Source organism: Anoxybacteroides rupiense (assembly GCF_014196195.1).
In the GTDB taxonomy this organism is placed as follows: Bacteria; Bacillota; Bacilli; order Bacillales; family Anoxybacillaceae; genus Anoxybacteroides; species Anoxybacteroides rupiense.
Genome location: NZ_JACIDF010000001.1, coordinates 576,715 through 692,057 on the forward strand (window position 1 = coordinate 576,715; position 115,343 = coordinate 692,057).

The window sequence follows — 115,343 nt, forward strand, 5'->3', positions numbered from 1 at the left end:
AAAGTTATACTCTGGAGGCGGAGAAGCAACAGCCCATTCAAGGGTACGTCCATCTCCCCATGGATCTGCAGACACTTTTTCACCTTTCACAGATGTAATGACCACATTGATCAAAAGAATGATCGTTGCTGCGGCCATGAAAAAGGCTCCAACAGTACTAATAAAGTTCCCTGTTTCTAAGCCCTGCCCCGGTAAATATGTAAAGATACGTCGAGGCATCCCCATCAGTCCTAAGAAGTGCTGGATAAAGAATGTTAAATGGAAACCGATAAAGAATAACCAGAATGTAATTTTTCCAAGCGTTTCATTTAACATTTTTCCAAACATTTTTGGCCACCAATAATGAGCACCAGCCAACAAGGCAAAGACAACCCCGCCGACAATGACATAATGGAAGTGGGCAACAACGAAATAGCTATCATGGTATTGATAGTCTGCCGCAGCTGCCGCGTTCATAACCCCTGTTACTCCTCCCATGACGAAAGACGGGATGAAGGCTACAGCGTACATCATCGGTGTCGTAAACTTGATGCTTCCGCCCCACATTGTAAATAGCCAGTTGAAAATTTTAATACCTGTTGGAACGGCAATGGCCATCGTTGCCACAGCAAAAATAGCATTAGCAATTGGTCCTAAACCGGTTGTAAACATATGGTGTGCCCATACCATGAAGCCTAAAAACCCGATGAGCACCGTTGCAAATACCATTGAAGAATATCCGAATAAGCGTTTGCGTGAAAATGTCGCAAAAATTTCCGAGAAAATACCGAATGCTGGAAGCACGAGAATATATACTTCTGGGTGACCGAAAATCCAGAATAAATGCTCCCAAATAATCGTATTTCCTCCAGCCGCCGCATTGAAGAAATTACCCCCAAACAAGCGATCCATCATCATTAAAACAAGACCAACTGTTAGTGGAGGAAACGCAAATAAGATGAGTGCAGATGTTACAAATGTCGCCCACGTAAACATCGGCATACGCATATATGTCATTCCAGGCGCTCTCATATTGATAATGGTAACAAGGAAGTTAATACCGCCTATCAAAGTTCCAATACCGGAAATCTGTAATCCAAGCACATAAAAATCAATACCGTGCCCTGGTGATTCAAGTGATAAGGATGCATATGAAGTCCATCCAGCATCAGGCGCTCCGCCTAAAAACCACGAACAGTTGAGGAACACGCCTCCAAAAAAGAACAACCAAAAGCCTAATGCATTTAAAAATGGGAATGCCACGTCACGAGCGCCAATTTGAATCGGCACAACCGCATTCATCATAGCGAACACAAGCGGCATGGCTGCCAAGAAAATCATCGTTGTACCATGCATCGTTAACACTTCGTTATACAAACCGCCAACTAAAAAATCATTGTTCGGCTTAGCAAGCTGAATCCGAATAAATAATGCTTCAAGACCACCTACAAGAAAGAAAAGACCACCGGCAATTAAATAAAGGATGGCGATTTTCTTATGGTCGACCGTTGTAAGGTAGTCCCATATTAGGCTCTTTTTGCGAGCTACTGTACTCACGATTTAACCTCCCTTATCGATATAGATCCCCTTTATGTTACTCCACTTTTAAGCTCATTAAATATTTGGTTAGAGCATCAATCTGTGCGTCTGTTAATTTTCCATATGTACCCGTCATTTTGTTGCCAGGCTTCACACTGTCCGGGTCTTTTAACCATTTCTTTAAGTTCTCTTCATCATGCTTTAAGATACCAGCAATGCGTTCGCGATCGCCGAAATTGGCCAAGTTTGGCGCTGTACGTGCCTGTTCTGGACGCTTGTCAGCAGGAGTAACAGCATGACAGCCAATACAGCTCTTATTAAAGATTTCTTCGCCTTCTTTTGCGACTGCGTCTGTTGCAGCTGGTTTGGCATTTTTCATTTTTTCTACCCATTGGTCAAACTCTTTTCGAGGAAGTGGTTTCACCTTAAAATCCATTAAAGCATGTGATGGACCGCAAAGCTCGGCACACTTTCCATAGAAAACCCCTTTAGCCTTGTCTGCAGCTTTCTGATCAAACTCCAACCAAAATTGGTTGTTGTTCTCCACGTTTGTATCCAATTTTCCGCCCACGGCAGGAATCCAGAACGAGTGCTTCACATCAGAAGACTTGAGATTAAAGTATACACGTTCATCAGTCGGAACGACTAAATCTTGGCTTGTGATAATCCCATAATCAGGATATTCGAATTCCCACCAATAAAGATTGGCGCGCACATTGACGACGACAGTATTCTTATCGCGTTTTTCTTTGTTCATCGGCTTTACATCAGAAAGCTTAAATGTCGCCGAAACTGTCGGTACCGCCAAAATAATTAACAAGAGAATCGGAATAACAGTCCAAATAATTTCAAGCTTATGACTTCCTTCTACTTGCTTAGGAATCTTATTCTCTTCACCTTTACGTCGTCTGAAGCGAATCACAACGTAGATGAAGATAATCGTTACAACAACAATAACAAGCACCATAATGGCTGTGCTAAGCAGCATGAGCGAATACTGCATGTCTGCTACTTCGCCGGCTGGCTGAAGCGCTGATAAAAACGGCTTGCCGCAGCCGGCTAACAGAAGCGCCATTACACTAAAAAGAGAAAATAAGCGCCAATTGAGTAGCCATTTCTTCATAGCCTAATCAAACCCCTCTTTCAATATTAGATAAAGTATATGAATTCTTTCTCTAAATAAAAGTAGAAAGAATTATAAACTTGTGTTAGTCGATTGCGCAAATAACCATCGCTACAAATAAGATAGTTAAATAGTTCAAAGAATAAACAAACATCCATTTTGCCCATTTCAAATCATCTTTCATTTTAAATCCATAAAGTCCTAACGCTAGCCATCCTACATTTAGCAATGTAGCAATGATAAGAAATGGAATTCCTAATGAAAACAAATAAAATGGAAGCGGCAGCAAGCAAGCAACCCAAATCACAATTTGGCGCTTGGTCATCGCAAAGCCATGAACAACAGGTAGCATGGGAATGCCTGCTGCGCGATATTCCTCGCAGCGCTTCATCGCTAAAGCTAAAAAATGTGGCGGTTGCCATAAAAACATCAATAAGAACAGCACAAATGGAACAACATGAAAGTGTGGATCGACAGCTGTCCAGCCAATTAAAGGCGGCACAGCGCCAGAAAAGCTTCCAATCACTGTATTTAAGGTGTTGTTCCTTTTTGACCACATTGTATATAGAAATACATAAGTAGCTACACCAATTAAACCAATTACGGCCGCTGCCAATGTCGTCATTAGCAAACTAAGCGTTCCCACAGATGTCAACAAAACGCCTAGCCATAAAACCCGTTTGGGCTCCATTGTGCCTTTGACAGTCGGTCTTGTCTTTGTCCGCTCCATCAAATGATCGATATCGCGATCAATAAAGTTATTTAAACTGCAAGCTCCTGCAATGACAAGAGCTGAACCAAATAAAGTAAAAAAGACCGTTTGAAGATTTTCTAAAAAACCTTCTCCTGTAAAATAAAACGCTAACCACAGTCCAGTAAATGCTGTAATTAAATTGGAATTCACGATGCCAATTTTGATAACCGAAAGGAAATCCTTCCAAACAGTAGTGACCTTTATCTCCTCTACCTCTTCACGAACTTGAGTGGCCGCTTCATTTGCCATTATTAATTCCTCCTTACGTTCCCCGTTCCAACTTTAGAAGCGCAGGCAACATGAATACGTTTTCAAGCATTATGCAATATCTTAAATATCTTAACGTATTTTAACACATTTTTCACTGTTAATCATTTCTTTATATATTAAATCACATTTTTTTAGCGAATTGTGAATTTTTTTTGAATAATTTGTGTCAAATTTTTGAATGTCATGTCACTTTTTACATCCATCCATTATTATTTCTAACAGACTCACGATAAACATTCAATATTTTTTGCATTCGCTGTTCAATAAGCATTCATTTGTGTTTCGATGCGGCTATGGTGTACAATAGTGTTGCCTGTCGAGATTGCTCTTACTTATCTGCTTTGTGTAGATAAGCATATGCTTTACTAGATTATTGACAAAATCAATATTTTCTAATACAAGTGGGTGAAGAATTTTGCAACGCACTTTAAAATGGTTTGCTACAACAACAACGATTGCCATGCTATTTGTATTAATCGGGGGGGCATTAGTTACAAAAACAGAATCCGGAATGGGCTGCGGGCGTTCCTGGCCCCTTTGCAACGGCCAACTCATTCCATCGACGATTACCCCAGAACTGGTAATTGAGCTCAGTCACCGACTAGTATCTGGCCTTGCCGGGGTGATGGTGCTCGTTCTCTCGGTTTGGACTTGGCGAACAATCGGCCACATTCGTGAAACAAAATTTTTGGCGAGCGTTTCTTTTATCTTTCTTGTTCTTCAAGGACTCATCGGCGCAGCGGCGGTCGTATGGGGACAATCCGCTGCTGTCCTTGCCCTTCATTTCGGTATCTCGCTTATTTCGTTCGCCTCTGTTTTTCTACTTACGCTGCTTATTTTTGAGGTCGATAAGAAGTTTGACGCCGATTCCTTGATCATTGATCGCAAAATGAAGGTTCATATTTATGGCATTATCGCTTACTGCTATATTGTGGTTTATACAGGAGCGCTTGTACGTCATAAACAAGCAAGTTTAGCTTGTCCCAGCTGGCCGCTTTGCGCCAAAACGCGTCCGTTTCCTGTCCAGCTTCACGAATGGATTCAAATGGGACACCGTCTTGCCGCTGGCTTGATTATTATTTGGATTTTGTTCGCTACGATTCGTGCGATTAGATACCACAAACATCAACGTGTGATTTACTGGGGATGGATCGCATCTCTCGTTCTTGTCCTGTTGCAAATGATCACCGGTGCACTGATTATTTTTACACAATTAAATTTATACATTGCGCTCGCTCACGGATTTTTCATTTCCTGCTTATTCGGTGTCCTTAGCTATTTATTGCTTCTGGCAACAAGAAGCAAACGAAACGAACAACAGCTATCCTTGCATAAGCAATCTGTCATTGGCATAAAAAAAACAGGCGCTAGAACCTCCTAGCGCCTGTTTTTTTATTTAGTTAATTCAATTAATAAATCTCCTGCCTGAATCGCATCTCCATTTTTTACATAAATATCTTTCACTGTTCCTGAGAATGGTGCTTGTACAGTTGTTTCCATTTTCATTGCCTCTGTTATCATTAAATGATCGCCTTTATTCACCTTTTCTCCTTGCTCCACAAGCACTTTTACAACCGTACCAGGCATTGTCGCTGCAATATGGTTTGGATTGCTTTTATCTGCTTTAATCCGTTCCGCAACGGCAGCTTTAATACTCTCATCGCGTATGACAACCTCGCGCGGCTGACCGTTTAATTCGAAATAAACGATGCGTGTTCCATCCGCCTGCGGCTGTCCGATCGATACAAGCTTCACAATGAGCGTTTTCCCTTTCTCAATTTCTACTTCAATTTCTTCGCCAAGTCTCATCCCGTAAAGGAAGGTTGGCGTATCAAGAACGGAAATATCGCCAAATTTATCAACCGTCTGTGTATACTCTACGAACACTTTTGGATAAAGTGCATAAGCAATCGCATCAAAATCAGTCACTTGTCTTCCCAACATATGGAATAGCTCTTGCTTCATTTTTTCAAAATCCACTGGTTCAAGCAATTCGCCCGGTCTGACAGTAATCGGTTCGCGCCCTTTTAAAATAATGCGTTGTAGCTCCTTTGGAAAGCCGCCTGGCATTTGTCCCAAATATCCTTCAAATAGTTCAACGACAGAATCAGGAAAATCGAGCACTTCTCCGCGCTCGTAAATATCTTTTTCCGTCAAATGGTTTTGCACCATATAAAGCGCCATATCTCCTACCACTTTAGAAGAAGGGGTCACTTTCACGATATCGCCAAACAGATCGTTTACACGACGGTACATCTCTTTTACTTCATCCCAACGATCACCAAGTCCCACCGCTTTCGCTTGCTGCTGCAGATTGCTATATTGACCGCCAGGCATTTCATGTCTGTATACTTCTGTATGTGGAGCGTTCATGCCGCTTTCAAACTCTTGATAAAAGCTGCGCACATCCTCCCAGTAGCGGGATAAGTGCTCCAAGCCTTCAATGTTAACCTCTGGAGCGCGCTCTGTTCCTTCTAGCGCATAATATAGCGTATTCGCGCTCGGCTGCGATGTTAATCCTGCCATTGAGCTAACGGCTACATCGACGATATCAACTCCTGCCTCGATGGCTCTCGCATACATATAAATGCCATTGCCGCTCGTATCATGTGTATGAAGATGGATCGGAATATGAACCGTTTCTTTTAAAGCGGAAATGAGGGCATAAGCAGCTTGCGGTTTTAAAAGCCCCGCCATATCTTTAATCGCCAAAATATGAGCTCCTGCCTGTTCAAGTTCTTTTGCTAGCTCTTTATAATACCCAAGACTATATTTTGGTCGATTCGGATCAAAAATATCTCCGGTATAACAAATGGCAGCCTCAGCGATTTTCCCTGTTTGTCTAACGGCATCAATCGCCACAGTCATTCCTTTGACCCAGTTTAAGCTGTCGAAAATGCGAAAAACATCAATTCCTGCTTGTGCTGATTTTTCAACAAACTCGCGAATGACATTATCCGGATAGTTTTTATAGCCAACTGCATTCGCTGAGCGCAACAGCATTTGAAACAATATGTTCGGAATTCGCTCGCGCAGCTTTAATAGGCGATCCCAAGGATCCTCTTTTAAGAAGCGGTAGGCAACATCAAACGTTGCTCCTCCCCACATTTCAAGCGAAAATAAATTAGGCAATAGATGCGCAGTCGGTTCAGCAATATGGAGTAAATCCGTAGTCCGCACGCGCGTAGCAAGCAACGATTGATGAGCGTCACGGAATGTCGTATCTGTGAGCAGCACTTGATTTTGCTCTTTAATCCAACTGACAAGTCCCTCTGCGCCTCTCTCATCTAAAATTTGCTTTGTGCCATGAGCAAGCGGCTGTAACGGATCAATTTTTGGAATTCGTGGCTTTTCAAAAACCGGTTTCTTTTTCTTTCCAATTCCAGGAAAACCATTCACCGTTACATTTCCGATATAGGTGAGCATTTTGGTTCCCCTGTCTTTTCTTTTTGGGAAGACAAAAAGCTCTGGCGTCGTATCAATAAACGATGTATCGTACTCTCCAGATAAAAACTTTGGATGTTGTACAACGTTTTCCAAGAAAGGGATATTGGTTTTTATTCCGCGAATGCGGAATTCGCGCAAGTTGCGCAACATCTTTCTGGCTGCTTGCTCGAAAGTCAGCGCCCATGTTGATAATTTCACAAGCAAAGAGTCATAATACGGCGTAATGACTGCGCCTTGGAACCCGTTTCCGGCATCCAACCGCACGCCAAAGCCACCGCCTGAACGGTAGGCCATAATTTTTCCCGTATCAGGCATGAAGTTGTTTAGTGGATCCTCCGTCGTCACCCGTGATTGAATCGCATAGCCGTTAATTTGAATATCCTCTTGCTGAGGGATACCGATTTGTTCACTGTGCAATGAATGGCCTTCCGCAATTAAAATTTGCGACTGGACAATATCGACTCCCGTAATCATCTCCGTAATCGTGTGCTCTACCTGAACACGCGGATTTACTTCGATAAAATAAAATTGGTCTCCTGCAACAAGAAATTCGACTGTTCCCGCATTGACATACGCAACATTTTTCATTAGTTTGACCGCCGCTTCACAAATACGTTGGCGAAGCTCGGCCGATAACGAGACGCTCGGAGCGATTTCAACAACCTTTTGATGACGGCGCTGTACCGAACAATCCCTGTCATACAGATGCACAATATTTCCATCGTAGTCCCCTAAAATTTGGACTTCGATATGCTTCGGATTTTCAATTAGCTTCTCAACATATACCTCATCGCTACCAAATGCTGCTTTTGCTTCTGATTTTGCACGTTCATAAGCTTCTTTCACCTCTGCTTTTGAACGCACAATCCGCATGCCGCGGCCGCCTCCGCCCAAAGCAGCTTTAATAATGATTGGGTAGCCATGCTGCTCGCCAAAGCGAACCACTTCTTCCAAGCTATGTACGGGACCATCGCTTCCAGGAATGACCGGAATACCGGCTAATTCTGCTTGACGGCGGGCTTTTACTTTATCACCGAACATATCTAAATGTTCTTCATTCGGTCCAATAAAAACGATTCCTTCCTCTTTGCATCGTTTGGCAAACTGAATGTTTTCCGAAAGGAATCCGTATCCCGGATGAATCGCATCGACATTATGTGCCTTCGCAATTTCAATAATTCCTTCGATATCCAAATAGGCTTCGATCGGCTTTTTGCCTTCTCCAACTAAATAGGCCTCATCTGCTTTATAGCGGTGATAAGAGCCGGCATCCTCTTTTGAGTAAATCGCAACGGTTCGAATGCCTAGCTCATTGCAGGCGCGAAAAACACGAATCGCGATTTCGCCGCGGTTTGCTACTAATACTTTCTGAATTCGACGTGTACTCATTTTTTTGTTCCTCTCCTCCTTTCTAATAAAACTATAACGGTTTTGCAAATTTGTAAATATGCTTTCTAAAAAGTCAGACCTCTTTTTAACGGTTTTTTTGCATGATCAACGTGTTGTTCTTTATGTTTATACTTCGCTTCATATTTAACAAACATCGAAATATTGACCATAATCCCAAGCGATGTCATAAAAAGAATGAGCGCAGACCCTCCGTAGCTTACTAAAGGCAAAGGGACACCTGTGATCGGAATCAAACCTGTTACACCTCCAACATTGATGAACGTTTGAATTCCAATCATCGAAGAAATACCAATAGCAAGCAAGCTGCCAAACGCATCATTGCATTTTCTGGCAATCATGAATCCCTTTAGAACAATAAAAGCTAGCAGCAGCAAAACAAAAGCCACCCCAAATAAACCTAATTCCTCCGCGATCACTGCGATAATAAAATCGGTATGCGACTCAGGCAAATACCCATACTTCTGAATACTTTGCCCTAATCCCAGCCCTTTTAATCCGCCAAGGCCAATCGCCAAATATGAATTCACCAATTGAAATCCCTCATCGTCTGCATACTTAAATGGATTAACAAAGCTATAAAACCGCGACAACCGTTCTGGAGAAAAAATTTCATCCCAAATAAACGGAAGCGAAACAGGAGCGACCACCGCTGCCACCATCATAAAAAACAGCAGCTGCTTCCACAGCAAACGAAAGCTTAAACCCGACGATAAAATCACACAAGAAGCAATCAGCAACACAATCATGGCTGTTCCAAAATCGGGCTGAATGGCAATAAGAAAGCAGATCCATAGTGTATAATAAATTGGAAATAACTGTCCTTTAACCGGTTCCGCCAGCTTTTTTTGCTTATTGGCAAATACTGCTGCCAAATAAATAAGCAAGCTTAACTTGACAAGCTCAGCAGGCTGAATGCTAAAGAATCCGAGTTTAAACCAGCTTGTGGCATTATTGGCAGTATGGCCGAGAAATGCCACAGCAATTAAAAGGATCGGAGAAGCAAAAAAGATCCCTTGAATGACTTTTTTCCCCATCCATACCTTATAAGGAACAAGCATCGTGATTAAAAAACAAATTCCTGAGGCAGCCAACCACATTTTTTGTTTTTGAAAAAAGTAATCGCTTGCCACTCCATAACGTGTAACCGCTGCGACCATACTTGAGCTGTATACCATAACCAATCCAAATATCGCCAGCATCCAAACGGCAATGATCAGCGGATAATCATATGATTTAACAATATTCTTAAAGAGTTGTTTATTCATCTTTCCTCTTCCCTACCAAATGTTATACTATAGTTACTAAGAAACATTCGTAATAAGATTGTGTTTTCCTTCCAAAAACGCAAAAACTCAAACGATTGCCGCAAATTCAACCGTTTGAGTTCATGTTTATCATTATCGTACGCGTTTTTTTGTAGAAGCTTCATGAAGCATTGAAAGCTCCCGTTCCAATGTATCAAGAATCGCTTTTCCATCCTTTGCATCGACCAGCCCCAACCGAATCGCAAAATCAATTTCACGCGATAAACCAAACATTTGCGTGTCAAGTACTTCTTCGTAAAGAGGGCACTGGGGCATTGTCAAGTTATCCATTTGCACTTGAATGAGCTTAACAATCTTATCCGCGTCTGTTTTAAGAAGCGCGTACGCTTTTTCACGATAATTAATCGTATCGTCCGTCACATCGATCCCTCCGTTCTCCCCTAATCCTTCTATAAATCTTAACGTGAATCGAAAAATTTTGCAAGATGAAAGACTTGTCACAAATGATCGGACATGACAAAATATTCATTTATCATTATACTAAAAACAGTACAAGATGAAAGAGGAGAGAGCAGCTATGGATCGTATTATTCCAATTAAAGGTAAGGTTAAGTTTTCCATAACTTTGGATCCCGGTGTATGGATTTTTGATGACCGCAAAGTTGACTTGCATACTTACTTTTCAGGACAGACAGAAAAAGCCGAAAAAGAGGATGAAATTCAAAAAATATCGGCATACTGGGACCGAGAAATTCAAGAAGGCGCATATTTTCCGCCAACCCTAAAAACAGAAAAGAAATTTGTCAAAGAAAAGATCATTACTGGAACATTCGGAATGCCGCTCGCTCCATTTTTAAACAATGCCGAAGTGCTAGATGATGCAACAGAGCTAATGATTGTCACCGACAACGGTGAATTCACAATTCCGCTTCAACAAGCCTACCAACTTGTTCTCGGCTTTTCGAAAGATGGAAAGCCTTTAAAAGAAAATGGGCCTGTCCACGTATATTTCGGAGACGGCTCAAACCAGAACACCCCCATCACTCATGTACGTGAGTTGATCATTCAGTGATACCGGCCATCGCAGCTGTCCGTCAGCAACGGACAGCTGCGATGGTAGACAAAGTCCATTTTGAATTTGTCTACCATCCTTTATCCAGCATAAGGACATAAGTGAATGGATTTTAGATTTGTGTTGATGCCCCAGTAAAAACGAAGGGATATCACTCGCTGCTTCCTAGCTTTTCTGCCGAAGCCGGCAAGCCCTTTATGAACAACGAACGCTTTGCGGGCCATTCCGTTGCCTGCTGGGGTTCCTGTTCGGGAGAAGAGGCAGAAAAAGCTGGGGATTGAACTAGGACAATCAGCAGTTTTTAGTAAAACAATGAATAAGCAGCACTTGTGATTTTATGAAGTATTTATATCATAGTAAATCAGCGGCAAGCTGCGCTAATCCAGAACGTTCCCCTTTGATTAAGCGAACATGACCAGCAATCTTTTGCTCTTTAAATTTTTCCACGACATATGTTAACCCATTGTTGTATTCATCTAAATATGGATGGTCAATTTGCTCTGGATCGCCCATTAAAATAATTTTGCTTTTCTCACCAACGCGCGTAAGGATTGTTTTCACCTCATGCTTTGTTAGATTTTGCGCTTCATCAATAATAATAAACTGCTCAGGCAAGCTGCGGCCGCGTATATACGTGAGTGCTTCCACTTCAATGGAGCTCATGCCGGCTAAAATCGCATCAAGCTCTCCAGGCTTTTTTGTGTTAAATAAATATTCAAGGTTATCAAAAATCGGCTGCATCCACGGCCTCAATTTTTCTTGCTTTTCTCCCGGCAAAAATCCGATATCCTTGCCAACCGGAACAATTGGTCTTGCTACAAGCAGTTTCTTATATGTTCCCAAATCTTCTGTCTGCATCAATCCGGCTGCTAATGCAAGGAGCGTTTTTCCTGTTCCAGCCTTGCCAATAAGAGTGACAAGCGAAACATCCTTGCGCATGAGCAGTTCAAATGCCATCGTTTGCTGAACATTGCGCGGACGAATCCCCCACACATGATCATAATGGAAAAGCAGCTTCTTCACTTTTTTTCCGGAGTGATCAACAATGCCAATAGCCGATGCTGAGCTGCCAAGCGCATCTTTGATAATAATAAACTGGTTTGGATAAAATGGATGGTTGGCGATTTCCGAAAGAACAATTTCGCCCTTTTCATAAAATCGTTTTAAATGGTCCATGCTGATATACAGTTCAAGAAAGCCTGTATAAATGTGATCGATATCAACCACACGATCGCTTAAAAAATCCTCTGCCTGCAATCCAATGGCATCCGCTTTCACGCGAACAAGCGCATCTTTACTTACTAAAATCACTAAACGCCCATTTTCTTTTGTTTGCTCTTCAAGAGATAAATTTTTCGCAACCGCTAAAATACGATTATCATTCGTTTTTTCAACGAAGATTTCTTGCAATTGATGAAAGGAGCGATGATTCAATTCAATACGCAGCACTCCTCCATTATCAAGTAAAATTTTTTCATGCAGCTTTCCATTTTCTCGCAAGCGGTCAATCAGTTTCGATACTTGCCGCGCATTTCTCCCAACCTCATCCATATATCGCTTTTTTGAATCCACTTCTTCTAACACAACAGCAGGAATGACCACTTCATTGTCTTCAAATGAAAAAATGGAGTAAGGATCTTGCAAAAGTACGTTAGTATCAAGTACATATATTTTATTCCCCAAATTTCCACGCCCCCATTTCATTATATTGGTTAAATTTTTTTGGACGGGATTGATGTTATATACTATGAGCCAATGTATAAAGATAGAAGGTGATTCACAAAATAAAGTTAAAAACATTAGAGGTGCTTAAATGATGAATGCTCGCTCTTTTTTCAGCGTTATCCTTCCTTTTTTTGTTCTGATGGGATGCAGCATGAGTAATGACAAACAAGAAATACCCAATCGCTCCTTTGTTCATGTGAAAAATACAACGAATGAAAAGATTGAAAATAAATCCGGTCAGCAAATTGCCCATCATTTAGCCGATTTAGCAGACCGCGTTCCGAATGTGAATGATGCAACAGCTCTCATCGTCGGAAAATATGCGATTGTAGGGATCGATATTAATGATAATATGGATACTTCACGCGTCGGTACAATTAAGTATTCGGTGGCTGAAGCTTTGCAAAAAGATCCTTACGGGGCCAATTCGATTATTATTGCTGATCCCGATTTATATGCACGATTAAAAAATATCGTCCGCCAAGTCGACAATGGACGGCCTGTACAAGCTTTTATGAACGAAATTGCTGCTATTGTAGGTCGGGTAATGCCAGAAATTCCAAGCGATTTATTGCAAACGAAAAATCCTTCACCGACTAATACAAATGACTCCGAGTTAAACAAGCAGGAGGAAAAACAGCTCAATCAGCGTCAGGATAAGCAATCGAACCATTACTTAAACAAATAGAGCCTAGCCGAAATTGGCTAAGCTCTTTTTTATGCATTCCGTAGCGCTGTCATCACTTGATTATCCAACTTGGCAGCAGCCTGCGCATCATAGGTTTTTTCATACTTCGGCTCCACCGAGATTTTTGAGCCATAAAACATAACATCGCGCACTTCCACAATATCCAACTCCACTAACGCAAGCTTCAGAGGCACTCCTTCCATTTTCTCGGCTTTAATGCTCGCTCGGCCGCTGATGGCATAAGTCGATTCATTCGCGATAACATTTACAACAACAAGAGGATTTTTCTGGATATTTTTCACAATCCGTGAACGATTATCAACAGCAAAATAAAGACGCTCTTCGTCCGGCGCGAAAATCCAAGAAATTGAACTCACATTCGGGCCTCCTGTTTCGTGATCGATTGTCGCAAGCGTGACAAATCGTTCCTTTTGCAGTGCTTGAAACAGCGGTTCAATTAGCTTTTTCTCTACTGCATTTGCCATGAAAAATTCCTCCCAAATGTTCATTATGTTTTAATCATACCCATTTTCTCCAAAAAGGAAAAGAGAAATGATATAATGAAAATAAAAGCGCGAAGATAAGCATCGGAATATGGCTTGGATTAAAGCCTCTCTGTTGCGCAACTGCGTTCCCTACCGATGATATGCAAATAAAAGACTGACTTGAACTAACGAGGTGGATGATGAGAGTTAAATGTGTTCTCTGTGAGCAAATGGATACCATTGATGATGAATCCCTGCTTGCCAAACGGCTGCGCAACCGTCCAATTCATACATATATGTGCGAAAAATGCCACGAACGGATTGCGGAAAAAACAAAAGCGCGGCTTGCGACAGGAAAATTCCGCATCTATCGTTCATCAGAATCACATGATGAATGGTAAAAAGCACCGGATGCCGGTGCTTTTTTGTTATTTCGCTAAAACAAAAGTTCATTATCGTCTCTTCCTCGACCGTCAAGAAATGCGGATTCTACTTTATAACTGGGCTATAAATCCAATGCATGCGTTGAAGCAGACTAAAAACACAAGAAGCATGGCTTACGGCGGAAACCGATCTGTATTTCTATAGCAAACAAATGACGGACGATCCGTTTTCTCTGCTCGGATCATATAAAGCGTCAGTTCTCATATATCCTTAGGATAGTTCGTATATTTTTCGGGCTCGCTTTGAATTTGCTCAAGCATCCCTTCAATGAATTCGACCGGAAACCGTGTGGCTTGCTCTTTTCCGCCTTTTTGGTAACTCACAATGTACATTTCTTCTTCTTTTACAAAAGCTACCTTTTCGATTTGAAAGTCAATCTTTAATATATTTTTAAAAAGTTGTGCCGTGTCTTGTGCAGCATGGTCTTCAGGCCGGGCATCCGCCACCACTTGAATCGTCAACCAATTGTACAGGGCATCTTGTAATGATTTCATGATTTTACCGCTCCTACTCACCGGCATTCATTTTTTGCTGCTGCGACTGACGCAAGCGAATCTTATAAATAATCAATACAATGGCCGCTATCACCAGTCCTTCAGCAATCGGCAAAAAGACAGCGAAAAATGTTAAAATTGTACAGCCGAGCGCAAGCAGAACATAAATAATGACGTTTTTTAACAAAGGAAGCTGTTTAGCAAAACCAAGACGATAAACAATAGCCGATAAAATAAAAACCGTGATATAAAGAAGCCACATTCCCCGTTCGGGATTGTCATGCACCTGATATAACGAAGCAAAAAAGGAAAGCCGCTCCATCACATTCATCCTTCTCCCCCCCCCTTTTTTTATCTTGCTTGCTCGGCTGCTTTCTTTTTCTTGGCCAGCTTCTCCCGTTCGTTTTTATCTAAAATTTTCTTCCGTAAACGAATGGATTTTGGCGTTATTTCACAATATTCATCATCATTTAAGTACTCGAGTGCTTCTTCAAGCGTCATCAGCCGCGGTTTTTTCATGGTCACCGTCTGCTCTTTCGTAGATGAACGAATGTTGGTTGCGTGCTTTACTTTGCAGATATTGACGACTAAATCATTCTCGCGCGTATGCTCGCCAACAATCATGCCTTCATACACTTCTGTTCCCGGCTCGACAAAGATCGTTCCCCGATCCTCGACCTGCATAATGCCGTACGATGTCGCTTTACCTGTCTCCATTGAAATCAGGACACCTTGTCTCCGTCCGCCGACCAATCCTTTTTGTACAGGAGCATAATGATCAAATGAGTGATTTAAAATTCCGTATCCTCGAGTTAAGGACATAAATTCGGTTCGATAGCCGATTAAACCGCGAGCCGGAACCATAAAAATCAAACGGACCTGCCCATTTTCGTTATGAATCATATCCGCCATCTCCCCTTTACGCATGCCAAGCGATTCTATAATCGCTCCTGTATATTCCTCAGGGATATCAATTTGTACCCGCTCTATTGGCTCAGACAGCGTTCCATCCATTTCCTTCATAATAACCTCTGGCTTCGATACTTGCAATTCAAAGCCTTCCCGCCTCATATTTTCAATTAAAATGGATAGGTGGAGCTCTCCTCTTCCTGAGACAATCCAAGCGTCAGGAGAATCTGTATTTTCTACTCTCAGACTAACGTCGGTTTCCAATTGCATTCGAAGGCGCTCTTCAATTTTTCGGGCCGTGACGTGCTTTCCTTCTCTTCCGGCAAATGGGCTATTATTGACTAAAAAAGTCATTTGTAATGTCGGCTCATCAATATGCAGTGCCGGCAACGCCTCCTGATGCTCGACAGGGCAGACCGTCTCTCCCACATTAATATCCTCCATCCCTGATACAGCAATAATATCTCCTGCTTCTGCTTCGGTGATTTCTATTCGTTTTAATCCAATAAAACCGAATAGCTTCGTCACCCGAAACGTCTTCACCGTACCATCGAGCTTCATTAAGGCCACTTGCTGCCCCATTTTAATTGAACCGCGAAACACTCGGCCAATTCCGATTCTTCCTACATAATCATTGTAATCAAGCAACGCTACTTGAAACTGCAAAGGCTCGTTCCGATTATCGATAGGAGCTGGTATGTGTTCAATAATGGTTTCAAACAATACCGACATATCCGCTTCCTGCTTGTCCGGATCAAGGCTGGCAGTTCCATTTAAAGCAGAGGCGTACACAACCGGAAAGTCCAGCTGTTCCTCCGATGCGCCAAGTTCAATGAATAAATCAATGACTTCATCAACCACTTCTTCCGGCCGAGCAAATTCACGGTCGATTTTATTGACAACAACAATCGGTGTCAGCTGCTGTTCGAGCGCCTTTTTCAACACAAAGCGAGTCTGTGGCATGCAGCCTTCATATGCATCGACAACAAGCAGAACACCGTCAACCATGCGCATAATCCGTTCGACTTCTCCGCCAAAATCCGCATGTCCCGGGGTGTCCAAAATATTAATACGTGTATCTTTATAATGAATCGCTGTATTTTTAGCCAAAATAGTAATCCCGCGTTCTCTTTCTAAATCATTACGATCCAATGCCCGTTCCTGCACCTGTTCATTTGCGCGGAAGGTTCCTGACTGGCGCAATAGCTGATCCACCAACGTCGTTTTGCCGTGGTCAACATGGGCAATAATAGCAATATTTCGCAAATCTTCTCGCCGTTTCACCTTTTTCACTCCTATGTGTAAATTGCTCGTTTATTATATCATAAAGATCATAGAAAAGCGGAATATTTTCGTGTAGACTGAATAAAGAAGAGAAAAGATAATGAAGAAGGGAGATTTTCATGAAATCGTTTCAGCCGATCTTTTTGCTGTTTGCAATCTTAGCAGCTTCCTCCATTATGGCTATTGGCATTTTTATCGCTGAACAAAGCGTGATCGGTATCATTATTTCATTCCTTATCTTTATCATCATCATGGGGACTGGATTTGCTGTGAAAAAACGAAAGCGGCAAAAGGGAACATTATAAACCGGGACAAACAACAGCTTGTCCCGGTTTCATTTCCGGATGTATTGCTGCAAAATCTCACGATGGAGCCCTGGCTTCGATACAAATACAGAACTCGGACCGAGAAGATCCAGCGGTTCACCATCTATATTCGTCACAAGCCCGCCCACCTCTTTAATAATGATAAGACCGCCGGCAAAATCCCATGGCGATAGCCTCATTGTCAAATAGGCATCAAGACGCCCCGCAGCAATATATGCCATTTCTAACGCAGCGGAACCATATGAGCGCGTTCCTCTGACTTCTTGTACAAGCCGGGCCAATTGTTTCGGATCGACTTGTTTATTTTCAATAATCCAAGATGCATTTAAGCAAATAATCGCTTCTGGAATGGATACAGGTTGCAACACTGGCAGCGGCCGATCGTTTAAAAAAGCGCCCTTGCCTTTTTGAGCATAATATAGCTCATCATGCACAACATCATACACATATCCAAGCATCCCTATACCATCTGCAAAAATGCCAATGGAAATCGCAAAATTGCGGCGTTGATGAATAAAGTTCATCGTTCCATCGATCGGGTCAATAATCCAAACTATGCCATCAAGCGCGGATATACAATCGCCAAATCCCTCTTCTCCCAAGACGCGATGGGAAGGAAAGGTTTGTCTGATTCGTTCAATAAAAAATTGCTCAACTTCTTTGTCCACATTCGTAACTAAGTCGCTGCGGCTTGATTTCGTTTCAATCGTTAGCGTTTTCCGAAAGGCTTGATGAATGCGTTCACCTGCTTCTTTTATCCATTCCTTGGCGCACTTGTCGATATGCTCCCAATTTGTGCTCATTTTACTCCTCCTAAACAAAAAAATAATCATAAGCTTGTATGTACAAATATAAATTAGAATAGTGCAATTTGGTATATTCAGCAAGAAAAAACGAACCGCATCGTGCGTGGTTCGCCATATGATTGTCTTTTTATAATTGAAGACGCATAAACTCTTGGCGTAGCCTCTCTAATTTTCTTTTGCATTCCTGTTTTTTTTCTTCATCATTTTCCACCATCGCCTCATAAAGAGTCGCTAATTCATAATCAAGTTCAAGGCGCAATACCGCCATTCGTCTTTCGCCATCCGACCGTTTTAATGAATTGACTGTTTTTTTCATTCACACCAGTCCCCCTTTCTTTTGTCCATTCTCGACCCAAATAACGAAATTTTCTGATAGTTGTTGTTTATATATATTTATGTCAAGAAAGGGGGCTATGCAACAAATTTGTGTATTCGTCTAATTATTTTTCATTTCCTTGAATCCAGTCGCCATTTTTGGCTTCCTTTGCTTTTTTAACCACTTGATAAGACGAATACCCGCTCGCCTTTTCAAACTCATCACAAAGCTTTTTTTCCTCGCTTTTGCTCGGGACAATTTCTTTAAACCGACGGTACAGGCTCATGAATTGTTCCCGCTCTATTCCCCGTTCGTATGCGGTTTCAATCGCTTCAAAAAATTTAATCACATCAATAACCTCTTGCGTTGTCCAATCATAAGAAAATGGGTATGAGTAATCCACGATCTTTTTCACCTCCGCTGTTAGTTTGTCCATTTGTTGCGAATTTGTTCCGCTTCCCGAATCATCCGCTCCAACAGCTCTGCCACAGTCGGAACATCATGAATCAGCCCCATTACTTGTCCTGCCCACGCAAACCCCTCACTCGTTTTTCCGTCATAAATAAATCGGCGATTGGCTTCTCCGCTTATGTATATTTTCAATTGCTCATATGTTCCGCCTTGCTGCTCAATCTGTAAAATTTTTTCCGTCCACTCATTGGCAATGGCCCGTCCAGGAGCGCCTAAGCTGCGTTTAATAACAACTGTATCACTTTCTGATCCCTTAACAAGCATTTCTTTATACAACGGATGGGCGTGGATACATTCTCGTGTCGCAATGAAGCGCGTGCCCATCTCAATCCCTTCTGCACCAAGAGCTAACGCAGCCATGAGCCCTCGGCCATCTCCAATTCCTCCCGAAGCAATCACTGGAATCGATACAGAATCGACGACTTTTGGAATCAATACAAAGGTTCCTATATCATATTTTCCTAAATGGCCGCCACCTTCTTGCCCAACCACCATCACTGCATCAGCGCCCAATTCTTCCGCTTTGACCGCCTGCCGCACAGCCGCAACAAGCACTAGCTTTTTCACATTCACTCCCTTTAGCTGTTCGAAAAATGGAGCAGGGTTTCCGCCTGTAACCGATATAACCGGCACCTGCTCCTCAATGGCCGCCTCCAGCATGTGCGAAAATGGCCGTCCATGCTGTCCAATCGCAAAATTCACTCCAAACGGCCGATCGGTTTTTTCTTTGACTTTTTTGATCTCAGCGCGCAAAGCATCCGGAGACGGCAGAGACATCGCCGTAATCTGCCCTAAGCCTCCAGCATTAGAAACGGCAGCCGCTAGGTCAGCATAAGCCAAATACGCCAATCCTCCTTGTATAATTGGATACTGAATCCCTAGCAGTTCTGTCACTCTTGTTTTCCAACCCATCTTGTTCCCTCCTCATTTGATAAGGCTGTTCATTCATTGCAGCCAGTTCTTCTCCTTTTTCATCATAGTCCTAGCGACAAAAAGGCATTTGCGGCCCTCCTTTTAGCATGAACGCAAGCCATCACCAGCCTGTCCTGATCGCTAAAGCCTATAAATGCAAAAAGCATTTTTCATATTAAGTATACTATCTTTCTTGATAAGCTGGCGATTTTCCTGTTTATCTGTTTGTTATTTATCAATCACATGCTGAATTGATCATGCCAAGGCGTGACTGACCGTTGACTCTCTAGAGATTTTTAGACTGCATGCATATCACCCTTTACTTATATACATGAGAAAAAACGCCATGATGCAAGCGACAAAAATCCTATAGAAAAAAGGTGGCTGATTTGTCAAAAATGATTCTTTGCAAACAAATAAATAAGTGCTATAATGCATTTGTTTTATTTTTATGCAAAAAGAGGTGTGAGGAAGAATTGTCACAGTATGAAACGCCGTTATTTACCGGACTGCTAGAACATATGAAAAAAAATCCGATCCAATTTCACATTCCCGGCCATAAAAAAGGAGCAGGAATGGATCCTCAATTTCGCCATTTTATCGGCGAAAACGCATTAGCAATTGACTTAATTAATATTGGACCGTTAGATGATTTGCACCAGCCAAAAGGCATCATTAAACACGCCCAAGAATTAGCAGCTGAGGCCTTTGGTGCTGATTATACGTTTTTTTCTGTACAAGGAACAAGCGGGGCAATTATGACAATGGTGATGTCCGTAGCAGGTCCTGGTGATAAAATCATTGTTCCTCGCAATGTGCATAAATCGGTGATGTCCGCGATCGTTTTTTCTGGAGCAACTCCGATTTTCATTCATCCTGAGGTTGATAAAGAGCTTGGCATTTCGCATGGAGTTACACCAGAATCGGTAGAAAGTGCCTTAAGGCAGCATCCTGATGCAAAAGGAGTACTCGTGATAAACCCTACTTATTTTGGCATTGCTGGCGATCTGAAAAAAATTGTGGACATCGCCCACGCTTATCATGTTCCCGTTCTTGTTGACGAGGCGCATGGCGTGCATATTCATTTTCATGAAAGATTGCCGATGTCGGCCATGCAAGCGGGAGCGGATATGGCAGCAACAAGTGTCCACAAGCTCGGCGGCTCGATGACGCAAAGCTCTATTTTAAATGTCCGCGAAGGGCTTGTATCCGCTAAACGTGTTCAAGCGATTTTAAGTATGCTCACGACGACCTCTACGTCCTATTTGCTGCTCGCTTCTTTAGATGTCGCACGCAAACGCTTAGCCACAGAGGGACGAGAGCTTGCTGAAAAAGCCATTCAGCTGGCTGAAATGATCCGGGAGCAAATTAATCAAATTCCTCATTTGTACTGTGTAGGAAAAGAAATTTTAGGCACAACCGCAACATACGATTATGATCCAACCAAATTAATTATTTCTGTTAAAGAGCTTGGGCTAACCGGTTATGACGTCGAAAACTGGCTGCGCCAAATGTATAATATCGAAGTAGAGTTATCTGATTTATACAATATTCTATGTATTATCACACCTGGAGACACGGAGAAGGAAGCAGACATTTTGATAACGGCTCTTCGTCATTTATCAGAGGAGTTTCGCCATCAAGCAGATAAAGGAATCAAACCGAAAGTATTGCTGCCGGATATTCCTTCTCTCGCTTTCACGCCGCGCGACGCGTTTTATTCAGACACAGAAGTCGTACCGTTCGAAAAATCAGCTGGAAGAATTATCGCTGAATTTGTGATGGTTTATCCTCCAGGCATTCCCATTTTTATTCCTGGAGAAATTATTACAGAAGAAAATTTAGCCTACATTAAAAAGAATTTAGAAGTAGGATTACCGGTGCAAGGGCCTGAAGATGATACACTGCAGACATTGCGCGTGATTAAAGAGGTTCAATCCCTATAAAAAGTACCATGTGGTAGACAAAGTAGAGATTTACTTTGTCTACTATTTTTTTAGATCCAGCCGTTTCAATATTTTTCGATATCAAACGGTCTGACACAACTGACAGGCAATCGATGCAGAATGAAAGCACTTGCCAACAACCTGAGAACACAAGTCGATGGATCAGCCTGTGTTTTTTATAACAAAAAAAACGCATGCTTCTCCCGTTCGCATGCGTTTTCTTTATTTTGAAACCCTTCCCCCATCTTTTGACCGTGACTTATTGGTTGTCATCTATTTTGTCATGTGTGCATTCTGCACATTTTCCATAAAGTGTTGTTACTTTTTCATCTTCAAAATGTCCAATTGTCGAATTGCACGTTTGACAAACGATTGTACCCATCCATACAACTCCTTTATGATGACTTAATGACTGACTGATTTAATAATAATATATCACATTAAAGGTGTCAATGGTTATTTTGTATGTCACATTTTTAAAAAAAGATACAAAAAAAGCAGGCATCAATGCCTGCTTTTTTTCTCTCCTGTTTTAGTAATCATACTCGGGATGCAGCGGTGCTGGTGGAATAAGATCAGAAAAGAAATCAGCCAAATCGGCAGTCTGACTTGCTGTATCAATACGAAAAATATTCTGTAAGTATTCATGATTTTCTACATCTCTTGGATCGAGGAGAGCGGAGCGTCCAGTTTGCATACAAATGACAAGCGGTTTACCAAAAAACAAGTTTGTATACACGATTCCGAAATCATAGCGTGTGTCCTTCGTGGCAAATCCCACAAATTGGACCTTCACTTGTTCGTGTTCGTCATACAACTTATCTACTAAATCCATAAACTCCCCTCCTTTTAAATATACTGAATTTTATTATAATTCAGTATATTTAAAAAATCAATAGAAAATTTTTTCTACTAATGCTAAAATGCGATTAGAGAGGTGATTATTTATGTCAACCCATGCATACATAAAGCTCGTTCCTGCTTCACGGCAAAAGACGGTAACGCTCGAAGAAGTAAAAAAGCTGCTCGATTCATATCAAGAGATGACAAAAAAGACAGGAGAACAATTAGGTTGGGAATATAAAGAAGCTGCTTTTCCGTATGAAATCATGGAAGTGAACAACGAAAACGGCTCTTGGCTTTATTTAAAAGGAAAAAATGGACGCTACCAAGCCATTTTCATCGTTGTCGGTCAAACGCAGCCAAATGAAACAGAAGCAAGTTCCTTTATTCAAATTACCCTCCCTAACGGAGCCACTCACGGAGACAAAGGAAAGGCCAATGAATTTTGCAAATTTTTAGCCAAAAAGCTTGAAGGAGAACTCCATTTATTTAATGGACGCATCATGTATTTTTATAAACGATAAAATGATAGAGAAAATCCCATTTTAATTTTATGTACAAGGGATGTTGATTGTCTAATTGACATCCCTTGATTCTTAGTGCCGTAGTGGGCAAGCGATGTGCTTGCCCACTACGCATGTTTTCTCAAATCAGAATACCAGCTGGCTCGTTCACTTGCGTTCGCTGTTTGAAGACAAAGGCAGAAAAGCCTGCGTTTAGCTAGATAATTTAGTATTTTCATCCACACTTTTATGTTTGTCTCCTATCATTTTGATCCCCCCATTCATTCCACTTCAGACTGGCTTGTCATTGCTTGATCAACAAGTTGTTCACGGGCAGACAAGCGCAGCCAGTGACGCAAAATATAAAAGCGCTTATCAATGAAACGATAGCCAAATAGCGATCGTTTTCTTTATTGATGAAACAGAGCTTCAGCCTCTCCTTTCCTCCAACGGTCCAAAAGGGGAATTCTGCTTTCGAATCAGCTGTATGTCCATCTTCTGTCGTATCTATGATCTGATTAAGAAAGCCTGTAAGTCGGCTAAAAGAACAAGGAAATCAATGGGCTTCTGTCAGAACAACCATTTATATTTACAAACGATCATGCTTCCCAGACAAGCCGCTGACAACTAAAATAAATAATCGCCGTCAGCAAGGTAATCCATATGGCTTTCTTTGTGCGCAATCCCATTTTTCTCGCCAGCAAAAAAGCAAAATACCAAAATATGCAAAGCAACAAACCTCGGAACAGCGGGCGATCGCGGCCAGACAACCATTCAATGAGTGAAAAGCTGCTCCAAATCATCATCTGCGACAAAAAAACAACATATTCTTTCATTGGACGATCCCCTTTTTTCTTTATACCATAACGATATGAAGCAAAAAGAAAAATTAGTCGCAGTCAATAGATAAAAAAAGGACATCCCTTCTGCTGGGATATCCTTTGATGCTTTTACTTAATAATATGAATCGGACTGCCAAGAACAGCTTCAGCTGTTTCCATCGCAATCTCGCCTAATGTTGGATGGGCATGAATCGTCATAGCCACATCTTCCGCCGTCATTCCCGCTTCAATAGCAAGACCAAGCTCAGCAATCATATCAGAGGCATTTGGTCCAACAATTTGCGCACCGATTACAACACCGTCTTCTTTACGCACGACAAGCTTCATAAAGCCATCCGTATCGTTTAATGCGAGCGCTCGTCCGTTTGCTGCAAATGGGAATTTAGCGGTTAGAACTTCAATTCCTTCATTCTTCGCTTGCTGTTCAAAATATCCGACAGAAGCGCACTCAGGATCTGAGAAGACAACAGCAGGAATCGCTAAATAATCGATTTCAGATGGATGTCCCGCAATCGCCTCTGCCGCAATTTTCCCTTCATAGGACGCTTTATGAGCAAGCGGCGGGCCTTGAACGATATCGCCAATCGCATAAATATTTGGAACGCTTGTGCGGCATTGTTTGTCAACCTCAATGAGCCCGCGCTCTGTCATTTTGATGCCTACTTGTTCTAGGCCAAGTTCATCCGTATTCGGACGTCTTCCAACGGTTACAAGCACATAGTCCGCATCGATTGTTTTCGTTTCACCTTTGCTTTCAAATGTAACCGTTACACCGTCTTCTCGTTCCTCAACACCTTTTGCCAACGCATTCGCAAAGATTTCTACACCTTTTTTCTTCAAGCGGCGTTTAACAATGGCGCTCATTGATTTTTCAAAACCGGATAAAATTTCATCTGCACCTTCAAGAATCGTCACTTGTGTGCCAAAGTTCGCATACGCTGTGCCTAATTCTGTTCCGATATATCCACCGCCGATGACAACCATGGATTTTGGAATTTCAGGGAGATTTAATGCCCCTGTTGAATCAAGGACGCGCTTCGAAAATTTGAATGCTGGAAGCTCAATTGGACGAGAGCCTGTCGCAATAATCGCGTTTTTGAATTTATATGTTTGTGCGCTGTTTTCTGTCATCACACGCACCGTGTTAGCATCAACAAAATAAGCCTCGCCGCGGACAATCTCAACCTTATTTCCTTTTAGAAGCCCTTCAACGCCGCCAGTTAATTTTTTTACAACGCTAGCTTTCCATTCTTGCACTTTTGTGAAGTCAACTGTGACATTCTCCGCTTTAATTCCCATGTCCTCTGAATGCTTCGCCGCTTCGTAGCGATGAGCAGCTGAAATTAAAGCCTTGGATGGGATGCATCCTACATTTAAGCAAACACCGCCTAGGTTCGCCTTTTCAACAATTGTTACCTTTTGGCCCAATTGAGCTGCGCGAATGGCAGCAACATATCCACCAGGCCCTGCGCCAACGACAAGAGTTTCTGTTTCGATTGCAAAATCACCGACTACCATTGTTTTACGCCTCCATTAATAATAATTCTGGATCATTTAACAGACGTTTAATATGGTTCAATGCATTTTGTGCTGTTGCTCCGTCAATCATGCGATGGTCAAAGCTTAATGACAAGGCTAATACCGGAGCAATGACAATTTCTCCATCGCGAACGATAGGTTTTTCAGAAATACGGCCAATACCCAAAATCGCTACTTCCGGATGGTTAATAACCGGTGTGAACCATTGTCCCCCAGCAGAACCAATATTCGTAATCGTGCAGGACGCGCCTTTCATTTCAGCTGGAAGAAGCTTACCTTCGCGCGCTTTTGTTGCAAGCTCGTTAATTTCTTTGGCAATTGCAAACATTGATTTACGATCCGCATGCTTCACAACAGGAACAAGAAGGCCTTTATCTGTGTCAGCCGCTATGCCAATATTGTAATAATGCTTGTGGACAATTTCTTCTGTAGCATCATCAATCGACGTATTCAGCGTCGGAAATTCACGCAATGCCGATGTTAATGCTTTTACAACATAAGGAAGGAATGTGAGTTTGATTCCTTTCTGTGCTGCAAGATCTTTGAATTTCTTGCGGTGTGCCACCAATTTTGTCACATCTACTTCGTCCATCAATGTGACATGTGGAGCCGTATGCTTAGAGTTAACCATCGCTTTAGCAATTGCGCGACGGATACCGCTCATTTTCTCGCGTGTTTCAGGGAACTCTCCCTCAAGCACAGCTGGTTGTGGTGCTGCTTTTGACGCCGCTTTTTCTTCTGATTGCTCTGCTGGAGCTGTTGAAGAAGCTTCTGCTTTCGGCGTTGCGGCACCTCCCGCTAAAAATGCATCAATATCGCTTTTTAAAATACGACCATTTTTTCCTGTCCCTTGCACAAGACGGATGTCAATTCCTTTTTCCCGAGCGTATTTCCGTACAGATGGCATCGCAATGACGCGGCGATTCGGGTCCGCTTCAGCCGCCGCTGAAGAGGCTTCCTGCGCTGGAGCAGCTTCCTGCTTTGGCTCTTCTGCTGCTTTTGGTTCGTCATGATCCTGTCCCTTAAATTTTAAGTTTTCATACCCCGGTGCGTCAAATTTAATTAATGTTTGACCAACCGTTGCAACCGTTCCTTCGTCTACTAAAATTTCGAGCACTTTTCCTTTGACAGGAGAAGGGATTTCTACAACCGCTTTATCGTTTTGCACTTCACAAAGCACATCGTCTTCGTTGACTTCATCCCCAGGCTTCACAAACCATTTGACAATCTCGCCTTCATGAATGCCCTCGCCGATATCTGGTAATTTAAATTCAAATGCCACTGTTTGTCGACCTCCTAATTGTTTCCAATGTGCTAGAGGAGGAATTTTCCTCCTCTTTCGCTTAGAAATTCATGACTTTTTTCACCGTTTCGATCACATCTTTGAAGTTTGGCAACCAAACAGGCTCTGCTTGAGAGAATGGATAAACCGTATCTGGAGCTGCTACGCGCAATACCGGAGCCTCTAGGCTTAAAATCGCGCGTTCATTAATTTCTGCTACCACATTCGCAGCAATTCCCGCTTGTTTTTGTGCTTCTTGAACAACAACAGCTCTGCCTGTTTTTTCTACAGATCCGATAATCGTTTCAATATCTAATGGCTGAACGGTGCGCAAATCGATCACTTCTGCAGAAATCCCTTCTTTTTCAAGTTCTGTTGCTGCTTTTAATGATTCATGAACCATTGCGCCGTAAGCAATAATGGATACATCTTTTCCTTCCCGCTTAATATCCGCTTTGCCAATCGGGATGGTGTATTCTCCTTCTGGAACTTCTTGACGGAATGAGCGATATAATTTCATGTGCTCCAAGAAAATAACTGGATCGTTATCACGAATGGCAGAAATCAACAATCCTTTTGCATCATATGGAGTAGAAGGAATAACCACTTTTAATCCAGGCTGCTGTGCTACTAATCCTTCTAAGCTGTCCGCATGCAATTCAGGTGTATGAACGCCGCCGCCGAATGGAGAACGAATCGTAATTGGAGCATGGTAGCGTCCACCTGAACGATAGCGCATACGAGCCATTTGTCCGGAAATGGAATCCATGACCTCATATACGAAGCCAAAAAACTGAATTTCAGGAACCGGACGAAATCCTTCGAGCGCAAGACCGATCGCAAGACCGCCAATTCCAGATTCAGCAAGCGGTGTATCAAATACACGTTCTTCCCCAAATTCCGCTTGCAAGCCTTCTGTCGCGCGGAATACGCCGCCGTTTACTCCAACGTCTTCCCCAAACACCAACACGTTCGGATCGTTTTTTAATTCGATGCGCAATGCATCCGTGATTGCTTGAATCATTGTCATTTGCGCCATGGCCTATTTCGACTCCTTCTCTTTATAAATTTCATATTGTTCTTTTAAATGAAACGGCATCTCTTCATACATGATGCTCATTAAATCCGTTACTTTTTGTTTCGCTGTTTCGTCTGCTTTTTTGATCGCTTCTTTAATATCTTCTTTCGCTTGCTCAATTACGCTGTTTTCTTCAGCTTCGCTCCAAAGACCTTTTTTCTCCAAAAACTTGCGGAAGCGAACGATCGGATCTTTTTTCTCCCACTCGTTTTCAAGTTCTTTTGTGCGGTAACGAGTTGGATCGTCCCCAGCCATTGTATGTGGACCGTAACGGAAGCACAATGTTTCGATCAGCGTTGGACCTTCTCCATTAACCGCGCGCTCACGAGCTTCACGCACAGCTACGTAAACAGCTAATGGATCCATGCCATCCACTTGAATGCCAGGAATACCCGCTGCTGCGGCTTTTTGAGCGATCGTTTTTGCTGCTGATTGCTTTTCTACTGGGGTCGAAATCGCAAAACGGTTGTTTTGCACAACAAAAATAGCAGGGGCTTTAAACGCTCCGGCAAAGTTCATTCCTTCATAAAAATCGCCTTGGGAAGCTCCGCCATCGCCTGTGTATGTAATGGCTACCGCTTTTTTGCCGCGCTTTTTCATTCCTAAAGCAACGCCGGCTGTTTGAATGATTTGCGCTCCGATAATAATTTGTGGCGGCAATACGTTAACGCCTTCAGGAATCTGATTGCCATGAAAATGGCCACGCGAGAATAAAAAGGCTTGATAAAGCGGAAGTCCATGCCAAATCATTTGCGGTACATCACGATAACCAGGCAAAATGAAATCTTCTTTTTCAAGCGCAAATTGGCTTGCAAGCTGGCTTGCTTCTTGACCGGCCGTTGGCGCATAAAATCCTAAGCGTCCTTGGCGGTTTAACGAGATCGAACGTTGATCAAGCACGCGTGTATAAACCATTCGACGCATTAATTCTTTTAGTTGCTCATCGCTTAAATTCGGCATCGCTGCTTCGTTTACAACTTCGCCTTCTTCGTTTAAGATTTGGAAAGTCGGAAATTGCTCAGCCACTTTTTCGAGCTGCTTCTTCAAATTGAATACGGATGTTTTCGCACCCATTCCATTCACCTCTACCTTTCTTGTATATAAAGTAAAATCAACCATACCAAGCATCTGCAAGCACTTTCATACAGCATTAATTTACCCAAATTCCGCTATAAACAGACAATATTTGCCGGCCGTCTGCACATGATGTGGCAGGATTACGAGAATCAAAAAACTGTATCAATGTTTTCACAAATAAAATTAGTACAATGATTATTTGCAACTTCAAGTTTACACCTTCTTAATCCATCCGTCAATTACTTTGATTTCTCGAATCGCTCCCATACATATATTGTAAAATGAAATAATCTGTTATAATATATAAATGAAGTTGTGTTATATTCTGTTATAGTATATTAAGGCATTAAAAAAAGCTGCCTTTTCGACAGCTATTTCCATTCACGATATAATCGCTTCTTTTCTTGATTATACTGTTCCGTATAATCATTAAATTGGTCATTGTCTGAAAGCAGTTCTTTATATGCACGATTAATTTGGTCCGTTTGGTGTTGCAGCTTTTCTAACGTTATATGCTCATCTTCAAGAAGACGATAAAATTCCTTTTCTAGCGCTAACGCTTTATGATAGTGATCATATACTGACTTGTACGCATCGTACCGCTTACCAATAATTTTTATCAAGGAACTCGCCTGTTTTTTCATTGTTTCATCTTGTACATGCGAAAGGCTTTCCTTAACGATGGTTAATTGTTCCTCAGCCTTTTCAATGTTTTTATATTCTTCCTCTATTTGCTTGTTTCTTTTTTCAATAAGCACTTGAGCCTTTCGCGATAATTTGGACACTTCAGAAAATCGTTTCATTCCAAGATCCATGATCTCGTTGTACAGCTTTGTCTGCTCCTGCTCGAGACGAACAAGCTGTTCATGCTCTTCGTTCATTTTGTCCTCGTATTTAGCCATTTTCTCCAACGCATCCATCACTTCTTTTTCAGGTGCCAACACCTTGCACCCTTGCACGAAAACCATCAGACAAAGAATCAGAAAAAATAGTTTAGCTTGCTTCATCTTTCATTCCCTTCTTTCCTGACCCATTTTATCGTATGTTTATTTACGATCCACAAATTTGTTTGATAGACTATTATAGATGAAAAACATTTAATTCTTCTATATAATATGGTATTGTTTTCGACGGTGGGGGGTCGCTTCATACCCCCGTGAATGGGTCTGAAAGCGGCGTGTTCCGCGTCTTTGTCACGCGAATATGTGGCGAAAACAGGTCCGAAGCTTGCCTCCAATCGTCGATTGTTCACAGATCATTTTTTGATCTTTCAGTTGCACAGATATTATTTCACTAGTGTTGATGGTCCATTATTTTACTTTAAAACAGATGATATGGCTCACCATCCGCTTTTCTACTGAAGCAGAAAAGCGAGGAATTCAGTACTGTTCATTTGTTTTTATTCAATCATCAACACGCTTGATATGATTTCATTATACAAGGAGTGATAAGCGATGATTACCATGAAAGATATTGTTCGCGAAGGCCATCCGGCTTTACGGGCCGTTGCTGAACCAGTTGCTTTGCCTGCTTCTAAGGAAGAGCAGGACCTTTTGCGAAGCATGCTGGAATACTTAAAAATGAGCCAAGATCCAGAGACGGCGGCAAAATATGGACTGCGTCCCGGCGTTGGATTAGCAGCCCCACAAATTAACGTCTTAAAACGAATGATTGCTGTTCATGCCCATGATGAAAAAGGAACGCTATATAGCTATGGTCTGTTTAATCCAAAAATCATAAGCCATTCCGTTCAGCTCTGCTATTTAACAAGCGGAGAAGGATGCTTGTCTGTTGACCGCAACGTTCCCGGATATGTACCGCGTTATGCCCGAATTACGGTTACCGGTACAACCCTTGAAGGCGAAAATATCACTTTGCGCTTAAAAGGATATCCGGCCATTGTCTTCCAGCACGAAATTGACCACTTAAACGGTATCATGTTTTATGATCACATCGATCAAGAAAACCCTTTCAAAGCACCAGAAAATGCGATTCCGATTGAACGATAAAGCGTAAAAAGAAGGGCGGACCGCCCTTCTTTTTACTTAATCAGCTCGAGCTGCTTCAGTCCGTATAAAATCCCTTCTTCATCCACTCGCTTTGTTACAAAATTAGCCACTTCTTTCACTTTCTCATTGGCATTTCCCATAGCCACACCTGTACCGACAAACTGAAGCATTTCGATATCATTTAGCCCATCGCCAAATGCATAAACATCCTCTTTGTCAATGCCGACTCGTTCGATCAGCCTGCGAATTCCTTCCGCTTTCGAACCACCAAACGGCAATACATCTGTAGATACGTTATGCCAACGCACAAAATGAAACTCAGGATACGATGTGATATAGACATGCTCTTCCTCTGGTTTGCAAAACAAAAGCGCTTGATAAATATCGCGCTGCTCATAGTAAAGCGGATCAAATGGAGGATGAGAAAATTTTAGGCTTTCCATACTTACATGAATATATGGATGTTCTTCAACGCTCGCCCTCATCCTTTCGGCATCCATAAACACAAGCGGATGCCCATTCTCATGAGCACGCTCTTTCAATTCATGCAACTTAGAACGATGCAAAGGATTTTTATAAATGACCTCGTCTTCAAAAACGACATATTGACCATTAAAGCTGACAAAGGAATCGATTCCTAATTTCTTCCGCAAATTTTCAAACATAAAAGGAGCTCTTCCTGTCGCAATCGCTACATACACTCCCGATGTTTTAAGCTTCTGAATAGCTTGCACAGTAGAAGCCGGCAATTCTTTGTTTTCATCAAGCAGTGTGCCATCAATATCAAAAAATACAATTTTCTTCATCGTTTTCTCACCTTTATAAAAAATCATTGCATTTGTTCATCATTACGTTAATGAAAAAAAGCAGGAATGTCAAACAAAAAATCTTCCAGCTTTCACCATGAAAAACCCTTCTTAATCTTCATATACTAAATAAAAAAAGTGGACATTTACTTTCGACAAGAAATGAGTACAATAAAAAGTAGGGAGTGATGAGAGATGTTGAAGAAGCTCAAGAAAAAATTGCTCCAACAATGGAAAGATTTGCTCCGTAAAAAATCAATCGCTTAACCGGACAGCCCTTCTTAAGAACAAAGAAGGGCTTCTTTTAAAATGAAAGACATGAATGAAAGCTCGGAGTTTCGTCAAAGATGATAGAAGTAAAAGGCAGCGCTGCTTGGAACATGTGCCGTGTCCAAAATAAAAAGCATGAAAATCAACTATATTTTATATATAATAAAAAAGTTAGGGAAATTATCGGTTAGTAAGGAGAGGTTTTACAATGATTTTTAAAGTGTTTTATCAAGAAAATCTTGACGAAGTGCCTGTAAGAGAAAAAACAAACACGCTGTATATCGAAGCGGAATCAGAACGGGAAGTACGCCAAAAACTTAAAAATCGCGCAATCAACATTGAATATATTCAGCCTCTTGAGGGCGCTCATTTAGAATATGAAAAACAAAGCCCAAATTTTAATGTACTGGAGATTTAGATGATGAAGTTTTTAAAAGAAAACCAAGTTGGTGTATTTGCGCTCGGCGGATTAGGCGAGATCGGAAAAAATACATATGGCGTACAATTCCAAGACGAAATTATTATCATTGACGCGGGAATTAAATTCCCGGAAGATGAACTGCTCGGTATTGATTATGTTATTCCTGATTACAGTTATTTAGTCAAAAATGCAGAAAAGATTAAAGGATTATTTATCACTCATGGTCATGAAGACCATATTGGCGGTATCCCTTATTTGCTTCGTCAAGTGAACGTTCCAATATACGGTGGAAAGCTTGCTTTAGGACTCATTCGCAATAAACTAGAAGAGCACGGATTATTAAGCCAAACAAAGCTCATTGAAATTAAAGAGGATGATGTGATCCGTTTCCAAAAGACAGCCGTTACGTTTTTCCGGACCACTCACAGCATTCCGGATAGCTATGGGATTGTCGTAAAAACTCCAGCGGGGCAAATCGTGCATACAGGTGATTTCAAGTTCGATTTCACTCCAGTAGGTGAACCAGCCAATTTAACAAAAATGGCTGAAATCGGAAAAGAAGGTGTTCTATGTTTGCTATCCGACAGCACCAATAGCGAAATTCCACATTTTACAATGTCAGAACGCCGCGTCGGTGAAAGCATCCATGATATTTTCCGCAAAGTTCAAGGCCGGATTATTTTTGCCACATTCGCTTCTAACATCCATCGTTTGCAGCAAGTAACTGAAGCTGCAGTACTTAATAATCGAAAAATCGCTGTATTCGGCCGCAGCATGGAGGCAGCCATTGAGATTGGACAAGGACTTGGCTACATCAAATGTCCAAAGGATACATTTATTGATGCCGGACAAATCAATCGCCTCCCAGCCCATCGCGTCACGATTTTATGTACAGGAAGCCAAGGAGAACCAATGGCAGCATTATCTCGCATCGCCAACGGCACGCATCGGCAAATTCAAATTATTCCTGGGGATACAGTTGTCTTTTCATCCTCCCCAATCCCTGGAAACACGGTCAGCGTGAACCGTACGATTAACATGCTGTATCGAGCCGGTGCCGAAGTGATTCATGGACCGTTAAATGATATCCATACATCCGGTCACGGTGGGCAGGAAGAGCAAAAGTTAATGATTCGTTTAATGAAGCCAAAATATTTTATGCCGATTCACGGAGAATACCGAATGCAAAAAATGCATGCGAAGCTTGCTGTTGACTGCGGGGTCCCTGAAGAGAACTGCTTTATTATGGACAACGGCGAAGTGCTTGGTCTAAGTGCAGAGGAAGCAGGAATCGTCGGTAAAGTTCCGTCCGGATCTGTTTATATTGATGGCAGCGGCATTGGAGACATCGGCAATATCGTGCTTCGCGACCGTCGTATTCTTTCTGAGGAAGGCCTTGTGATTGTCGTTGTCAGCATCAATATGAAAGAATTCAAAATCGCGGCTGGTCCCGATATCATTTCACGCGGTTTTGTTTATATGCGGGAATCTGGCGATTTAATTAGCGATGCTCAAGCATTAATTACAAAACATCTTGAAAAAGTGCTTGAACGGAAAACCAATCAATGGTCAGAAATCAAAAATGAAATCACAGATACTCTTGCGCCGTTTTTGTATGAAAAAACGAAGCGCAAGCCGATGATTTTGCCAATTATTATGGAGATCTAATCAGAAACAGCAAAAAGCAGGGAGAGTCTCCCTGCTTTTTGCTTTCCATATTCCCGGTTTGAAACAACCACTCGGCGAAAAGACAACCTTCTGCTTTTGAATGGACTATACGTTTCAGCCTCTCTTAACATCTAAAAAAGCGCCATAAGCAAGACATGAAGGGCGGCTGAAAAACGAGGAAAATCATTGTCTTATGCCACGTATTGATACAAAACAGCAGCGGTTCGTTTCCTCCTATGCTTTTAGCCGCTCACCACTTTTGCTTCAAAGCGGTCAATATCTTCGTCGGCGCCGATGACAACCAATATGTCCCCTTTTCGAATCATTTCAGAGGCCAACGGAGAAACAATAACTTCATTGCCTCGCTTAATCGCAACAATATTGATCCCATAACGCGCCCGAATATCCAACTCCAGTAATGAATGGCCCTCAAGGCGATGGCTTGCTGCAATTTCAACAATGCTATGAACATCAGAAAGCTCTAAATAATCAAGAACATTATTCGAAATAATGCTGTGTGCAATTCTTTCTCCCATATCGCGCTCTGGATGAACAATTTGGTCGGCTCCGATTTTTTTCAATACTTTTTCATGATAGTCGTTGGTAGCTTTTACGGTAATATTTTGCACCCCAAGCTCTTTTAAAATTAACGTCGTTAAAATGCTTGCCTGGATATTGTCGCCGATCGCAACAATCACATGGTCAAAATTGCGAATGCCTAAGCTTTTCAGCACGGCCTCATCAGTTGAATCTCCTACCACAGCATGTGAAGCAATGGAGGCATATTCATTGACGCGATCCTCATCAATATCAATCGCAAGCACTTCCATCCCTTGTTCACTTAATGTACGGCAAATACTGCCGCCAAATCGACCTAATCCAATTACAGCAAACTGCTTTTTTTTCACATGTATTCCTCCAATTTCACATCGCAACATGATCTTCTCTTGTTAATGTAATACGTTATGACAAAAAATGCAAATCAAAAAGGAACGAGCGGTATCGTTCCTTTTGGAGCTTTATTCTGCTTTTTGCTTTTCCTCCAGCACTCGATTGACGCGTTTTTCCAGCATCTTCATTCCGCTTCCACCCGCTTGAAAATGGCGCAGTTTTCCTTCTGCATCGAATACATAGTAAGCAGGAACGTATTGGTTTTCAAATGCATCCGTAATATGGTGTTCATTGTCTACTAAAATCGGCTGTGTCATGCCATGTTCTTCTGCCGTTCTTCTGACTAGATCAATATCTAAATCTCTTTCCGAGCGTGCATATGTACAGCCACCACATTTAATACATCCTTATAGCGATTGCGAAATTCATTGACTTGCGGCATCGCTTCCTTGCAAACATGGCAGCTTACGGACCAGAAATGAATAAGCGTCGGTTTTTTTCCGATCAAATCCTCGTTTGTAACAGTGCCATTTACATAAGCTGTTGCTCCGTTCAATGTAGGCATTGTCTCACGTAATTTCATCATATCCCTCCTCGTAAACGAAGGTCTAACATGATGTTGTTAGACCTTCTTCGATTATACCTCCAGCGTTTTTTGCCTCGGGTTTGCCGGGCAAAGCTGGCCTGTTTGCAGCGCTTGCAGAACGCGCAATACTTCATCCACATTACGACCGATATCGTTATGATGTGCGACTGCGTATTTTAGCTCTCCCTCTGGATCAATAACGAATAAACCGCAAAGCGCGACTCCTTCCTCCTCAATAAGTACGCCATAGTCACGGGATACTTGATGATTTGTATCCGCTGCTAATGAATACTTAATCTTTCCAAGGCCATTTTCTGTGCGCGACATATTTATCCATGCTTTATGAGAATATACAGAGTCTGTAGAAGCACCAATGACAACCGCATCTAAATCTTCAAATTCTTCATAGCGTTCAGAAATAGCGGTGATTTCTGTTGAACACACGAACGTGAAATCTAATGGATAGAAGAAAAGAACCGTCCATTTATTATTTTTGATATTTTCTTCTAAGCTGACCATGCCAAAATCTCCGTTAGGTAAAACAGCTTTCATTTCAAAATGAGGAGCCTGCTTACCTACCATACGCTCTGCCATATGTATCCCTCCATCATTTTAGATTGAGAAAATATTATATATTTCCTCAATGGTATACCATATATGCGGAAAAATTATACAAAAAGCTATATGGTTATGAAAGATTATATAATAATCGATTCTGAAAAGCTGTTGAGCGACTTCTTAACATCCCTATTCATTAACAACAGACCAAACACTCACGATTCCATGAAAATGTTATGAGCCAAAACACAGATAGCGCGCTGATCAAACTGATCGCCATTATTCTAGCGATTATAATTCGCTCACTATTTTTTCTATATCCATATCATCGTTTTCTAATCGATTGACATGCTTGCATCGTGGACTTTATACATAGATCCCATTAGAAGATTAGGCTTATAGCCCATTCCAAAGCCCCGCTTTTCGTCGTTTGGAGAACAAGTCAACGATTTGTCCCGACCACGCCAAAACATGGCCAAGCGCCAGAATCAATGATCACTAGGTCACTCGGAAACAAATGCTGACACATCAAGTGGTATCTATATGTCACTTGCATGCAAACGATTGAGAGCAGAAAAAGACTAGGAAGGCGCCTAGTCTTTTTTCAAAAGCTGTTGATTTACGAGACGCTTGATTAGCGTAACTTCTCCTCGACTTTTTGGCAAACCTCGTCTGCGGTCAAACCGCTCGCTTCAATAACAGAAGCTGAGGATACAGCATTTTGGATGCCCATCACATTTGAATCCTGGCCAGTCACAACGCAGCAATCGCATCCTTTTGCATCACTTTCCTGTTGAAGTGCAATCACTTCATGACCTCTTTCTTTTAATGCTTGTTGAACATTTGTTAACGATGGTTCTACCCCAATCTTTGCCATCATTCATCCACCTCCTCATTCACATAATGTGCCTTATCGGAGAGGAAAATATGCCATTCTAATTATTTCCTTTCCATCCAATATAAGATGCCAGCAAGGAAATGGCTTGATCAATCGCAAGTTCGTTCGGATTTAACCTTGCATGATGCAGCCCGTATTCTGATTCTACACCAAGCCAAAACATAAACCCTGGAATTTCGGCAAGCATATAGCCAAAGTCTTCTCCTGTCATGGCCTCTCGACATTCTATCATGTGAATATCAGAATGCTGCTGCACAAATGTCATGAACTCTTTCGTCAGTTTTTCGTTATTATATACTTGGTAGTACATGGAGCCATAATCAATCGATGCTTCACATTGATAGGCGATTTCCATTCCTTTAACAAGAGATTCAATTCTCTCTTTCACTTTTTTCATAGATTCTGCTGATAGTGTGCGAATCGTTCCTTCTAAACGCGCATTCTCAGCAATTACGTTTTGCACCGTTCCTCCCGAAATTTTCCCGATGGTGATAACAGCGCTGTCAAGTGGGTCAACGTTGCGCGCTACAATTGATTGAAGTTGTGTAACAAGAGCGCAGGCGGCGACGACCATATCATTTGCTAGATGAGGAAATGCCGCATGTCCACCTTTTCCTTTTAAATCAATGAACAGTTCTGATGTATTGGCAAATAGCAATCCTTCTTTTATAGCAATCGTACCAACAGGATATTCCGGTGCTATATGCAGTGCGATAATCATATCTGGCCGCCACTGCTGCATGGGCTCGCTTTGAAGCATCGGCAACGCACCGCCTGGACCTTCTTCGGCTGGCTGAAAAATAAATAATAAATCATCACGAATGGGATGATGCACAAAATGGGTTAATACACCCAAAGCAATACTCATATGAAAATCATGTCCGCAAGCGTGCATTTTTCCTTCATGTTGAGAACGATAAGGAAGTTCTGTTTCTTCATGAATGGGAAGTCCGTCAATATCCGCGCGGTAGGCAATCGTTTTTGTCGGCTGAAGGCCATTGATTTTTACAAAAATACCTGTTTTCCATGTTTGAATTTCCAACCTTTCCTGCGGCAATGACGCAATATAATTTAATAAATATTGCTGAGTTTTAAACTCTTGAAACCCCAATTCAGGAATTTTATGCAAATCACGGCGAATCGATACAAATGGGCTTACCATGCTTTTCTCCTCCTCGTAAAAAAGCGTGGAGCATCTCCACGCTTCGCTTGGCTGTTTCGCCTTAACGGGTATATTGATAGATAGCCTTTGAAAACGGAACAACACCACTTTTATAGTTGGCGCAATTCTTGCTTAATTTCTGTTTTGGCTTTTGTTTTTTCATCAATTTGTTTAATCACACGAGCTGGTACCCCTGCCACAACAGAATAAGGAGGCACATCATCGATTACCACCGCGCCGGCTGCAACAACTGCGCCTTTTCCAACCGTTACCCCTTCTAAAATAACGGCATTCGCGCCAATCACTACGTCATCCTCTACAATGACCGGCTTCGCTGAAGGCGGTTCAATCACTCCTGCCAATACCGCTCCAGCACCAACATGGCAATTCTTACCTACCGTTGCCCGACCACCAAGCACTGCATTCATATCAATCATCGTTCCTTCGCCAACAACTGCGCCAATGTTAATAACAGCCCCCATCATAATGACCGCATTATCGCCGATCTCAACCTGATCGCGAATAATCGCACCCGGTTCAATGCGAGCTTTAATTCCTTTTAAATCAAGCAATGGAATAGCAGAGTTGCGGCGGTCATTTTCCACAACATAATCTTCAATGCGGTCTTTATTCGCTTCCATCACCGCTTGAATTTCCTGCCATTCACCAAACACGACTCCAGCATTTCCCGTTATAAACGCTTTTGAGCCGGTTCCAAAATCTAATCCTTCAAGATTTCCTTTTATGTATACTTTGACTGGCGTCGCTTTTTTACTATTTTGAATAAACGCAATAATTTCATTTGCATCCATCATTTTCATGTCAGCATCCTCCTTTTATTCTCTTATTCCTTTACTTTAGCAAAACAAAGCCTGCGCTGACAAGCACCAATTCAGTCCATCAGCTCTCGGACCACTTGATAAAACGCTTGTACTTGCGGAAGCTGCCACGCGGTATCTGCACCGATAAGCCACGTACCTCTCTCCATCAATCGCCCCGTTCGATCCTTTAGCGGAATTTTGTTCATAGAATCGTCTAAATCATGAAGCGCTATTTCCGGCAAAATCGCATAACCGATCCCATGATAAGCCAACTGTTTGCACGTCTCAATTTGATCAACAACCATTGTCCGTTCAGGCGGTGTTTCAAATTGTTCATGCCACCATTGTTGAATATGGAGAAAATAGGTGGAATCGCTTTTAAACTGAATAAACGGTCGATCGGTTTTGGGCAGCTGCTCAAGACCGTTAATTTTTTGATCGATTAAATACAGCCGATCAGCAAACAAAAAATGCTTGATGCCGTTCCAATGGGGAACACCGCGCACGATCCCGATATGAAAATCGTTTTGATACATCCATTCCATAATATTGCTTGTCCATCCTGTAACTAACGCAATTTTGACGTTCGGATATCGCTCGGTAAACCGTTTTAAGATGGATGGAAGCCAGTGCTGGGCAGCAATAGAAACGACTGCTAACCTTAACGTCCCGCTCGCCCGTCCATCCATTTGCTCGATTTCCTCTTTTACTTGCTCAGTCGCTTGCACGATTTCTTTGGCCAGCTGGACAATTCTCTCTCCAGCCGGTGTCAAAATCAGCCCGCGAGGTGTTCGAACGAAAATTTTTGTATTCCAGTCATTTTCAAGCGTCTGCAAACGTTGAGAAAGAGCTGATGGGCTTACATATAATCTTGCCGCTGCTTTGCGCATGTTCAGCTCCTCAGCTAAAATCACAAGCCATTCATATTCAGTCATGCACCCATTGCCTCTTTCTGATAAGTTTTGCTTATCATTCTTGTTTATTTTTATGAAATTTCCTTATACCATTAAATTGTATATGATGATAGTAGAAAATTCTAAACCAAGGAGAGGACGGTTGCATATGGACTATGCCTTATTTATCGTCATCGGGGCATTAACATCGTTTGTCGGAACTCTGGCCGGCGGTGGTGGCTTAATTGGCATGCCTGTCCTGCTTTTAACAGGCGTACCTGTCCATCAAGCGATCGCCGCCGCTAAATTTTCCAATATGATCAGTTCATTTTCAAGCTTTTTTGTACTTCTTGGCGAAGGAAAAATCGGCTGGAAGCAAACCGCTTTTATCGTTCCGATCAGCTTAGGAGGGGGGATTACAGGCGGATTGCTTGCTTCATCCCTGCCTGAAAAAACCATGACGGCTATCGCCATTGCGTTGTTGACATTTGCTCTCAGCCTACAGTTTTTTCGAAAAAAGATGACGCAGCAGCGGTCAGCCGTTTTTTCGAAAAAATTATATGCGCCGCTTTATGGAATTAGCGTCTACGACGGAATGTTCGGTCCAGGTCAAGCCACGTTATTAATGTATACTTATTTGTCAACAGGACTTGACTATTTATCGGCGATCGCCTTTACGCGATTCCAAACGTTTATCAGCTGCTTTGGCGCCTTTGCCACGTATTTGTACGCCGGCCATGTGAACTGGCATATCGCCCCTTTTTTAGCGCTAGGGTCCGTCATTGGTGCACAAGTGTCTGTCAGACTTGCCCAAAAGCTAAAACAAGAACACTTGTCACTCATTTTAAATATCGTCACATTCCTGCTGATTATTCAGCTTGTTTTTAAAATGATCGGGTAAAGCACGCTGAAGCCTCATCCATTATAATGATTGAAGCGCCTCAGCTGCTTGTTCAACCGTTTTAATACTTCGCGTCTTGTAAAAATCCCTTCAAAATAGCCTTGCTCGTTTTCAACACAAACGAAAGGATGATTGACAATCAGTCCGATTCCCTTAATCACATTGTCGTTTAAAGATAAACGTGGAATATCTTTATTCATCACTTCCTCAACTTTCATTCGCTCCAATCGTTCAAGCTCAATTCGCTCTAGTCCTAAAATAGCATCCATAATCATCGTTGTACTGATAAGTCCATGCAGCTTATAAGATATATCAAGTACAGGAATTGCGGAGTATCTAGTTTTTGTTAAAACTAACAAAGCGTGATCCAAGTAATTTCCAACTTGAACATGAGCCACTTTTTCTGAAGGAATTAAAAATTGTGCAATCGTTTTGCCGGTAAATTCTTTGCTATCAAAACTGATCATGCCTATTTCCGCCTTTCGCATATACTTCTTCCCTTTTCAGTTTAACATACTCAGCGGTGTTGGATAAAAAAATAACTATCGCTTTTAAAGCGATAGTTCTTCATGAATTCGATGATACAGCTGTACTAATTTTTGATGACGCGCTTCATCTACATATTTGTAGCCCCTTTCGATATCAGAGAGCTCGCAGCTAATAATTTCAAGTGCATACTGCTGAGTAAAAAGCACATCCAGCAGCAACATCTGCTCATCTAAAGATAATCTTTCCAGCCATTCGTTTCTCATGATTCATCCTCCTTGCCAACATCCATTAGTATATATTCACAAATACGATGAAAAAGTCCAAAAAAAAATAAAAAGCCTTCGCTATTCGAAGACCTTTTATCCTTTACTTGTATAAATGTTGCGCAGCATAAACTGACAAGAAGGACATGCATAAATCACATTTTGATTGGATTGTGCCGTTAATACCTCTTCTAAATAAGCTTGGCTTCGGCATACAGGGCAAATAACAACCGGCTTTTTTTTCATGATTTCGCCTCACTTTTTTTCATCTAATAACTCAAAAATTTCGATCGCAATCATATCAATATTGTCAAATTGGTAAGTATTTGGCTTCTTCCCTTTCTCATATACCTCTAGCATAAATGTATCGTTTTTCGCTAGGTAGGTGACACTGCATTTTTTTTCTCCATTCACTTCAAAATTTCGCTGCGGCGCCTCGTTGCCACTCGGCTCTTGGTCACGAAGCTGCATAAGCCGTTGAATAATCCCTAGCAGTTGAGACATAAGCTCTTCCTCCTTTATACGAAAAGGGCACTTTATGTATAGTATAGGCCTGATGCTCTCAAAAAAATAAACATATGCCCATGTTTCCCCCATTGATTATATCAGAAAAAACGTGTAAAGTATCCTCTTTCGTCAATCTCCCTCGTCAAAAAGGGCAACCCTTCTAATGGATCGCCCCGCTTGTTTATCCTCTGTTTAAAGCAAGATAAATAATCATGCCTAAAGCCAACAAGCCAGCAAGCACATATGCCAGCAGGACAGGATTGCGAATATACGGATGCTCTTGTATTTTTTCATTCACCGGCGCATCGTATTGTTCCTGCAATTTTTGGCGCCGTCCAAGTGAATACGTATAGAGAAATCCAATAATCGCGATAAGTAATACGATTATTGATAATATAAATGAAGTTTGCGCCATCGTATTTTCACCTCGTGCTTACTTTCCCCCATTTCCCCTATATTTTATTCAATACTAATAATGAGCATCGTGCTCAAATAAATAGCTATAAGATAAATCAATGAACAAGTAGTGGCACTCATCAATCGGATAGGAGTACGTACGAATTGTCTCTCCTGTTTCGATATCTCCGTACAAGTCTGATAAAATGCCCCTTTTACGCGAACGCATACGCACAATATTTTCTAAAAAATATGGACGCCAACTCCAATTCTTCATATAGTACTCCGGCTGCAGTTCCCAAACATGACTCTTTTTGAAAATATTTGCTGATTTTTGAAATCCATCCTCGTCACACACATAGATGCGAAAGCATACATCGCTCAGCTCAGCAGCTAGAGACGAAATGAGTTCATCAAAACTTGCTGTTTTTTTATACTTGGAAAGCAGCGCTGTGACTCTCTGTTGAAACTGTTCGGAAATATTGTATAGTATTTGCAGTTTTTTCTTTTCCAGCTGAATAAATCCGTGGCACTCTTGACGCAAACGGTCTTTTAGAAAATCAGCCGGTAGCAACGCAGACTGCGGTTCAGCCAAATAATACCCTTGATAATAACGGCCGCCATTTTGCCAAGCATATTGCAGCTGAAAAGAGGTTTCAATATCCTCATACAAAAGAGTAGCCCCCATTTTGCGAGCAAGCAAAGAAATCGAATAAAGCACATCCTGATAGGAGTAGCTGCTCGAGATTTTTCGCAGTTCATGCAAATCCATTTTTAATATATCTGGCGCCAACAGGCTAATGCGCTCAAGATTGCTGCTGTGTTCCCCAATATGATCGAGAGCCACGCGAATCCCGTATGTACGAATATAGGTTAATAAATGACTAAGCTGATTAAAGTCTCCTTTAAAAAACGGCTCGTTAATTTCCAGCACAATACGATCTAAGGACAAGCCCTTCTCTTTATATTGAAACAATAAAGATAAAAATGACTCTGCCCGATCCATCATCAATAAATTAGCATCTTGATTAAGAAAAATAAGCAGCGAATGGTCATCATTCAATAAAAAATGGTCAAGCGCCTTTCTTGTTACGACTTCATCGACTTCTAAGCGAAATTCCTCCGGAATGGCTTCGTCATGAAAAAAAGGGCCTAAGCTTACAATTCCATCCTCAGAGCGATATCTGCCTAGTACTTCATAGCCGATGACGCGATGCTCATCAGCGCTAAAGATCGCTTGGTAATACGGGATGACGCGTTGCAAATTAGTTACAATATCTAACGCATCCATGCTGCTCACCTCTTTTTGCACTCGTCATTTTGCATATTATACCACACGATTCCCCTACCTCATAAAGAAAAAAATCGTTGCCATACTATAAGTCCGAACATGCTTTAAGGCATGCGCTCGTCGAACAGTGAACGCTTTTACGGGCCAATCCCTTTGCTCGCTGGCGTTCCTGTTTAAGGGAAGAGGCAGAAAAGTTTGTTTGTAACTATATAAATACAACTTGATGTCTCAACATGTGCCTCCCATGCCAAAAAGGAATGAGCCGATTTCGACGGCACGGTTTAGCTTGATCGAAGGAGGTCGATGACTTACCTTCCAACCATAAGTTTTCACACATATCGTTCATTCATATTACACAGCATAAAGACAACAAACGAATGGATGTGTTCAATACCAATATATAGGCTCTCATGATAAGGTCTGTCATTCGTTTCAGCTTCATATCTGTTTCAGATCATATACTGCTTCAAAGTGAATTTCGATTGGATTAGGTGATGAACATGAACTATCTTTATATGGGAATAGCGTTTTTTATGCTGCTTGGCTGCTCAAATGAAGAGAAAAAAGCAGCACCTCCGTCCCATTTGGCAAAAGAGGCAGAAAACCCTCATTTCCGTTATGAGCCGAAAGCGGTACAAAATCCCGAAAAAGTGATTCTGCATGTACCATTAATTAAGCAAGTTCCTGAGTTGAAATATGGATGTGAAGTAACAAGCTTAGCCATGGTGCTGCAATATGCAGGAGTCCAAGTAAATAAACTGACCTTAGCCAAACAAATAAAAAAGGATTTAGATCCGAAAATAAGAGATCGACATGGAAACATCATTTCATGGGGAAATCCGGCAGACGGATTTGTTGGAGATATGACTGGAAAATCGAGCGGTTATGCCGTGTTTGATGAACCGATTGTAGAGCTGATGGAAAAATATCTGCCAGAACGTGCCATTAATTTAACTGGACAACCTTTCACTGAGCTGCTTAGGTACGTTTCCAATGGCCATCCCGTTGTTGTTTGGACAACAGGAGATTATCGCCTTCCAGATCGTTGGGAAAGCTGGAAACACGGTGGGCAAACGATTCGTACACCGCTCGATTTGCATGCGGTTGTTCTTGTCGGTTTTGATTCAGATTTTGTTTATATCAACGATCCTCTCTGGGGAAAAAAAGCACATCAAGTAAACAAGCAGCAGTTTATTCGTTCATGGATAGCCTTAAAAAAAAGAGCGGTTTCCTATAATTGAAACCGCCTTCTTTTATCAATTAAAACGGATATTGGTTTAGCCATTGCCCCCCATCTATTGTAATGCATTCCCCATTGATGTAAGCGGCTTCATCTGAAAGCAAAAAAGCAGCAAGTCCAGCAATTTCTTCAGGTGTTCCAAGCCGGCCAAGCGGCACACTTGCCAATGTTCGCTTCGCTGCTTCCTCGGATTCCCAAAGCTTTTCCGCTCCTCCTGTTCGTTCAATCGGACCAGGAGCGATCGCATTCACACGAATCCCATATTTTCTGCCCCATTCTACAGCAAGTGTGCGCGTCATCGCTAACACGCCAGCTTTCGCGCACGCCGAATGGATAACGCCAGCACCGGCATTCCACGCATATGTAGCAACCATGTTAATAATGGTGCCTTTTGCTTTTTTATTGATCCAATAATTCCCTATTTCTCGACTGCAATAAAATGTTCCGTTCAGCACAATGTTGATCACGCTATTCCATCCATTAATTGATAGCTTTTCAGCTGGACAAATAAAATTTCCTGCTGCATTATTAATTAATGCGTCAATTTGCCCAAATTCCGCATCCGTGCGCTGAACCATTTCGGCGACGAGTTCAGGTTCACGCACATCCATTTGAATCGGCAGCACCATTCCTTCCGCTGTCTCAATTTCCTTTTTCACCTCTTCTAACGCCTCTAATCTCCTTCCTGTGATCACAACACGAGCTCCCTCTGCCACAAACCGCTTGGCCATATATTTTCCCATTCCGCTGGATGCACCTGTTACAATAATCACTTTTCCCTGCACATTTTCTCCCCCTTAAATTACTGACTGATTATTCATTCATTTTTATTTTACTATAAATATACATAATTTTCTAACATTTTTATCGGTCTATATCCATACTTCTTGAAAATAAAACAAACGGAAAGACAAATCGGCTGTTTCCACGACGAAAAACCGATATTTTTACCTGCAAGAGACAACCAATGAAAAGCTGAGCTTGATCTATTACTTTTCTGTTTTTGATTCTCCATTTATAATATAAATAATGGGGAAAGGACGTAGATAATTCATGAAAACCACGCCACAAATGAACAGAAGAACATTTCTCAAAAAAAGTATTGGCTCCCTGCTCGGAGGCATGTTTATCGCTTCCTTCGGGTATTACTACGCTCGTTTTATCGAGCCAAGCCGGCTGACCATCAGTAAACATTCAATTACTCATCCATTAATCCCCAAGAGCTTCGATGGTATGACGATTGTACAATTTAGCGACACACATCTCGGAGATTATTATTCACTCGAGCGGCTGAACCAGCTTGTTAGCCAAATCAACGATATCAAGCCCGATTTGGTTGTTTTTACTGGGGATTTGATCGATGCTCCTCATCAATATCCTCATGCTCATCAAATTATTCCTATCCTTTCCAGAATTCGTGCTCCGTTTGGGAAGTTCTCCATTTATGGAAACCACGATCATGGAGGTTATGGAACGAATCTATACCGAAATATCATGAATCAGGCCGGATTTCATATGCTTGTGAACGAACATGCGATCATCCAGCTCGTCGATAAAAGCAAAATCGCGATTGCGGGCATGGACGATTTAATGCTTGGCCGCCCGCATTTTGAACAAACCTTTCAACAAATTCCTCCATCTACCTATACCATTTTATTATTGCATGAACCAGATGGAGCCATTCAAGCGGCGCATTACCCTGTCCATCTGCAGTTATCAGGGCATAGTCACGGCGGCCAGATCCAGCTTCCTTTCATCGGTCCTCTGATCACACCTCCACTGGCCATTCAGTATTATGAAGGATTTTATGAGGTGGGGAAAATGAGGCTTTATGTCAATCGAGGCCTAGGCACAACTCGAATGCCATTGCGCTTTTTAACTCCTCCTGAATTAACAATCTTTACATTAAAGCATCAACCATCGTCGGCGTCGGATGGTTGATGCACTGATTTAAGGTTGAGAATTCAAGCAGTATGGACCATCGTTGCCTCATCATCCTCAACTAGTATCACGGGTTTATCCACCTTCCTCTTTCTATTCTTCATCTTCTTTGACGCGATAGGCTAAATTAAATAGCCACAATTGACTGTCAATTTCCCGTTCCCCCTTCGCTTTTTTCACATAATGATACTCACCATACCTATCCTGTTCCCTAGCTTTCACATTATCCGCAAGCAAGATAGACAAAATGTCCACAATTCTTGATTTTAAATGATCAGCTAAAATCGGAAATAAAATTTCCACTCGTTTATCCATGTTACGCGTCATCATATCAGCTGATGATAGAAACACTTTCTCCGCTCCATTATGCTGGAAATAGTAAATTCGGCTATGTTCAAGAAACCGACCAACAATACTGCGGACGCGAACGCGATCACTAACTCCCGGGATGCCCGGGCGAAGGCAGCAAATTCCGCGAACAATTAAATCAATATTCACCCCTGCTTGCGAAGCTTCATACAGTTTCGTAATCAGCTCTTTATCTGTCAGCGCATTCATCTTTGCAATAATACGTCCATTTCCGTGTTGACGATGCAGGCGAATCTCCTCATCAATGAGGTGAATAAATTGGCGGCGAATATCGAATGGAGCAACGGATAGATAGTGAAAATGAGGTTTTTCCATATATCCGCTTAAATAGTTGAAAAAATTCGTAGCATCCTCGCCAAATTCACGGTTGGATGTTATGAGACCTAAATCGGTATACAGTTTGGCTGTCGCATCATTATAATTTCCTGTACCTAAATGAATAAAGCGCTCGATTTTCCCATTTCGCTGCCTGACAATCAGGGTGATCTTACTATGTGTTTTTAAATGCGTAATGCCATAAATGACATGACATCCTGATTTCTCCAGTTCTTTGGCCCATTGCACATTATTCTCTTCATCAAAACGAGCTTTCAACTCAACAAGAACCGTTACTTGCTTGCCATTTTCCGCTGCCCGCTTCAAAGCTTCGATAATGGGAGAATCACCGCTGACGCGATACAATGTTTGCTTGATGGCGAGCACCTGCGGATCATCTGCCGCCTCCGATACAAAATCGATGACGGGTTCAAATGATTCATAAGGATGATGAAGCAAAATATCCTGTTCTGCCGCTTTTTCAAAAATGTCCTCCCCAGAATCCAAATCTCTTGGGGGCTGCGGAATAAGCGCCTCATATACCAAATGCTCTTTATATAAAGATAGTTCTTGATAAAAGCGGTAAAAGAAGGTCAAATCAAGCGGTCCGTCGATTTCATATAGGTCATCATGACCAATTTCTAATTCCTCTAATAAATAATTTAAAATAAATGGATCAAACCCGTCCTTTCTTATTTCCAGACGAACAGCAGCTCCCCATTTTCGTTTTTTTAGCTCTTTTTCAATTTCTTTTAATAAATCGCGCGCACCTTCTTCATGGATCGTCAAATCGGCATTGCGCGTAATGCGAAATGGAGTCACTGAAATCACATCATATCCAGTAAATAACGTTTGAATATGAGCCGTAATGACATCCTCGAGCAACACATATACAAAGCGGTCAGATTCCGATGGGAGACGGATGAAGCGATTTAACACAGAGGGGACCTGAACAATCGTTAATTTTCGTCTTTCCTCCTCTTCTTCAGCATCAAGCACAACTGCTAAATTTAAGCTTTTGTTCAGCAGCATCGGAAACGGACGGTACGCGTCCACGGCCATTGGAGTTAAAACAGGGAAAATCCGTTCAGTAAAATACGCCTGCAAAAACTCCCTCTGCTTTTCCGTCCATTCATCTATAGCTGCCAAGTAAATCTTCTCTGCTTTTAACATGGGCAAAAGCTGTTCATTATAAAACCGATATTGAGCAGCTACTAGCTCATATACTTTTTCGGAAATTTTGTTTAGTTGCTGCTTCGGCGTCAGCCCCGCTTTATTTTCAGGTTTATTAAATCCTGCCTTTACTTGATCTTTTAAGCCGGCTACACGCACCATAAAAAATTCATCTAAATTCGAACTGAAAATCGCTAAAAATTTTAATCGTTCAAGCAATGGATTTCTCTCATCAAATGCTTCTTGCAACACACGTTTATTGAAAGCAAGCCAGCTTAATTCGCGATTATTATAATAATTTGGATTATTTAGCTCCATCGTGCTTCCCTTCCTTATTCATTTTGCTGAAAATGCAATTCAATCGGGCGTTTGAGTATTTTCTCGATATGTTTTTTATTTTTTTCCGCCTGGTACTCCTCTGCTCGAAAATCTCCGCTACAAATGATGTTCATGATAATGGTGTCGCTCTGCTCAGACCATCTAATTTGCTGAACAATCTTTCGCTTCGTATCGTTTAGGCTATAAGCAAATTTTAAAAGAGCACCAAGAAAGCGAATGCGCTTTTGTTCTTCTTTCGTAAACCAACTGCTAAACGGAGCGATATACTGTTTAAATAACGGTTTATTTTTGTAAGAAGCCATAAGGGCAAGCTTTACGCGGTCCTTATGCATCAATCCATCAATGGTTCGATTGGCCAATAAATAAAATGTATGCTGACTGCTTGATTCTTCATCAATATACTGCCCTAAATAAAACACCCGTGCAGCCCATTTCATATCCCGCACATCTTCATCTGTCAACGGGTATAATTGAAGCAAACGAATTTGCTCCACCATTTGCGAAAGAAGATGGGACACATATTCCACATCGTCTAAGCGAATATCATAATCCTGTGCCAATTCGAAAAAGCTTTCTTGGAGAACGTTGGGAAATACTCTAGTCCCAAACGGTTGAGTGAATTCTTCATAAAAAATGCCATCGCGCAAGCCTTTTCTGCTCAACACAAACGAAGAAGCTTCTACGACATCATACAGTACACGAAAAACCTCCAATGCAGGAATCATTAAATCCGCACGATCCTTGGATAAACCTTCTAATTTTTGAATGTCTTCAAATGGAAGTGAGGTTAGTAGCTTTCGAACGTCTAGCAGGTGCTTTCGTTTCATTTCGTATTGATGAACACCAGCAAGCGGATATCGGCACATAAGTTGATGAACTTGTACCACATTTCGAGCACTTCCCCCCATAGCAACAATAGGAACATTTCTTTGCAGCAGCCATGGCAAAGAGTGAAATTGCTCTTCTACATATTCGGCAAGAAGCTCTAACTCCTCATCTGTTGGAACGTTGCCCGCCACAAACTTTTGCTTTAATGACAAAACTCCGAACGGAAAGCTGTGTAATTCATATAGTTGCCTGTCTTTATAATAAGTGATTTCTGTGCTACCGCCGCCAATATCTATTGTTATCGCTTCAGAAATGGGCGTAGAATTAACGACGGCAAGAAACCCGTAATAGGCTTCCTCCTCTTCAGTAAGTACCCGAATACAAAAATCTGTATTCGCTTCTATCCATTCAGCGATTTCTTGTTGGTTTTTCGCCTGGCGAATTGTAGCGGTAGCCACACATTTGACGCGTTCTAAACGATGATAGCGGGTAATTTCCTGAAAGCTTTGCAGTGTATTTAATAAAAGCGACACGCCCGATTCCGCCAACATCTGGTCTTCTGTTAAATGGCTGCGAAGTCTTGCCACCACTTTTACATTTTCAACTTCACGCAACCGACCGCTTTTTTGCCGTTCATAAATCACTAAACGAATCGTATTTGATCCGATATCAATGATTCCGTACTTTTCTTTCATGCTTGTTCATCCTTACGTTTATTTTTCATTAATCATATCATATGTTGCAAACAAATGTTCATGCTGTATAATAAAAGTACTAGACAAGCCTATTGAAAAGGAGACGAATCATGGAGAGTTTAGAACCAACGATAGATAACTTAGCGAAAGCGATTTTCACTGTTAATCGCCATGCGAAAACAGCATTAAATCCATCTTTTTTATATCTGTTAAAGAAAAAGACGATTGAGAAGCTGATTAGTGAGGGCAAAGCCAAAAAGGTGGGTCTTCATTTCTCGCCGAATCCGCGCAACAGCCAACAGCAATCTGACGTTCTTGTCGCTGTCGGCAACTATTATTTTCATATTCCTCCGACAAAAGAAGACTTCGCAACTCTTCCGCACTTAGGGGCCTTAAATGGCGTTTATCGCAATCCTGTCGCAAAAATGCCGCTGTCGCAAGCCAAAGCATTGTTACAGTCATATGCCGGCATCAGTGAAACACCAGCTAACAAACCTTCGCCAAGAACATACCAAAAGCCGGTATTTAAACGGCTCGGTGAACGTTAAGGATGGAATGGAGCCGCTCTCTTTGAAATCTGGTCATTTCAGAATAAGCAAAACGAGACGCGCTTTTGCTCGCGCCGGTTGTCGGGTTTACTCGCCTTCGGCAACCGGCGCTCGTTTTTCTATTCTTATTCTTTTCTGTCATTTCGGTTCATGAACAAGCAAATACACTTTATCATTCAACCGTTTCTCTTACAGCCATCTTTTTTGTCCCTTTCTTTTTTATTTTTCATCAATCCCCTGCTTTTATCCCTTATTCTAATGAAGGCCTCAGCACTTTATCGACCTGTCAGTTGTTCCTTGCAAAAGAGGAATCCTCTCTCGTTTGTATCTTTATATGAAATTCATCCTGCTTTTAGACGAGAAGCCCCTTGTTTCCGATCATCGTGAACCATTAAGGCTTTTCATACCTAAAAATAGCATTTACATAAAAAAATGGACAGCCTTTTGCAGAGACTGTCCAACGGTAACAGGAGGCTCTCAAAACCGCCATTCTATCCAGGACAAGGACAGCAAATGAATCGGTTTTATCTGTCACCACGGATTATAAAATATATTTATCGATTACTTTCACAAGCTCGCCCACTTCTGGTTTGCTGACTTGCGCCGTCGCTCCAACTTTTTCGCCCTTATGACGCAAATCATCGGTAATAAGCGACGAGAAAATGATAACAGGAAGCTTGCTTAGTTTTTCATCCTCGCGGATTCTTTTCGTCAAATGATGTCCATCCATTTGCGGCATTTCAATATCAGTAATCACAAGCTGCACTTCCTGCTCAATGTCTTTCCCTTCTTTCACAATTGCTTGTAAATAATGAAGGGCTGCTTCTCCATCCTCGAAAAATTCAACAAGCACATAACCTGCTTCAGCAAGCGTGTCATGCAACAGTTTACGCAAAAGCGGGGAATCCTCGGCAACCACGATTTTTTTATTCGAGCGTTCCCGTTTTCCGAGTTTTTTCACTTGCTGTACGTTAATCCCTGTTTCCGGGTTAATATCCACCACCATTTTTTCAAAATCAAGCAATAAAATCATTTTGCCTTCAAGCTTAACAACCCCGATTACCTGACCATCAAGTCCTTGATACATTTGGGAAGGCTTTTCGATTTGCCTCCAAGAAATTCGATGAATCCGAGTAACATTATGTACATGGAATACCACTTTTTGCTGATTAAACTCAGCAACAATAAATTTATCTTGCTGAGGCGTTTCCGATGGAGGAAAGCCGAGTGCCTTGGCCATATCAATAACGGGAAGCACCTCTCCCCGCAATTCGATAATTCCTTCTATATTAGGATGAGAATGGGGAACTTTTGTAATGGGGACAGGATTTAAAATTTCTCTTACCTTCATCACATTAATAGCAAATTGGTTTGTACCGATTAAAAATTCGACAATCTCCAATTCATTGGTTCCGCTTTCTAACAAAATCTCCCGTTTTTCATTCATCTTCGATAACGTCCTTCCTCGTATAATGTCCTAATTTTATTATATTTTTTCCTAAGCAAATAAGAAACCTTTTTCTTTATAAATTCCTCTCTAAAAAATAAAGCTGCCTTCTTATCGGCAGCTTTTCTAATATAAAAAATCAAGCAATCGGCGGTCAGCTAGGTTGGTGTCGACAGGGCATGCTTCGGCATCACGTCCGTATTGCCAGGCCCATACATTCGCTTTACAATTTGGCGAAGCCGGAGAATATTTCGGAGCTTTTTGCTCGGATGTCGTTCCGGGTCTCGGTGCTGAACTCCAAATAACGGATTGAACAGCCACTTGGTTATTTTTTTGTACTGCTTCGCAATAAGCTGCAGAGAAATCCCCTTTGGATGGATCTGCATAAAATCCAGGACGATAGCCAGTAGGCTGAAGCGTTTCCACCCAAGCGCGAATCCATGCCTCATCAACAGCAAAAAAATCTTCAATATTGGCAAACAACATTTTATTTTTTGGAATCCCAAGCCGACGCGCATGAAATACTGCATTGCGTGCAACGACTTGTCCGTTGGCATATCCTGTTGCTTGGCGAAAAGCGTTGTAGATCGGCAATATTTTTATACCATAGCTATGTAGCCGAGCTATTTCTTGAGCTGTTAATCCATCAGAGACATTCGGCACCTCTACTAAGTAACGCCCCCAAAATTTTGGATAGCCAAGCTCATTTTTCACGCAATAAAACGATTGATCTGTCACTGTTGCCGCGGAATCAACTCCCCAAACCGTTCTCGCCATAATTTCTCTCATTCCTTTCTCTCTGCACTTTTTTCTATACGAAAAATGCAACGATGGAACGAAGATCTGGAAAATCGACGCTCAAAGGTATATTTGCAGACTGGCATTGGTCACGCATTCGTATAGCAAAGGTCCAAATACTCCCGCTGTCAGACCCATTCATGAATCTATGAAGCCATTCATCGTGTAGCTACCTGACCGCCGAAAAACATCATGAGCTCCGTATAGCTGCTTTATATTATCATATGACTGAGACGGTTTGTCTTATTTCATTAAAGGCAATGTAATCTCTACGCGCGTTCCTTTTCCAGGATGGCTCATATAATGAACGGTTCCTCCCATTTCACGGATTAAGCGATTGGAAATCATGCTCCCTAACCCCGTTCCTTTTGACTTCGTTGTGTAATAGGGAAGACCAATCTTTTTTAACTCCTCCTCTGTCATTCCTTTTCCGTTATCTTCAATCACTACTTTGACAGTCTTTTGCTGCATAAGAGATTGTGTCGTAATAAAGACACTTCCGCTGCCATTATCAATTGCTTCAATCGCATTTTTGATAATATTTAAAAATGATTGCTTTAAATATTGCTCGTCTCCCCAGACGTAACATTTTTCAATATTCTCCCATTCGATAGACACATTGGCAAACGCTCCTAACGGGCGAAGCAAGTCCACACAGTCACGCAGCACTTCACTTAAATCAATCGGCTGCAAGCGAAAATCAGCCGGCTTTGCCAATTTTAAATAATCCGTAATGATTTTATTTGCCCGATCTAGCTCCTCTAGAATAAGGGGAGCAAATTGCTCTAATTGTGAATTTCCAGCATCCTTTTGCAGCAATTGCACAAACCCGCGGACCGTCGTAATCGGATTGCGAATTTCATGAGCAAAGGATGCCGCCATTTCACTGACCATCGTCAGCTTATCCATATATACCATCTCATCAAATTGGCGATTATACACAATTAAGCGTTCAATTAAAACAATAATCAACAGGTAAGTCGCCAAAAACATGGCAAAATACGTACTATAAAATTCCCAATTCAAAAATGAAACCGTTTGAACAATGATCGTAAAATAAAAAAGAAAATACAGCATCACAATCATTAATGCATGCCATAATTTATTTTTTGCTTTCCAATAAAAAGGCCGAAATAACCAAGCAGTGATAAACGAAAGAACGGAAACAAGCACTCCGATTCCGGCAAAAGAGCCGCCAATAATCAGACGCGTAATCACCACAATCAATGTGCATATGCCTCCGGCCGGCCAGCCAATATATAGCGTCACAATTAAAATGACGATCATCCGAAAATCAAAATGTGTCTCCCCTAGGGTCTCAATTGGATAAAACATACACAGCATGGCAGCAAACGCAGCAAATAGCCCATAAATGGCTTGCTGCCGCATCGTTAAAGTCAGACGGTCCCGAAAAGGGAAAAATAAATTCGCATTAAATGTTAATGAGAGCAAAATCGTAATATTGACAATGAGAGGCTTAATCATGAAAATCATTCTTGATTTCCCCCGTTCATCGATACATCGCCCATCATTGTATCATACTCTTTTCATTTCTTGAATGAGTTTTACAAAAATAAAAACACGCTTGGCTAGGTAATCATAGCCAGCGTGTTTTTTCGTCATCTTTTCCAACGGTGAAGCAATTCGTTACGCTCTCCACGCGCAAAAACATCGAGACGATTTCCTCCCCATGAAATAGCAGCGGGTTCAGATGTAATACGCCTTCCATCAAGATGAAGAAATTCGCTCCAATGCGCGCCATCCCAATATTTATAAAGAAGTTCATGATTCCCACCGCGCGCAAAGATATCTAAGCGGTTTTTTCCTCTAGATGCCGCTGCTGGGCTCGAAGTAAGAATACCTTTCAGATCTTCCCAATGACTCCAGCGCACGCCGTCCCACCATTTATGCAAAAGTTGCCGCTCTGCTCCTCTCGCAAATACATCAATTCTTTGCTTTCCCCATGAAACAGCTCCGGGAGCGGATGTAATAATGCCGCCCAAGTTTTCCCATTCACTCCAACGCACACCGTCCCACCATTTATGATACAGATGACGATCCTCACCGCGCACAAACACATCCAGCCGATTGGCTTCCCATGATGCCACCGCAGGAGTTGAGCTTAACACTCCTCCTAAGTCTTCCCATTCACTCCAGCGTACACCGTCCCACCATTTATGCAAAAGCTGCCGTTCTGGCCCGCGACCAAATACATCAATGCGATTTTCCCCCCATGAGACAGCAGCTGGAGAGGAAGTTAATGTACCGGAGAGATTTTCCCAATCGCTCCAACGCACACCGTCCCACCATTTATGGAGCAATTGATGCCTTTCACCTCTTGCGAATACATCCAGCCGATCTCGTCCCCAAGACGCCACAGCCGGTCCTGATGTTAATGTTCCTCCTAAACTTTCCCACGCGCTCCAATCCTGTTCCGGCCTATATCCGATATTCTCTAGCACCAAACGAATGACGGATCTTACAATTTGCTCGATTTCATTTTCCGGAACGCGATACGCCTGCAACACAGTAAACAACCAAGGGGAGTTTCTTCTAGTTAGCTGAAACAGCTGCTCAATCTTTTGATCCATTGTTCCTTCCACATGTTCCTTATGATCTAACGCTGTTTGGACAATGACACGAAACATATAGCGTGATATATTGCGCGGAACATAATATTGTTGCAGCTTCGCATATAGTGGCTGCAGCTTCGGACGAATCATGCGCCATATATTCTCCATTTCTTGGTTTCTTTCACTATTTTCCCTGTCATGATAATCGATTAACATTTCAGTAAATCCCGGTACATAGGCAGAAAACATGCCATACGGATCAAGACGGTCCATCCTATCCCCTCCTCTTTGTCAAAGATCCCATCACTTTATCGTATGATGCTGTCCGATTATATAGTCCTTTTTTTGTTGCAAGTACAAAGACTTCGATTAATGTATATAGAATATGGTGGGTGGATAAACAAACATGATGCCACGTGCTATCATTTTGTTTTCATTAGTCATAGGAGCTACTCCTCTTCCAACGGAAATAAAAAGAGGGTGCCCAAACTATTCGTTGGACACCCTCTCTTTTTAATCGCCAATTCTCCCTGTATTTCTTTCCCTATCAAGCGGCTCGGAAATGCGGTTAAAAGCCAGATCCACTGCAGCTTCTGCTGAACTGCAAAACGCAATCTCCACCGTGCGCCGCTCATCCAAATACCCTCCTTCATAGGCCACCTCTTTTATTTTTGTCGCCCATCCGCCTGTCGTTTCAATAATAACCACCGGTTTTTGATTCATATATGCCGCTGACAGCTCCCCAAGCGTCCCATTGCCGCCGCGGATCATAATAAGGGCATCCGATGAATGAACGAGCACCATGCTGCGAAAATCAAAATGAAGCCCTGTTGTAATCGGTACATCTAAATAATCATTAGCGACATCTGTGCGATCTCCGGCTAAAATGCCAATCACTAATCCCCCTGCCTGCTTTGCTCCTTTAGAAGCTGCTTCCATGACTCCGCTTCCTCCGCCGGTTAATAGGACCGCCTTTCTTTTCGCAATTTCTTCGCCTACCTGCTCCGCAATTTTTCGTACGCTGTCAGGAATATCCCCTGATTGTCCAATGACTGCAATTCGCTTCATTCGTTGTCTCTCCCGTTTTACCGATTTCCTTTATGAAAACGAAACCATCCTTTTTTCTTAAACAAGAAAAACATGGCTACCGCAATGAGTGCCATTATTCCTAGCACAGCAAAATACCCGTATTTCCAATGCAATTCAGGCATATTGTCAAAATTCATCCCATACACACCGGCAATGAACGTCAACGGCATAAAAATCGTCGTAATCACCGTTAATGTCATCATAATTGTATTCATCCGATTGGAGTTCAATGACAAATAACTATCGCGAATATCAGAAGTAATATCGCGATTCGCCTCAATCATTTCCACCAATTTTAATAAATGATCATAAATATCATGAAAATAAATATGCTGTTCCTTCATTCGCTGTAGCCGATCAGAGTTAATAATCCGATAAAGCAAATCACGCATCGGGACAATGGTTCTTCTTAGTTTGGATAAATCACCGCGAATATCAAATACTTTTTCGAGGATTTCCTGAATGGTATGATCGTTTGTATTTTCATCAAGATCATTTAACATATCTTCCATTCGATACATCGGCGGAAAATAATCGTCTACAAGCTTATCTAAAACATGATACATCACGTGAAATGGTCCTGCTTGAAAATGCTCTTCTGTTTGCAGCCTTTCCCATACTTGATTTATTCCCCATACGGATTGTTTATGAAACGAAACGAGAAAGTTTTGTCCGATAAATAAATCCACTTCTTCCGCTTCCAATGTTTCTTGATTAATAGAGTGCACAACCATAAACAAATACTGATCATAAAAATCCAGCTTCGGTCGTTGAATAAATTCCAAACAGTCCTCAATCGCTAATGGATGAAAATGAAAAAAATCGGCCAACAATTTTGCCTCTTCATCTGTCGGTTCGTGGAAATCGACCCAATACCATGAAACGGAAGGTTTTTTTAAAAATGGCAGTGGTACATCATAGACTACTTCAAAGTCTTTAGTAATCGCACAAGTTCGGATCATCACTCTCCCCCTTCCTTCGACGTCAATGTATCAAAACATAGGCATGTAGATGAACGAACGAAAAACCTTCACCTCTAGCTTCATTTTTTCACAGGCAGCAAACGCATCGTTCGCTAAAGACATATCTTAATTCTTGGCTTTTCTGCCATAGCCGGCAATCCTCTTGCTAACGACTAGCATGCTATATAGGCGATCAATGATTTTGGCACTGGATCTATCTGTGAAGGATCAAGATCCAACGAGAAGATCGAGCAGATGGCTCATGCAAAAGCCAAATGGCATGTTTTCGACGGTCGGAGACAAGCCGCGGACTTGTCTCCGTCACGCCCCAGCTGCCAAGAACCGAACAACCGTCATACCTGCTCATCGAAATAGGAAATATTGGCACATCAAGCTGTATCCATATCATACCACGAATTTATAGATGGAGCATTGATATCAGACGATTGTGGTTGTTCAATTGGTTCACTCCGCTCGAAAAAGTTTATCTCTCCCCAGCCATCAGCTTTTCAAAAATAATTTTATTCCATTCTCAAGCTGTATTTATCTATATAATACCCGAAAAATAGTCGCTTGTTTGTAAAAATTACTACCTTCGAATTTATCAAAATTTTCTTTACTTTTTTATAAAAAAAGACGATAATATAAAAAAGGGAACATCTTGTTCCCGAATAAGGGGGAGTTTCCATGTACGAAAAACAATTTCCTCACGAAGGGATTATGATGTTTGGGCAACCGGAAGAAAAAAACAGCTACGGACCGCTTGCTGAAATGATTCTGGAACAAGCTATTTTCCTTTATCAAAAAAATAAATTAATGGAAAAGATTGATGAAGCGCTAGCTACCAAAGATCAAGCGCTGTTTTTAGAATTATCCACCCAATATAACGAATTGCTAAAAAAACACAGAGAATAGGCAGGGAGATTTTTCGAAATGATGGAATGCGAAGCCTCACAGCACTATAATCATGAATCGTTTGATTAGGTGAGCCACTTCTTCGTCTTTATACGCAGAAGAAGGCTCACCTTTTATTGTACTTCCGTGATAAAATAAAACAAATGGAGTATGGAAGGAAGGAATACTATGGAGCATCTCATTCATCCGCGTATTAAAAATATTGAAATCTCAGGAATCCGCAAATTTTTTAATATGGTTGCCGATCGTCCAAACCTCATTTCATTAACAATTGGCCAGCCGGATTTTCCGACTCCTGAACATGTGAAAGAAGCTGGGAAACAAGCCATTTCTGATAACTTCACAGTCTATACCCACAATGCAGGCTTGCTTGAAGTGCGTCAAGCGGCTTGCCGTTTTGTCAACGAAAAATATGGCTTGCACTATAATGAAAACGAAGTGATTGTGACGATTGGTGCAAGTCAGGCCATTGACATCGCTTTTCGCACCATTTTGGAGGAAGGAGTCGAGGTGATTTTACCAGGCCCTGTGTATCCCGGTTATGAGCCGATTATTCGCATGTGCGGAGCCAAACCTGTATATGTCGACACCCGCCATAACCAATTTAGGCTTTCCGCCGACTTGATTAAACCGTACATAAATGAACGAACGCGCTGTATCGTTTTGCCGTATCCCTCCAACCCAACTGGTGTAACGTTAGCGCAGCAGGATTTGCTAGAACTGGCTGAGCTGTTGAAGGATCACCCAATTTGGATCTTATCGGATGAAATTTATAGCGAGCTTGTTTATAGCGGCAAACATGCTTCAATTGCCAAATGGCTGCGCAATCAAACCATTGTGATTAACGGATTAAGCAAGTCACATTCAATGACGGGATGGCGAGTGGGGTTTGTCTTCGCCCCAGAGTTTTTAACAAAACATCTGATTAAAGTGCACCAATATAGCGTCTCATGCGCTTCTTCCATTTCGCAAAAAGCCGCTTTAGCCGCCTTGACAGCGGGAAAAGAAGACGCCAACGACATGCGGAAGCTATACGAACAGCGAATGGAATATGCCTACAGCCGGCTTGTTGACATGGGCTTTCAAGTGGAAAAGCCAACAGGGGCGTTTTACTTATTTCCATCTATTGAACCATTTCATACTTCCTCTTTTGAATTCGCACTTGATTTAGTGGATAAAGCTGGCGTAGCCGTCGTTCCTGGAAGCGCCTTTTCAGCATATGGAGAAGGATATGTTCGGCTTTCGTATGCCTATTCATTAGAAACGCTAGCAGAGGGGCTGAATCGCATCGAACAGTACGTTCAAAAACATAAAAGGTGAGAGCTTGGGTAGCTTCTCACCTTTTTATCAAGGAGGCAGCTGGTCATGCCATCGACTGGCCTCTGACAGTCGAAAATTTGAAAACGTCTATAAGTTCCCTCTTCTTAGTTGGCGCAATAGAGAAGGTGCCATTTTCTTAGTGCTAGAGGGCGTTTATGAATGATCATAGTGCTTGTATAACGCATGTGTTCCGCTGTTCTCCTCACCGCTTGCCGCCAGTTCTTCATACATTTTTTTAGCTAAGCTCAGTCCGGGCAGCTGCAAATTCATTTTTTCTGCCTCTTCCAGCGCAATTTTCATATCTTTAATAAAATGCTTTACATAAAATCCTGGCGCAAAATCCCCCGCCAACATTCTTGGGGCTAATTGGCTCAGTGACCAGCTGCCGGCAGCTCCTTGTGAAATGCTTTCCAACACTTTATAAGGATCAAGACCTGAACGTTTCGCATAAATGAGCGCCTCACAAACACCGATCATATTGGTAGCAATCGCAATTTGGTTACACATTTTCGCATGCTGGCCCGCTCCCGCTTTTCCTTGAAAAACAATATTTGTTCCTAGCGCTTCAAAAATTGGCTTGCACTCATGAAATGCCGCTTCATCGCCCCCAACCATAATCGCAAGCCGGCCTTCTCTGGCACCAACGTCTCCACCAGAAACAGGAGCATCTAGCGCAAATACCTTTCTCTTCTTCGCCTCATCATAAATTTTCTCGGCCAACGACGGAGGAGAGGTTGTCATATCAATTAAGTACGTGTTTTCCTTCACATTTTCAATTAATCCGTTTTCGCCAAAATATACGGCTTCTACATCCTGTGGATAGCCCACCATCGTAATAACAACATCCGCCTCGCGGGCAAGCTCGCGAACCGTTTCCTTCCAGACCGCCCCTGCTCTTAATAGCTCCTCTGCTTTCTCCTTCGTGCGCGTGTGCACAAGCAAATCATATCCTGCTTGCAGCAAATTGCGCGCCATGCTTTGTCCCATCACACCAAGACCAATAAAGCCGATTGTTTTCATACTCATTCCTCCACATATAAAACACCTTGGCTTGCGGCCAAGGTGCTAATCTTCTAACACGACATTATATTTTCGATTGAACTCTTCATCGGATTTAACGAGATAAACGATTCCCTCAATAAAGCCGATGATGCTTGGAATTCCTGTCCACGAAAATAATAAATAAAGAATGCCTTGGCCAAGCTTTCCCAAATAAAATTTATGAATGCCGAGACCACCTAACAAAATGGCTAAAAGACCTACAACCACCTTATTTTTCACGATGCCTCTTCCTTTCTCCGCTGGGGTAAGTCCTTTTATTTATATTCACCCAAATGAGAAAGTAGCACCTTTGGTTAAATCGCTTTGACCATCCCCCCATCGACGAGAAACGATTGGCCTGTCATATAAGAATTGGCTGCTGAAAGAAGGAAGGTCACCACATTGGCAAACTCCTCCGGCGTTCCATAGCGGCCAAGCGGAATGGCACTTTTCATCCGCATTTCCATTTCTTCCTTTGTGATTCCAAATTTTTCTGCGTTCATCTGATCTAAAAAAGCCACCCGTTCCGTTGCAATTCTTCCCGGCGCTACGGTATTGATTAAAATGTTATATTGAGCAAATTCAGAAGCCAACGTTTTAGTCAAGCCGACAATTCCAGTGCGGAATGTATTTGATAGCAATAAGCCAGGAATGGGCTCTTTGATGGAAGAAGAAGCAATATTGACAATTTTTCCGCCATTTTTCTTTAAATAAGGCAGTGCTTCACGAATGAGGCGAATATAGCTTAGTAAATTTAATTCAAATGCTTGATACCAATCCTCATCCGTAATCGTTTCAAAAGTTCCCGTCGGAGGTCCTCCCGCATTGTTGACAAGCAGTTCAAGAGCTCCATATGTTTCTGCCGTTTGAGCAACAAGCCGCTGAATTTCTTCTTTTTTCGTTACATCCGCTCGAATGTAAGCAACCCTTCCTTTATGTAACTCGCTTAGCTCTTGAGCCACCTCCTTCAGCTTTTCTTCATTGCGGCTCGTAATCATCACATTGGCACCTTCCAGCACCAGCCGCTGGGCAATCGCTTTACCAAGCCCTTGACTAGACGCTACAACAAGCGCTGTTTTTCCCTCTAACTGAAGCTCCACCTTCTTCACTCCTTTTCTTTATTATTACTATACCATTCGGCAAAGCCGCTGAGTTTTCCTCCTTCTCATCAATAAAAGCGCACGGATTTCCCGCGCGCTTAAATGATTATGCATCGAATTTTTCAACTAATTTCTTGAGCTGCTGTCCCATCTCACTTAATTTTTCAGCAGACTCTGTGACCGTGCTGAGCGCCTGCAGCTGATCATCGGCTGATGCTGCCACTTCCTCCGCAGAAGCTGCCGCCTGTTGAGCAATAGCGGAAATATTTTGCATCGCTTCAACCACTTGATCCTTACTTTCGTTCATATGCTTCACTTCATCACTAATATGAGAGATGGAGTTTGTCAGTTCTTCCATCATGACGGAAATTTTCATAAAGGATTCGCCTGTCGTATGAACGGCTTGCTGTTGCTCTTCGTTCATATCTTTTGAACGCCCAACTGCTTGCATTGCTAAATCCGCTTGTTGCTGAATCGTCGCGATTGTCTGACGGATCAACTCGGTCGCTTGAGAAGATTGTTCCGCCAATTTGCGAACCTCCTCAGCCACAACCGCAAATCCTTTACCATGTTCGCCTGCTCGTGCTGCTTCAATGCTCGCATTTAACGCAAGCAAATTCGTTTGTGCGGAAATCGCTGTAATCGTTTGAATGACTTCATCAATTCTTTTCATTTTTTCAACGAGATCATCCATTACTTTTTCTACAGACTGCAATTCATTTTTTGCTTCATCTGATTTTAATTGCAGCTCATTTAATTTTTCTAATCCATAATAACTTGCTTCTTTTGTATCATTTGATAAAGTTTGCATTTCTGAAGCGGATTGAGCGACTGCTTCAATTTGACTTGACAGCATGGTTGTTCGTTCGTTGATCGTATCTAGGTCACTCGCCTGTTCAGATGTTCCTTTTGCAATATCATTAATCGCTGTCGCTACTTGCTCGCTTGAAGTCATCGTTTCTTCGGAAACAGCGCTTAAATGATCGGCAGATTGAGCGAGCTCAGCAACTGACTGATTCACTTGATGAATGAGTGCCCGCATTTCATGAACCATATGGTTAAAATGAGAAGCCAGCTGCCCGATTTCATCTTTTGTTTTTACTTTCACTTGAACCGTTAAATCTCCCTCTGCTACCCTCTCTACTTGCTCTTGCAAGTAGACGATTGGTTTGACAATGGAGCGAGCCATCAAATAAATGACAATCATTCCGATAAGTACTGCGATAATCGTAATCATGAGCATTTGTGCTGCAATTGAATTACTGACCGCAAATAAATCTTTTTCTTTATACACCGCTCCAACTTTCCAACCTAGCTCGGGAATAGTTGTAAAATAAAGCATTCTCTTTTCGCCGTCTCTCGTATACTCATACACGCCGCTGTCACGGTCAAGCATGTATTTCACAGTGGCGTCGTTTGCCATATTCTTTCCTTTGTATTGAGGGTGGACGATAGCAATACCTGTTTGATCAAATAAAAACGGATAGCCTTTGTATCCTACATCCATTTTATTCACAATTTTTGTAACGGCATCAAGTGACAAGTCCATCCCGATGACACCAACTACTTGTGCACCGTCTTTCACCGCCTTGGCAAGAGTCACCACATACTTTCCTGTAACCGTATCTACATATGGATCCGTCCAGGCAACCTCATCAGGATGCTCGATTGCTTTTTTATACCACGGACGGGAAGTCGGATCAAAGCCAGCCGGAAGGTCCACTTTCGGCGTCGTATACATCTTTTTCCCTTCAGTTCCAATATAAACAAGCTGTGTATTGCTATGAATCTTTAAAAACGTTTGAAATTCCTTTTCAACTGTCGGCGATTCTTGATTGTCTTTCGCCATTTGGACTATCGCCGGCGATTCGCTAAATTGCTTCATACTATTCACTTCACTTGTAAAGCTTGATTGAATATCGTCAATCAGCTGCTCAACAAGCGCATGCCCGCGGCTGCTGACATCCTTGCGAATCATCTGCTTTGTTTCTACGACCCCGACAATTTGTGTAACGGCTAAAGAAACGACCATTAGTAAAGCTATTAAGACAACCAGTTTTGTTCTTAATGTTTTGAACACTTCGCTTTTTCTCCCCCTTGTCAAAATTCATCCTATTTTGTCGAGTTGCCATTTCCATTATAAAACCATGGTCTATAGCCGTCTATAGTAGCATATTCTCAATCATAGCCAAATGAATGAAAAACTTTTTTTGCTATCGCATTTATCACGGTAAAAATTCCAATTGTTGACGATCCATGATTTTACTAAAAATATGGAATCATATAGCTAGACACAAGCTTTTCGCTTGCCGACTACGGCAGAAAAGCGAGGAATCAAGCAGTGTCCATTGATTTGTATTGGATCATCACACACCTAGATAAAAATAGAAGTACGATAGAATTAAAGATGGAATAAATGGTCCCTGTATGTATTTTCATCATGAGGCGATATAATTGATCTACACGCCTGTTGTTCGGTTCGTCTTGATCAGCTGCTTAGTAGAGGAAAAATGTGAGACTATGGCCATTATGTCCAGCGCCTTTCAGCGACTAAATATGGACAAAAAAAAGATCATGTAGCCAGCAAAATCAAAGCTTTTTGCTTCATTTGGGCCATGCTGTTCGATCAGTGGCTGAAAATGATGGAGAAGACGCAAAAGCAGCAATCATACTGTATGAATGGAGTGGAAGCCTCTTTTAAATAATAAGCGGTGGTTACGGCCACCGCTTATATTTTTACTCAATATGGAAAGTTTGTTTCACAAATGCCACCACTTCTTCTGCTGTGCTCATGGATAGAATGGCTTCTTTAAAGCTAGCTGCTTCTGTTTTTGAGAGTTTTTTCATTTGTGAACGAGCACGTAAAACCGAAGTTGCGCTCATGCTAAATTCGTCCAGTCCTAAGCCAAGCAAAATTGGAATCGCCAATTCATCTCCTGCCATTTCTCCGCACATTCCTGCCCATTTTCCTTCTTTATGAGCGGCTTCGATCACATGATGAACAAGGCGCAAAATGGCTGGATTATACGGCTGATAAAGGTAAGAAACCCGTTCGTTCATACGATCAGCCGCCATCGTATACTGAATTAAATCATTTGTTCCAATACTAAAGAAATCGACTTCCTTGGCAAATTGATCGGCAAGCACCGCGGCCGCAGGAATCTCCACCATCATTCCAATCTCAATCTCTTCAGCTACTGGAATTCCTTCATGTTGAAGCTTCTCTTTTTCTTCTAAAAGGATGGCCTTTGCTTGCCGGAACTCTTCCAGTGTTGCAATCATCGGAAACATAATTTTTAAGTTTCCATACACACTTGCGCGCAGCAACGCACGAAGCTGAGTTCGGAACATGTCCTGCATTTCAAGGCACAGACGGATCGCTCGGAACCCTAGAAACGGATTCATTTCTTTTGGAAGATCTAAATACGGCAATTCTTTGTCGCCGCCAATATCAAGCGTACGAACAACGACTGGTTTGCCTTGCATTTGTTCCAGTACTACTTTATATGCTTCGAACTGCTCCTCTTCTGTCGGCAACTCAGAGCGGCCCATATATAAAAACTCTGTACGATATAAGCCAATTCCTTCTGCACCGTTGGCTAGCACACCTTTAACATCTTCTGGCGTGCCAATATTTGCAGCTAATTCAACATGATGGCCATCGCTTGTCACCGTCGACTCGTGAACAAGCTTCGCCCACTCCGCTTTTTGCTTCTCAAAGCGCTCCCGCTTTTCTTCATAATGAGCGAGCACATCACTCGATGGATTCACAACAACTTGTCCATCCAGTCCATCAATAATGACCACATCGCCATTTTGGATTTCCGCTGTGGCACATTTCGTTCCCACCACTGCTGGAATTTCAAGAGAACGAGCCATAATCGCCGAGTGAGAGGTTCGGCCGCCGATATCAGTAGCAAATCCTTTTACATATTGACGATTGAGCTGTGCTGTATCAGAAGGTGTTAAATCTTCGGCAATGATGATCACTTCTTCGGAAATCAAGCTCGGATTGGAAATCGCAATCCCGAGTAAATGGGCAAGCACGCGCTTCGCTACATCGCGAATATCAGCTGCTCGCTCTTTCATGTACTCATTATTCATCGATTCAAACATCGCAACAAACATGGACGTTGTTTCATTCCATGCGTACTCTGCATTGACTTTTTCTGCTTTAATTTTATCCTTTACCGGATTTAATAGTTCCGGATCACTTAACACAAGAAGATGCGCAGAAAAAATGGCAGCTTTGTCCTCCCCTAATTCGCGTAATGCATGGGCCTGAATTTGCTCAAGTTCGCCTTTTGCTTTGACAATAGCTGCTTCAAAACGTTCAATTTCAGCCTGTGGGTCCGTAATGTCATATTTTTCAACAGTAAAATTAGGGGTTTCTAAGCGGTATGCCTTAGCAATGGCAATACCGCTTGATGCAGCAATCCCTGTAATATTCTTAGACATTATTGTGCGAGACCCTCTTTTGCCAATGTATCTGTTAATGCTGCTAACGCTTCTGCTGCATCTGAACCCTCAGCTGTAATTTTAATTTGAGCACCTTGTGGAACACCTAGCGACATAACGCCCATAATGGATTTCAAATTCACTGTTTTCCCGTTGTACTCTAAGTTAATGTCGCTGTTAAATTTGCTCGCTGCTTGAACAAGTAAAGTAGCAGGACGAGCATGAATACCAGATTCAGCAGTTACTTTAAATACTTTTTCAGCCATTTAAACCATTCTCCTTTAACAATATATTTTTTTGTCATCATAACAAACATATCTGCTCTTATTCAACAGAAAAGAAATTTGTCGATCGTTGTATCACCTTTTGGTTATTCGATGACAGCTACTTTGTGCTCACCTTTTGTTACTGTCGTTTCTGTCTCTAAGCGAATCTGCTCGTTCGCTTTTAAGTTTGTAAAAATAATCGGTGTAATGATGGAAGGAGCATTATTTTCTACATATTGCAAATCTACTTTTAAAATCGGCTGTCCTTTTTTCACTTCGTCTCCTTGCGAAACAAGTGCTTCAAAGCCTTGTCCGTTCAATTTTACGGTATCAATGCCAAAGTGAATTAAAATTTCTCTGCCGTTCTTCGATTCAATCCCAATCGCATGCTTCGTCGGGAACACATTGATAATTTTTCCATCAACAGGAGAAACTACCGTTCCATCTGTTGGCATGATGGCAAAACCATCCCCCATCATTTTTTGTGAAAACACTTGGTCTGGCACCTCTGACAACGGAAGTACTTTACCTGTTAGGGGAGCGATAATTTCATCTGCACTCGCACTCGCTGCGACTTGAGCACTTGCTGTTTTTGGCTCTTCTTTCACACGAACTGGCGTGCGCCCTTCCATAATATCCTTAATTTGCCCTTTTAAGATGTCGGATTTCGGTCCAAAAATCGCTTGTACATTATTTCCTACTTCAAGTACACCAGCTGCACCTAACGTTTTTAACCGTTCTTTATCGACATGTTGAATATCATGAACTGATACACGTAAACGAGTGATGCATGCATCTAAATGTTCGATATTTTCTTTGCCGCCAAGCGCTGCTAAAATCTCGTACGGCAAATCTCCCGCGCTTGCTGCTTCGCCCGCTTTTTCTTCCGTCACTTTTTCACGTCCCGGAGTCGCTAAATTCCATTTGCGAATCGCAAAACGGAAGCCGAAATAGTAAATAACGGCAAATACAAGACCTACTGGGATCACAAGCCACCAGGCTGTTCGGTTTGGCAGCACTCCAAATAGCAAATAGTCAATGACACCACCGGAGAACGTCATCCCGATTTTCACATGCAATATATGCATAATCATAAACGATAATCCGGCAAAAATGGTATGGATCGCAAATAGTGCCGGTGCGACAAACAAGAACGAGAACTCAATTGGTTCGGTAATTCCTGTTAAAAACGATGTAAGTGCTGCAGATGCCATAATTCCGGCAACGACCTTTTTATTTTCAGGGCGGGCCTCATGATAAATAGCCAGTGCAGCTGCAGGAAGACCAAACATCATAAATGGGAATTTCCCTGTCATAAATGTTCCGGCCGTTAAATCGACTCCATCTTTTAGTTGAGCAAAAAAGATTTTTTGGTCACCATGAACAACTTCTCCAGCCTTGTTGACATACTCACCAAATTCATACCAGAATGGCGAATAGAAAATATGATGCAAGCCAAATGGAATAAGCGCGCGTTCAATCACGCCAAAAATAAAGGCTGCCAGCGTTTTATTCGCATCAATCATATTATGTGAGAATGAATTCAAGCCATGCTGGATAGGTGGCCATACCCATGTCATCACAATTCCCAAAAGAACAGCAGATGCTGCTGTGATAATGGGTACAAATCGCTTGCCGGCAAAAAATCCTAAATATTGTGGCAGCTCGATATTGAAAAACTTATTGTACATATACGCTGCTAAAATACCGACGATAATACCGCCAAATACCCCTGTTTGCAATGTTGGAATCCCTAAAATATTCGCAAACGACGGATCTGTGCCAATTTTATCAGCCGTGACGCCCAATATAACGCTCATCGTTTTGTTCATAATTAAGTAGCCGACAATCGCAGCAAGGCCCGCAACACCTTCGCCTCCGGCTAATCCGATCGCTACCCCGACCGCAAAGAGCAAGGAAAGGTTGTCAAACACCGCACCTCCTGATTGCTCCATGACTTTGGCCACAAGAACGACCCAGTCTGCCTTAAGTGCAGGAATTTTGTCTGTTAGCGCCGGATTTTGTAAAGCGTTACCAAAAGCAAGCAAAATACCTGCAGCCGGCAAAATCGCTACGGGAAGCATTAACGCTTTTCCGACTTTTTGCAGCGTTCCAAACGCTTTTTTCATAGTGTAATCCCCCTTCTCATTCTAAATTGGCAGCAAACATTTTTTTCTCTTTATAGTCCTCTCACCAAATGCCTGATATTTGTAAGCACTTGCAAAGGATGAAAAAACAAAAGGCATGAGCAAAGAAAAACAAAATTGAACATGAATAGCAACAGGATAAAAAAATAACCATCCATAATTGCTTGTCCCATTTTGCCTTCTTTACTCATGCCTGATCGAATCAGTAACACGTAAAGATGTAGACAATTATTTACTTTTTTTTGCAAGCCTTTGCAAATGCATCGTTAAATAGACTGCTTCTGCATCGTCCACAGGCATCTGCAGCGTTTGCTGCATGATTTTTACTAGCTTCCATGCAGCATTATAACATATCGGATATTCTTCTTTCAAGATTTTCGACAATTTTTTTGGTTCTTCGACACGCTCACCTTTTTTAATTCGTTCGATCGCATACCGTAAATGCTGAATAAATCGCAAATAATAAATACTTTCACGGTCGATGGCAATATGAAGCTGTTCTTCTACAATGGAAATCAGTTGAGCAATTAATTGTGAGTGCTTATTTACTTCCGAAAGACTTTGATGCGAAATCCCACTATGGATATGTAAAGCAATAAATCCCTTCTCTCCTTCAGGAAATTGCACGTGCAGCTTTTCTGTTAACATGTCAACGACTTCTCCGGCAATTTCATACTCTAAAGGATATAAGCTTTTTGTTTCAATCAAAAATGGATTTTTCAGATCAAGTCCTTGCTGAATGCGCTTAATCGCAAAAGAAATATGATCGGTCAGAGCAACGTGGATATGCTCATTCAATGGCGCATTGACCCGATTTTTGATGTGCTGCATCACTTCATTCATGACACCGATGAATTCTTCGTCAAGGCTTGGAAGCAACTTTTTATATTGCTCCTGCTCACGTTCATTTTTCAAGATAAACCATTTTTCGACCGCGTTTTGCTCAATGAAATCTCCCTTTTTCTTGCCGAAGCCGATCCCTTTTCCTAACAAAACCACTTCATCATACTCTTCGTGTGAAGCAACCAATACGTTATTATTCAATACTTTTTCAATCCGAAAGGACTTTCCCACAAAAGCCCAGCTCCTTTGATTTAGACGTTTACAATACTATCATCTTACGCAACGATTTACCATTCGTCAATAATCGACTTTTTTCGAAGCGAGCTTTTTTGCTGTCAAAACATACAATATAACCAAACCATACAAATACCATTTGATGAGCAGAGATCAAGCAATAGCCAACTTCAGAAAGAGCAACGGCTCAGACTTTCAAGTCCCACCAATCGTTAACTAGACTCATTTATAGAGAAAAGGAGACAGAATGATGAATCAATTAAATCCTAAAAAACTTCACGTGCAATGGGAAAACAACGCAAGTCTGCACATTCCACCTAATACAAGAAAATACACGTTAACCCATTCTGACGTCACGGGTGATCTTTATTTGTACGTTGGATCATCATTTGCTTTCAAACATCTTCATCCGATGCGCGACGAAGTGTTAGCTGAGTGGAAACGAGTGAAGCAAACACTCATTTTATTCCTCTATGTATACGTAGGAAACAAAAATAGCGGAAAAGAAACGAATGAGCAAAGAAAACAAGTTTTCCAAAAAAAATTGCCGCTTGCGCTTGAAGCCATTCGTCATGGAGACCAACAGCTGTTTCAAGCGTATCCATTTTTAGATTTTAGTCCTATTCTTGTTCATTTTACATCAGAATATCCCGATTTGAATGTGACAGAGGATTACGGATCTCCTTATCTGTATAAATAATCGATTCCTCGAAAGCGAAAGCTGATATTTCTTTTCCCCTCGATCCATACTATTGAAATGAACATGCCATCCATTTCAAATGGCTTATTGATCGCCGCGCGCTCGCTTAGGCTGACCGAGACAAGTCGATGGTTTGCCTCCTGACCGTGAGGTTTGAATCAATACGGTTCATTCATCATATGGATTACCGCGCGAGAACGATCAGTGAAACCGATTGGATCTGGCGCCACGCGTATCCATTATGTCATGGGAAAATGGAAAATATAAGGCTTAGCAAAGCTTTTTCAACAGCGACGATAAAAATAGGATGAAGCACAAACTTTTCAATGAATGGAGGACCTTACACGTGCCATACATGACGATAGAAAACGATATTCGCCTATATTATACGGATGCAGGAGAAGGAAAAGCTCTGGTGTTTATTCACCCGCCAGGAATGGGAAGCAACGTTTTTGCTCAGCAGCAAGCGTTGACAGCCAACTTTCGCGTTGTCACCTATGATATGAGAGGAAACGGAAAAAGCAGCGCTTCAAACAAACCAATAACGATTTCTTTGCTTACGGAAGATCTTCATCAATTGCTTCGCTCTCTCCAAATTGAACGAGCGATTATTTGCAGCTACTCAAGTGGAGGCTCTGTTGCGCAAGCTTTTGCGCTTCGCTATCCAGAACAAACGGAAGCGATCGTATTAATCGGCGGGTTTCCCGAAGTACGCACATTATGGCTATATTTCGAATTTTTATTAGGCATTTTCACAGCGAAAATCGGAGCCATTTCGTTACTTGCTAAAGTATTAGGAACCGCTCACGGAAAAAGCCAAGACGAAAAAAGAGCAATCGAACGATATGCGCGGCTCGCCAATCAAAAGGATTTATTCAGTATGTATAAAACGATGCTGCACGATCGTAACACAGAGCATTTAGCAAAACTAACGGTTCCTCTGTTGATCATATACGGCAATCGCGATTATTATCTCCATGCTTATGAAACCATTTTTAAAACATACGTCCCTCATGCTCGCGCCATCTATATTGATAAAGCTAGACATCAAATTCCAACACGGCATGCTGATGAACTGAATGCCATTTTAACATCATATTTTTTACCGTAAGACGAGCGATATAAACACCGCTCATGCTTCCACCTTTGTTTCCAAGTGGAATTTCACCAATTAGACGACCGAACAACACCACTTCTAAACAGTTTCATTTGTCTGGAAGTGGCTGATTGTTCGGCGCTTAGTGACTATTAGTAAAAAATAGAGCTTTGCTTTTGAGTCAACGATCAACCCAATCTTGTCATGATGCCTATCCATAAACCGGCATAAGCAAGGCGTGGAAGTCATCGACGAAAAAACGATTGGTTTAGGTTGGAAAATATATCTGCTAGCCAAAAAACAAAAAGCCCGTTTCAGTAACCAGTCTCAGGTTGTAGACAAAGTCAATATTGACTTTGTCTACAACCATTTTCATTTCCTTCATCGATTGTGAGGGCTGCACGTCAGACTGGTTGAGAAATCGAGCCGCGCTTAAAAATCATTTTTAATAGCGGAGGAGTCACTAATGTCGTTATAAGGACGACAACAATCAGAACAGCAAATAAATCAGCCGTTAATAAATTAGATTCCAAACCGATACCAGCAATAATCAGTGCTACTTCGCCACGCGAAACCATTCCGGCTCCAACCGCCAATGAGCTTCTCCATTCAAATCCAGCTAATTTCGCTCCAAATGCAGCACCAACTAATTTTGTCAAAATAGCTAGTACGCTTAAGCCGATAATCAACCAAAGATGCTGGCCAACATTGGAAAACTCTACAGCAACACCAATCGAAGTAAAAAAGACTGGCACGAAAATCGAGTAGCTAATGGTTTCTACCTTATGAAAAATTTCTTCTTTATAATCGGTAAAACTGATCCCTAGTCCAGCTATATAAGCCCCGATAATCGCAGCAACTCCTGTCGCTTCTGCCAAATATGCGAACGAAAAGCAAATGATTAATCCCGCGGAAATAAGAGCTTCATCAACACGAAGCGGTGCAAAAAATCGCAATACAACCGGAACAACTTTCCATGCCAGTAAAATGGCAACCGCAAAGAAGACCACTTTCTTAACGATCACAGCACCAAGCTGGACGTCTCCCCCAGCTAGACTCATCAAAAACGCTAATGCAATAATGACAAGAATATCATCAATGACAGCCGCTCCTAAAATGGCCGTCCCCTCTTTTGATTTTAATTGGTTCATCTCTTTTAACGCCTGCACGGAAATACTGACGCTTGTGGCTGACAACAATAGCCCTAGAAAGACCGCTTGTATTGTTGAGAGCTCAAGAGCAATTCCTGCCATATATCCCAGCAATAGCGGTACCACGATTCCAAGTACCCCAACATAGGTAGCCGCTTTTCCCGTTCGTTTAAGCTGGTCTACATCGGTCTCAAGCCCCGCAATAAACATTAACAATATAACACCAATTTGGCTGACTTCTTTTAAAATTTCTGTGTCATTGATTAATCCTAATACCGTTGGTCCAAGAATTATACCGATCAGCAATTTTCCCAGCACTGCTGGTTGGCCAAGTCGTGCGCTAATATCCCCCGCTATCTTTGATGCAAACAAAATAGCTGCCAACTGTAAAATAAACATTTTTCACTCCCCTTATTAAAACGTTCAAACAGGACTATATACGATTAGTGTGCGTCAAAGGTTTCAGTTTCACTAAACATCATGTCTATTCCTTTTGATTTTTCCCGGCTCACCCTATCATAAAAACATTTAGCAAACGAGGAAAACACAACTAAGCAAAGACAAAAATTAAATCAAGTCGTTTATGAGCGGACGGGTGAAGCCAATAACGGAAAAACGCAGTGCTTATCAACCGCCTGAACGCATATCGAAATGATTGATGCACTTTTTCGTTTTTCATCACATCGCTACTTATACTCTCTCACAGTCCAATCATGGACAGCTCTGTGTACACGATAACCCAATACGACAAGAATGATGTCACCTCATCTATAACAAGGACCTTTTTATTAAGCCTGGATTAAAAAAACATGAAGTTTAATCAGGGAGAAAACTAGAAATGATTTGTGGAGAGGAAAATGAAATGAATAACGGTTAAGTCGGTTAGAAAAAGAAACAGCATATTTTTTATTATTTAGAAGAAAATAACAAACATGTGTAACCGCGGTCCAAACGATGCCGCTTCCAGCCCATAAACAGGGCTGGGAAGCGATTCGTTATCGGCTGCTTGATCATCGTCGAAAACGACAAGAACGGCCATTAAGCGATCCACTATCGATCAGATGGCTTGTCTATTAGTAACGACAGAAACTCCTTCATGACAACGGATACAGGCTAAAATATTAGAAAAAAACCGGCATCATAAGCATCATACGCGCCATGGCTTCATTAATTCTTGTACCTTCCCCAGTGTATCCAACAGTTGTTCGAATGGAACCGGAGCACTGAAATAATATCCCTGTATTTCCTCACAGCCTTTTTCAAGCAGAAAACGAACTTGCTCTGCTGTTTCGACCCCTTCCGCCGTGACAAATAAATTTAATTTGTGTGCAAGCAAAATAATGGCCTCTACAATTTCCTCGCTTTTTCGCCCTTCGCTAATGCTCCGGATAAAGGAACGATCGATTTTTACAGCATCAATCGGAAACCGGTTCAAATAATTTAATGAAGAGTAGCTCACTCCAAAATCATCAATCGCAATCGTGATACCAAGCTGTTTAAATTTCTGCAAAATCGCGATTACTTCCGAAGGCTCTTTCATAATAGCAGTTTCCGTAATTTCAAATATAAATGAAGTCGGATTCATGTTCTCCTCTGCCAAAATCCTGCATACTACTTCTTCCAAGTCTTTATTTTGGAACTGTCGGGCTGATAAATTGACGGCCATTTTTAAATGGGGAAATCCCGCTTTCTCCAACCGCTTTAAATCGCGGCACGCCTGGCGCAGCACCCATTTCCCAATTTCATCGATTCTGTTTGTTTCCTCCGCAATCGGAATAAACTCCGCCGGACTGACCATTCCGAGTTGCGGGTGCTTCCAACGAATCAACGATTCGACACTAAGAGTGCCGCTTACAACATTCACTTTCGGTTGATAATACAAAGAAAATTCCCCATTTTCGATCGCCTGCTGCAAATCATTCTCAAGGCGCACCTTTTTGGCAAAAATATCGCGCATATGAGGATCATATTCAACAATGCGATTCGTCCCATTCATTTTCGCATAATAAACAGCTTTATGAGCATTGCTAAGGAGCGTTTCAACCGATCGCTCGGCATCAGCTGCGTAGCTTACACCGATATTCGTCGTAATATTCAGCTTTTCCCCGGCAATAAAATATGGCTCCTGTAAGCAGGCGTCAAGCTTGTCAAGCAGCTGTCTCAATTCATCCTTTTGATCATAAACAAAGGCAACCACGAACTCGTCTTCACTAATTCTTGCTAAAAACGTCCGTTCAGATTCAAATTCCTTCAAGCGATTGGCAACCTTCCGCAACAATTCATCCCCGTTTAAATATCCAAGAAAATCGTTAATGAATTTAAAGCGGTGAATATCAATCAATAAAACCGCCACATTTTTATAAGCGAGCATAAACTCCTTTAGCTTTTCACTTAAATAATTCCGATTGGCTAATCCTGTAAGTGAATCATATTGCACCATAAATGCAATTTCTTTTTCTTTGCTTTTTTGCTCTGATAAGTCGTGGATCACAAGAAATCGCGCCTTCTTCCGATAATATGGAATCGTCATTTCGTTCACTTTCACGACTTTTTCTTCTCCATTCAAGGAGGTCATGATCCATTCGTCTCTATCGCTATCTGCCTTTTTAAGAAAATCGTTTATTTTTTTCCCTTTTACCTCGCTGACCTGTTTGGCGTTTACCATTTTTAATCCAGCGGGATTCATATAAGTGATAATCCCGTTGACTTGAATCATGACCGTATCAGGCAGGAATTCTACCACTTTACGATATAGCTCCTCGCTTCTCCTTAGCTGCTCCTGAACTTCGACTAAGTCCGTCACGTTCTTAATAATGGATAAACCAGCTATCACGTCGCCGTTTTTGCCAAAAAGCGGCGTAACATTTACTGATACATATACTTTCTTTCCGTTTTTATTCGCAAGCGATAATGGAAGAGAAGTTAAACTTTTCCCTGCTTGAAGCTGTCGTAAGCTTTTTTCTAGTTCCAATCGGTATTCTGGTAAAAACTGTGCAATATCTTTTTCCAGAAGCTCAGCCTGCTTCCAGCCTACTAATTGCTCCAATTCACGATTGACGCGTAAAATGCGCCCGCTTAAATCGAACATAATAAATGCATCGTGAGAATGTGTAAACAATGAATGAAAAAGCTGATAAATTTCGTCATATTGCTCCTCTTTACGCATCAGCTCTGTGACATCCCGCGTCAATGAAAGTATATAGGACACCGCACCCGTTTCATCAACAATTGGAATCAGTGTTGATTCGGCCGTGCGTTTCTCATTCGTGACATTCATCCGATCGCGGTAAGTCACAACACCCTTTGTTTCAACTACTTTACGATATCGAGAATTTAGATGATCAGCGACCGACTTTGGATAAATATCGTCGATGCATTTTCCCATATCTTCTTCGGCCAAACTGGCTAAATGAAGCGCTTTAGGACTTACATGAACATAGCGAAATCGAGGACCTTCTTCTACTTTCATCAGAAAGACAATATCAAACAGCTGATCCATTACAGTAAACCATAACTGTTCATCCGCTAATAGCTTTTCAACAAATTGATTATGTTTCATCTTCTCCATTCCTTTATGTTAATCTCACGCTGCAATCCCCTCTCATTATTATATTTCGGCAAAAAATCGCCTGTTTTAATATGAGCCAAAACAAAAACCTGATCCTCCTATGCGAGGATCAGGTTTTTGTTTTACATTATTCAGCACGCCAGTCAGCAGCTAGCTGTTCAGATAAACGTTGAATGGATTCAATAACACCATCCAATTTAGCCTCGATTCGATGAAGCAGATAAAGAGTGACAATGACAGGAAAGCCAACGTCGGAAATAAGGGACATATACGCATCCACATGAATCTCTCCATTTGATATGGAATCATGTTTAAATAATAGGCCGGTCGCTTTATAAGCCGGCCGGCCATTTCGCATGTTTTTCTCCTCAAATGATCTTGAGAATATTGGGTAGAGAGGCAAGTGATACTGTATGAAAGTGTTGATCAACATTGGGCGGACTTGCCTATCCGATTATGGTAACGCTATCTCCTCTTCATTGCGCTGCAGCAATCTTGCACCCTTTTTCCCCACAAGGTCCCCTCCACTTGAAGTGAAAATATTGGCCGCGATAATCGTATCCATAACAGAAGATATGTGCTGCGCATTGACCGGCTCAATAGGACGATCAATCACAATCCGGAACACATTCCCTTGCTGGTTAATAAATTGTAGCTCCAACGACTTTTCCATCTCTCATCCCTCCTTCATTTGTAATCAAATGCAGATCGCTGCGCTCGACCTGAACAAGCGGATCGCTTTGCAAAGAAGCAAGTGCTTGAGAAACAGCAAGAAGCTGCTCTGGAGATGCTGTTACTTTTATATTGTTTAATTGTCTCCGTCTATAAATAGGTTTGCCTGCTTCATCAACACCCGCTTCAAATACTAAACGCAGCTGCGACTGCTGAATGATGGATTGTGCCATCCCCCGTTCACCTCCTTTCATCTCTACTATCGCATCAACGAGAAAAAAGGATAGGTGGAACATGCATTTTTTGTTTTCGGCCATCTAAAAAAAGAGGCGCTTCTTTCCGAGCAGCTATAAATTCAAACCTCTACATGAATTCCACTAAATTCTTACCACAGACGTGTTTATTATCCAATAAAAACCAATTGACATTGTTTGATTCCTAGCACAATCATTCCATATTTTTAGTAAAATAATGGATCATCAATACTTGTGTTCTTACTACGTAAAAATCCATTAGATAGATTGACATTCCGCTTATTAGTATGGGGACGCTTTGGATCATGTTGAAAAATCAAGCTGGATTTATGTAAAAAGCGAAAATTATATGCATTTTAGTGGGGGCATATATTCGAATAAGCCTCTCCCACTTCCACTCCGTTAAGAAAGGGAAGACTCATCAATGGATGATATTAAAATATTTGACAAATACAAATAGTAATTTTATGATAGGATTGTTTATATTACTTACCAAAAGTTAGTTAATTTCTTTTTTTAACAATCAGATGTAGGAGGGTATACCAATGGCAACGCAAACATCAACAACGAAAGATTTTTTGACCGTAATAAATGAGCGTCAGTCCGTCCGCAAATATGATCCAAGCTTCCCTATCAGCAAAGAGGAACTAAAAGAAATTCTTGAACTAACAGGTAAAGCACCATCCGCGTGGAATTTACAACAATGGCATTTTTTAGTCTTTCATGGTGAAGAGGCTCAGAAACGCCTTCTGCCTATCGCTTATAATCAGCAACAAATTGTCGATGCTTCTGCCGTTATTGCTGTACTTGGGGATCTTGAAGCCAATCGCAATACTGACAGCGTATACGATCCATTAGTCGAAGCTGGACATATGACGAAGGAAATCAAAGAAACGCTAGCAAAACAGATTGCTGGTGCTTATGAAAATAAACAATATGCACGGGATGCTGCTTTCACAAATGCTTCGCTTGCGGCTATGCAGCTTATGCTTGTTGCGACTGCAAAAGGATGGAGCACTTGTCCAATTGGCGGCTTTGATGCTGAAAAATTCATGAAGGAATTTCAAGTTCCCGAGCGCTATATTCCAGTAATGCTGGTTACGATTGGAAAAAGCACAGCCCCAGCTCACCGCTCCACTCGTCTTCCAGTTGATGTAACAACAACTTGGATTGAAAAATAAAACAGCAGCTGGGTTAGAACCTTTCATTTGATAAATATTGTTTAAAGATCAAAAAATGGCCTCTGAAAAAGATTAAACAAACTTTCTTAACTCAGACTGTTTTCAACGGAGCAAGGTCCGTAACGAAGAATGGGAGCATCTACCCACAATCTAAGAGGCTGATCGTTAACGATCAGCCTCTTTTTTCTCTTGGTATAAGGGCAACAGCAAATGGACCGTCGTTCCTTTTCCAAGTTCGCTCTCGATTCGCAGCGTTCCTTTGTGCTCTTGAACGATTTTCATGCTTGTTGTCAAGCCAAGTCCCATTCCTTTTTCCTTTAATGTAAAAAATGGTTCGCCGATTTTTTTCAGACGATCTTTCGCAATGCCCACACCCGTATCAGCAATGGTGACGTGTACATTCTCGCCTTCTTCCTGTATATGCAAACGCAGCCTTCCTCCTTGAGGCATTGCTTCAATTGCATTTTTCACAATATTAATTAAAACTTGAATCATTTGGTTTTTATCACCGTGAATTTGTGCATGCGGTGCTGTATTTTCGATGGAAATATCCACATTGTTTAACACCGCTTCATGGCTAATTAAATGAATAACGTAACCGGTCGCGTCGCTCAGCAAAAAGGGCTTATAGCAGTGGCTTTGCGGCTTTGCAAGCACAAGCAACTCGCTTACAATTTGATCGATTCTCTCAAGTTCATTAAGTACAATTTCTATATACCATTCATTCGTTTTCTTCGCCTCTTTCATCATCTGCATAAACCCTTTGATAGAAGTGAGCGGATTGCGAATTTCATGGGCGATTCCCGCCGCCAATTCGCCAACAACCGATAGCTTTTCTTTTTTCAGCAATAACGTTTCTGCTAATTTTTGCTGTGTAATATCACGCCCGATCGTCAGTAACCCTTTCCGTTCTCCATTTTCGTGAAAGAGCGGCACTTTAATGACATCAAAAGTCTTAAATTCCCCATTTGTGGTCATGAACGACTCTTCCGTCCTCGTCATCATTCCCTTTTTCCATGTTTCTTCATCCGTCTGCGCACAATATCGAAACGTTTCTTTAAAAAATGGCACCATTTCGCCAAGATCAAGATCTGTTTTTCCTATATAATCCACATTTTCTAAATTATATAATTTTCTTCCAAAATCATTCACACGCAGCCAGCGGCCCTTACTGTCTTTAAAGCAAACAAAGTCAGGCATCGAATTAATCAATGTCGACAATTGCTGCTCTTCTTCTACTGTTTTCTTCAATTGTTCGGCCTTTTTAATCATTTGATGAAGAAATACGGCAGATAAAACGACGAAAAGCCCGCCTTTTCCAATATTCACGATCATTTGCATGGAGTGATCGAAACGAAGAAGCTGCATGAACAAGTCCGTTACAATAATCCAAACGATACTAAATATTAAATAAATAACCACGGCTTTTTGCTTTGTAAACACTTTTGCATCGAACCCCTAACTTATAATCATAACGTAAAAGCGGCGAAGCTATGAAGCTCCACCGCCCTGTCTGGTTCTGCGGTACAACTGTATTATTTACATTTCACGGACCCAATATAAAAGCTTGTCCACTAATGGTTCTGCTTGTGCTCCCTCCACTTTCTTCGAAAGCGATGAAAGCAGTTTACTTCGCAACAATTCTGTTTCCTCTTCATAGCGAATCAAAAACGACCATTCCATATGAGGAATCGCAACAACAATGTGCTCTTCTTTTTTATTTTCATAAATGTAAACATTGGTCGTTTCCCGTTCATTTAGTATATTGGCCTTCCTTATTTTCACGCTGCCACCTCTTCAACAGCTGTTGATGATATTTTTATTTTATCAAAATGTTTCCAAACGTTCAAATATAAAATTGCCGAACACGAAATATATAGAATTTTCAGAAATAGTTGACTAATACTATTAAAAATGTGAAAATAGAAAAAAGCAATAAGGAAGTGATCTGAATGGCAATTAGTAAAATTATCAAAAATGCACTTATGTCTTATATTACGGTGCTATTTATTCTCGCCTTGCTTCCTGCTTATTTAGTAACAAACGATATTAGCTTAATCAGTGGAATCATCGAATCCATGAACACACGATAAATAGTTAAAAGACCGCCACAATTGTGCAGCGGTCTTTTTTTGCTTTATCGATATGGATAGTATGGTGCTCCGCAGCAGCCTGAACTTGAAGGAAAGCCACCCATTGGTCCGGTCGTTCCCCCCATCGGATACGGCATTCCCATCATCGGCGCACTTTGCATGCCTGGCATTGGCTGCATATTAGGTATTGGCGCCGCATTCGGAGATACGACTGATCCCACTTCGACATGTCCAGGATTAACAAATGGATAAGATCCTCCCATCCATTGATCTGTTCCGCACCATGTCGGCATTGGTTGACAACCGCATGAAGGAATGTATGCATGTTCGACTGGCATCGGCATTTGGGATACAGGCATTACTTGTGTTGGAGGCATCGTTGGCAAAGCCGGCGCGTTATTGGTTGGCATCATCGGAAAAGCCGGCGCGTTATTGGTTGGCATCATCGGAAAAGCTGGCGCGTTATTATCATGACGAAATGCATCCTCGACATCATAATCATTATCATAAAAACCAGAATAATTCGCATATGGGTTCCAATTACTCATTTCTCTCTTCCTTCCTTTTATTCATTTAGTATGGGTACGTTCTATGATACATACCCATCATATTGTATGAATGAACAAGTAAAGGGTGTTTGCCTGAAAGGAAAATGGGTATTTACCCTACCAAAACCTCTCCAGCTGCGTTACAATATCCTTCGGAGGTGGAGGTATGGACGAAAAGCTTGCAGCAAAATTGCTGGATGATTTGCGAGATCGAAACATTTCCGAGCTGCTTGTCAAAAAAGAGGACTTTTTACTATTTCGCAAAATCCTTGTCAATCGCAGCGATTTTAAGCATTTCCGCGGCATTGCCCAGCATGGTGGAGACGTTATCTACCATTACCTAGAACATCCGCGTAGTTAATCGCCCTCCGGCTATGGATTACCGGAGGGCGACTGACTATTCCCATCGCTGCTTGCGCAATTTTTTAAGCGCCTCAACCCGCCACTGCTTAACCGTTCCAACTGTCACTCCTTCCTCTTCAGCAATTGCTTTTAATGATTTCCCTTCGATAATGTAACCAATCAGCCATTTTTTTTGCCGTTCTGTCAATGATTTGAGCGCCTGCTCCACTATTCCCTCCTTATAAATTGTTCGATCGTCAAACAGTATATGGATCAATCCATCCGTCAAGGCACATTCCCATTTTTTTCGATGGCACTGTCGACGCAAATGGGAAACCATGGCCCAATATACTTTTTTGTACACAAAGGATGAAAAGCTGCCCTTCTCCTTCTCAAATTGGCACGAAGCTTCCCATAACGCAATTAAGCCAATTTGATAATATTCATCCCATTCTTTTGTGACATGCAGTTTTTTTATCATACTAATAATCATTGGACGATATGTTTTTTCTAATTTTGCAAAGGACGACATCCTCTTCTACAAAACCCTTTCCCAAAAGCGCGCTTTCGTAAATTCCGCGGTACTATAACAATAAAAAGCTTCGTCCCTTTCGTCGAACCGATAAATTCGGAAAAAAGGAAACAAACCATATAGAAAATACCCGCATCAATGTAAGAAATCGAACATTTAGCTTGGCGTTGATCAGAAAATAAGGCATTTCTCCAAATTCATATGATGGCAGATGATGAACAGACGGTATTTGTCAAAACTCACAGACGGAAGGCAAGTCGGTAACTTGCCTCAGGCTAAAGCGTGACTGAGAACCGCACAACCGCCCCTTTTAGACAAACGAATTGATCGGTCGTCCGATCGTCATACCCGCCCACTAAAAAAGGAAAATGTTGATACATTCCATCCTCTTTATATCGCTACACGAGATTACACCACTAAATTGAAAAGGCGGAATGACGCACTCATTTCTATGCAGAGAGAACAGATCAACTGAACTTGACCGTGAAAATATTTCCAAAGTTGCTATTTCAGCTGTTATATCAACAAAAAACGGATGTTTCCAACATTTAGATAATGACCAGAATAAAAATCCTTGTTAGTCTAGTAGCGAGCGAACAACAAGGAGGTAATTTTATGAAAAAGCTTAAACATTTCACTTTAGCAGCTGCATGCTTTTCTGCATTGTTGTTTGCGAAAGATGCTCAGGCTCAAACCGTTTATACCGTTCAAACCGGGGATACTCTTTGGAAAATCTCAAAGCAACATAGTGTTTCACTTGTCCAGTTGAAAAATATAAATAAAAAACAAAACGACTGGCTGTTCCCAGGAGAAAGGCTGCTCATTCCTCCAACCATTTCAGCCAGCGACAAAGATTTATTAGCGCGCCTTGTCCATGCTGAAGCAAAAGGCGAACCATTCGCAGGAAAAGTAGCGGTAGCCACAGTCGTATTAAATCGAGTGGACCATCCTGATTTCCCGAATACCATTAAGGATGTCATTTATGAGCGCTCAGGCGGCTATTATGCATTTACTCCTGTACAAAACGGAACGATTCGTGAACCAGCAGATCGCGAATCCTACCTTGCCGTTGAAGAAGCCCTGGCTTTTCGCGGTTTAGGATCTGGATCCTTATTTTTCTATAATCCAAAAACGGCGAAAAGCAGTTGGCTACGCTCGAAACAAGTAACCGTTGTCATTGGCAATCACGTATTTGCCAAGTAAGATGGCCTAAGGCCATCTTTTTTCAAAATTAGGAACAAAGGGTCTTTACTTATAAAAGAAAATGAGGCAAACTATAACAAATACATGAAAAAGGAGAATGTATATGGTGCAAAAAGCAGAGATAGGCAATATTATCGAGTTTAAAAACGGCTTGCGCGGTATTGTCGAAAAGGTGAATGAAAACTCTGTCATCGTTGATTTAACATACATGGAAAACTATAAAGAATTAGACTTACAAGAACGGACGGTTGTAAACCATAAAAACTATAAAATCATCGAATAAAAAAGCCGGCCGCAGATGGCCGGTTTTTTACGAAATATGGGCGACTTGATCCGATTCATAAATATGCGTTCCTTTCGGGCAAGATCTTGCTGCCTGGAACATTGCCAAAGCCATTTTCTTGGCCTCAACGGGCTTGTATTTGCGCCATTTTCCAATAAACAGAAATGGCATGTGGCTTAAAAGCCACTCCGCTGCCTTTTCTGACAACCGAAATTCCTGACGATCGCCAAGCAGCAAAGACGGGCGAAAGATGTGCAATGATTGAATCGCGAGCCGTTGCAAAGCTTCTTCCGTTTCCCCTTTAACACGATTATAAAAAAACGGAGATTGCGGATCAGCGCCGACAGATGAAATAGTCAGAAAGCTCTTGACGTGGCATTTTTCCGCTAACGCCGCAGCCCGCAGCGTATATTCATAATCCACTTGAATAAAATTCTGCTTCGTTTTGGCTTTTTTCATCGTTGTTCCGAGACAACTAAACACATCATCCACACAAAAATAGCGTTCGTACTTCTCCAAGCTTTTAAAATCAATGACCACTTGTTCCAGCTTGTGATGCTCAATCGGTAATTCTCGACGCACTAGAATCGTCACATGCTGATAATCATCGGATTGGAGAAGCAGCATTAAAAGCTCGCTTCCGATTAACCCGCTCGCTCCGATTAATAGAGCCGTCCTGTCTCCCAAGACTAAACCCCCCAAATAAAAAAATCAATTGTCATTATATATAAGTTTCCGAAAAAAAACTACTACTTTTTTTAAAACCAACCTATAATTTGGTCTATAGCGATTGGAATGGAACAATCGACATAATGAAAAGCAAAAACGGTTTAAGTTGGGCAATGAATATTCGGGCGCCACGATCGCCAGCTATCCAAACGAGGATCAGGCCCATATTTGACATGTTGATTATCCAATGAAAACGAATGAACAGGACTGGGGCTCTCTCGTTTCTAGCATAGTTGACAAGCAAATAGTATGGCAAATGGATGCTGGCAGTACGCTCTTAGGCATTTCGCTGCGCAAAATAAAGCCTCCTCGTTTGGAGGCGAGGAGGCTTTCGCTTAGCGATTGTCTATTTTCTCTGGATACAAATCATGATTCATTAAGCGATACTCGGCCATTTTTTCATATTTTGTTCCGGGACGTCCCCAATTGCAGTACGGATCAATCGAAATGCCGCCGCGCGGCGTAAACTTTCCCCATACTTCAATATAACGTGGATCCATAGCTTCGATTAAATCATTCATAATAATGTTCACACAATCCTCATGGAAATCCCCATGGTTGCGAAAACTAAATAAATAAAGCTTCAACGACTTACTTTCCACACATTTTTTATCAGGGATATAACTAATGTAGATAGTGGCGAAGTCTGGTTGCCCAGTTTTCGGCAACTACTTAAAAAAGTAGGTGGACTATATCTTATTCTTATCCGACTGCGATATCCGATAAGAACCCTTGCGCTTCCACCGTGATCGTCAAACTCACGATGTACTCTACTCTCTTCCTTCATCACTACTCTTCAGTCGCTTCATGATGAAGTGATTTCGATAGTCTCTGCACCTTCCCTAAAAAGAATATGGTTTAACCCGTGGTGCTTGTTGAGCATAGCGCACAACTAACTATCTGGCTGCTTCAGCATTGTCCCCGTTGTGGATAGGTGATGCGTCAGTCACGCTTTGGCGTGACTGGGGCAAGTCACTAGCTTGCTTTCCTGCATGTCCATTTGCTTATCATTGATACAGCACAGGGACAACCAATCAATCGATGGGATCTGAAACCACGAGTAAGCATGGTTTGCTTTTTAGGGCTTGGCTCAGGATTGGAGAAACAGGGAGAAACTTCACATACAAGTGACGTTTTTTCATCAACTATAAAAGTCTTTTATCGGCTGATGATATTGCCTGCAAAATCGTTTTCCCCTATTCTCTTCCCCTGAATTCACAAGGTTTAATCGACAGTGTCACCACTGAAGTGTGCCCTCATTGACACAAGCTTGTAAATTCTGGGCAATTAAACTTCACAAAATAGTCGCGGTCTGGATGTTTGTTATCAAATACTTCTAATATTTCTGGACTATATTCAAATAAATATTTGGTTCCTTGATTGCCAAGGAGAGTGACACCTTGTAATTCTTCTTCTTTTCTTCCTGACATCATTCATGCTCCTTTCGTTTGTTCATTAAACTCCTCGCTTATTGCCCCAAAGAAGCGTATGCAGCTGCGGCAGCACGCGGACATCGTTCATTTCTGGATCATAAGCAACTCTTTCTACTAGCCATCGCAGCTGATTGAGCAATTTTGTGCGCAGCATCGCCTCGTCCATTCCTGCTACATCGTCGTTGCCCACTTGCAAATAAAAAGGAATGTGGCGATAACGCTGGTGCACATGTTTCGCATAAGCAAAATCCCGTTCATCAAAAACGACGACTTTTAAACTCATATGAACGGTACGCCCGTTGGCCGTTAGCTTATCCATTATTTCATCCAATATCGCAAAATTGGTTTCCATTCCTGAGCTTGGCGGTTTTGGCGATATCGTTAAATCATCGATTTCATAAAACCAATCTTGCCAACGGCTTCCTTGTGTTTCCAATGCTACACGGATCCCTTTTGCTTTTAATAGCCGAACGAGCCCGCCAAGCGATTTAAGTAAAGCGGGATTCCCTCCAGAAATCGTCACATGGCTAAAACAGTCACGCCCTATTTCTGCAAGCCTCTGCCAAATTTCTTCAGCTGTCATTTGTTGAATTTCTTCCTTTGCTGTTCCGTCCCATGTAAAAGCGGAATCACACCAGCGGCATGAATAATCGCAGCCAGCGGTTCGGACAAACATTGTCTTTTGGCCAATGACCATTCCTTCTCCTTGAATCGTTGGCCCAAAAATTTCAAGTACGGGAATCGTCTTTCCCATTATCGGTCACCCGCTTTCGGGCGGTACACAACATAGCTTGTCGGAGTCTCACGCACAAATACTTGCAAACATTTTGGCTTGTGAGGCAATGCATCCAAATAATCTTGTACCACTTCGTATATTTTTCGTGCGACAATTTCTGTCGTTGGGAAATGTTCACTATTTTTAGAATCGAACCAATCTTGATGATCATTTAAAAGCGTATGATCGAGCTTACCGTGAACAAGCTGTTTCAATTTTTGAAAATTCACTAAAAAGCCCGTCTCATCAAGTGCATCCCCAGCTACCGTAATGTTCACGACGTACGTGTGACCATGAATATGGGCACATTTTCCCGCCAGCTGATGCGGAATAAAATGAGCAGCAGCGATATGCATATCCTTATTAAGTTCATAACAATAATCATGAAATACTTGTGGATAAAGCTGATGCATCATCGCTGCTCCACCCCGGCTTTTGCTTGCAAATATTGCTCCAATCCTCTCCTGCGCAGCACACAAGCTGGACATTCTCCGCATCCATCAGCCATGATCCCGTTATAGCATGTGAGTGTTTTGGTTTGTACGAATTCCAACGCTCCTAATTCATCAGCAAGCTGCCATGTTTCTGCTTTATTAAGCCACATAAGCGGCGTATGAATAACAAATTGGTAATCCATCGCCAAATTTAATGTCACGTTAAGTGATTTGATAAAAACATCTCGGCAATCTGGATATCCGCTAAAATCCGTTTCACACACACCCGTTACTAAGTGACGCGCGCCTTTTTGTTTGGCGAGCACGGCCGCGAACGACAAAAATAATAAATTCCGGCCATCAACAAAAGTAGAGGGAAGCTCTCCTTCTTGATGTTCAATCGCCATATCGCTTCGCGTCAGCGCGTTCGGCGCCAATTGGTTCAACAAAGACATACTAAGCACCGTATGCTGGATACCAAGATCCCGTGCAATGTCAGAAGCGACTTCAATTTCCAGGCGATGTCGCTGATGATAATCAAAGGTAACCGCCTCTACTTCAGCAAACTGCCGTAAGGCCCAAAACAGGCAAGTTGTACTGTCTTGCCCCCCGCTAAATACAACGACAGCTTTTTCCTTCTTCATTTCGTTTCGCTCTCCTTTCTTTATTTCAAGAAGAAAGAGCATTCTAAAACAAAAAAGCCATACCCCCTAAGGATATAGCCTTCCCTAGTTTTTTATAGAGGGTTGTTCTAGAACCTCTCCCGCACCGATACGACATTCGGGCGGATTTCTTCTATCCATCATTTTTTCCTTTCATACTATACCACATTTCTTTATTTTTCACTAGCTTTAGATTTAAACAACTTGGCTATTGACACATAGATCCATAAAAATGGAATATAGGCCATCAACACATAAAAACCAGCGGTTGAGACTAAATTGCTAAATTGATCGATCTGAGCCCGCTTAGTGAAAAAAAACGAGGAAATAAATAGCAAAAGTAAAATAATCGGCAATGAGATGCGTTGCTTTAACGAAATAATTTGTTTTAATCCGCGTGTGACCGACCAAACAGCTAAGCAAATAATCGGAAAAATAACCATGACATAAGTTGAAATGACAATATACTCCATCCGTTCAATAAATGGAATTTCCGGGATTTTTGCTAGTGTCAATGTTGGCCATATAATATGCCGAATTTGCTCTTCATTATAAAAAACGATAGCAATACAAACCACTATTAAATAAAGAAAGGTGGTGAATGCGTTTCCCCATTGCGCCCATTTATGTGATTGAGGAGCATTTTTTACAAACGAATAATACATCAGGATCATTTCAAAGCCGAGATAATCAAGCGTCGACGCTTTGGCCCCCTTGATCACTTCAAGCACAGAATGGTCAAAGATCGGCAAAAAATTGCGATAATGAGCATATTCAAGCGGAAATACTAGCATAGGAACAATGATAAGAAGAGGGATCATAACTCCCCAAAAGCATAAGCCGACTACCACTCTGAATCCACCGGAAACCGTATAATACGTTAGCACTAAAATGATGAGACAGAACTGCCATGCTCCCATCAACGGAAATACCCACACCTGAATAATTTCCGTATAGATCCGCATCACAATTAAAGCGAACGAAAAAAAGTAAACGAGCAGGACTACATTTACCATATTTCCGATCCATTTGCCAAAGTATTGTACATTCACTTGAATGACATCTTTATTCTCCCCGGCCGATTTAAAAATTTTATAAATCATCCATATCAAAATATGAATGATCGTTCCAGCGATGATGACGCTCATCCATCCGTCATGTCCCGTCTCTTCATTGAGAAGATTGGGAAGGCTCAAAATTCCTACTCCTATTTGCGAGCAATGAATCGTAAAAAATACAAAAAACGGAGAAATATGAAAGCGTTCATGCTCTGTCTGCTGCATGACACTCCCCCTTTCCAATGCAATCACTCACCAATGCCTGTTTGAACAATGTCAACTTTTACATGCGGGCGAATTTGCAAGTGTCGATATTGCTTATAAAAGGCTTCTTCATCCCAATGTCTCGTCTTGCTCCGCACAAAATCACCAATTCCGAGCGGATCGACACCTTTCTTTTGGAAAAATGAAAGCAAATTCGTAATATCTTGGTTAAGCTTCTTTTCCATCTGCTCGCTCACCTTCTGGAAGGAACGCTGTCCAGAAAGGTCAAGCCACATTGGATAATCGCGAATAGAGGCACGAATGCGAAGATGAATATCGATCACTGGAGAGCTGCCTTTTTTCAGTGAATAATGACTATGGGCAAACAAATTTTCTAATAAAACTCGCCCCTTTTTTTCATTTTGTGAAATTGGCAGCTGATAAACACCGTTTTTGGTTTCATCCAATAACAGCTTAACAAGAAACGATTTCCGTAAATCAATTCTCCCAACATAATGGCCATATTTGAATAAAGCCAGCCCCTCCAGCTTTACGGTATCTCCCTTTTTTTCTAAATAGGGCAAAAATGGATCGCGTCCTTTGCCGAAGTAATTGTATAAAAAAATGTGCAAATTCGTCTTCGGCAAATTCATTTCACGAATATTTTGTTCAATGAGATTGGATAAATAGAGCGTATCGCTCAATGTCGTTTCAGCGGTGATGCGCAGCAGTTCTTCCGCATCGCCTTTGGAGACCGCCAGCTGCAAATGACTCCCCACCTTGTTGTTCCTTGCTAAGCTATGAACGATTTCGGCAATGCCTTGCTTAGCAAACTGTTGTCCAAAAAGCACAAGCCGTATTTGCCCTTCTTCAATCGGCAAGGCTGATTTCGACGAAAGCCGCGGAATTAAATCATACGTCGTCGATGATTCCGTCGTTAAAATGTCCGGCTTCGTCATCGGTCCTTGCTTAAATGTCGGATAGATGGCTGTCCCTGTGTATTTGCCATTTTTCACATCATACCCCATCGCATGAATAATTTGAATTTGGTCAACGATGCGGGAGCTTTTACATCCAGAAAGCACTAAGAGAGCGACCAACATGAAATAGAGAGCTCGTTTCATCAGCATCTCCTCTTCTACTCATCAATATCTTTTTTCTTCTTCGCTTTTTTTGGATCATATCTCCATAATGTCAAAGGCCGTAAATAACTTGGACGTTTTACGGTCAAATGATAAGGAGAACGAATAAAGCTGTCTGCAAAATCTTTAACCCGAAACGGATATAGAGGAACGAGATAAGGACTTCCGAACGACTGTAGCTTGCCTAAATGAATCAGAAGCAAACAGGCGGCGAAAACAATGCCGATTCCTCCCCAGCAGGCAGCAAATAAAATAATCGGAAACCGAATAAACCGAATCGTATTCGACATTTTATAAATTGGCGTCGTGAACGAAGCAAGGGCGCCTAATGCGACGATAATCAGCAAAATATTACTTGTAAGCGCCGCTTCCACGGACGCCTGCCCAATGACAATACCGCCGACAATCCCCAGGGTCTGGGCTACTTTTGTAGGCAGGCGCGCCCCAGCTTCACGCAAAAGCTCAATCGTAATTTCCAGAAACAACACTTCTAATATCGGCGGAAAAGGAACGTTGGAACGAGAAAAAATAATCGGACCCAGTAGATCCTTCGGAAGCATTTCATAATGATAGGTTAAAACCGCCACATAAATGGGGGATGCCAAAATAGAAAACATGACTCCGATCATTCGAATCAAGCGAAAAAATGAACCAAGAAGCCACGGCAAATAATAATCTTCCGGAGAGGTAAAAAAATCAAATAACGTCGAAGGCCCTGTGATGACATATGGAGAGCCATCGGAAAAAATCGCAACCCTTCCTTCAATTAACGCATATACGATTTTGTCCACCCGTTCACTTGATACAAATGAAGGAAAAGGAGATGAAGAATTGTCTGATAATATTTGTTCAAATAGCGATGTGTCAAACATAATATCAAACTCGATTTCACTTACTCTCTGCACGACAGTCTGTAATGTTTGTTCATTAACAATTCCATCAATATAAGCAATAACGACTTTCGTTTGTGACATCGAACCGATCGTTAATTCCCGAAAGACAAGATGAGGAGTCACAATTTGGCGGCGCAATAAATGTAAATTAGTTCCAATATTCTCGACAAATCCTACTTTTGGACCGACCACGCTAAACTCATTTTCCGAATCATTATTTGGCCGTAATCCTAGATTTTCGCTGGCCAAATTAACAAGGGCGCAGTGGTCCGCGACTCCTTTCAGCTGAATCATCGCAAATCCCTTTAGCAGCTTTGCTTCAATCATCTCAACATCTGCCGTCACCTCGATTCGCTGTACAGGGATAATTTGCTGCAAGTCTTCGAGAGCAAGAGAAGCATAAGACGATAAATCCCGCTGCAACCGGCAAATCACCTGCTGTTGCAAGAGCTTTGGATCAATCAATGAATCAAAATAAGAAATGCAAAAATGATATCCGTTTGTCTGGAATTCAACCGTAGCAAAGTCGCTCGATTGCTTAAAAATTTGCAATAATTGCGGCAGCGTTTTTACTTGTTGCTGCTTACCGTTTTTAAACATAAATGAAAAAATAGACATGGTCATCCCCTCAAGCCTTCATTAATCAAACAAGCATTTATTTGCTAGTCTCCCTTGATTTTGTTGTTTTATGCATAGACATCCTTTTTCCTAGGTTGATAAATCTAAATTTTCAGTATATATTGAAAGAAATAAGAACGGAGGGGGACATAATGAATCGACTACTCAAAAAGAAAGAGGCACAAGATGCACTGAAAAAAGTTGTTCAAGTGTCTGAACAAATTCGGCAAAAAATAGACAAAACCAAGCCTCTTGAACAGCAAATGGATCGCATTCGCTCATTTCTTGATGAACAGCTGCAGCATGATGAATATTTTGTTATCGTTGATGAAAGAGGCTATGCCATTGTCCACACGAATCGGCTGCGCGAAGGCCGAACGTTTTCTGATGAAGTTGGTCAAAAAGCTGCTCAAACAACCGAACCGCTTCTGCAAGCGTACAAGCGTGATACCGGTGAGCTGCTCATCGATGCAAGTTGCCCTCTATACATAGACAGCACAGGCAAGCGATTAAATTTGCGAATGGGCAGATTATCTTATCAGTCTACTTTGCAAATTCAATTAGCATGTCTATCGGCCATTCCGGCCACCATCAGCTTTTTTATCGCTCAACTGCTCTCTTTATCGCCACTATTCATTTGTAGCTTAACGATCGTAATCAGCCTTATTCTCCATACCTTCCTTTATCGAGCGATCATCAAAGAATGCCGCCACTGGTACTATGTCACTCGCACCGTTTCGTCAGGAAATCTTGACGCGCAAGTACAGACAGTTCAAAAACGAACGATATTTCATCAAATTGGGTATGAGCTTAACAAAATGATTCTAGGTATGCGCACGATTTTAGCAGAATTAGCCAAAGCTACCCAAACCGTAAGCAAAGTAGGCGAGCAGCAAACAAATGAAACGAGACGCCTTTCAGAGTCGTTTGACGAAATTGCCGCTGCGATGGAAACATTCCGCGAAGGGGCGAAGCAGCAAACCGCATCAGTAGAACATGCCAATCAATTTGTCACTAAAATGCTTGAAGAAGTATGGGATATGCAAAAAGAGTTTGAAAGCGTTGTTAACCATGCGAGAGAAGTAACGGAATCGATGCGCCAAGGAAGCCGCTTGCTTGAATTGACAAAAGAGCAAATGGATGGGATGCAGCATGATATGCAAGAGACGGCTTCGCTCATCTACTCCGCTTCTCAAGAAGCCAATCAAGCCGTGGGAATTGTTTCGGCCATTACAGCGATTGCCAAGCAAACAAATTTGCTTGCGCTAAATGCTTCGATTGAAGCATCAAGAGCTGGAGAAGCTGGAAAAGGATTTGCCATTGTCGCTCAAGAAGTCAGAAAGCTGGCGGAAAACACTAACACCTTTTCCGCACAAATTTTATCTTCGTTGCAAGAGATGAGGCATTTGCTGGATCGTGCAGTGGAAGCGGTTCAGCAAAACGGGCAAACCGCTGCCACCACTATGCATTCCTTTTTAAAAACAAATGAAGCGATGAAATCATTTTTGCAAGTTTTTTCACAAATGAATGACCTGCTGCTGCGTAGCCGAAATCATGTGGAGCAGATTACGAACCATGGTGATGAATTAAAACAAACGATCGAAGAAGTGCATAGCATTGCTAAAGATTTTACCAATATGGTTCATGAAACAACTTCAGGATTGGAACAGCAAACCATTGCCATTCATGAACTGGCCAAGGATGCCGCTGTTTTATCCACCTCTGTTCAACAGCTGCAACAAATCGTCACCCGCTTCCAGCATTCCTAGTTTATACTAACCGTTTGTCGAACGCTTCACGGCTAAAAACGCCCATTATCTGAGCTGAGCGAATCGCACAAATGCCCTATCTTTTTTAAAACCAAAAGGCTTGGCTGCACCGCCAAGCCTTTCATTTTTTTGAAAAGCAGATTTTTGCCGCATCCTATTTTGGCGTCTGAGGAATTTTGCGAAACAAAAGCAAAACAAGAAACAAAAGACTGATATATCCAAACAAAGGATATAAGAATGAGAGCAAAGATCCGTAGCGAAATGAACTGATCGTATACAAAATCAAAAACAAAATCGCCAAAAACAACGTCGAGGAGAATGCCTGAAACTGTCGCTGCAGCCCAAATACTCCACCAATGATGGACGTAAAAATCTCGCCATAAATAATGAATAAATACAACCAATAAAAATACGTAAAAAACGTGCGAACAATTTCAGCCATAGGAATTTCATAACGCAATACATGCGGAAAAGACAGCAAAACAAAGTGGCTGCTCAATAAAATGCTCGTTAGCAATATCCCGCCAAGCAACGCTCCCCACTTGACCACTCGATCGTCCTCTGCTTCAGAGGCGAGCGGAACAAGAACCGGCTGCGCCATCGCTAAATTAAAGGCCGCATAGGAAAGAGGCGAGAAAAAAGCACTCCAAGAGGAAGGAGAGGAGCTAGAAGGACCGCACCATTCTCCCCCAAGCAGTAATTTCCCTAAAAGCACAAAGCTAAATAGGATCATCATCGGAACAACGAACACATTCACGGCAAATAAGCCTTTTGCATCATAAAGCATCACGGCAAACACAAGAACGATCGTCGCCAGCATCCCTAGAGGCTTCGGCAATCCGAGCTGCTCCTCAAATAACGCTCCTGCTCCTGATAGCATCACAGAAGTCACGCCAACAATCATGATCGTCATAATGAACGTAACGAATGTGCTGGCCGTTTTGCCAAACAAATAATCATTCAATTGCTTGTACGAGGAAGCCCGCAGCGCTCTCGCCATCATCATCATCCGCATTCCTAGCCATGCAAACAGCCAACCGCTAACCAAAACTCCCATCGTTCCAATTTTTCCGTATTGTGTAAAAAAAGCAATAATCTCTTTTCCTGTCGCAAATCCCGCTCCAACGACAGTTCCTACGTATACAGCAGCAATCTGCCAAGCTGCCAGCCATCTTTTAATCATTTTCTTCCCCCTGTCTCTCTTTTCCCTAAGCTTATCGTGGCAATCCATTATTTATTGAAAATACAAGCTCACGAGGCTGAGCACCGAGCTTTTCTCCCCTCTCCTCAATCAAAGCTTCGAGCCCAGCAATCCAGCCGTTAGCCATCGCCCTAAACGCTATCTCCATTTCGATTGCAGGCTGCTTATAAGCAATGGCAGAACAGTGTGGAATGAGCCGTGGATTTGGTTTGATCAGTTCGCTAATATGCTTGGTTATATATATGAAAAAAAGGACAAAGAAAGACGAAAAGAAAATAGAAAAAAGGAAGCCTTTGGGGCTTCCTTTCTATTGAACTATCACTTGCTTTACTTGATGTTCATGCAATTCGTTCGTTTCGACATGCACTTTAACTGAAAACGTTCCCTTTTCTTTAAATACCGTTTTCGCCTGGTACTTTCCACTGCCTTGTTCATTCGCATCGATAAACTCATGCTTCATCTGGTCCTTCCAGATTTCAAAACGAACTTTTGCCGCCGTAAGTGGCTGGCCATTATACGCAATATCGGCTACAATTGGTTCCTCCTTGTTGACTGTAAACATCTGTGGATGCAACGTTACAGCCACACCAGCAGCATCGTCATGGTGCGAATGGTCAGAACCGCTTTCTTCATGCTCCGATGCGGAACCAGCATTGTCACCTACAATCACATCTGTTTTGGGCATATTATGCATATTGCGAGCTGTAACATGGGCTACAACGGAATATGTCCCTGCCTCGGTAAATGTTTTTTCAATAGCGTATTTTCCATTTCCTTTGCTCTTGGCTGAAATCATTTCATGCTGGTCGTTTCCCTGCTTCCAAATTTCGAACTTCACCTCATCCGCGTCGTTCACTTTTTCCTTTCCATATGTAACAATACAAGCGATTTCTGTTTTTTTCTGAAGCTCAATTGGCGACTTCACATCTATTTTTACATCTAAAATGGCAGGTTCATCAGCCGATTGATCTTTCGTTTGGCCACATGCCGAAATCAATAACACCACCATCATGGCAAGCATCAAGCGAATATAAACTTTCATCTTCACGTTCCCCCTCTTTCTTCTCTCATTGTCCACTATATCACACCTCTTTCTAGCTACAAATCATTGTTCACATTTTTTTCAAAAACATTTCACCAATCGCACAAAAAATTTATAAAAACCTCTTGAAAGTCAAAAAAGGTCAAATTATAATAAAGTTAAAGTCAAATATAGTCAAAGTCAAAAAAGGAGGTTATGCCTCATGCTTTGCCAATTATGTCAGCAACACAAAGCAACCGTATTCGTTCAGATGCAAATTAATCATGAAAAAAAGCAGTTGCAGCTTTGTCATGAGTGCTATACAAAACAAAAACAAGAATTGACCATTCCAATGAATTTTGAATTCGGAACATTTCCGTCCATTCCGCTAGATTCGTTCTTTTCAGGAAATCTGGCGGCCGATTCAGCATTCTCTTCTTCGGCAAATCCAATACCAATGACGCCATCGCACAGAGGCGGCGGCTTTTTAGATCAATTTGGTCGCAATTTAACCCAGTTAGCAAAGGCCGGATTGATCGATCCAGTCATTGGCCGCGACCAAGAAATTGAACGAGTCATTGAAATTTTGAACCGGCGCAATAAAAACAATCCTGTGCTGATTGGAGAGCCGGGTGTCGGAAAAACAGCGATCGTCGAAGGATTAGCCTTAAAAATTGCGGAAGGACGCGTTCCAGAAAAACTGTTAAACAAAGAAGTATATTTGCTTGATGTCGCTTCTCTCGTAGCCAATACTGGCATTCGCGGGCAATTTGAGGAGCGAATGAAGCAGCTCATTGCCGAGTTGCAACGGCGAAAAAATATTATTCTTTTTATCGATGAGATTCATTTGCTAGTCGGAGCCGGCTCTGCTGAAGGCTCCATGGATGCAGGCAATATTCTGAAGCCGGCTCTTGCCCGCGGCGAACTTCAAGTTGTTGGAGCAACGACATTAAAAGAATATCGACAAATTGAAAAAGATGCTGCTCTTGAACGTCGCTTCCAGCCTGTTATTGTTCATGAGCCAACAGTGGACGAAGCCATCCATATTTTAAAAGGAATCCAAGAAAAATATGAACAATTCCATCGCGTAAAATATACGGATGAAGCGATTCAAGCGTGTGCAGCTTTATCGCACCGCTACATTCAAGACCGCTTTTTGCCGGATAAAGCCATTGATTTATTAGATGAGGCTGGCTCAAAAGCCAATTTACGCATTGCTGCAACAGATGAAAAAAATATTCAACAACGATTGGCCTTTTTAGCGAAGGAAAAAGAAAAAGCAGCGGCGGAAGAAAATTATGAACGCGCCGCTCAATTGCGGGCTGAAGAGCTCCGATTAGAAAAACAGCTGCAAAACCAGCAAGCTGATGAAACACCGATTGTTGATGTTGCTGATATTCAGCAATTAATCGAAGAAAAAACGGGCATCCCTGTCGGCAAGCTCCAAGCTGATGAAAAAACAAAAATGAAGCAGTTGGAAGAAAACTTAGCGAAAAAGATCATTGGACAAGAAGAAGCGGTGAAAAAAGTGGCTAAAGCGATCCGCCGCAGCCGGGCTGGACTAAAAGCGAAAAACCGGCCAATTGGCTCCTTCCTCTTCGTCGGCCCAACAGGAGTCGGTAAAACAGAGCTGACAAAGACGCTGGCAGAGGAGCTATTTGGTTCAAAAGACACCATGATTCGTTTAGATATGAGCGAATATATGGAAAAGCATTCTGTATCGAAATTAATCGGTTCACCTCCTGGCTACGTTGGACACGAAGAAGCGGGACAGCTAACAGAAAAGGTGCGCCGCAATCCTTATAGCATGATCTTGCTTGATGAAATTGAAAAAGCCCATCCTGATGTGCAACACATCTTTTTGCAAATCTTAGAGGACGGGCGTTTAACAGATAGCCAAGGCCGCACAGTTAGCTTCAAGGATACCGTTATTATTATGACAAGCAACGCCGGTGTTACCGATAAAAAAATTACAGTCGGCTTTGAAAAAGAAAATCGCGTTGGCCAAACAAGCATTCTCGACTCTCTAAGCGCGTACTTCAAACCGGAGTTTTTAAATCGCTTGGATGCCATTATTGAATTTAAAGCGCTGCAAAAAGAGCACATGCTACAAATTGTTGAGTTAATGCTTGCTGAGCTGCAAACAACCTTAAAAGATGAGGGCATTCAGCTTGAAGTATCGCAGGAAGCGAAGGAAAAGCTTGCTGAAATCGGCTACCATCCTTCATTCGGAGCTCGTCCGTTACGCCGGGCCATTCAAGAGCATATCGAAGATCAAGTGGCTGACTTACTTCTTGATCAGGATGAAGTGAAAAAAATTCAAATTACAGTTGAAAACGAGCGCATCGTCGCCCGATCAATAAATTAAAGAAGAGGCTGTCTCAAAAGGGCATTCAAACATCCTTTTTGAGACTAGTCTCTATTTTTTATTTCTCTGTGGAATCCAGGATTTCTCTTTCATTTTATTGTGTAGGAACAGAAACAACTGTTCCTTTCTTCCTATAAACCATCCCTTCGGCGAGAGCAATAATCTCCTCATTATCATTCAAAACAACAATCCGGTATAATCCGAGACGATGTGGGTCCGTTTCTTCCTGTGCAACGGCTATCAGCTTTTCGCCCACGACGCTCGCTTTGATGTAATGCATGGTCATCGTAATTCCAACAGCGATTTGATTATGGGAATTGCTGGCGCAGGCAAAAGCTATATCCGCTAAAGAAAAAATCGCACCACCATTTGTGCTTCCATTAAAATTCAACAAATGGTCTTTAATTTCCATTGAAACTTGCGCATATCCTTGTCTAACTTCATCAATAGAAACACCTAAATATCGAGCGAAAGGGTCCTCCTTCATCTTCTTTATAAGTTCTTCCATCATTTTTTATTCACCCCGCTAATTATAATAGATGAAACTTACCCTTTTAACCTTTATATCTTCAATATGAAGCTCGTGTCGTTTTTGTATCCTAACAACGAACCGCTTCCAGACCCATTTATTAGTCTGAAAGCGGTGTCGTTCGAGCTTTTATCACGTGAATCCATAGCTAAAGGCAGATCCACAGCTTTCTCTCATTTAGCAACTTTTCAAAGACCATTCAGCAAATCTTCACATTTCATTTATAATTTCAATTAAATTCCTGAATATCAGAAATATAGTTACGCATACGCTCCTTGTCTCCTCTTTCATCCCCATTAAACACGGATTCAAGCATAGCACTTATTGGTCCTTACTATATATCATCTAACTCCATGTTTTACATCACAATAATAAAATTATTCGCTTTCTTAATTCTCAAGCAGCGTCCATTTTCCATCTTTGACAACAGCCATAACCATGCTATCGGAAGTTAAGCCATTGTGATCATCTGGAGAAAAAGTGAACATGCCTGTTGCCCCAACCCAATTCTTCACTTTGTTTTCTAAGAAATCACGAATAGACTCGCGATCAGTGGCACCGGAACGCAATGCCTCAATGACAAGCATTATATTATCATGCCCATATGCTCCAAAGTTGGTTGGTTCATTCCCATATTTTTCAACGTACGCTTTGTGGAAAGATGTGATCACTTCGTACTGAGCATCATCTTTAGGAATTTGCTCAGGAAACAATAGCTTTCCTGTGGGAATAACAACGCCTTCCGCTGCATCCTTCGCTAAATTAATGAAATTTTGATTTGCTATACCATGGCTTCCGATCATCGGTATTGCCATATTCAACTTCTTCATATTACTAGCAATCACCGCAGGACCTGGGTTTGTTCCCCAAACTACAACCGCCTGCGCTCCTGAACTTTTAATACGCGTCAGCTGTGCACTCATATCTGGATCTTGAGTGTTATAGCTTTCTTTTTCTGTAATTTCAATATCGTATTTTGAAGCCAATTTTTCCAATTGCTCTAATCCGCTAGTTCCAAATGAATTTGAATCTGTTAGCGTACCAATTCGGTTAATGCCTTGTTTGTTAAGGTACTCATAAATTCTTTGAACAGCATGAACATCGGAATGCGGTGTTTTAAAGACCCATTTAGATTCCTGTACAGGGTCAATAATATGAACACTTGCTCCTGCTGAAATCATGGGAACTTGATTCTGCATAGCAATTCCTTTCATCGCCAAGCTTTCGCCACTTCCAGACGATCCTAAAACCACTAGCGCCTGTTCATCATGAACAAGACGATTCATCTCTTGAGTCGCTTTTTCCTGATTTGATTCATCATCTGCTAAAATTAAGCGGATAGGCACCCCGTTAATTCCACCTTCAGCATTGATTTTATCAACGATTAATTGTGTTGCATTCCATTCCGGCTCGCCAAGAGGGCTATTGGGTCCTGTTTTAGAATAAATGGCCCCTATCACATATTCAGAAGCTTTTTTATTTCCTTGACCGCTATTCTCCTCTTTGCTGCTACATGCAGCAATAAAAAGAAACACAGACAAAACGAATATGAGCAAAAACCTTTTTTTCATCATTCCCTCTCCCCCTATCAATTTTTTATGAGATCGCTTGGCCTAAATAAGCTTCTTTAACTTCCTTATCGTTTAACAATTCTTGTGATATTCCTGATTTTACAATTTTGCCATGCGAAATAACGTATCCGCGATCGGCTATTTTTAATGATGCAACAACGTTTTGTTCAATCAGCAATACAGTGGTTCCGAACTCTTTTTTCAGTTCTCTAATCAGCCGAAGAACCTCTGCTGCGACAATTGGCGCTAATCCTAAAGTTGGCTCATCTAACAGAAGCAGTCGCGGCTTAGACATAAAGCCTCTAGCAATCGCTAACATTTGTTGTTGTCCCCCTGATAACGTACCAGCTAATTGTAATTGTCTCTCTTTTAAAATAGGGAACAACGCAAAAACTTTTTCTAAGTTTTCCTCCATTTCTTTTCGTCCTGATTTTCGATAATGATGAAAGGCACCTAAATGCAAATTATCCAATACAGACAGAGTAGTAAAAATTTGCCGGTGCTCAGGAACATGAATCAAATGCTTTCTGACAATCTTTTCGGCAGTTAGTGAGGTGATGTCTTCACCGTAAAAATAAATTTTTCCGCCAGCTGGTGTCAGCAACCCTGAAATCGTTTGTAGCAATGTTGTCTTGCCCGCTCCGTTAGCACCGATTAAAGCCACAATCTCTCCCTCATTCACTGTCAAAGATACTTCGTCTAATGCTCTAATGGGGCCATAATTCACTGATACCTTTTGAATATCAATAACCGACTGTTGTTCCATCACGCTCCCTCCCCTGCTTTTTCCTCTATATCAGCTCCCAAGTAGGCACTGATAACATCCTCATTATTTTGAATTTCCTTTGGTGTCCCTTCAGCAATTTTGCTTCCTTGATCAAGAACGATAATTTTATCGCATATCCTCATCACTAGATCCATGTCGTGCTCAACGACAAAAACGGTTATACCCTTCTCTTTGATTTGTTGGATTAATCTTGCCATCTCCTTTGTCTCTTTATGATTTAATCCTGCCGCAATTTCATCAAGCAATAACAGCTTTGGTTTTGTTGCCAATGCCCTAGCAAGCTCTAAAAGTCGAAGAGCCCCTAGTGGAAGGCTGCTCGACATTTGATCATATAGTCCTTCGAGCCCTACAAATTTCAAATATTCCATAGCTGTTTCGTATAAAATTTGTTCTTCTTTTCTCGTTCTCGGAGAAAAGAAAGCGGCAGAAAGCATGCTGCTTCTTGTATGAATGTGGAGCCCAACCATCACATTCTCAATAACTGTCATGTTTTTGAAAATTTTAATATTTTGAAATGTACGGGCAATCCCTAAACGGCTTACCTCGTAATTAGGAAGCTTCTCGATATTTTTCCCTTCAAAAACAATTTCTCCTATTGTTGGAGGGAATACCGCAGAAACCATATTAAACATCGTACTTTTCCCTGCGCCATTTGGACCAATGAGCCCTACAATTTGTCCTTGCTCGATAGAAAAGCTAACATCTTTATTAGCCACTACCCCTCCAAATTTTTTTGTCACATTTCGCACTTCTAGCAACATCTCTGCCTCCCCCTTTAGTAAGAACCTTTAGAACGGCGGTACAATAATGCTGATAAACCATGCGGGATAAAAATGATTACACATACTAAAATCAATCCATAAATCACTTGTTCAAAATCACTTGTAATAAAAGTAAATTGCTCTCCAAGATTATGAACGACAACACTAATAAAAGTAATAAAAATGGCGCCACCGACCGCTCCCCATATACTCCCGCTACCTCCAAGAACAACCATTGTTAAAAAAATGATCGAAGCGTCTAGTGAAAATGAGCTTGGTGAAATACTGTAACTCATATGAGCGAATAACCATCCAGCCAAGCCCGCTAACATAGCGCTCAGTATAAAAATTTGCATTTTATACTTTCCTGTTTCTACCCCCACTGAACTTGATGCAATTTCGCTGTCATGAATGGAACGGAGCACTCGTCCAACATGTGAATGGACGATATTTAAGGACAGCATCACAACAAGTGATACAATTCCCCAAACGAAATAATAATAGGATACGCCTTGACTTAATGTATAACCAAATAAACTCATGGATGGGATGCCGTAAAAGCCAGAAGCTCCTTTTGTTACTTCCCGCCATTCTAAAAGAAGTACGTGCACAATGATGCCAAACGCTAATGTTGCCATGGCTAAGTAATATCCGCTTAACCTTGACATAGTGTAACCCATTATAAAAGCTAACAGGGCTGGCAGAAGAATAGAGATGAGCAGGCTAAGCCATGGAGACCACCCGTAAGTTGTTGTTAGTATGGCGGTTGCATAAGAGCCTACACCATAAAAAGCAGCTTGCCCTAACGATATTTGGCCTGCATATCCCATCAATAAAGCTAACCCAATGGCAATAATGGAATAGATCCCGGCAAATGTTGCTTTTGTTAAATAAAAAGATTCATTGACCAATATCGGAAGTAGAAGCACCAATGCTAAAAATCCGCAAAAACGGATCCAGTTTGTTTGTTGAACCCCTTTCAAATTTCCCTTTTTTCGAAACCTAGATAAAAATAACCGTGAGCTTGTTTGTTCCTTCATGCGATCATAATCCCCCTTTCCCAACACTTTTTTCTCCTAAAATACCGCTTGGTCGAATTAATAAAATGACTAGAATGCAAGTAAAAACAATCGCATCTTTTAAACCGGAGCTGATATATCCAGAACTGAATGATTCTAAAAACCCGATCACTAATCCGCCGAGTACCGCTCCAGGAGCACTGCCAAGCCCGCCTAAAATAATAGCCGAAAAGCCTTTTATGCCTAACATAATTCCCATATCGTAAGCGGGGAACATAATCGGCGCAACTGCCAGTCCAGCCAGCGCTCCTAATATTGCACTTAACACAAACGAAAAGGAAGACATTTTTCGTGGGTTGATTCCCATTAGTCTAGCTGCTATAGGATTGACTGAACAGGCTTGAAACGCTTTTCCGACAAGGGTTTTATTCATTAATAAATACAGTGCAAGGACAACAGCTAGCATGATTATGATGATCCAAATACTTTGCGGGGTGATCGCAGCTCCTCCTACATTAATCGATTCATTTGCAGTAAAAGGTTCAATCCGAACCGGATTTTTCCCCCATATTATCCCAGCCATTCCTCGGATAAAAATTGAAATACCAATCGTTAAAATGATTAAGCTTAAAGGATCTGCTCCTTTTGCTTTACTGAGAATCGTCACTTCCATCCCCCAGCCTATCACCATCACTATGGCAATGGTAAAAAAGAACGCAACCCAATATGGCAAACCGCGGCTGACAAGGGTAAACATGATCATTCCACCAAGCATAACAAACTCACCCTGGGCAAGATTAATCACTTTTGTAACGCTGTAGATCGTCACAAAACCAAGAGCCACAATTGCATAAATACTTCCTATGGTTGCCCCTGTTACGAAAAACTGTAAAAAATTCTCCATATCAAATTCCCCCTTTTACATTTATTACATTTTTTTATATTACGTTTTTTTATCGTCATCTATTTTTTAGAAAATGTTAGCGTTTTCAATCATTAATGTCAAGAATTTTTAGAAAATTACATTAAAATAATTATACTATTTTTACGTTGTTAAAGTTGTTTGTTTTTATAAAATGATAAAACAAAAAATTTTCGAATGGTGAAAAATAATCGACAAATAATGACGGTCTAAGACTTCATTTCTATGTTTTTTAGCTAGCATCCTTCAATACAATAGATTATTAATATAACGTTTTTATATAATACGTTTAATAAACGTGATTTTTAAAAAACAATAATGAATATCAGTGGAAAGAGAGAGGTGATAAAAAAATTATCCTAGTAATATTGAGGTAACACAAAAGAAGAACTTCAATTAAAACATTTGTATAGGACATTCACAAAATTAACCATTTATTAATAAAAATCCACCCTTCTTGGAATTTATGGTTCCAAAAGGGTGGATGAAATTCAAATGTTATAATAGAAAAATTCATCACTACAGAATAAGCGAATTCCCCCGCTTTTCCCTCCCTAAAACAGCTGAACTTTCCTTTTCTACCATCTCGGTCTTGTCAATGAAAGGATAAACACGAGGTAAAAAATGATGAGCAATCTTTTATTTTAACACCTCTCCCCGTCTCCCTTCTTAAAATGGCCTATTCCGTTTCTTCGCTAGATTGCGAATGATCAGTTCCCCCGCTATTGATGCACGAACATATTTCCTTATCTTTTATTACGCCAAGTCATGCGCGTTGATGATCTGAGCTGCAAACCCAGCTTAGGCTTTTTATAGCACATCCCTAAACAAGTATTCGATGTAGTAGAAAAATTTGAAATTAATCGTCCGCTTTTTATCAACAGCCATGTAGAAACGAAGCGAATAAAAACGGCGCACATCTGCAAAAGAAGGGAGTTCATTCTTTATAGCAATATATCTTTATACAGTGTTTTATTAAGATAAAGAAGAGACTGATGCCAACACCATCAGCCTTCCTTCTTTAATCCATGCATAAGCATTTGGATGGTGCGCTCCATTTCCTGCTCATCATCCCATTGGAGGTTCGGTAGCAGGATGAAGCGAGTGAGCAAAAAGCCGACGATCGTTGTAATCGTCATCCGAATAATCGTATTCGCCGGCAAATCAGCAAGCTCTCCCTTCTGCTGAAAATGATCAATAACTCGCTTAAATTTCCCATAGATATTTTCCATAAATACCGTTTGAATTTGCTCTTTAATATCTGAATGAAATGCAGTTTCCTGCCAAAAAATCCGAATCATCGGCAAATATTTTTTCACGAATTCATAACGGTTGTTCATCAGCGCTCTAATAAAGTCTTCATAGCTTGAATATTGGCTTTCAAATACTTCTTTAACAAATTCTTTCGCTAAAAACGGGGCCGCAATTTTCATAATGGTTGGCGTCACAATCGCCATCAGCAGTTCTTTTTTCGTTTTATAATGGCGGAAAATCGTTCCTTCCGCAACGCCCGCTCGCTTGGCGATTTCGCTTGTTGACGTTGCAGCATACCCTTTTTCTGCAAACATTTCAATCGCCGCTTCTAAAATTTTTGCTTGCTTATCACTTAGCTTTACTTCCTCATCATTTATTTTCAAGAGCTCCTGCAGCCATTGCTCATCATTCATGTTCATTTGCTCCTTACAATTTTCGATATTTCTTTAACGCTATTACATTTAATATCATAAATAACAAAGAAAATCCAAGCAAAACATATACGTCTATGGCAATCTCGTTCCAACCATTGCCGCGAATCATAATCTCCCTTAATGCGTCCGCTCCGTATGTCAATGGCATGATCACACTGAATGAGCGGAGCCACTGTGCCATTGTTTCCAAATTAAACAATCCAGAGAAGAAAATTTGCGGCACAACGATAAGCGGAATAAATTGAATCATTTGAAGCTCATTGTTCGCAAACGCTGATAATAATGTCCCAAGCGTTAGCGCCGTCATCGATAGCAAAAAAGTAATCAGCAGCACATACAAAAACGACCCTTCCATCATCATATCAAGCACATGAATCGCAAACCACGAAATCAAGCTGGCTTGAAATGTGGTGAAAATGCCAAAACCGATCACATAACCAACCACAATCTCCCATCGTTTTAACGGCGTTGCCAACAGACGCTCTAATGTTCCTCTCGTCCGTTCTCGTAAAAAAGAAACGCCAGCGATTAAAAAGACAAAAAAGAAAATAAAAAAGCCAATCAGCACAGGGCCAAAGTTATCAAATAACGCCATCTCTTCCGATCCGTGCAAATAGATGGTGTCAAGCTTCATCGTTTTTGTCTGCGGAGTTAGCTGTTGAAGCGTTTTTTGCACAGACATCAGAACGGCTTTGTTAGCCGTCGGATCGCTTCCCTCCAATGTCATTTGCGGCATTCCTTCTTTCATTTCAATAAAAGCGTCAATTTGTTGCTTGTTTAACTGAGCTTTCGCTGTCTGTTTGCCCATCCACTTGATATGGGCATCATTTTTTTGCAGCTTTTCAGCAAGCGCCACAGGGACGGCTTGATCCACTGCAATCGTTGGTTTATATTCTTCACCATTAAAGACTAAATTCATTAAAAATAGGACAAACATCGGCGCTAAAATCATGAGTCCAAGCGTCCGCTTATCACGAAAAAATTGACGGATAATCCGAATCACAATCGCGCGTACTCTCATTGATGCGCACCTCCAAAATATAAAAATGCCTGTTCAATCGTCTCGGAATGAGTCTTTTCTTTTAATTCATTCGGACTTCCTACAGCAATCAAGCGTCCGTCACGAATCATCGCCAGCCTTTGACATTTCTCCGCTTCATCCATGACGTGAGTCGTTACCACAATCGTTGTTCCTTGCTGGCGAATGCGCTCAAGTTCTGCCCAAATCGATTGGCGAAGCACAGGATCGATTCCTACTGTCGGCTCATCTAAAATTAACACTTCTGGTTCGTGCAACAAAGAAGCAGCCAAAGACAACCGTCGTTTCATTCCTCCTGAATAATGGTGCACCGTTTTTTTCAAATGCTCTGTTAAATGGACAAGCTCCGCCACTTCTTCAATGCGCTCCTTTTGCCTTTTTCCCCTCAATCCATAAATAGCAGAAAAAAATTGCAGGTTTTCAAGCGCTGTCAATTCTTCGTATAATGCATCTGATTGCGCCATAAATCCGATGCGCTTCATCGCTTGTAAATGAGGCATTTTGACATCAAACACATGAATCGTGCCTTCCGTTGCTTGATCAATTCCCGCGATTAATTTCACTAAAGTCGTTTTCCCCGCTCCTGATGGACCTAGCATTCCAAAAATTTCTCCCCTCTCCACAGCAAGGGCAATGTCATCAAGAACTTTCTTTTTTCCAAATACTCTCGACACATGCTCAACACAAATGCACGGTTTCGCTGCCATCTTTATTCCTCCATCTCACCAAAAATGAGTGATTACTCACTTCATTATAACTTGCTCTCGAATAAAAATAAAGTGAGTACTCACTCATCAAATAAAGAATTTTTAGAGACTTTATTCTCGACCGTTCAACCTCATGGCCGAAAACAGCCCCTTTCTCCGCTACAATAACGATTCCAGTCCCTCCATCCGCAACAGATTTCTTTAAGAACTTTGCCACCAATGTTGATCGTCTCTTCTCCGACCATCGTTCCGCCTAAACGTTCGTGGCTTTGCGAATGTTCCTCATCTTTCTCTCCTTTTCTTCATATCCTATTCCCTTTGTATTTCTACATAAACTCAACAAAAAAGGAAAAAAACCTACAACAGTTGCTTCCTATCCTCTATAGAAAAAAGCTGACCAAAAAAGTATGGTCAGCCTTCAAACGAAAACAACCGATCATTTGGGCATATATAAACCGCTTCCTTTTAGGACATCCTCCCATTTTTCACAGCTGTTTGTCGTCCACGCTGTTCAACCACTGCTCAATTTCTTCCATAACCGACTGAACGCAACCATCTGCAAATGGCGATATTAAATGAGCGACTTGTACAAGTTTGGTAAATGACTTGCTTCCTCCCTCACGGCAAAGCGTTAAATAATCGCGCCACGCTTCCTGATAATTTTCTCTTGAACGCTTCCAAAACTGAAACGCACACATTTGCGCAAGGGTATAGTCAATATAATAAAAAGCCGTTGTATAAATATGGCTTTGCCGTTGCCAAAAACCGCCGCGCTCCAAATAATCATGGCCATCGTAATCCCTTGTTGGCATGTATTTTCGTTCGATTTCCCGCCATTTTCTCTTCCGTTCCGCTGGTGTTGCCTCCGGATTTTCATAAACGAAGTGCTGGAATTCATCAACCGCCACCCCGTATGGCAGAAACAGCACAGCCGAGCTTAAATGATGAAATTGATATTTTTTCGTATCTTCTTTAAAGAACAGCTCCATCCATGGCCATGTGAAAAACTCCATGCTCATGGAATGGATTTCACACGCCTCTAACGTCGGCCAATTATACTCTGGAATTTCGTAATGGCGGCTTTCATACACTTGAAAAGCGTGGCCCGCTTCATGGGTGAGAACATCAATATCGCCGGACGTACCAGTAAAATTCGAAAAAATAAATGGCGCTTTATATTCTTCTATATATGTGCAGTAACCACCGCTTGCTTTCCCTTTTTTGGCCAAAAGATCCATCAATTCATTTTTAATCATAAACCGGAAAAACTCGCCTGTTTCTGGTGACAGCTCTTCATACATTTTTCGGCCGTTTTCGATAATCCACTTTGCATCCCCTTTTGGAGTCGGATTGCCCGTCGGGAATGAAAATGCTTCATCGTAATATTTCAACTTCTCGACGCCAATTCTTTTCCTCTGGCGTTCATACAGCTTTTCTGCTAACGGCACAATATAAGCTTTCACCTGCTCACGGAATCGCGCAACCATTTCAGCATTATAATCGGTCCGTCCCAACCTTGCATATCCAAGTTCAACAAAGTTGTTAAACCCTAGTTTTTTTGCAATGCTTGTACGCACTTTGACAAGCTGATCGTAAATATGGTCAAATTGTTCCTCATGCGTTTCAAAAAAGGCAAATCGCGCTTCATTTGCCCGCTTCCGCATTTGCCGATCAGGCGACTCCACAAACGGCTGCAGCTGTGCCAACGTGTATTCTTGTCCTTCAAATAAAATTTTTGCGGAGGCTACCAATTTCGTATACTCGCTTGCTAGCTTATTTTCTAACTGTAAATCCGCGACAATCTCAGGAGAAAACGTTTTAAGCTCTGTTTCCGCAAGTGCAAATAACTGTTTTCCCCAGCGTTTTTCGAGCTCTGAACGAAATCGGGAGGCGACGAGCGCCTCATAATATTCGTTGACAAAGCCTTTGACAATCGGATCCACCTCATCGAAAAAATCTTGCTCCTGCTTATAAAAGTCATCATTTGTATCAACCGTATGGCGAATATAGCAAATTTGCGCCATCGTGCTAAATTCGTTGCGCAGTTTATTGATTTGCTTCATCGCTTCATCCTGCTCTTCCGCATGCAGGGCCTGCTGAAACGCCTGCAATGCCGCTTGAAATTCTGTCTTTAGTTTTTCCATGTCAGGGCGTTTATATAGAAACTCGGAAAACTTCAAATCCATCCCTTCCTTTTCCTCAAAAATTTCTAACCTTAGTTATATTCCACTTGTTTGCTAAAAATTCCTGTTCATGCTTCAGATAAAAGCATATTGACGAATATTGTCGAATCGTGTATGATTATCAAGGTAATTGAATATTTTTTCTTCTCGTCAACTTAGATGAGATAGAGGTTGCAATGGATAAAAGTAGTTTGAATGAGGGACAGAGGAACCGATGACTTCAAATGAAAGGATTCATTGCCGAAGTTTGCAGCGTACTCTGGCGCCGCAAGCTGGGCCTGCATTCGAATAGAGTCAGGACTGCCATCGCTTAATGGAAGCGATGGAGCGCTATCTACATTAAGTTAGATGCGGATGTCACATGCACCCGTTGAAAACTTAAGGGTGTATTTTTTTTTGATAAATGCGCAAATCAGAAAGGAGTAGGGGTTATATTGCAGCAAAATAAACTAGGTCTCTGGGTATTAACGGCGCTTGTCGTTGGGAATATGGTTGGATCAGGAATTTTTATGCTTCCTCGTTCACTTTCAGAAGCCGCGAGCCCTTTAGGGGTCATTTTAGCTTGGCTATTAACAGGTGGCGGAGTGCTAATGACCGCTCTTGTCTTTGGCAATTTAGCGATTCGCAAGCCTGAATTAAATGGCGGGCCGCAAATTTACGCGAAGGAATTGTTTCCAAAGAGATCAAACGCCTCGGTTTTATCGGGATTTATGTCTTCCTGGGGCTATTGGATTGGAAATTTTGCTGGAAACGTGGCCATTATTACGACATTTACGAGTTATTTATCCACATTCTTTCCGATTTTAACAAGCAAACAAACCGTATTTATGGTAGGCGCTACACCGATCAAACTCGGCAACCTCCTTACATTTATGGTTTGTACCGCTCTGTTATGGGGAATGCACTTTATTATTTTGCGCGGCATCGAGGGAGCCGGAAAACTAAATTTCATAGCCACTTCGGCAAAGGTACTCGGCTTCTTTTTATTTATTGCCATAAGCTTATTTGCATTTGATAAAAGCAACATCGGCTCTATCGTCGCTCCGCGTTACGATGAAGCAGGCCATTCCGTTAGCCTGTTCGGGCAAGTGACCGGCGCGGCCGTTGCGACATTATGGGCATTTGTCGGAGTGGAATCTGCGATTGTGTTCGCTTCACGTGCACGCAAGCAAACAGATGTCAAACGGGCAACCATTCTTGGTTTGCTGATTGCTCTCATCATTTACATTGGCATAAGTGTGCTTGTAATGGGCTTGCTTCCGCAAAAACAGTTGATTCATTCAGAGAAGCCTTTAGTGGATGCGATTCAAACCATTTTAGGACCAAGCGGCGCATACATCTTAGCTGGACTTGGCCTCATCAGCCTTCTTGGCTCGACGCTCGGCTGGGTGCTATTAAGCGCGGAAGTTCCATATCAAGCCGCGAAGCAAGGATTATTTATCCCTGCCTTCTTAAAAGAAAACAAAAAAGGAATGCCGAAACTCGCTTTAGTTTTGTCAAATGGATTAGCGCAAATTTTCATTTTCTCAACGATCTCTCATTCGATGTCAGCTGCATTTGATTTTGTCATTTATATTGCGACACTCGCTTATCTTGTTCCTTACTTTATCGCTTCTGTCTTTCAGCTCAAGCTCACATGGACAGGAGAGACATATGAAACCAATACAAAGCAGCGAATCACGGATGGAGTCATTGCAGCACTGGCCACTATTTATTCCATTTGGGTCATTATCGCGGGAACATCTGACATCAAAACCTTTATGCTTGGCGTTGCGTTGCTCGCAAGCGGCATCATTTTTTATCCGCTTGTAAAAAAAGCAGTAGACAAAGAAAAAAACGCGAAAAAAAGACTGTCAGCTTAATCCAAAAAAGAGGGGTTTCTCCCTCTCTTTATCTTTTATCTATAGTCCCTCCTCTCTCTTTATCAAAAAAGAACGCGCGCCTGCCACCCATTATAAAAAAGCGCCAGCGAATCTTTGATCCGCTGGCGCTTTCACCATCCGTACTTATTGCTGTTTCGCACCGTATCCCATTTTTTTCAATAATTCAATAACCTGTTCTTTCTCTTCAGTCGTTAATCCGGAAAGTGTTTCATGGATCGTTTGTTCATGCTCCGGAAATACCTTTTCAATAAAAGCTTTTCCTTTATCCGTAATCGAAGCATAAGTTACACGGCGATCCTTTTCACATGCTTTGCGCATAATCAGCCCTTTTTGCTCTAATTTATCGACAACATATGTGATGCTGCCGCTTGCCAGTAAAATTTTCCCGCCAATTTGCTGCAATGGCTGATCCCCCTTATGATATAGCAATTCCAACACAGCAAACTCCGTAGGGTTCACGCCGAACGACTGAATGGATTTATTTACTTGATCATTAACAGCACGGTACGCTCTTGACAGCACAATAAATAGCTTTAATGATTGCAAAATTTCCTCTCTATCCGCCACTTGTCATCAAATCCTTTATCGGTCGAATTCGAAGCCATTGTAGCGAAAAATCCTCTCTTTGTCAATGAAACGCCCCGATCTACGTCGTCCATTCCGTACGTTCTTCTGCCATTCGTTTCAGTGCTAGAAAACCTCTCGGCGAATCGAATCGATTCCATCCATCAAAAAGCGCAAGAATCGCTTAAGATTCCTGCGCTTTTTGGTTATTGAACAGCTTCTTCTTTTTCCTCATAAGGATGGGCAACCCAGCCAGATGGATCAATAAACAAACGAACAGCTACCACTTGGCGGTCTTCCATTAATGTGAAGAAATGCGGATTTCCTTCTGGAACGGAAATAACATCGCCAGCTTCCAGCTGCACTTCAAAATATCCTGTTTGTTCGTCGCCTTTAATAATGAAAATGCCGTGTCCCGCGACGATGGCGCGTACTTCATCCTCCGTATGGATATGCACTTGTTCAAATTTCTTCAATAATTCCTCTAAATTCGGAGTAGCATCTGATAAAGCGACAACATCCCACGCTTTATAGCCTCTTCTTGCTGCTAAATCCTCAATATCATCTTTAAAAATCGCTAAAATTTCCTCTTTTTCCTCGTCACTCAAAACAAACGTTTCTTTTAAGTGACTTGGCAGCTTGCTAACATCCCAATGTTCATACAGAACGCCTTGCTTTTCTAAAAAGCTCCCTACATTCTCATGACCTTTGATCCATTCACCCGTGTTTCTAATTTTAATAACTGCCATTTTTCATCCCTCCATTGTCATTTTAAAATCTATGAAGTGAATACTTTGTGACCTTTTAGCATAAGCAGCTTAACATGATAGCTAAACAAAAACTCGCACGCTTCTAAAAACTTTTTCGCTTCAAAGGAGCTTCTTCCCCATACGGTAATACCGTGGTTGCGAATCAGCACCGCTCCGCTATCTGCCGAGACGTGCTTCGAAAACTCAGCGGCAAGCGTCGGAATGTGCGCATGATTCCGAATAATCGGAATGCGAAAAACCGCATCTTCCTCCCAAAGACCAAACGCTTTAATCATTTCTTGGCCGGTAAAAATGACTTCCCCATCATCCCCATACAGTTCAGAGACGACATTATTATCAATCGTATGAACATGAAGCACGCAGCCAGCGTTCGTTTTATTATAAATTTCCACATGCAGCAAGGTCTCAGCCGATGGCTTTAAATGGGTCGGCTCAGCCGGATTGCCCAAAGCGTCGACAAGAAGAAAATCATCATTTGTTTGCTTTCGTTTATCTTTTCCGCTGGCTGTAACGAAAAAGGTCAGCGGCTGATCAGCCACCTTGATCGATAGATTCCCGCTTGTTCCCAAAAACCAATCGCGGGAAGCCAGTTCTGCTTTGACATCAGCAAGCTCTGCCCATTTCTTCAATAAATCGCTCATGCGCTCACCTCCATCCTTTTCAAAGATTCCATGACATCATAGAACGTCGTAAACGGCGTATGAGCAAGGTCCAGCTCCGCACATTTTTGCAACAGAAAATCACGGGCGATCACGTGATCGGCAAGCTGGGCGACCGCTAAATCCGTAACGGAATCACCGATGACGATCTTCGTTGCCTCTGGTGTTGCTAGCTTTCTCAGCAACGACGGCTTGCAGCAGCCGCAGCCGTTACGGCAATGGTCATCACACGCATACGGCCATGTAATGCGAATCGTTTCCCCGCTAAAATCCGAACCATTGCAAAAAATCGCGTCTTTTCCAATAAGTCCTTCTAAAAGCGGATAAACGAAAAAATCGATTCCGCCGCTAACGACATAGAGCGGAATGCCTCGCTCCTTTGTAAAGGAGACAAATTCACGAAAACCATCGCGAATTTGGGCAGTCCCTAAAATAAAATTCGTAATCTCTTCTTTTAGCCGGGAAGGAAGAAGCGAAAACATCGCTCCGACGCCATCTTGAACAGAGCAGCGTTGCGCGAGCACATCCTCTTTGATGCTTTCCCATTGCGGCGGAGCAAATTGCTTCATAATCGCTATAATGTTGTCATTATTCGTAATCGTGCCATCGAAATCACAAAAAATAATCGGTTTCGTCATACTTTCACCTCTTGAGTGCCCCATAAAGCCATTGCTTTTTGCAATGAATGGTTTTCCTTTGCCGCCTCACTTAAAGGCTTTCCGGCTAATACTGCCGCGATTGCGGCGCTAAATGCCCTTCCTCCTCCTGCCGCTCCCTCTGGGTGTCCATGCACTCCGCCTCCTGCATTAATGACGCTGTCGATGCCAAAATCGCGGATAAGAAGCGGAACCAGCCCTGGATGAATGCCGGCAGACGGAACAGGAAACGTCTGTAAAAATACATCTTCCTTCGTTAATTCATAGGCAATGCCATTTGCTTCTTCCTTGGCCAAAGCGACGTTTCCATATGGAGACGGGAACAAGGAAAAATCGGCCCCTGCCATGCGAACGAGCTTGCCAAGCAACAAAGGATGGCTTACACCGTAAAATTCCGACGGGGTCAACGCCCCGCTAAACGCCGGATGCGCCATAATCGGAATGGAAATCTCCTCATCCTCCCGCAATTCTTGCAATACATCCAGCCCGTACGCGAACACGTTGAACAGCAGCAAATCGGCGCCAAGCTCCGCCGCTCGCTTCGCTTTCTCTTTTAACTCAAACGTTTTTCCCGAAAGATTCACCGCATAAAGCGTTCTATGCCCTGTCTCTTCATATACGTGCTGCAAGACTTTTTTTCCTTCCGCAATTCGCTTTTCGAATGGTGCCTGTTCATTTTCAAATAAAATTTCATCATCCTTGACAAGATCTACTCCTCCAAGCGCCTGCTGTCTCAGCTGCTTGGATAAATAGGACAAATCGCGCCCGATCACACCTTTAAAAATGCTCATTAACAGCGGGCGGCCATAAACATCCAGCTTTGCGCGAATTCCCTTAATGCCGAAGCGAGGACCGGGAAATGCTTTCTTTAGATCATCAGAAAACTCTAAATCTATCAGCTTAATCGCGCCATCTAATGACAATTTCCCAAACACCGTCGTCAAAACAGCGGGCAAATCGGCGCTGAAGTTGGCACTTGGGTAAGCGATCTTGACCATTCCCCGCTTCAAACGTTTTCCGAAATATTGATTGGCACGTTCGCTTTCTTCAAACGGTTGCACATGCACAACCGTTCCTTTATGTTTACGCAGTTGTTCTTTTTCCAAAAACGGCAGTTCAGTCCATGAACCGATCGTTAAGCCAAGCGCGATTTTCTCTGCCTTCTTCTCCAAATCAGCCTCATCATAAAGCAGATACGTGGCGATGACTTGGCTCATTCTCATCCCTCCCATTCCAATAAAAAAACCTCTTCCATAAGAAGAGGCTTTGGTTTCAACTCTTCTTATCTCTCAGCATAATGCTGCAAGAATTAGCACCGTGCTTAACGTTGGTTAAGTCGGTTGCCGGGCTTCATTGGGCTCGTCCCTCCACCTGC

General features: G+C 41.8%; 112 protein-coding genes, 3 pseudogenes and 3 riboswitches (2 of these 118 only partly in view). Of the genes and pseudogenes, 26 read left to right on the forward strand and 89 right to left on the reverse strand.

The window, feature by feature from the left end; all coding sequences use genetic code 11:
• The 3 genes from ctaD to cyoE all read right to left on the reverse strand — a co-directional run.
• Positions 1-1,536, reverse strand: the 5' portion of a protein-coding gene (gene ctaD / locus GGQ95_RS02715) for a cytochrome c oxidase subunit I (RefSeq protein WP_066147085.1). Its footprint begins 321 nt before the window's first position; 1,536 of the gene's 1,857 nt are visible here — the first part of the coding sequence; the start codon lies at positions 1,534-1,536; the stop codon falls past the left edge of the window.
• Positions 1,537-1,573: 37 nt separating this feature from the next.
• Positions 1,574-2,641 carry a cytochrome c oxidase subunit II gene (coxB, locus tag GGQ95_RS02720; RefSeq protein ID WP_066147082.1) on the reverse strand — a complete coding sequence of 356 codons (1,068 nt, stop codon included), beginning with the start codon at positions 2,639-2,641 and terminating at the stop codon, positions 1,574-1,576.
• Between the two features lie 85 nt (positions 2,642-2,726).
• Positions 2,727-3,644 carry a heme o synthase gene (cyoE, locus tag GGQ95_RS02725; protein WP_159719569.1) on the reverse strand — a complete coding sequence of 306 codons (918 nt, stop codon included), beginning with the start codon at positions 3,642-3,644 and terminating at the stop codon, positions 2,727-2,729.
• 436 nt (positions 3,645-4,080) lie between these two features.
• Between cyoE and GGQ95_RS02730 the strand changes: the two genes are divergently transcribed.
• The gene (locus GGQ95_RS02730) at positions 4,081-5,046 is read left to right on the forward strand and encodes a COX15/CtaA family protein (RefSeq protein ID WP_156450496.1); all 966 of its coding nucleotides are present in this window, start codon (positions 4,081-4,083) and stop codon (positions 5,044-5,046) included.
• A gap of 11 nt (positions 5,047-5,057) precedes the next feature.
• Here GGQ95_RS02730 and pyc read toward each other — a convergent pair whose 3' ends face one another.
• The 3 genes from pyc to GGQ95_RS02745 all read right to left on the reverse strand — a co-directional run bounded on the left by pyc (position 5,058) and on the right by GGQ95_RS02745 (position 10,207).
• Entirely contained in the window at positions 5,058-8,501 is a 3,444-nt protein-coding gene (gene pyc, locus GGQ95_RS02735; protein WP_183186297.1) for a pyruvate carboxylase, read from the reverse strand.
• Between the two features lie 65 nt (positions 8,502-8,566).
• Positions 8,567-9,787, reverse strand: coding sequence for an FtsW/RodA/SpoVE family cell cycle protein (locus GGQ95_RS02740; protein WP_066147076.1), 1,221 nt, complete (start codon positions 9,785-9,787; stop codon positions 8,567-8,569).
• Positions 9,788-9,919: 132 nt separating this feature from the next.
• Positions 9,920-10,207 carry an Fpa/YlaN family protein gene (locus GGQ95_RS02745; protein ID WP_044746631.1) on the reverse strand — a complete coding sequence of 96 codons (288 nt, stop codon included), beginning with the start codon at positions 10,205-10,207 and terminating at the stop codon, positions 9,920-9,922.
• Positions 10,208-10,364: 157 nt separating this feature from the next.
• Between GGQ95_RS02745 and GGQ95_RS02750 the strand changes: the two genes are divergently transcribed.
• Positions 10,365-10,859 carry a peptidyl-prolyl cis-trans isomerase gene (locus GGQ95_RS02750; protein WP_159719568.1) on the forward strand — a complete coding sequence of 165 codons (495 nt, stop codon included), beginning with the start codon at positions 10,365-10,367 and terminating at the stop codon, positions 10,857-10,859.
• Positions 10,860-11,210: 351 nt separating this feature from the next.
• Here the strand turns inward: GGQ95_RS02750 and GGQ95_RS02755 are convergent, their stop codons facing one another.
• On the reverse strand, positions 11,211-12,542 hold the full coding sequence (locus GGQ95_RS02755) for a PhoH family protein (RefSeq protein ID WP_139788082.1): 1,332 nt from the start codon (positions 12,540-12,542) through the stop codon (positions 11,211-11,213).
• Between the two features lie 133 nt (positions 12,543-12,675).
• Between GGQ95_RS02755 and GGQ95_RS02760 the strand changes: the two genes are divergently transcribed.
• Positions 12,676-13,272 carry a YhcN/YlaJ family sporulation lipoprotein gene (locus GGQ95_RS02760; protein ID WP_080861011.1) on the forward strand — a complete coding sequence of 199 codons (597 nt, stop codon included), beginning with the start codon at positions 12,676-12,678 and terminating at the stop codon, positions 13,270-13,272.
• Positions 13,273-13,301: 29 nt separating this feature from the next.
• On the opposite strand, the gene GGQ95_RS02765 is transcribed toward GGQ95_RS02760, so the two are convergent.
• The gene (locus tag GGQ95_RS02765) at positions 13,302-13,757 is read right to left on the reverse strand and encodes a pyridoxamine 5'-phosphate oxidase family protein (RefSeq protein ID WP_044746633.1); all 456 of its coding nucleotides are present in this window, start codon (positions 13,755-13,757) and stop codon (positions 13,302-13,304) included.
• 200 nt (positions 13,758-13,957) lie between these two features.
• Between GGQ95_RS02765 and GGQ95_RS02770 the strand changes: the two genes are divergently transcribed.
• Entirely contained in the window at positions 13,958-14,158 is a 201-nt protein-coding gene (locus tag GGQ95_RS02770) for a YlaI family protein (protein WP_183186298.1), read from the forward strand.
• 243 nt (positions 14,159-14,401) lie between these two features.
• On the opposite strand, the gene GGQ95_RS02775 is transcribed toward GGQ95_RS02770, so the two are convergent.
• The 3 genes from GGQ95_RS02775 to typA are packed head-to-tail and all read right to left on the reverse strand — an operon-like array spanning position 14,402 to position 16,888.
• A complete protein-coding gene (locus tag GGQ95_RS02775; protein ID WP_066147070.1) occupies positions 14,402-14,695 on the reverse strand; it encodes a hypothetical protein in 294 nt (97 codons plus the stop codon).
• A 13-nt stretch (positions 14,696-14,708) separates the two neighbouring features.
• Entirely contained in the window at positions 14,709-15,026 is a 318-nt protein-coding gene (locus GGQ95_RS02780; RefSeq protein WP_066147068.1) for a YlaH-like family protein, read from the reverse strand.
• A gap of 20 nt (positions 15,027-15,046) precedes the next feature.
• Entirely contained in the window at positions 15,047-16,888 is a 1,842-nt protein-coding gene (typA, locus tag GGQ95_RS02785) for a translational GTPase TypA (protein WP_044746637.1), read from the reverse strand.
• Between the two features lie 119 nt (positions 16,889-17,007).
• Here typA and GGQ95_RS02790 point away from each other — a divergent pair, with 119 nt between their 5' ends.
• Positions 17,008-17,193, forward strand: coding sequence for a DUF5325 family protein (locus GGQ95_RS02790; RefSeq protein ID WP_066147064.1), 186 nt, complete (start codon positions 17,008-17,010; stop codon positions 17,191-17,193).
• A gap of 29 nt (positions 17,194-17,222) precedes the next feature.
• On the opposite strand, the gene GGQ95_RS02795 is transcribed toward GGQ95_RS02790, so the two are convergent.
• The 4 genes from GGQ95_RS02795 to GGQ95_RS02810 form a co-directional block, all read right to left on the reverse strand.
• Positions 17,223-18,017 (reverse strand): inositol monophosphatase family protein, encoded by a 795-nt coding sequence (locus tag GGQ95_RS02795; protein WP_183186299.1) that lies wholly within the window; start codon positions 18,015-18,017, stop codon positions 17,223-17,225.
• Positions 18,018-18,147: 130 nt separating this feature from the next.
• The gene (locus GGQ95_RS02800; RefSeq protein WP_044746640.1) at positions 18,148-18,336 is read right to left on the reverse strand and encodes a YkzI domain-containing protein; all 189 of its coding nucleotides are present in this window, start codon (positions 18,334-18,336) and stop codon (positions 18,148-18,150) included.
• Positions 18,337-18,460: 124 nt separating this feature from the next.
• Positions 18,461-18,739, reverse strand: a complete 279-nt coding sequence (locus tag GGQ95_RS02805; RefSeq protein ID WP_044746768.1) for a UPF0223 family protein — start codon at positions 18,737-18,739, stop codon at positions 18,461-18,463.
• 20 nt (positions 18,740-18,759) lie between these two features.
• Positions 18,760-19,719 carry an NAD(P)H-dependent flavin oxidoreductase gene (locus GGQ95_RS02810; protein WP_183186300.1) on the reverse strand — a complete coding sequence of 320 codons (960 nt, stop codon included), beginning with the start codon at positions 19,717-19,719 and terminating at the stop codon, positions 18,760-18,762.
• Between the two features lie 476 nt (positions 19,720-20,195).
• Here GGQ95_RS02810 and GGQ95_RS02815 point away from each other — a divergent pair, with 476 nt between their 5' ends.
• A complete protein-coding gene (locus tag GGQ95_RS02815) occupies positions 20,196-21,665 on the forward strand; it encodes an aminotransferase class I/II-fold pyridoxal phosphate-dependent enzyme (RefSeq protein ID WP_044746769.1) in 1,470 nt (489 codons plus the stop codon).
• 259 nt (positions 21,666-21,924) lie between these two features.
• Here the strand turns inward: GGQ95_RS02815 and GGQ95_RS02820 are convergent, their stop codons facing one another.
• A complete protein-coding gene (locus GGQ95_RS02820; protein WP_044746642.1) occupies positions 21,925-22,047 on the reverse strand; it encodes a GapA-binding peptide SR1P in 123 nt (40 codons plus the stop codon).
• A gap of 150 nt (positions 22,048-22,197) precedes the next feature.
• The gene (locus GGQ95_RS02825) at positions 22,198-22,500 is read right to left on the reverse strand and encodes a DUF3055 domain-containing protein (RefSeq protein ID WP_044746643.1); all 303 of its coding nucleotides are present in this window, start codon (positions 22,498-22,500) and stop codon (positions 22,198-22,200) included.
• Positions 22,501-22,612: 112 nt separating this feature from the next.
• Between GGQ95_RS02825 and GGQ95_RS02830 the strand changes: the two genes are divergently transcribed.
• On the forward strand, positions 22,613-23,032 hold the full coding sequence (locus GGQ95_RS02830; RefSeq protein WP_080860952.1) for a DUF1885 family protein: 420 nt from the start codon (positions 22,613-22,615) through the stop codon (positions 23,030-23,032).
• A 578-nt stretch (positions 23,033-23,610) separates the two neighbouring features.
• Here GGQ95_RS02830 and GGQ95_RS02835 read toward each other — a convergent pair.
• From GGQ95_RS02835 to GGQ95_RS02860, 6 genes are all read right to left on the reverse strand, one after another.
• Entirely contained in the window at positions 23,611-23,847 is a 237-nt protein-coding gene (locus GGQ95_RS02835) for a hypothetical protein (RefSeq protein ID WP_044746645.1), read from the reverse strand.
• Between the two features lie 114 nt (positions 23,848-23,961).
• A complete protein-coding gene (gene lpdA, locus GGQ95_RS02840) occupies positions 23,962-25,371 on the reverse strand; it encodes a dihydrolipoyl dehydrogenase (protein ID WP_066147056.1) in 1,410 nt (469 codons plus the stop codon).
• Between the two features lie 4 nt (positions 25,372-25,375).
• Positions 25,376-26,674, reverse strand: a complete 1,299-nt coding sequence (locus GGQ95_RS02845; RefSeq protein ID WP_044746647.1) for a dihydrolipoamide acetyltransferase family protein — start codon at positions 26,672-26,674, stop codon at positions 25,376-25,378.
• A gap of 61 nt (positions 26,675-26,735) precedes the next feature.
• Positions 26,736-27,713, reverse strand: a complete 978-nt coding sequence (gene pdhB, locus GGQ95_RS02850) for a pyruvate dehydrogenase complex E1 component subunit beta (protein ID WP_044746648.1) — start codon at positions 27,711-27,713, stop codon at positions 26,736-26,738.
• 3 nt (positions 27,714-27,716) lie between these two features.
• The gene (gene pdhA / locus GGQ95_RS02855; protein WP_044746649.1) at positions 27,717-28,826 is read right to left on the reverse strand and encodes a pyruvate dehydrogenase (acetyl-transferring) E1 component subunit alpha; all 1,110 of its coding nucleotides are present in this window, start codon (positions 28,824-28,826) and stop codon (positions 27,717-27,719) included.
• A 374-nt stretch (positions 28,827-29,200) separates the two neighbouring features.
• Positions 29,201-29,836, reverse strand: a complete 636-nt coding sequence (locus GGQ95_RS02860; RefSeq protein ID WP_080860956.1) for a YkyA family protein — start codon at positions 29,834-29,836, stop codon at positions 29,201-29,203.
• 447 nt (positions 29,837-30,283) lie between these two features.
• Between GGQ95_RS02860 and def the strand changes: the two genes are divergently transcribed.
• Entirely contained in the window at positions 30,284-30,838 is a 555-nt protein-coding gene (gene def / locus GGQ95_RS02865; RefSeq protein WP_044746651.1) for a peptide deformylase, read from the forward strand.
• A 32-nt stretch (positions 30,839-30,870) separates the two neighbouring features.
• Here def and GGQ95_RS02870 read toward each other — a convergent pair whose 3' ends face one another.
• Positions 30,871-31,644 carry a Cof-type HAD-IIB family hydrolase gene (locus GGQ95_RS02870; RefSeq protein WP_044746770.1) on the reverse strand — a complete coding sequence of 258 codons (774 nt, stop codon included), beginning with the start codon at positions 31,642-31,644 and terminating at the stop codon, positions 30,871-30,873.
• 478 nt (positions 31,645-32,122) lie between these two features.
• Here GGQ95_RS02870 and GGQ95_RS02875 point away from each other — a divergent pair, with 478 nt between their 5' ends.
• Both GGQ95_RS02875 and rnjA read left to right on the forward strand, forming a co-directional pair.
• Positions 32,123-32,332 (forward strand): DNA-dependent RNA polymerase subunit epsilon, encoded by a 210-nt coding sequence (locus GGQ95_RS02875; protein WP_044746652.1) that lies wholly within the window; start codon positions 32,123-32,125, stop codon positions 32,330-32,332.
• A gap of 3 nt (positions 32,333-32,335) precedes the next feature.
• Positions 32,336-34,003, forward strand: coding sequence for a ribonuclease J1 (gene rnjA, locus GGQ95_RS02880; protein WP_044746771.1), 1,668 nt, complete (start codon positions 32,336-32,338; stop codon positions 34,001-34,003).
• A 242-nt stretch (positions 34,004-34,245) separates the two neighbouring features.
• Here the strand turns inward: rnjA and GGQ95_RS02885 are convergent, their stop codons facing one another.
• The 7 genes and pseudogenes from GGQ95_RS02885 to ccpC all read right to left on the reverse strand — a co-directional run bounded on the left by GGQ95_RS02885 (position 34,246) and on the right by ccpC (position 39,854).
• Positions 34,246-34,911, reverse strand: a complete 666-nt coding sequence (locus GGQ95_RS02885; RefSeq protein WP_236631808.1) for a potassium channel family protein — start codon at positions 34,909-34,911, stop codon at positions 34,246-34,248.
• Between the two features lie 111 nt (positions 34,912-35,022).
• A pseudogene (locus GGQ95_RS02890) lies at positions 35,023-35,477 on the reverse strand (TlpA family protein disulfide reductase).
• Positions 35,478-35,531: 54 nt separating this feature from the next.
• Positions 35,532-36,074 carry a peroxiredoxin gene (locus GGQ95_RS02895; RefSeq protein WP_183186301.1) on the reverse strand — a complete coding sequence of 181 codons (543 nt, stop codon included), beginning with the start codon at positions 36,072-36,074 and terminating at the stop codon, positions 35,532-35,534.
• A gap of 598 nt (positions 36,075-36,672) precedes the next feature.
• Entirely contained in the window at positions 36,673-36,915 is a 243-nt protein-coding gene (locus GGQ95_RS02900) for a YkuS family protein (RefSeq protein WP_044746772.1), read from the reverse strand.
• Between the two features lie 58 nt (positions 36,916-36,973).
• Positions 36,974-38,098 (reverse strand): N-acetyldiaminopimelate deacetylase, encoded by a 1,125-nt coding sequence (locus GGQ95_RS02905; RefSeq protein WP_080860961.1) that lies wholly within the window; start codon positions 38,096-38,098, stop codon positions 36,974-36,976.
• Between the two features lie 110 nt (positions 38,099-38,208).
• Positions 38,209-38,919, reverse strand: a complete 711-nt coding sequence (dapD, locus tag GGQ95_RS02910) for a 2,3,4,5-tetrahydropyridine-2,6-dicarboxylate N-acetyltransferase (protein WP_044746656.1) — start codon at positions 38,917-38,919, stop codon at positions 38,209-38,211.
• Positions 38,920-38,990: 71 nt separating this feature from the next.
• Complete coding sequence (ccpC, locus tag GGQ95_RS02915) at positions 38,991-39,854, reverse strand: transcriptional regulator CcpC (protein ID WP_183186302.1); 864 nt, start codon at positions 39,852-39,854, stop codon at positions 38,991-38,993.
• A 127-nt stretch (positions 39,855-39,981) separates the two neighbouring features.
• Here ccpC and GGQ95_RS02920 point away from each other — a divergent pair, with 127 nt between their 5' ends.
• Positions 39,982-40,713 (forward strand): sulfite exporter TauE/SafE family protein, encoded by a 732-nt coding sequence (locus GGQ95_RS02920; RefSeq protein WP_080860965.1) that lies wholly within the window; start codon positions 39,982-39,984, stop codon positions 40,711-40,713.
• A 14-nt stretch (positions 40,714-40,727) separates the two neighbouring features.
• On the opposite strand, the gene cbpB is transcribed toward GGQ95_RS02920, so the two are convergent.
• The 6 genes from cbpB to GGQ95_RS02950 form a co-directional block, all read right to left on the reverse strand.
• Positions 40,728-41,180, reverse strand: a complete 453-nt coding sequence (gene cbpB, locus GGQ95_RS02925; RefSeq protein ID WP_066147697.1) for a cyclic-di-AMP-binding protein CbpB — start codon at positions 41,178-41,180, stop codon at positions 40,728-40,730.
• Positions 41,181-41,264: 84 nt separating this feature from the next.
• Entirely contained in the window at positions 41,265-41,465 is a 201-nt protein-coding gene (abbA, locus tag GGQ95_RS02930; protein ID WP_044746659.1) for an antirepressor AbbA, read from the reverse strand.
• A gap of 96 nt (positions 41,466-41,561) precedes the next feature.
• Positions 41,562-41,711: a hypothetical protein gene (locus tag GGQ95_RS02935; protein WP_183186303.1), complete on the reverse strand. Its 150-nt coding sequence runs from the start codon at positions 41,709-41,711 to the stop codon at positions 41,562-41,564.
• A gap of 9 nt (positions 41,712-41,720) precedes the next feature.
• Positions 41,721-41,969: a YkuJ family protein gene (locus GGQ95_RS02940; protein ID WP_044746660.1), complete on the reverse strand. Its 249-nt coding sequence runs from the start codon at positions 41,967-41,969 to the stop codon at positions 41,721-41,723.
• 184 nt (positions 41,970-42,153) lie between these two features.
• A complete protein-coding gene (locus GGQ95_RS02945; RefSeq protein WP_066147033.1) occupies positions 42,154-42,387 on the reverse strand; it encodes a hypothetical protein in 234 nt (77 codons plus the stop codon).
• Positions 42,388-42,441: 54 nt separating this feature from the next.
• Positions 42,442-43,659 carry an EAL domain-containing protein gene (locus GGQ95_RS02950; protein ID WP_183186304.1) on the reverse strand — a complete coding sequence of 406 codons (1,218 nt, stop codon included), beginning with the start codon at positions 43,657-43,659 and terminating at the stop codon, positions 42,442-42,444.
• Positions 43,660-44,159: 500 nt separating this feature from the next.
• Here GGQ95_RS02950 and GGQ95_RS02955 point away from each other — a divergent pair, with 500 nt between their 5' ends.
• A complete protein-coding gene (locus GGQ95_RS02955; RefSeq protein WP_183186305.1) occupies positions 44,160-44,900 on the forward strand; it encodes a C39 family peptidase in 741 nt (246 codons plus the stop codon).
• A gap of 19 nt (positions 44,901-44,919) precedes the next feature.
• Here GGQ95_RS02955 and fadH read toward each other — a convergent pair whose 3' ends face one another.
• Complete coding sequence (gene fadH / locus GGQ95_RS02960; RefSeq protein ID WP_066147026.1) at positions 44,920-45,684, reverse strand: 2,4-dienoyl-CoA reductase; 765 nt, start codon at positions 45,682-45,684, stop codon at positions 44,920-44,922.
• Between the two features lie 268 nt (positions 45,685-45,952).
• On the opposite strand from fadH, the gene GGQ95_RS02965 reads away from it, so the two are divergent.
• Positions 45,953-46,840 carry a metallophosphoesterase gene (locus tag GGQ95_RS02965; protein ID WP_066147025.1) on the forward strand — a complete coding sequence of 296 codons (888 nt, stop codon included), beginning with the start codon at positions 45,953-45,955 and terminating at the stop codon, positions 46,838-46,840.
• 93 nt (positions 46,841-46,933) lie between these two features.
• Here GGQ95_RS02965 and GGQ95_RS02970 read toward each other — a convergent pair whose 3' ends face one another.
• Together GGQ95_RS02970 and GGQ95_RS02975 are read right to left on the reverse strand one after the other, a co-directional pair.
• Entirely contained in the window at positions 46,934-49,015 is a 2,082-nt protein-coding gene (locus GGQ95_RS02970) for an RNA degradosome polyphosphate kinase (protein WP_066147023.1), read from the reverse strand.
• A 14-nt stretch (positions 49,016-49,029) separates the two neighbouring features.
• Positions 49,030-50,559 (reverse strand): Ppx/GppA family phosphatase, encoded by a 1,530-nt coding sequence (locus GGQ95_RS02975; protein ID WP_066147021.1) that lies wholly within the window; start codon positions 50,557-50,559, stop codon positions 49,030-49,032.
• Positions 50,560-50,669: 110 nt separating this feature from the next.
• Between GGQ95_RS02975 and GGQ95_RS02980 the strand changes: the two genes are divergently transcribed.
• Positions 50,670-51,107, forward strand: coding sequence for a YkyB family protein (locus GGQ95_RS02980; RefSeq protein ID WP_066147019.1), 438 nt, complete (start codon positions 50,670-50,672; stop codon positions 51,105-51,107).
• A 541-nt stretch (positions 51,108-51,648) separates the two neighbouring features.
• On the opposite strand, the gene GGQ95_RS02985 is transcribed toward GGQ95_RS02980, so the two are convergent.
• The 6 genes from GGQ95_RS02985 to corA all read right to left on the reverse strand — a co-directional run bounded on the left by GGQ95_RS02985 (position 51,649) and on the right by corA (position 57,976).
• Positions 51,649-52,554, reverse strand: a complete 906-nt coding sequence (locus GGQ95_RS02985) for a chemotaxis protein (protein ID WP_044746669.1) — start codon at positions 52,552-52,554, stop codon at positions 51,649-51,651.
• A gap of 126 nt (positions 52,555-52,680) precedes the next feature.
• Positions 52,681-53,331, reverse strand: a complete 651-nt coding sequence (locus GGQ95_RS02990) for a glycoside hydrolase domain-containing protein (protein WP_044746670.1) — start codon at positions 53,329-53,331, stop codon at positions 52,681-52,683.
• Between the two features lie 264 nt (positions 53,332-53,595).
• Entirely contained in the window at positions 53,596-54,846 is a 1,251-nt protein-coding gene (locus GGQ95_RS02995; protein ID WP_066147017.1) for an ATP-binding protein, read from the reverse strand.
• 125 nt (positions 54,847-54,971) lie between these two features.
• Positions 54,972-56,198 (reverse strand): PLL family lectin, encoded by a 1,227-nt coding sequence (locus GGQ95_RS03000; protein ID WP_066147014.1) that lies wholly within the window; start codon positions 56,196-56,198, stop codon positions 54,972-54,974.
• Positions 56,199-56,438: 240 nt separating this feature from the next.
• The gene (locus tag GGQ95_RS03005; protein ID WP_066147012.1) at positions 56,439-56,993 is read right to left on the reverse strand and encodes a TIGR00725 family protein; all 555 of its coding nucleotides are present in this window, start codon (positions 56,991-56,993) and stop codon (positions 56,439-56,441) included.
• A gap of 17 nt (positions 56,994-57,010) precedes the next feature.
• On the reverse strand, positions 57,011-57,976 hold the full coding sequence (gene corA, locus GGQ95_RS03010; RefSeq protein ID WP_044746674.1) for a magnesium/cobalt transporter CorA: 966 nt from the start codon (positions 57,974-57,976) through the stop codon (positions 57,011-57,013).
• Positions 57,977-58,663: 687 nt separating this feature from the next.
• Between corA and GGQ95_RS03015 the strand changes: the two genes are divergently transcribed.
• Together GGQ95_RS03015 and GGQ95_RS03020 are read left to right on the forward strand one after the other, a co-directional pair.
• Entirely contained in the window at positions 58,664-58,891 is a 228-nt protein-coding gene (locus GGQ95_RS03015) for an IDEAL domain-containing protein (protein ID WP_044746675.1), read from the forward strand.
• Positions 58,892-59,059: 168 nt separating this feature from the next.
• Entirely contained in the window at positions 59,060-60,211 is a 1,152-nt protein-coding gene (locus tag GGQ95_RS03020) for an aminotransferase A (RefSeq protein WP_183186306.1), read from the forward strand.
• 153 nt (positions 60,212-60,364) lie between these two features.
• Here GGQ95_RS03020 and GGQ95_RS03025 read toward each other — a convergent pair whose 3' ends face one another.
• From GGQ95_RS03025 to glcT, 8 genes are all read right to left on the reverse strand, one after another.
• Entirely contained in the window at positions 60,365-61,231 is an 867-nt protein-coding gene (locus GGQ95_RS03025) for an NAD(P)-dependent oxidoreductase (RefSeq protein WP_080860983.1), read from the reverse strand.
• Positions 61,232-61,276: 45 nt separating this feature from the next.
• A complete protein-coding gene (locus tag GGQ95_RS03030) occupies positions 61,277-61,492 on the reverse strand; it encodes a TM2 domain-containing protein (protein WP_369815489.1) in 216 nt (71 codons plus the stop codon).
• 74 nt (positions 61,493-61,566) lie between these two features.
• Entirely contained in the window at positions 61,567-62,352 is a 786-nt protein-coding gene (locus GGQ95_RS03035; RefSeq protein ID WP_066147004.1) for an SDR family oxidoreductase, read from the reverse strand.
• A gap of 106 nt (positions 62,353-62,458) precedes the next feature.
• Positions 62,459-64,432, reverse strand: coding sequence for a methyl-accepting chemotaxis protein (locus GGQ95_RS03040; RefSeq protein WP_183186307.1), 1,974 nt, complete (start codon positions 64,430-64,432; stop codon positions 62,459-62,461).
• Positions 64,433-65,088: 656 nt separating this feature from the next.
• The gene (gene ptsP, locus GGQ95_RS03045; protein ID WP_080860996.1) at positions 65,089-66,810 is read right to left on the reverse strand and encodes a phosphoenolpyruvate--protein phosphotransferase; all 1,722 of its coding nucleotides are present in this window, start codon (positions 66,808-66,810) and stop codon (positions 65,089-65,091) included.
• Positions 66,810-67,076: a phosphocarrier protein HPr gene (locus GGQ95_RS03050; RefSeq protein ID WP_044746683.1), complete on the reverse strand. Its 267-nt coding sequence runs from the start codon at positions 67,074-67,076 to the stop codon at positions 66,810-66,812. Before GGQ95_RS03050 ends, ptsP begins: the two co-directional genes overlap by 1 nt.
• 104 nt (positions 67,077-67,180) lie before the next feature.
• Positions 67,181-69,205, reverse strand: a complete 2,025-nt coding sequence (gene ptsG / locus GGQ95_RS03055) for a glucose-specific PTS transporter subunit IIBC (protein ID WP_183186308.1) — start codon at positions 69,203-69,205, stop codon at positions 67,181-67,183.
• Between the two features lie 246 nt (positions 69,206-69,451).
• Positions 69,452-70,297 carry a glucose PTS transporter transcription antiterminator GlcT gene (gene glcT, locus GGQ95_RS03060; protein ID WP_044746685.1) on the reverse strand — a complete coding sequence of 282 codons (846 nt, stop codon included), beginning with the start codon at positions 70,295-70,297 and terminating at the stop codon, positions 69,452-69,454.
• A gap of 253 nt (positions 70,298-70,550) precedes the next feature.
• Here glcT and GGQ95_RS03065 point away from each other — a divergent pair, with 253 nt between their 5' ends.
• Positions 70,551-71,000, forward strand: coding sequence for a staygreen family protein (locus GGQ95_RS03065; RefSeq protein ID WP_183186309.1), 450 nt, complete (start codon positions 70,551-70,553; stop codon positions 70,998-71,000).
• A 355-nt stretch (positions 71,001-71,355) separates the two neighbouring features.
• A complete protein-coding gene (locus tag GGQ95_RS03070) occupies positions 71,356-72,111 on the forward strand; it encodes an alpha/beta fold hydrolase (RefSeq protein ID WP_244963578.1) in 756 nt (251 codons plus the stop codon).
• Positions 72,112-72,500: 389 nt separating this feature from the next.
• On the opposite strand, the gene GGQ95_RS03075 is transcribed toward GGQ95_RS03070, so the two are convergent.
• The 5 genes from GGQ95_RS03075 to GGQ95_RS03095 all read right to left on the reverse strand — a co-directional run bounded on the left by GGQ95_RS03075 (position 72,501) and on the right by GGQ95_RS03095 (position 77,720).
• The gene (locus tag GGQ95_RS03075; RefSeq protein WP_044746688.1) at positions 72,501-73,646 is read right to left on the reverse strand and encodes a cation:proton antiporter; all 1,146 of its coding nucleotides are present in this window, start codon (positions 73,644-73,646) and stop codon (positions 72,501-72,503) included.
• Positions 73,647-74,394: 748 nt separating this feature from the next.
• The gene (locus tag GGQ95_RS03080) at positions 74,395-76,806 is read right to left on the reverse strand and encodes a bifunctional diguanylate cyclase/phosphodiesterase (protein ID WP_159719556.1); all 2,412 of its coding nucleotides are present in this window, start codon (positions 76,804-76,806) and stop codon (positions 74,395-74,397) included.
• A 136-nt stretch (positions 76,807-76,942) separates the two neighbouring features.
• On the reverse strand, positions 76,943-77,095 hold the full coding sequence (locus GGQ95_RS18225) for a YvrJ family protein (protein ID WP_082741650.1): 153 nt from the start codon (positions 77,093-77,095) through the stop codon (positions 76,943-76,945).
• Positions 77,096-77,269: 174 nt separating this feature from the next.
• The gene (locus tag GGQ95_RS03090) at positions 77,270-77,488 is read right to left on the reverse strand and encodes a DUF2922 domain-containing protein (protein WP_044746691.1); all 219 of its coding nucleotides are present in this window, start codon (positions 77,486-77,488) and stop codon (positions 77,270-77,272) included.
• The gene (locus GGQ95_RS03095; protein ID WP_044746692.1) at positions 77,457-77,720 is read right to left on the reverse strand and encodes a DUF1659 domain-containing protein; all 264 of its coding nucleotides are present in this window, start codon (positions 77,718-77,720) and stop codon (positions 77,457-77,459) included. The genes GGQ95_RS03090 and GGQ95_RS03095 overlap by 32 nt, the downstream gene beginning before the upstream one ends.
• Positions 77,721-78,286: 566 nt before the next feature.
• Between GGQ95_RS03095 and GGQ95_RS03100 the strand changes: the two genes are divergently transcribed.
• Positions 78,287-78,922 carry a nitroreductase family protein gene (locus GGQ95_RS03100; protein ID WP_066146986.1) on the forward strand — a complete coding sequence of 212 codons (636 nt, stop codon included), beginning with the start codon at positions 78,287-78,289 and terminating at the stop codon, positions 78,920-78,922.
• 165 nt (positions 78,923-79,087) lie between these two features.
• On the opposite strand, the gene GGQ95_RS03105 is transcribed toward GGQ95_RS03100, so the two are convergent.
• Together GGQ95_RS03105 and GGQ95_RS03110 are read right to left on the reverse strand one after the other, a co-directional pair.
• Positions 79,088-80,365 (reverse strand): ATP-binding protein, encoded by a 1,278-nt coding sequence (locus GGQ95_RS03105; protein ID WP_139788170.1) that lies wholly within the window; start codon positions 80,363-80,365, stop codon positions 79,088-79,090.
• Positions 80,366-80,461: 96 nt separating this feature from the next.
• The gene (locus GGQ95_RS03110; RefSeq protein ID WP_066146982.1) at positions 80,462-80,707 is read right to left on the reverse strand and encodes a YueH family protein; all 246 of its coding nucleotides are present in this window, start codon (positions 80,705-80,707) and stop codon (positions 80,462-80,464) included.
• A gap of 167 nt (positions 80,708-80,874) precedes the next feature.
• Between GGQ95_RS03110 and GGQ95_RS03115 the strand changes: the two genes are divergently transcribed.
• Entirely contained in the window at positions 80,875-81,015 is a 141-nt protein-coding gene (locus tag GGQ95_RS03115) for a hypothetical protein (RefSeq protein WP_172798643.1), read from the forward strand.
• A gap of 44 nt (positions 81,016-81,059) precedes the next feature.
• On the opposite strand, the gene GGQ95_RS03120 is transcribed toward GGQ95_RS03115, so the two are convergent.
• The gene (locus GGQ95_RS03120; protein ID WP_159719553.1) at positions 81,060-81,563 is read right to left on the reverse strand and encodes a hypothetical protein; all 504 of its coding nucleotides are present in this window, start codon (positions 81,561-81,563) and stop codon (positions 81,060-81,062) included.
• A 166-nt stretch (positions 81,564-81,729) separates the two neighbouring features.
• Here GGQ95_RS03120 and ykzS point away from each other — a divergent pair, with 166 nt between their 5' ends.
• Positions 81,730-81,924: a protein YkzS gene (ykzS, locus tag GGQ95_RS03125; RefSeq protein ID WP_044746695.1), complete on the forward strand. Its 195-nt coding sequence runs from the start codon at positions 81,730-81,732 to the stop codon at positions 81,922-81,924.
• A gap of 36 nt (positions 81,925-81,960) precedes the next feature.
• Here the strand turns inward: ykzS and GGQ95_RS03130 are convergent, their stop codons facing one another.
• On the reverse strand, positions 81,961-82,437 hold the full coding sequence (locus tag GGQ95_RS03130) for a sigma-70 family RNA polymerase sigma factor (RefSeq protein ID WP_080862856.1): 477 nt from the start codon (positions 82,435-82,437) through the stop codon (positions 81,961-81,963).
• A gap of 615 nt (positions 82,438-83,052) precedes the next feature.
• Between GGQ95_RS03130 and GGQ95_RS03135 the strand changes: the two genes are divergently transcribed.
• A complete protein-coding gene (locus GGQ95_RS03135) occupies positions 83,053-83,640 on the forward strand; it encodes a cell wall hydrolase (protein WP_080862855.1) in 588 nt (195 codons plus the stop codon).
• Between the two features lie 103 nt (positions 83,641-83,743).
• Positions 83,744-83,923 (forward strand): YkvS family protein, encoded by a 180-nt coding sequence (locus GGQ95_RS03140; RefSeq protein WP_044746698.1) that lies wholly within the window; start codon positions 83,744-83,746, stop codon positions 83,921-83,923.
• 27 nt (positions 83,924-83,950) lie between these two features.
• Here GGQ95_RS03140 and GGQ95_RS03145 read toward each other — a convergent pair whose 3' ends face one another.
• The 9 genes and pseudogenes from GGQ95_RS03145 to GGQ95_RS03185 all read right to left on the reverse strand — a co-directional run bounded on the left by GGQ95_RS03145 (position 83,951) and on the right by GGQ95_RS03185 (position 91,871).
• Entirely contained in the window at positions 83,951-84,610 is a 660-nt protein-coding gene (locus GGQ95_RS03145) for an oxidoreductase (RefSeq protein ID WP_139788169.1), read from the reverse strand.
• A 377-nt stretch (positions 84,611-84,987) separates the two neighbouring features.
• Positions 84,988-85,317: pseudogene (gene queF / locus GGQ95_RS03150) on the reverse strand (preQ(1) synthase); the annotation flags it as partial.
• 597 nt (positions 85,318-85,914) lie between these two features.
• Positions 85,915-86,082: pseudogene (locus GGQ95_RS03155) on the reverse strand (preQ(1) synthase); the annotation flags it as partial.
• Positions 86,083-86,107: 25 nt separating this feature from the next.
• Entirely contained in the window at positions 86,108-86,839 is a 732-nt protein-coding gene (gene queE / locus GGQ95_RS03160) for a 7-carboxy-7-deazaguanine synthase QueE (protein WP_080862854.1), read from the reverse strand.
• A complete protein-coding gene (queD, locus tag GGQ95_RS03165) occupies positions 86,839-87,276 on the reverse strand; it encodes a 6-carboxytetrahydropterin synthase QueD (RefSeq protein WP_080862853.1) in 438 nt (145 codons plus the stop codon). Before queD ends, queE begins: the two co-directional genes overlap by 1 nt.
• Positions 87,273-87,938 (reverse strand): 7-cyano-7-deazaguanine synthase QueC, encoded by a 666-nt coding sequence (queC, locus tag GGQ95_RS03170; RefSeq protein ID WP_183186311.1) that lies wholly within the window; start codon positions 87,936-87,938, stop codon positions 87,273-87,275. The genes queD and queC overlap by 4 nt, the downstream gene beginning before the upstream one ends.
• 78 nt (positions 87,939-88,016) lie before the next feature.
• A riboswitch (PreQ1 riboswitch) is annotated at positions 88,017-88,061 on the reverse strand.
• A gap of 68 nt (positions 88,062-88,129) precedes the next feature.
• Entirely contained in the window at positions 88,130-89,239 is a 1,110-nt protein-coding gene (locus tag GGQ95_RS03175) for a GerAB/ArcD/ProY family transporter (RefSeq protein WP_080862852.1), read from the reverse strand.
• Positions 89,240-89,262: 23 nt separating this feature from the next.
• Positions 89,263-90,342 (reverse strand): Ger(x)C family spore germination protein, encoded by a 1,080-nt coding sequence (locus tag GGQ95_RS03180; protein WP_159719551.1) that lies wholly within the window; start codon positions 90,340-90,342, stop codon positions 89,263-89,265.
• Between the two features lie 14 nt (positions 90,343-90,356).
• The gene (locus GGQ95_RS03185) at positions 90,357-91,871 is read right to left on the reverse strand and encodes a spore germination protein (protein ID WP_066146968.1); all 1,515 of its coding nucleotides are present in this window, start codon (positions 91,869-91,871) and stop codon (positions 90,357-90,359) included.
• Positions 91,872-92,023: 152 nt separating this feature from the next.
• Between GGQ95_RS03185 and GGQ95_RS03190 the strand changes: the two genes are divergently transcribed.
• Entirely contained in the window at positions 92,024-93,640 is a 1,617-nt protein-coding gene (locus GGQ95_RS03190; protein ID WP_066146967.1) for a methyl-accepting chemotaxis protein, read from the forward strand.
• Positions 93,641-93,794: 154 nt separating this feature from the next.
• Here the strand turns inward: GGQ95_RS03190 and GGQ95_RS03195 are convergent, their stop codons facing one another.
• A complete protein-coding gene (locus GGQ95_RS03195) occupies positions 93,795-94,823 on the reverse strand; it encodes a YkvI family membrane protein (RefSeq protein ID WP_066146965.1) in 1,029 nt (342 codons plus the stop codon).
• Between the two features lie 325 nt (positions 94,824-95,148).
• Positions 95,149-95,883, reverse strand: a complete 735-nt coding sequence (locus GGQ95_RS03200; protein WP_183186312.1) for a FixH family protein — start codon at positions 95,881-95,883, stop codon at positions 95,149-95,151.
• A gap of 202 nt (positions 95,884-96,085) precedes the next feature.
• On the opposite strand from GGQ95_RS03200, the gene GGQ95_RS03205 reads away from it, so the two are divergent.
• A complete protein-coding gene (locus tag GGQ95_RS03205; protein WP_183186313.1) occupies positions 96,086-98,230 on the forward strand; it encodes an ATP-dependent Clp protease ATP-binding subunit in 2,145 nt (714 codons plus the stop codon).
• Between the two features lie 94 nt (positions 98,231-98,324).
• Here the strand turns inward: GGQ95_RS03205 and GGQ95_RS03210 are convergent, their stop codons facing one another.
• The 10 genes from GGQ95_RS03210 to GGQ95_RS03255 form a co-directional block, all read right to left on the reverse strand.
• Entirely contained in the window at positions 98,325-98,741 is a 417-nt protein-coding gene (locus tag GGQ95_RS03210; RefSeq protein ID WP_231734594.1) for a PaaI family thioesterase, read from the reverse strand.
• A gap of 407 nt (positions 98,742-99,148) precedes the next feature.
• On the reverse strand, positions 99,149-100,333 hold the full coding sequence (locus tag GGQ95_RS03215) for an ABC transporter substrate-binding protein (RefSeq protein ID WP_231734593.1): 1,185 nt from the start codon (positions 100,331-100,333) through the stop codon (positions 99,149-99,151).
• A gap of 22 nt (positions 100,334-100,355) precedes the next feature.
• Positions 100,356-101,096 (reverse strand): ABC transporter ATP-binding protein, encoded by a 741-nt coding sequence (locus GGQ95_RS03220; protein ID WP_044746709.1) that lies wholly within the window; start codon positions 101,094-101,096, stop codon positions 100,356-100,358.
• Positions 101,096-101,878: an ABC transporter ATP-binding protein gene (locus tag GGQ95_RS03225; RefSeq protein ID WP_044746710.1), complete on the reverse strand. Its 783-nt coding sequence runs from the start codon at positions 101,876-101,878 to the stop codon at positions 101,096-101,098. Before GGQ95_RS03225 ends, GGQ95_RS03220 begins: the two co-directional genes overlap by 1 nt.
• Before the next feature lie 14 nt (positions 101,879-101,892).
• Positions 101,893-102,918, reverse strand: coding sequence for a branched-chain amino acid ABC transporter permease (locus tag GGQ95_RS03230; RefSeq protein ID WP_082741648.1), 1,026 nt, complete (start codon positions 102,916-102,918; stop codon positions 101,893-101,895).
• A gap of 4 nt (positions 102,919-102,922) precedes the next feature.
• On the reverse strand, positions 102,923-103,801 hold the full coding sequence (locus tag GGQ95_RS03235) for a branched-chain amino acid ABC transporter permease (protein ID WP_066146954.1): 879 nt from the start codon (positions 103,799-103,801) through the stop codon (positions 102,923-102,925).
• A 1,025-nt stretch (positions 103,802-104,826) separates the two neighbouring features.
• Entirely contained in the window at positions 104,827-105,486 is a 660-nt protein-coding gene (locus GGQ95_RS03240; protein WP_044746712.1) for a TetR/AcrR family transcriptional regulator, read from the reverse strand.
• 13 nt (positions 105,487-105,499) lie between these two features.
• The gene (locus tag GGQ95_RS03245) at positions 105,500-106,528 is read right to left on the reverse strand and encodes an ABC transporter permease (RefSeq protein ID WP_159719545.1); all 1,029 of its coding nucleotides are present in this window, start codon (positions 106,526-106,528) and stop codon (positions 105,500-105,502) included.
• Positions 106,525-107,253, reverse strand: a complete 729-nt coding sequence (locus GGQ95_RS03250; protein WP_066146949.1) for an ABC transporter ATP-binding protein — start codon at positions 107,251-107,253, stop codon at positions 106,525-106,527. The genes GGQ95_RS03245 and GGQ95_RS03250 overlap by 4 nt, the downstream gene beginning before the upstream one ends.
• Before the next feature lie 485 nt (positions 107,254-107,738).
• Entirely contained in the window at positions 107,739-109,433 is a 1,695-nt protein-coding gene (locus tag GGQ95_RS03255) for a M3 family oligoendopeptidase (protein ID WP_183186350.1), read from the reverse strand.
• A 160-nt stretch (positions 109,434-109,593) separates the two neighbouring features.
• A riboswitch (Lysine riboswitch) is annotated at positions 109,594-109,777 on the forward strand.
• Positions 109,778-109,870: 93 nt separating this feature from the next.
• Here GGQ95_RS03255 and GGQ95_RS03260 point away from each other — a divergent pair.
• Positions 109,871-111,298 (forward strand): amino acid permease, encoded by a 1,428-nt coding sequence (locus tag GGQ95_RS03260; protein WP_159719544.1) that lies wholly within the window; start codon positions 109,871-109,873, stop codon positions 111,296-111,298.
• A gap of 144 nt (positions 111,299-111,442) precedes the next feature.
• Here the strand turns inward: GGQ95_RS03260 and GGQ95_RS03265 are convergent, their stop codons facing one another.
• From GGQ95_RS03265 to mtnW, 5 genes are all read right to left on the reverse strand, one after another.
• Positions 111,443-111,886: a MarR family winged helix-turn-helix transcriptional regulator gene (locus tag GGQ95_RS03265; protein WP_044746716.1), complete on the reverse strand. Its 444-nt coding sequence runs from the start codon at positions 111,884-111,886 to the stop codon at positions 111,443-111,445.
• Between the two features lie 203 nt (positions 111,887-112,089).
• Positions 112,090-112,632: an acireductone dioxygenase gene (mtnD, locus tag GGQ95_RS03270; RefSeq protein ID WP_066146944.1), complete on the reverse strand. Its 543-nt coding sequence runs from the start codon at positions 112,630-112,632 to the stop codon at positions 112,090-112,092.
• A gap of 29 nt (positions 112,633-112,661) precedes the next feature.
• A complete protein-coding gene (locus GGQ95_RS03275) occupies positions 112,662-113,294 on the reverse strand; it encodes a methylthioribulose 1-phosphate dehydratase (RefSeq protein ID WP_183186314.1) in 633 nt (210 codons plus the stop codon).
• Positions 113,291-113,950: a 2-hydroxy-3-keto-5-methylthiopentenyl-1-phosphate phosphatase gene (locus GGQ95_RS03280; protein WP_183186315.1), complete on the reverse strand. Its 660-nt coding sequence runs from the start codon at positions 113,948-113,950 to the stop codon at positions 113,291-113,293. Before GGQ95_RS03280 ends, GGQ95_RS03275 begins: the two co-directional genes overlap by 4 nt.
• The gene (mtnW, locus tag GGQ95_RS03285; protein WP_183186316.1) at positions 113,947-115,185 is read right to left on the reverse strand and encodes a 2,3-diketo-5-methylthiopentyl-1-phosphate enolase; all 1,239 of its coding nucleotides are present in this window, start codon (positions 115,183-115,185) and stop codon (positions 113,947-113,949) included. Before mtnW ends, GGQ95_RS03280 begins: the two co-directional genes overlap by 4 nt.
• A gap of 62 nt (positions 115,186-115,247) precedes the next feature.
• A riboswitch (SAM riboswitch) is annotated at positions 115,248-115,343 on the reverse strand; it runs 12 nt beyond the window's last position.

What these genes read in the sequence shown, in the direction of transcription:
- coxB (WP_066147082.1), bottom strand. Translation starts at nt 2,641, where the DNA reads ATGAAGAAATGGCTACTCAATTGGCGCTTATTTTCTCTTTTTAGTGTA.
- cyoE (WP_159719569.1), bottom strand. Translation starts at nt 3,644, where the DNA reads ATGGCAAATGAAGCGGCCACTCAAGTTCGTGAAGAGGTAGAGGAGATA.
- pyc (WP_183186297.1), bottom strand. Translation starts at nt 8,501, where the DNA reads ATGAGTACACGTCGAATTCAGAAAGTATTAGTAGCAAACCGCGGCGAA.
- GGQ95_RS02740 (WP_066147076.1), bottom strand. Translation starts at nt 9,787, where the DNA reads ATGAATAAACAACTCTTTAAGAATATTGTTAAATCATATGATTATCCG.
- GGQ95_RS02750 (WP_159719568.1), top strand. Translation starts at nt 10,365, where the DNA reads ATGGATCGTATTATTCCAATTAAAGGTAAGGTTAAGTTTTCCATAACT.
- GGQ95_RS02760 (WP_080861011.1), top strand. Translation starts at nt 12,676, where the DNA reads ATGAATGCTCGCTCTTTTTTCAGCGTTATCCTTCCTTTTTTTGTTCTG.
- GGQ95_RS02765 (WP_044746633.1), bottom strand. Translation starts at nt 13,757, where the DNA reads ATGGCAAATGCAGTAGAGAAAAAGCTAATTGAACCGCTGTTTCAAGCA.
- GGQ95_RS02770 (WP_183186298.1), top strand. Translation starts at nt 13,958, where the DNA reads ATGAGAGTTAAATGTGTTCTCTGTGAGCAAATGGATACCATTGATGAT.
- GGQ95_RS02775 (WP_066147070.1), bottom strand. Translation starts at nt 14,695, where the DNA reads ATGAAATCATTACAAGATGCCCTGTACAATTGGTTGACGATTCAAGTG.
- GGQ95_RS02780 (WP_066147068.1), bottom strand. Translation starts at nt 15,026, where the DNA reads ATGAATGTGATGGAGCGGCTTTCCTTTTTTGCTTCGTTATATCAGGTG.
- GGQ95_RS02790 (WP_066147064.1), top strand. Translation starts at nt 17,008, where the DNA reads ATGAAATCGTTTCAGCCGATCTTTTTGCTGTTTGCAATCTTAGCAGCT.
- GGQ95_RS02795 (WP_183186299.1), bottom strand. Translation starts at nt 18,017, where the DNA reads ATGAGCACAAATTGGGAGCATATCGACAAGTGCGCCAAGGAATGGATA.
- GGQ95_RS02800 (WP_044746640.1), bottom strand. Translation starts at nt 18,336, where the DNA reads ATGAAAAAAACAGTCAATTCATTAAAACGGTCGGATGGCGAAAGACGA.
- GGQ95_RS02810 (WP_183186300.1), bottom strand. Translation starts at nt 19,719, where the DNA reads ATGGGTTGGAAAACAAGAGTGACAGAACTGCTAGGGATTCAGTATCCA.
- GGQ95_RS02820 (WP_044746642.1), bottom strand. Translation starts at nt 22,047, where the DNA reads ATGGGTACAATCGTTTGTCAAACGTGCAATTCGACAATTGGACATTTT.
- GGQ95_RS02825 (WP_044746643.1), bottom strand. Translation starts at nt 22,500, where the DNA reads ATGGATTTAGTAGATAAGTTGTATGACGAACACGAACAAGTGAAGGTC.
- GGQ95_RS02830 (WP_080860952.1), top strand. Translation starts at nt 22,613, where the DNA reads ATGTCAACCCATGCATACATAAAGCTCGTTCCTGCTTCACGGCAAAAG.
- GGQ95_RS02835 (WP_044746645.1), bottom strand. Translation starts at nt 23,847, where the DNA reads ATGAAAGAATATGTTGTTTTTTTGTCGCAGATGATGATTTGGAGCAGC.
- lpdA (WP_066147056.1), bottom strand. Translation starts at nt 25,371, where the DNA reads ATGGTAGTCGGTGATTTTGCAATCGAAACAGAAACTCTTGTCGTTGGC.
- pdhB (WP_044746648.1), bottom strand. Translation starts at nt 27,713, where the DNA reads ATGGCGCAAATGACAATGATTCAAGCAATCACGGATGCATTGCGCATC.
- pdhA (WP_044746649.1), bottom strand. Translation starts at nt 28,826, where the DNA reads ATGGGTGCGAAAACATCCGTATTCAATTTGAAGAAGCAGCTCGAAAAA.
- GGQ95_RS02860 (WP_080860956.1), bottom strand. Translation starts at nt 29,836, where the DNA reads ATGAAGCAAGCTAAACTATTTTTTCTGATTCTTTGTCTGATGGTTTTC.
- def (WP_044746651.1), top strand. Translation starts at nt 30,284, where the DNA reads ATGATTACCATGAAAGATATTGTTCGCGAAGGCCATCCGGCTTTACGG.
- GGQ95_RS02870 (WP_044746770.1), bottom strand. Translation starts at nt 31,644, where the DNA reads ATGAAGAAAATTGTATTTTTTGATATTGATGGCACACTGCTTGATGAA.
- GGQ95_RS02875 (WP_044746652.1), top strand. Translation starts at nt 32,123, where the DNA reads ATGATTTTTAAAGTGTTTTATCAAGAAAATCTTGACGAAGTGCCTGTA.
- rnjA (WP_044746771.1), top strand. Translation starts at nt 32,336, where the DNA reads ATGAAGTTTTTAAAAGAAAACCAAGTTGGTGTATTTGCGCTCGGCGGA.
- GGQ95_RS02895 (WP_183186301.1), bottom strand. Translation starts at nt 36,074, where the DNA reads ATGGCAGAGCGTATGGTAGGTAAGCAGGCTCCTCATTTTGAAATGAAA.
- GGQ95_RS02900 (WP_044746772.1), bottom strand. Translation starts at nt 36,915, where the DNA reads ATGGCAAAGATTGGGGTAGAACCATCGTTAACAAATGTTCAACAAGCA.
- GGQ95_RS02905 (WP_080860961.1), bottom strand. Translation starts at nt 38,098, where the DNA reads ATGGTAAGCCCATTTGTATCGATTCGCCGTGATTTGCATAAAATTCCT.
- dapD (WP_044746656.1), bottom strand. Translation starts at nt 38,919, where the DNA reads ATGAAAATGATGGATGCAAATGAAATTATTGCGTTTATTCAAAATAGT.
- ccpC (WP_183186302.1), bottom strand. Translation starts at nt 39,854, where the DNA reads ATGACTGAATATGAATGGCTTGTGATTTTAGCTGAGGAGCTGAACATG.
- GGQ95_RS02920 (WP_080860965.1), top strand. Translation starts at nt 39,982, where the DNA reads ATGGACTATGCCTTATTTATCGTCATCGGGGCATTAACATCGTTTGTC.
- cbpB (WP_066147697.1), bottom strand. Translation starts at nt 41,180, where the DNA reads ATGATCAGTTTTGATAGCAAAGAATTTACCGGCAAAACGATTGCACAA.
- abbA (WP_044746659.1), bottom strand. Translation starts at nt 41,465, where the DNA reads ATGAGAAACGAATGGCTGGAAAGATTATCTTTAGATGAGCAGATGTTG.
- GGQ95_RS02935 (WP_183186303.1), bottom strand. Translation starts at nt 41,711, where the DNA reads ATGAAAAAAAAGCCGGTTGTTATTTGCCCTGTATGCCGAAGCCAAGCT.
- GGQ95_RS02940 (WP_044746660.1), bottom strand. Translation starts at nt 41,969, where the DNA reads ATGTCTCAACTGCTAGGGATTATTCAACGGCTTATGCAGCTTCGTGAC.
- GGQ95_RS02945 (WP_066147033.1), bottom strand. Translation starts at nt 42,387, where the DNA reads ATGGCGCAAACTTCATTTATATTATCAATAATCGTATTACTTATCGCG.
- GGQ95_RS02950 (WP_183186304.1), bottom strand. Translation starts at nt 43,659, where the DNA reads ATGGATGCGTTAGATATTGTAACTAATTTGCAACGCGTCATCCCGTAT.
- GGQ95_RS02955 (WP_183186305.1), top strand. Translation starts at nt 44,160, where the DNA reads ATGAACTATCTTTATATGGGAATAGCGTTTTTTATGCTGCTTGGCTGC.
- GGQ95_RS02965 (WP_066147025.1), top strand. Translation starts at nt 45,953, where the DNA reads ATGAAAACCACGCCACAAATGAACAGAAGAACATTTCTCAAAAAAAGT.
- GGQ95_RS02970 (WP_066147023.1), bottom strand. Translation starts at nt 49,015, where the DNA reads ATGGAGCTAAATAATCCAAATTATTATAATAATCGCGAATTAAGCTGG.
- GGQ95_RS02975 (WP_066147021.1), bottom strand. Translation starts at nt 50,559, where the DNA reads ATGAAAGAAAAGTACGGAATCATTGATATCGGATCAAATACGATTCGT.
- GGQ95_RS02980 (WP_066147019.1), top strand. Translation starts at nt 50,670, where the DNA reads ATGGAGAGTTTAGAACCAACGATAGATAACTTAGCGAAAGCGATTTTC.
- GGQ95_RS02985 (WP_044746669.1), bottom strand. Translation starts at nt 52,554, where the DNA reads ATGAATGAAAAACGGGAGATTTTGTTAGAAAGCGGAACCAATGAATTG.
- GGQ95_RS02990 (WP_044746670.1), bottom strand. Translation starts at nt 53,331, where the DNA reads ATGGCGAGAACGGTTTGGGGAGTTGATTCCGCGGCAACAGTGACAGAT.
- GGQ95_RS02995 (WP_066147017.1), bottom strand. Translation starts at nt 54,846, where the DNA reads ATGATTTTCATGATTAAGCCTCTCATTGTCAATATTACGATTTTGCTC.
- GGQ95_RS03000 (WP_066147014.1), bottom strand. Translation starts at nt 56,198, where the DNA reads ATGGACCGTCTTGATCCGTATGGCATGTTTTCTGCCTATGTACCGGGA.
- GGQ95_RS03005 (WP_066147012.1), bottom strand. Translation starts at nt 56,993, where the DNA reads ATGAAGCGAATTGCAGTCATTGGACAATCAGGGGATATTCCTGACAGC.
- corA (WP_044746674.1), bottom strand. Translation starts at nt 57,976, where the DNA reads ATGATCCGAACTTGTGCGATTACTAAAGACTTTGAAGTAGTCTATGAT.
- GGQ95_RS03015 (WP_044746675.1), top strand. Translation starts at nt 58,664, where the DNA reads ATGTACGAAAAACAATTTCCTCACGAAGGGATTATGATGTTTGGGCAA.
- GGQ95_RS03020 (WP_183186306.1), top strand. Translation starts at nt 59,060, where the DNA reads ATGGAGCATCTCATTCATCCGCGTATTAAAAATATTGAAATCTCAGGA.
- GGQ95_RS03025 (WP_080860983.1), bottom strand. Translation starts at nt 61,231, where the DNA reads ATGAAAACAATCGGCTTTATTGGTCTTGGTGTGATGGGACAAAGCATG.
- ptsP (WP_080860996.1), bottom strand. Translation starts at nt 66,810, where the DNA reads ATGTCTAAGAATATTACAGGGATTGCTGCATCAAGCGGTATTGCCATT.
- GGQ95_RS03050 (WP_044746683.1), bottom strand. Translation starts at nt 67,076, where the DNA reads ATGGCTGAAAAAGTATTTAAAGTAACTGCTGAATCTGGTATTCATGCT.
- ptsG (WP_183186308.1), bottom strand. Translation starts at nt 69,205, where the DNA reads ATGAAAAAAGCGTTTGGAACGCTGCAAAAAGTCGGAAAAGCGTTAATG.
- GGQ95_RS03065 (WP_183186309.1), top strand. Translation starts at nt 70,551, where the DNA reads ATGAATCAATTAAATCCTAAAAAACTTCACGTGCAATGGGAAAACAAC.
- GGQ95_RS03070 (WP_244963578.1), top strand. Translation starts at nt 71,356, where the DNA reads ATGACGATAGAAAACGATATTCGCCTATATTATACGGATGCAGGAGAA.
- GGQ95_RS03075 (WP_044746688.1), bottom strand. Translation starts at nt 73,646, where the DNA reads ATGTTTATTTTACAGTTGGCAGCTATTTTGTTTGCATCAAAGATAGCG.
- GGQ95_RS03080 (WP_159719556.1), bottom strand. Translation starts at nt 76,806, where the DNA reads ATGAAACATAATCAATTTGTTGAAAAGCTATTAGCGGATGAACAGTTA.
- GGQ95_RS03090 (WP_044746691.1), bottom strand. Translation starts at nt 77,488, where the DNA reads ATGGAAAAGTCGTTGGAGCTACAATTTATTAACCAGCAAGGGAATGTG.
- GGQ95_RS03095 (WP_044746692.1), bottom strand. Translation starts at nt 77,720, where the DNA reads ATGGCACAATCCATCATTCAGCAGTCGCAGCTGCGTTTAGTATTTGAA.
- GGQ95_RS03100 (WP_066146986.1), top strand. Translation starts at nt 78,287, where the DNA reads ATGGCAACGCAAACATCAACAACGAAAGATTTTTTGACCGTAATAAAT.
- GGQ95_RS03115 (WP_172798643.1), top strand. Translation starts at nt 80,875, where the DNA reads ATGGCAATTAGTAAAATTATCAAAAATGCACTTATGTCTTATATTACG.
- GGQ95_RS03120 (WP_159719553.1), bottom strand. Translation starts at nt 81,563, where the DNA reads ATGAGTAATTGGAACCCATATGCGAATTATTCTGGTTTTTATGATAAT.
- ykzS (WP_044746695.1), top strand. Translation starts at nt 81,730, where the DNA reads ATGGACGAAAAGCTTGCAGCAAAATTGCTGGATGATTTGCGAGATCGA.
- GGQ95_RS03130 (WP_080862856.1), bottom strand. Translation starts at nt 82,437, where the DNA reads ATGTCGTCCTTTGCAAAATTAGAAAAAACATATCGTCCAATGATTATT.
- GGQ95_RS03135 (WP_080862855.1), top strand. Translation starts at nt 83,053, where the DNA reads ATGAAAAAGCTTAAACATTTCACTTTAGCAGCTGCATGCTTTTCTGCA.
- GGQ95_RS03140 (WP_044746698.1), top strand. Translation starts at nt 83,744, where the DNA reads ATGGTGCAAAAAGCAGAGATAGGCAATATTATCGAGTTTAAAAACGGC.
- queE (WP_080862854.1), bottom strand. Translation starts at nt 86,839, where the DNA reads ATGGGAAAGACGATTCCCGTACTTGAAATTTTTGGGCCAACGATTCAA.
- queD (WP_080862853.1), bottom strand. Translation starts at nt 87,276, where the DNA reads ATGATGCATCAGCTTTATCCACAAGTATTTCATGATTATTGTTATGAA.
- queC (WP_183186311.1), bottom strand. Translation starts at nt 87,938, where the DNA reads ATGAAGAAGGAAAAAGCTGTCGTTGTATTTAGCGGGGGGCAAGACAGT.
- GGQ95_RS03175 (WP_080862852.1), bottom strand. Translation starts at nt 89,239, where the DNA reads ATGCAGCAGACAGAGCATGAACGCTTTCATATTTCTCCGTTTTTTGTA.
- GGQ95_RS03180 (WP_159719551.1), bottom strand. Translation starts at nt 90,342, where the DNA reads ATGAAACGAGCTCTCTATTTCATGTTGGTCGCTCTCTTAGTGCTTTCT.
- GGQ95_RS03185 (WP_066146968.1), bottom strand. Translation starts at nt 91,871, where the DNA reads ATGTCTATTTTTTCATTTATGTTTAAAAACGGTAAGCAGCAACAAGTA.
- GGQ95_RS03190 (WP_066146967.1), top strand. Translation starts at nt 92,024, where the DNA reads ATGAATCGACTACTCAAAAAGAAAGAGGCACAAGATGCACTGAAAAAA.
- GGQ95_RS03195 (WP_066146965.1), bottom strand. Translation starts at nt 94,823, where the DNA reads ATGATTAAAAGATGGCTGGCAGCTTGGCAGATTGCTGCTGTATACGTA.
- GGQ95_RS03200 (WP_183186312.1), bottom strand. Translation starts at nt 95,883, where the DNA reads ATGAAAGTTTATATTCGCTTGATGCTTGCCATGATGGTGGTGTTATTG.
- GGQ95_RS03205 (WP_183186313.1), top strand. Translation starts at nt 96,086, where the DNA reads ATGCTTTGCCAATTATGTCAGCAACACAAAGCAACCGTATTCGTTCAG.
- GGQ95_RS03210 (WP_231734594.1), bottom strand. Translation starts at nt 98,741, where the DNA reads ATGATGGAAGAACTTATAAAGAAGATGAAGGAGGACCCTTTCGCTCGA.
- GGQ95_RS03215 (WP_231734593.1), bottom strand. Translation starts at nt 100,333, where the DNA reads ATGATGAAAAAAAGGTTTTTGCTCATATTCGTTTTGTCTGTGTTTCTT.
- GGQ95_RS03220 (WP_044746709.1), bottom strand. Translation starts at nt 101,096, where the DNA reads ATGGAACAACAGTCGGTTATTGATATTCAAAAGGTATCAGTGAATTAT.
- GGQ95_RS03225 (WP_044746710.1), bottom strand. Translation starts at nt 101,878, where the DNA reads ATGTTGCTAGAAGTGCGAAATGTGACAAAAAAATTTGGAGGGGTAGTG.
- GGQ95_RS03230 (WP_082741648.1), bottom strand. Translation starts at nt 102,918, where the DNA reads ATGAAGGAACAAACAAGCTCACGGTTATTTTTATCTAGGTTTCGAAAA.
- GGQ95_RS03235 (WP_066146954.1), bottom strand. Translation starts at nt 103,801, where the DNA reads ATGGAGAATTTTTTACAGTTTTTCGTAACAGGGGCAACCATAGGAAGT.
- GGQ95_RS03240 (WP_044746712.1), bottom strand. Translation starts at nt 105,486, where the DNA reads ATGAATGATGAGCAATGGCTGCAGGAGCTCTTGAAAATAAATGATGAG.
- GGQ95_RS03245 (WP_159719545.1), bottom strand. Translation starts at nt 106,528, where the DNA reads ATGAGAGTACGCGCGATTGTGATTCGGATTATCCGTCAATTTTTTCGT.
- GGQ95_RS03250 (WP_066146949.1), bottom strand. Translation starts at nt 107,253, where the DNA reads ATGGCAGCGAAACCGTGCATTTGTGTTGAGCATGTGTCGAGAGTATTT.
- mtnD (WP_066146944.1), bottom strand. Translation starts at nt 112,632, where the DNA reads ATGGCAGTTATTAAAATTAGAAACACGGGTGAATGGATCAAAGGTCAT.
- GGQ95_RS03275 (WP_183186314.1), bottom strand. Translation starts at nt 113,294, where the DNA reads ATGAGCGATTTATTGAAGAAATGGGCAGAGCTTGCTGATGTCAAAGCA.
- GGQ95_RS03280 (WP_183186315.1), bottom strand. Translation starts at nt 113,950, where the DNA reads ATGACGAAACCGATTATTTTTTGTGATTTCGATGGCACGATTACGAAT.
- mtnW (WP_183186316.1), bottom strand. Translation starts at nt 115,185, where the DNA reads ATGAGCCAAGTCATCGCCACGTATCTGCTTTATGATGAGGCTGATTTG.